106 protein-coding genes and 1 pseudogene (1 of these 107 only partly in view) are annotated in these 114,486 nt (G+C 70.3%); 61 read left to right on the top strand and 46 right to left on the bottom strand.

The genetic code is table 11. The features are described 5' to 3' along the window. The first annotated feature begins 56 nt into the window (after positions 1–56). Positions 57–1,040: an SRPBCC family protein gene (locus tag LMI96_RS09835; RefSeq protein WP_228361377.1), complete on the top strand. Its 984-nt coding sequence runs from the start codon at positions 57–59 to the stop codon at positions 1,038–1,040. A 396-nt stretch (positions 1,041–1,436) separates the two neighbouring features. After that, positions 1,437–2,984, top strand: a complete 1,548-nt coding sequence (locus tag LMI96_RS09830) for a DEAD/DEAH box helicase (protein WP_228361376.1) — start codon at positions 1,437–1,439, stop codon at positions 2,982–2,984. Positions 2,985–3,122: 138 nt separating this feature from the next. Here the strand turns inward: LMI96_RS09830 and LMI96_RS09825 are convergent, their stop codons facing one another. From LMI96_RS09825 to LMI96_RS09805, 5 genes are all read right to left on the bottom strand, one after another. Next, positions 3,123–3,524, bottom strand: coding sequence for a DUF4259 domain-containing protein (locus LMI96_RS09825; protein WP_228361375.1), 402 nt, complete (start codon positions 3,522–3,524; stop codon positions 3,123–3,125). Between the two features lie 10 nt (positions 3,525–3,534). Further along, positions 3,535–4,491: a hypothetical protein gene (locus LMI96_RS09820; RefSeq protein WP_228361374.1), complete on the bottom strand. Its 957-nt coding sequence runs from the start codon at positions 4,489–4,491 to the stop codon at positions 3,535–3,537. A 257-nt stretch (positions 4,492–4,748) separates the two neighbouring features. After that, positions 4,749–5,213, bottom strand: a complete 465-nt coding sequence (gene sufU, locus LMI96_RS09815) for a Fe-S cluster assembly sulfur transfer protein SufU (protein ID WP_223722104.1) — start codon at positions 5,211–5,213, stop codon at positions 4,749–4,751. Then, positions 5,210–6,496 (bottom strand): aminotransferase class V-fold PLP-dependent enzyme, encoded by a 1,287-nt coding sequence (locus LMI96_RS09810; protein ID WP_228361373.1) that lies wholly within the window; start codon positions 6,494–6,496, stop codon positions 5,210–5,212. Before LMI96_RS09810 ends, sufU begins: the two co-directional genes overlap by 4 nt. Positions 6,497–6,557: 61 nt before the next feature. Further along, positions 6,558–8,714 carry an APC family permease gene (locus LMI96_RS09805; protein ID WP_228361372.1) on the bottom strand — a complete coding sequence of 719 codons (2,157 nt, stop codon included), beginning with the start codon at positions 8,712–8,714 and terminating at the stop codon, positions 6,558–6,560. Positions 8,715–8,802: 88 nt separating this feature from the next. Between LMI96_RS09805 and LMI96_RS09800 the strand changes: the two genes are divergently transcribed. Then, complete coding sequence (locus LMI96_RS09800; protein WP_228361371.1) at positions 8,803–9,489, top strand: Pr6Pr family membrane protein; 687 nt, start codon at positions 8,803–8,805, stop codon at positions 9,487–9,489. On the opposite strand, the gene LMI96_RS09795 is transcribed toward LMI96_RS09800, so the two are convergent. The 3 genes from LMI96_RS09795 to LMI96_RS09785 all read right to left on the bottom strand — a co-directional run bounded on the left by LMI96_RS09795 (position 9,475) and on the right by LMI96_RS09785 (position 12,846). Further along, positions 9,475–11,175 carry an AarF/ABC1/UbiB kinase family protein gene (locus LMI96_RS09795; protein ID WP_228361370.1) on the bottom strand — a complete coding sequence of 567 codons (1,701 nt, stop codon included), beginning with the start codon at positions 11,173–11,175 and terminating at the stop codon, positions 9,475–9,477. The genes LMI96_RS09800 and LMI96_RS09795 overlap by 15 nt on opposite strands. A 41-nt stretch (positions 11,176–11,216) precedes the next feature. Then, positions 11,217–11,789: a PadR family transcriptional regulator gene (locus LMI96_RS09790; RefSeq protein ID WP_374197477.1), complete on the bottom strand. Its 573-nt coding sequence runs from the start codon at positions 11,787–11,789 to the stop codon at positions 11,217–11,219. A 124-nt stretch (positions 11,790–11,913) separates the two neighbouring features. Further along, entirely contained in the window at positions 11,914–12,846 is a 933-nt protein-coding gene (locus LMI96_RS09785; RefSeq protein WP_228361369.1) for a hypothetical protein, read from the bottom strand. Between the two features lie 247 nt (positions 12,847–13,093). On the opposite strand from LMI96_RS09785, the gene LMI96_RS09780 reads away from it, so the two are divergent. From LMI96_RS09780 to LMI96_RS09770, 3 genes are read left to right on the top strand one after another with little or no spacing between them, the layout of a single operon-like run. Then, a complete protein-coding gene (locus tag LMI96_RS09780; RefSeq protein ID WP_223722110.1) occupies positions 13,094–13,498 on the top strand; it encodes a YbaB/EbfC family nucleoid-associated protein in 405 nt (134 codons plus the stop codon). Further along, the gene (locus LMI96_RS09775) at positions 13,495–13,827 is read left to right on the top strand and encodes a hypothetical protein (protein ID WP_223722111.1); all 333 of its coding nucleotides are present in this window, start codon (positions 13,495–13,497) and stop codon (positions 13,825–13,827) included. The genes LMI96_RS09780 and LMI96_RS09775 overlap by 4 nt, the downstream gene beginning before the upstream one ends. After that, the gene (locus LMI96_RS09770) at positions 13,824–14,621 is read left to right on the top strand and encodes a hypothetical protein (RefSeq protein WP_223722112.1); all 798 of its coding nucleotides are present in this window, start codon (positions 13,824–13,826) and stop codon (positions 14,619–14,621) included. Before LMI96_RS09775 ends, LMI96_RS09770 begins: the two co-directional genes overlap by 4 nt. 3 nt (positions 14,622–14,624) lie before the next feature. On the opposite strand, the gene LMI96_RS09765 is transcribed toward LMI96_RS09770, so the two are convergent. Both LMI96_RS09765 and LMI96_RS09760 read right to left on the bottom strand, forming a co-directional pair. After that, positions 14,625–15,839: an amidohydrolase gene (locus LMI96_RS09765; protein ID WP_228361368.1), complete on the bottom strand. Its 1,215-nt coding sequence runs from the start codon at positions 15,837–15,839 to the stop codon at positions 14,625–14,627. A gap of 122 nt (positions 15,840–15,961) precedes the next feature. Continuing rightward, positions 15,962–17,656: a glycoside hydrolase family 13 protein gene (locus LMI96_RS09760; protein ID WP_228361367.1), complete on the bottom strand. Its 1,695-nt coding sequence runs from the start codon at positions 17,654–17,656 to the stop codon at positions 15,962–15,964. Between the two features lie 190 nt (positions 17,657–17,846). Here LMI96_RS09760 and LMI96_RS09755 point away from each other — a divergent pair, with 190 nt between their 5' ends. From LMI96_RS09755 to LMI96_RS09740, 4 genes are all read left to right on the top strand, one after another. Continuing rightward, positions 17,847–18,380: an adenine phosphoribosyltransferase gene (locus LMI96_RS09755; RefSeq protein WP_223722115.1), complete on the top strand. Its 534-nt coding sequence runs from the start codon at positions 17,847–17,849 to the stop codon at positions 18,378–18,380. A gap of 426 nt (positions 18,381–18,806) precedes the next feature. Next, entirely contained in the window at positions 18,807–19,913 is a 1,107-nt protein-coding gene (locus tag LMI96_RS09750; RefSeq protein WP_223722116.1) for an NAD(P)-dependent alcohol dehydrogenase, read from the top strand. A 91-nt stretch (positions 19,914–20,004) separates the two neighbouring features. After that, positions 20,005–20,802 (top strand): MerR family transcriptional regulator, encoded by a 798-nt coding sequence (locus tag LMI96_RS09745; RefSeq protein ID WP_228361366.1) that lies wholly within the window; start codon positions 20,005–20,007, stop codon positions 20,800–20,802. A gap of 365 nt (positions 20,803–21,167) precedes the next feature. Then, positions 21,168–22,532 (top strand): HNH endonuclease signature motif containing protein, encoded by a 1,365-nt coding sequence (locus tag LMI96_RS09740; RefSeq protein ID WP_228361365.1) that lies wholly within the window; start codon positions 21,168–21,170, stop codon positions 22,530–22,532. 112 nt (positions 22,533–22,644) lie between these two features. Here the strand turns inward: LMI96_RS09740 and uraH are convergent, their stop codons facing one another. The 5 genes from uraH to LMI96_RS09715 all read right to left on the bottom strand — a co-directional run bounded on the left by uraH (position 22,645) and on the right by LMI96_RS09715 (position 26,231). After that, positions 22,645–22,977, bottom strand: a complete 333-nt coding sequence (uraH, locus tag LMI96_RS09735) for a hydroxyisourate hydrolase (RefSeq protein WP_223722119.1) — start codon at positions 22,975–22,977, stop codon at positions 22,645–22,647. Then, on the bottom strand, positions 22,974–23,498 hold the full coding sequence (gene uraD / locus LMI96_RS09730; RefSeq protein ID WP_223722120.1) for a 2-oxo-4-hydroxy-4-carboxy-5-ureidoimidazoline decarboxylase: 525 nt from the start codon (positions 23,496–23,498) through the stop codon (positions 22,974–22,976). Before uraD ends, uraH begins: the two co-directional genes overlap by 4 nt. A gap of 28 nt (positions 23,499–23,526) precedes the next feature. Then, positions 23,527–24,318 (bottom strand): ABC transporter ATP-binding protein, encoded by a 792-nt coding sequence (locus LMI96_RS09725; protein WP_228361364.1) that lies wholly within the window; start codon positions 24,316–24,318, stop codon positions 23,527–23,529. Then, positions 24,315–25,196, bottom strand: coding sequence for an ABC transporter permease (locus LMI96_RS09720; RefSeq protein ID WP_228361363.1), 882 nt, complete (start codon positions 25,194–25,196; stop codon positions 24,315–24,317). Before LMI96_RS09720 ends, LMI96_RS09725 begins: the two co-directional genes overlap by 4 nt. A gap of 63 nt (positions 25,197–25,259) precedes the next feature. Next, positions 25,260–26,231 carry an ABC transporter substrate-binding protein gene (locus tag LMI96_RS09715; RefSeq protein ID WP_228361362.1) on the bottom strand — a complete coding sequence of 324 codons (972 nt, stop codon included), beginning with the start codon at positions 26,229–26,231 and terminating at the stop codon, positions 25,260–25,262. Between the two features lie 213 nt (positions 26,232–26,444). On the opposite strand from LMI96_RS09715, the gene LMI96_RS09710 reads away from it, so the two are divergent. From LMI96_RS09710 to LMI96_RS09670, 9 genes are all read left to right on the top strand, one after another. After that, positions 26,445–27,056 (top strand): helix-turn-helix domain-containing protein, encoded by a 612-nt coding sequence (locus LMI96_RS09710; RefSeq protein WP_228361361.1) that lies wholly within the window; start codon positions 26,445–26,447, stop codon positions 27,054–27,056. Between the two features lie 70 nt (positions 27,057–27,126). After that, on the top strand, positions 27,127–28,473 hold the full coding sequence (gene allB / locus LMI96_RS09705; RefSeq protein ID WP_228361360.1) for an allantoinase AllB: 1,347 nt from the start codon (positions 27,127–27,129) through the stop codon (positions 28,471–28,473). Further along, positions 28,470–29,573 carry an acetamidase/formamidase family protein gene (locus tag LMI96_RS09700; RefSeq protein ID WP_228361359.1) on the top strand — a complete coding sequence of 368 codons (1,104 nt, stop codon included), beginning with the start codon at positions 28,470–28,472 and terminating at the stop codon, positions 29,571–29,573. Before allB ends, LMI96_RS09700 begins: the two co-directional genes overlap by 4 nt. Beyond that, positions 29,570–31,189, top strand: a complete 1,620-nt coding sequence (locus LMI96_RS09695; protein WP_228361358.1) for an AtzH-like domain-containing protein — start codon at positions 29,570–29,572, stop codon at positions 31,187–31,189. Before LMI96_RS09700 ends, LMI96_RS09695 begins: the two co-directional genes overlap by 4 nt. Beyond that, complete coding sequence (locus tag LMI96_RS09690; RefSeq protein ID WP_228361357.1) at positions 31,186–32,418, top strand: alanine--glyoxylate aminotransferase family protein; 1,233 nt, start codon at positions 31,186–31,188, stop codon at positions 32,416–32,418. Before LMI96_RS09695 ends, LMI96_RS09690 begins: the two co-directional genes overlap by 4 nt. Then, on the top strand, positions 32,418–33,731 hold the full coding sequence (locus LMI96_RS09685; RefSeq protein WP_223722125.1) for an allantoate amidohydrolase: 1,314 nt from the start codon (positions 32,418–32,420) through the stop codon (positions 33,729–33,731). The genes LMI96_RS09690 and LMI96_RS09685 overlap by 1 nt, the downstream gene beginning before the upstream one ends. A gap of 178 nt (positions 33,732–33,909) precedes the next feature. Continuing rightward, positions 33,910–35,016 (top strand): adenosine deaminase, encoded by a 1,107-nt coding sequence (gene add, locus LMI96_RS09680; RefSeq protein ID WP_228361356.1) that lies wholly within the window; start codon positions 33,910–33,912, stop codon positions 35,014–35,016. 55 nt (positions 35,017–35,071) lie between these two features. Continuing rightward, positions 35,072–36,136, top strand: a complete 1,065-nt coding sequence (locus LMI96_RS09675; RefSeq protein WP_228361355.1) for an ABC transporter substrate-binding protein — start codon at positions 35,072–35,074, stop codon at positions 36,134–36,136. 68 nt (positions 36,137–36,204) lie between these two features. Then, positions 36,205–37,587: an amidohydrolase family protein gene (locus tag LMI96_RS09670; protein WP_223722128.1), complete on the top strand. Its 1,383-nt coding sequence runs from the start codon at positions 36,205–36,207 to the stop codon at positions 37,585–37,587. 166 nt (positions 37,588–37,753) lie between these two features. On the opposite strand, the gene LMI96_RS09665 is transcribed toward LMI96_RS09670, so the two are convergent. Beyond that, positions 37,754–38,251, bottom strand: coding sequence for a septum formation family protein (locus tag LMI96_RS09665; RefSeq protein WP_228361354.1), 498 nt, complete (start codon positions 38,249–38,251; stop codon positions 37,754–37,756). Between the two features lie 346 nt (positions 38,252–38,597). Here LMI96_RS09665 and LMI96_RS09660 point away from each other — a divergent pair, with 346 nt between their 5' ends. From LMI96_RS09660 to LMI96_RS16160, 9 genes are all read left to right on the top strand, one after another. Then, positions 38,598–39,674 carry an ABC transporter substrate-binding protein gene (locus LMI96_RS09660; protein ID WP_223722130.1) on the top strand — a complete coding sequence of 359 codons (1,077 nt, stop codon included), beginning with the start codon at positions 38,598–38,600 and terminating at the stop codon, positions 39,672–39,674. A gap of 29 nt (positions 39,675–39,703) precedes the next feature. Beyond that, on the top strand, positions 39,704–40,528 hold the full coding sequence (locus tag LMI96_RS09655; protein WP_223722131.1) for an ABC transporter ATP-binding protein: 825 nt from the start codon (positions 39,704–39,706) through the stop codon (positions 40,526–40,528). Further along, positions 40,518–41,354, top strand: coding sequence for an ABC transporter permease (locus tag LMI96_RS09650; RefSeq protein WP_223722132.1), 837 nt, complete (start codon positions 40,518–40,520; stop codon positions 41,352–41,354). The genes LMI96_RS09655 and LMI96_RS09650 overlap by 11 nt, the downstream gene beginning before the upstream one ends. Beyond that, complete coding sequence (locus LMI96_RS09645; RefSeq protein WP_228361353.1) at positions 41,351–42,223, top strand: ABC transporter permease; 873 nt, start codon at positions 41,351–41,353, stop codon at positions 42,221–42,223. Before LMI96_RS09650 ends, LMI96_RS09645 begins: the two co-directional genes overlap by 4 nt. A 197-nt stretch (positions 42,224–42,420) precedes the next feature. Then, entirely contained in the window at positions 42,421–43,452 is a 1,032-nt protein-coding gene (gene add / locus LMI96_RS09640; RefSeq protein WP_228361352.1) for an adenosine deaminase, read from the top strand. 14 nt (positions 43,453–43,466) lie between these two features. Continuing rightward, positions 43,467–44,096, top strand: a complete 630-nt coding sequence (locus LMI96_RS09635) for a helix-turn-helix domain-containing protein (RefSeq protein ID WP_228361351.1) — start codon at positions 43,467–43,469, stop codon at positions 44,094–44,096. After that, positions 44,093–45,133 (top strand): adenosine deaminase, encoded by a 1,041-nt coding sequence (add, locus tag LMI96_RS09630; protein WP_228361350.1) that lies wholly within the window; start codon positions 44,093–44,095, stop codon positions 45,131–45,133. Before LMI96_RS09635 ends, add (LMI96_RS09630) begins: the two co-directional genes overlap by 4 nt. Before the next feature lie 437 nt (positions 45,134–45,570). After that, positions 45,571–48,120: a phosphatase PAP2 family protein gene (locus LMI96_RS09625; protein ID WP_228361349.1), complete on the top strand. Its 2,550-nt coding sequence runs from the start codon at positions 45,571–45,573 to the stop codon at positions 48,118–48,120. A 163-nt stretch (positions 48,121–48,283) separates the two neighbouring features. After that, positions 48,284–48,409 carry a hypothetical protein gene (locus tag LMI96_RS16160; protein ID WP_263317538.1) on the top strand — a complete coding sequence of 42 codons (126 nt, stop codon included), beginning with the start codon at positions 48,284–48,286 and terminating at the stop codon, positions 48,407–48,409. Positions 48,410–48,865: 456 nt separating this feature from the next. On the opposite strand, the gene LMI96_RS09620 is transcribed toward LMI96_RS16160, so the two are convergent. From LMI96_RS09620 to LMI96_RS09575, 10 genes are all read right to left on the bottom strand, one after another. After that, a complete protein-coding gene (locus LMI96_RS09620; protein ID WP_228361348.1) occupies positions 48,866–50,428 on the bottom strand; it encodes a GMC family oxidoreductase in 1,563 nt (520 codons plus the stop codon). Further along, entirely contained in the window at positions 50,428–51,042 is a 615-nt protein-coding gene (locus LMI96_RS09615) for a thiamine pyrophosphate-dependent enzyme (protein ID WP_228361347.1), read from the bottom strand. The genes LMI96_RS09620 and LMI96_RS09615 overlap by 1 nt, the downstream gene beginning before the upstream one ends. A 43-nt stretch (positions 51,043–51,085) precedes the next feature. Next, a complete protein-coding gene (locus LMI96_RS09610) occupies positions 51,086–51,586 on the bottom strand; it encodes a thiamine pyrophosphate-binding protein (RefSeq protein ID WP_223722140.1) in 501 nt (166 codons plus the stop codon). After that, complete coding sequence (locus tag LMI96_RS09605) at positions 51,576–52,988, bottom strand: NtaA/DmoA family FMN-dependent monooxygenase (protein ID WP_223722141.1); 1,413 nt, start codon at positions 52,986–52,988, stop codon at positions 51,576–51,578. The genes LMI96_RS09610 and LMI96_RS09605 overlap by 11 nt, the downstream gene beginning before the upstream one ends. Beyond that, positions 52,985–54,490, bottom strand: coding sequence for an aldehyde dehydrogenase (locus tag LMI96_RS09600; protein ID WP_228361346.1), 1,506 nt, complete (start codon positions 54,488–54,490; stop codon positions 52,985–52,987). The genes LMI96_RS09605 and LMI96_RS09600 overlap by 4 nt, the downstream gene beginning before the upstream one ends. Positions 54,491–54,520: 30 nt before the next feature. Continuing rightward, positions 54,521–55,894: an amidohydrolase family protein gene (locus LMI96_RS09595; protein WP_228361345.1), complete on the bottom strand. Its 1,374-nt coding sequence runs from the start codon at positions 55,892–55,894 to the stop codon at positions 54,521–54,523. A gap of 76 nt (positions 55,895–55,970) precedes the next feature. Continuing rightward, positions 55,971–57,035, bottom strand: coding sequence for an ABC transporter substrate-binding protein (locus LMI96_RS09590; RefSeq protein WP_223722144.1), 1,065 nt, complete (start codon positions 57,033–57,035; stop codon positions 55,971–55,973). A gap of 150 nt (positions 57,036–57,185) precedes the next feature. After that, complete coding sequence (locus LMI96_RS09585) at positions 57,186–57,791, bottom strand: helix-turn-helix transcriptional regulator (protein ID WP_228361344.1); 606 nt, start codon at positions 57,789–57,791, stop codon at positions 57,186–57,188. A gap of 529 nt (positions 57,792–58,320) precedes the next feature. After that, positions 58,321–61,251, bottom strand: a complete 2,931-nt coding sequence (locus LMI96_RS09580; protein WP_228361343.1) for a molybdopterin cofactor-binding domain-containing protein — start codon at positions 61,249–61,251, stop codon at positions 58,321–58,323. Further along, a complete protein-coding gene (locus tag LMI96_RS09575) occupies positions 61,248–62,087 on the bottom strand; it encodes an FAD binding domain-containing protein (protein WP_228361342.1) in 840 nt (279 codons plus the stop codon). Before LMI96_RS09575 ends, LMI96_RS09580 begins: the two co-directional genes overlap by 4 nt. Positions 62,088–62,258: 171 nt before the next feature. Here LMI96_RS09575 and LMI96_RS09570 point away from each other — a divergent pair, with 171 nt between their 5' ends. Further along, positions 62,259–63,236, top strand: a complete 978-nt coding sequence (locus LMI96_RS09570; protein ID WP_228361469.1) for a zinc-binding dehydrogenase — start codon at positions 62,259–62,261, stop codon at positions 63,234–63,236. Positions 63,237–63,594: 358 nt separating this feature from the next. On the opposite strand, the gene LMI96_RS09565 is transcribed toward LMI96_RS09570, so the two are convergent. Both LMI96_RS09565 and LMI96_RS09560 read right to left on the bottom strand, forming a co-directional pair. Next, on the bottom strand, positions 63,595–64,362 hold the full coding sequence (locus LMI96_RS09565; protein ID WP_223722148.1) for a nucleoside phosphorylase: 768 nt from the start codon (positions 64,360–64,362) through the stop codon (positions 63,595–63,597). Between the two features lie 590 nt (positions 64,363–64,952). Continuing rightward, positions 64,953–66,263, bottom strand: a complete 1,311-nt coding sequence (locus LMI96_RS09560; protein ID WP_228361341.1) for an XdhC family protein — start codon at positions 66,261–66,263, stop codon at positions 64,953–64,955. Positions 66,264–66,313: 50 nt separating this feature from the next. Between LMI96_RS09560 and LMI96_RS09555 the strand changes: the two genes are divergently transcribed. From LMI96_RS09555 to LMI96_RS09540, 4 genes are all read left to right on the top strand, one after another. Further along, entirely contained in the window at positions 66,314–67,135 is an 822-nt protein-coding gene (locus tag LMI96_RS09555; RefSeq protein ID WP_228361340.1) for an NTP transferase domain-containing protein, read from the top strand. Positions 67,136–67,328: 193 nt separating this feature from the next. Further along, positions 67,329–68,867 carry an HNH endonuclease signature motif containing protein gene (locus tag LMI96_RS09550; RefSeq protein WP_228361339.1) on the top strand — a complete coding sequence of 513 codons (1,539 nt, stop codon included), beginning with the start codon at positions 67,329–67,331 and terminating at the stop codon, positions 68,865–68,867. A gap of 276 nt (positions 68,868–69,143) precedes the next feature. Further along, positions 69,144–69,512, top strand: coding sequence for an antibiotic biosynthesis monooxygenase (locus LMI96_RS09545; protein WP_228361337.1), 369 nt, complete (start codon positions 69,144–69,146; stop codon positions 69,510–69,512). Positions 69,513–69,514: 2 nt separating this feature from the next. Beyond that, the gene (locus LMI96_RS09540; RefSeq protein WP_228361336.1) at positions 69,515–70,579 is read left to right on the top strand and encodes a hypothetical protein; all 1,065 of its coding nucleotides are present in this window, start codon (positions 69,515–69,517) and stop codon (positions 70,577–70,579) included. Positions 70,580–70,595: 16 nt separating this feature from the next. Here LMI96_RS09540 and LMI96_RS09535 read toward each other — a convergent pair whose 3' ends face one another. From LMI96_RS09535 to aztB, 6 genes are all read right to left on the bottom strand, one after another. Beyond that, positions 70,596–71,507, bottom strand: a complete 912-nt coding sequence (locus tag LMI96_RS09535; RefSeq protein WP_228361335.1) for a 2-hydroxyacid dehydrogenase — start codon at positions 71,505–71,507, stop codon at positions 70,596–70,598. Positions 71,508–71,516: 9 nt separating this feature from the next. Further along, complete coding sequence (locus tag LMI96_RS09530; protein WP_228361333.1) at positions 71,517–72,068, bottom strand: hypothetical protein; 552 nt, start codon at positions 72,066–72,068, stop codon at positions 71,517–71,519. Positions 72,069–72,444: 376 nt separating this feature from the next. Then, positions 72,445–73,650, bottom strand: coding sequence for a zinc metallochaperone AztD (gene aztD, locus LMI96_RS09525; protein WP_228361332.1), 1,206 nt, complete (start codon positions 73,648–73,650; stop codon positions 72,445–72,447). 57 nt (positions 73,651–73,707) lie between these two features. Continuing rightward, positions 73,708–74,634: a zinc ABC transporter substrate-binding protein AztC gene (gene aztC, locus LMI96_RS09520; protein WP_228361331.1), complete on the bottom strand. Its 927-nt coding sequence runs from the start codon at positions 74,632–74,634 to the stop codon at positions 73,708–73,710. Then, positions 74,631–75,842 (bottom strand): ABC transporter, encoded by a 1,212-nt coding sequence (locus tag LMI96_RS09515; RefSeq protein WP_228361330.1) that lies wholly within the window; start codon positions 75,840–75,842, stop codon positions 74,631–74,633. Before LMI96_RS09515 ends, aztC begins: the two co-directional genes overlap by 4 nt. Beyond that, positions 75,821–76,687, bottom strand: coding sequence for a zinc ABC transporter permease AztB (aztB, locus tag LMI96_RS09510; protein WP_228361329.1), 867 nt, complete (start codon positions 76,685–76,687; stop codon positions 75,821–75,823). The genes LMI96_RS09515 and aztB overlap by 22 nt, the downstream gene beginning before the upstream one ends. A gap of 55 nt (positions 76,688–76,742) precedes the next feature. Here aztB and LMI96_RS09505 point away from each other — a divergent pair, with 55 nt between their 5' ends. Beyond that, entirely contained in the window at positions 76,743–77,405 is a 663-nt protein-coding gene (locus LMI96_RS09505; protein ID WP_228361328.1) for an ATP-binding cassette domain-containing protein, read from the top strand. A 74-nt stretch (positions 77,406–77,479) separates the two neighbouring features. On the opposite strand, the gene purQ is transcribed toward LMI96_RS09505, so the two are convergent. After that, a complete protein-coding gene (purQ, locus tag LMI96_RS09500) occupies positions 77,480–78,187 on the bottom strand; it encodes a phosphoribosylformylglycinamidine synthase subunit PurQ (protein ID WP_228361327.1) in 708 nt (235 codons plus the stop codon). Further along, positions 78,184–78,432 (bottom strand): phosphoribosylformylglycinamidine synthase subunit PurS, encoded by a 249-nt coding sequence (purS, locus tag LMI96_RS09495; RefSeq protein WP_223722162.1) that lies wholly within the window; start codon positions 78,430–78,432, stop codon positions 78,184–78,186. The genes purQ and purS overlap by 4 nt, the downstream gene beginning before the upstream one ends. Before the next feature lie 146 nt (positions 78,433–78,578). On the opposite strand from purS, the gene arr reads away from it, so the two are divergent. The 6 genes from arr to LMI96_RS09465 all read left to right on the top strand — a co-directional run bounded on the left by arr (position 78,579) and on the right by LMI96_RS09465 (position 85,159). After that, on the top strand, positions 78,579–79,001 hold the full coding sequence (arr, locus tag LMI96_RS09490; protein ID WP_228361326.1) for an NAD(+)--rifampin ADP-ribosyltransferase: 423 nt from the start codon (positions 78,579–78,581) through the stop codon (positions 78,999–79,001). A gap of 224 nt (positions 79,002–79,225) precedes the next feature. Beyond that, a complete protein-coding gene (locus tag LMI96_RS09485) occupies positions 79,226–80,533 on the top strand; it encodes an ABC transporter substrate-binding protein (protein WP_223722164.1) in 1,308 nt (435 codons plus the stop codon). A 67-nt stretch (positions 80,534–80,600) separates the two neighbouring features. After that, complete coding sequence (locus LMI96_RS09480) at positions 80,601–81,638, top strand: carbohydrate ABC transporter permease (protein ID WP_223722165.1); 1,038 nt, start codon at positions 80,601–80,603, stop codon at positions 81,636–81,638. Continuing rightward, positions 81,635–82,561 (top strand): carbohydrate ABC transporter permease, encoded by a 927-nt coding sequence (locus LMI96_RS09475; protein ID WP_228361325.1) that lies wholly within the window; start codon positions 81,635–81,637, stop codon positions 82,559–82,561. The genes LMI96_RS09480 and LMI96_RS09475 overlap by 4 nt, the downstream gene beginning before the upstream one ends. A 50-nt stretch (positions 82,562–82,611) precedes the next feature. Further along, complete coding sequence (locus LMI96_RS09470) at positions 82,612–84,057, top strand: GH1 family beta-glucosidase (RefSeq protein WP_228361324.1); 1,446 nt, start codon at positions 82,612–82,614, stop codon at positions 84,055–84,057. A 73-nt stretch (positions 84,058–84,130) separates the two neighbouring features. Continuing rightward, a complete protein-coding gene (locus LMI96_RS09465) occupies positions 84,131–85,159 on the top strand; it encodes a LacI family DNA-binding transcriptional regulator (protein WP_228361468.1) in 1,029 nt (342 codons plus the stop codon). A gap of 232 nt (positions 85,160–85,391) precedes the next feature. Here the strand turns inward: LMI96_RS09465 and LMI96_RS09460 are convergent, their stop codons facing one another. Continuing rightward, complete coding sequence (locus LMI96_RS09460) at positions 85,392–86,711, bottom strand: uracil-xanthine permease family protein (protein WP_228361323.1); 1,320 nt, start codon at positions 86,709–86,711, stop codon at positions 85,392–85,394. A gap of 216 nt (positions 86,712–86,927) precedes the next feature. Then, a complete protein-coding gene (locus tag LMI96_RS09455) occupies positions 86,928–87,974 on the bottom strand; it encodes a phosphoribosylaminoimidazolesuccinocarboxamide synthase (RefSeq protein ID WP_228361322.1) in 1,047 nt (348 codons plus the stop codon). A 72-nt stretch (positions 87,975–88,046) separates the two neighbouring features. Between LMI96_RS09455 and LMI96_RS09450 the strand changes: the two genes are divergently transcribed. From LMI96_RS09450 to LMI96_RS09440, 3 genes are all read left to right on the top strand, one after another. After that, a complete protein-coding gene (locus LMI96_RS09450; protein ID WP_308015758.1) occupies positions 88,047–88,673 on the top strand; it encodes a PadR family transcriptional regulator in 627 nt (208 codons plus the stop codon). Further along, on the top strand, positions 88,670–90,166 hold the full coding sequence (locus LMI96_RS09445) for a DHA2 family efflux MFS transporter permease subunit (protein WP_228361321.1): 1,497 nt from the start codon (positions 88,670–88,672) through the stop codon (positions 90,164–90,166). The genes LMI96_RS09450 and LMI96_RS09445 overlap by 4 nt, the downstream gene beginning before the upstream one ends. Before the next feature lie 204 nt (positions 90,167–90,370). Beyond that, positions 90,371–90,916, top strand: a complete 546-nt coding sequence (locus LMI96_RS09440) for a hypothetical protein (RefSeq protein WP_228361320.1) — start codon at positions 90,371–90,373, stop codon at positions 90,914–90,916. Positions 90,917–90,959: 43 nt separating this feature from the next. Here the strand turns inward: LMI96_RS09440 and purD are convergent, their stop codons facing one another. Then, entirely contained in the window at positions 90,960–92,231 is a 1,272-nt protein-coding gene (gene purD / locus LMI96_RS09435) for a phosphoribosylamine--glycine ligase (RefSeq protein WP_228361319.1), read from the bottom strand. 142 nt (positions 92,232–92,373) lie between these two features. Between purD and LMI96_RS09430 the strand changes: the two genes are divergently transcribed. From LMI96_RS09430 to LMI96_RS09400, 7 genes are all read left to right on the top strand, one after another. Further along, positions 92,374–92,730: a sterol carrier family protein gene (locus tag LMI96_RS09430; RefSeq protein ID WP_228361318.1), complete on the top strand. Its 357-nt coding sequence runs from the start codon at positions 92,374–92,376 to the stop codon at positions 92,728–92,730. Between the two features lie 185 nt (positions 92,731–92,915). Next, positions 92,916–94,013, top strand: a complete 1,098-nt coding sequence (locus LMI96_RS09425; RefSeq protein ID WP_228361317.1) for an HtaA domain-containing protein — start codon at positions 92,916–92,918, stop codon at positions 94,011–94,013. After that, positions 94,010–95,122: an ABC transporter substrate-binding protein gene (locus tag LMI96_RS09420; protein ID WP_228361316.1), complete on the top strand. Its 1,113-nt coding sequence runs from the start codon at positions 94,010–94,012 to the stop codon at positions 95,120–95,122. Before LMI96_RS09425 ends, LMI96_RS09420 begins: the two co-directional genes overlap by 4 nt. Next, positions 95,119–96,183 carry an iron ABC transporter permease gene (locus LMI96_RS09415; protein WP_228361315.1) on the top strand — a complete coding sequence of 355 codons (1,065 nt, stop codon included), beginning with the start codon at positions 95,119–95,121 and terminating at the stop codon, positions 96,181–96,183. The genes LMI96_RS09420 and LMI96_RS09415 overlap by 4 nt, the downstream gene beginning before the upstream one ends. Further along, positions 96,180–96,959 (top strand): heme ABC transporter ATP-binding protein, encoded by a 780-nt coding sequence (locus LMI96_RS09410; protein WP_228361314.1) that lies wholly within the window; start codon positions 96,180–96,182, stop codon positions 96,957–96,959. Before LMI96_RS09415 ends, LMI96_RS09410 begins: the two co-directional genes overlap by 4 nt. A gap of 117 nt (positions 96,960–97,076) precedes the next feature. Then, the gene (locus LMI96_RS16345) at positions 97,077–100,166 is read left to right on the top strand and encodes an HtaA domain-containing protein (RefSeq protein WP_228361313.1); all 3,090 of its coding nucleotides are present in this window, start codon (positions 97,077–97,079) and stop codon (positions 100,164–100,166) included. Between the two features lie 95 nt (positions 100,167–100,261). Next, positions 100,262–100,612, top strand: coding sequence for a potassium transporter Trk (locus tag LMI96_RS09400; protein ID WP_228361312.1), 351 nt, complete (start codon positions 100,262–100,264; stop codon positions 100,610–100,612). A gap of 47 nt (positions 100,613–100,659) precedes the next feature. On the opposite strand, the gene LMI96_RS09395 is transcribed toward LMI96_RS09400, so the two are convergent. Both LMI96_RS09395 and LMI96_RS09390 read right to left on the bottom strand, forming a co-directional pair. After that, a complete protein-coding gene (locus LMI96_RS09395; RefSeq protein WP_228361311.1) occupies positions 100,660–100,833 on the bottom strand; it encodes a hypothetical protein in 174 nt (57 codons plus the stop codon). 37 nt (positions 100,834–100,870) lie between these two features. After that, positions 100,871–102,076, bottom strand: a complete 1,206-nt coding sequence (locus LMI96_RS09390) for an acyl-CoA desaturase (RefSeq protein WP_228361310.1) — start codon at positions 102,074–102,076, stop codon at positions 100,871–100,873. A gap of 199 nt (positions 102,077–102,275) precedes the next feature. On the opposite strand from LMI96_RS09390, the gene LMI96_RS09385 reads away from it, so the two are divergent. Continuing rightward, complete coding sequence (locus tag LMI96_RS09385) at positions 102,276–103,013, top strand: GAF and ANTAR domain-containing protein (RefSeq protein ID WP_228361308.1); 738 nt, start codon at positions 102,276–102,278, stop codon at positions 103,011–103,013. Between the two features lie 278 nt (positions 103,014–103,291). On the opposite strand, the gene LMI96_RS09380 is transcribed toward LMI96_RS09385, so the two are convergent. Continuing rightward, positions 103,292–103,903, bottom strand: a complete 612-nt coding sequence (locus tag LMI96_RS09380; RefSeq protein ID WP_228361307.1) for a zinc-binding alcohol dehydrogenase — start codon at positions 103,901–103,903, stop codon at positions 103,292–103,294. Between the two features lie 437 nt (positions 103,904–104,340). Between LMI96_RS09380 and purM the strand changes: the two genes are divergently transcribed. The 3 genes from purM (at position 104,341) to LMI96_RS09365 (ending at position 108,215) form a co-directional block, all read left to right on the top strand. Beyond that, on the top strand, positions 104,341–105,468 hold the full coding sequence (purM, locus tag LMI96_RS09375) for a phosphoribosylformylglycinamidine cyclo-ligase (RefSeq protein WP_223722185.1): 1,128 nt from the start codon (positions 104,341–104,343) through the stop codon (positions 105,466–105,468). Between the two features lie 6 nt (positions 105,469–105,474). Further along, the gene (gene purF / locus LMI96_RS09370) at positions 105,475–106,935 is read left to right on the top strand and encodes an amidophosphoribosyltransferase (RefSeq protein ID WP_228361306.1); all 1,461 of its coding nucleotides are present in this window, start codon (positions 105,475–105,477) and stop codon (positions 106,933–106,935) included. A gap of 128 nt (positions 106,936–107,063) precedes the next feature. After that, positions 107,064–108,215, top strand: coding sequence for an MFS transporter (locus LMI96_RS09365; protein ID WP_308015757.1), 1,152 nt, complete (start codon positions 107,064–107,066; stop codon positions 108,213–108,215). A 78-nt stretch (positions 108,216–108,293) separates the two neighbouring features. Here the strand turns inward: LMI96_RS09365 and LMI96_RS09360 are convergent, their stop codons facing one another. Further along, complete coding sequence (locus LMI96_RS09360; protein ID WP_223722188.1) at positions 108,294–108,476, bottom strand: DUF3073 domain-containing protein; 183 nt, start codon at positions 108,474–108,476, stop codon at positions 108,294–108,296. A 142-nt stretch (positions 108,477–108,618) separates the two neighbouring features. Between LMI96_RS09360 and LMI96_RS09355 the strand changes: the two genes are divergently transcribed. Continuing rightward, complete coding sequence (locus tag LMI96_RS09355; protein WP_223722189.1) at positions 108,619–109,122, top strand: universal stress protein; 504 nt, start codon at positions 108,619–108,621, stop codon at positions 109,120–109,122. Positions 109,123–109,125: 3 nt separating this feature from the next. Here LMI96_RS09355 and LMI96_RS09350 read toward each other — a convergent pair whose 3' ends face one another. Both LMI96_RS09350 and LMI96_RS09345 read right to left on the bottom strand, forming a co-directional pair. After that, positions 109,126–109,743 carry a PadR family transcriptional regulator gene (locus LMI96_RS09350; protein ID WP_228361305.1) on the bottom strand — a complete coding sequence of 206 codons (618 nt, stop codon included), beginning with the start codon at positions 109,741–109,743 and terminating at the stop codon, positions 109,126–109,128. Next, positions 109,743–110,627, bottom strand: coding sequence for a DUF4097 family beta strand repeat-containing protein (locus tag LMI96_RS09345; protein WP_228361304.1), 885 nt, complete (start codon positions 110,625–110,627; stop codon positions 109,743–109,745). The genes LMI96_RS09350 and LMI96_RS09345 overlap by 1 nt, the downstream gene beginning before the upstream one ends. Positions 110,628–110,642: 15 nt before the next feature. Between LMI96_RS09345 and LMI96_RS16420 the strand changes: the two are divergent. Together LMI96_RS16420 and LMI96_RS16415 are read left to right on the top strand one after the other, a co-directional pair. Further along, positions 110,643–110,975, top strand: a pseudogene (locus tag LMI96_RS16420) (MerR family transcriptional regulator); the annotation flags it as partial. 141 nt (positions 110,976–111,116) lie between these two features. After that, a complete protein-coding gene (locus tag LMI96_RS16415; RefSeq protein ID WP_374197921.1) occupies positions 111,117–111,536 on the top strand; it encodes a TipAS antibiotic-recognition domain-containing protein in 420 nt (139 codons plus the stop codon). A 66-nt stretch (positions 111,537–111,602) separates the two neighbouring features. Here LMI96_RS16415 and LMI96_RS09335 read toward each other — a convergent pair whose 3' ends face one another. Next, positions 111,603–111,767, bottom strand: coding sequence for a hypothetical protein (locus LMI96_RS09335; protein ID WP_223722193.1), 165 nt, complete (start codon positions 111,765–111,767; stop codon positions 111,603–111,605). Between the two features lie 342 nt (positions 111,768–112,109). On the opposite strand from LMI96_RS09335, the gene LMI96_RS09330 reads away from it, so the two are divergent. The 4 genes from LMI96_RS09330 to LMI96_RS09315 form a co-directional block, all read left to right on the top strand. Next, positions 112,110–113,072 (top strand): DNA topoisomerase IB, encoded by a 963-nt coding sequence (locus tag LMI96_RS09330; RefSeq protein ID WP_228361302.1) that lies wholly within the window; start codon positions 112,110–112,112, stop codon positions 113,070–113,072. Positions 113,073–113,127: 55 nt separating this feature from the next. Next, positions 113,128–113,544 (top strand): CrcB family protein, encoded by a 417-nt coding sequence (locus LMI96_RS09325; RefSeq protein WP_228361300.1) that lies wholly within the window; start codon positions 113,128–113,130, stop codon positions 113,542–113,544. Continuing rightward, positions 113,541–113,909: a CrcB family protein gene (locus tag LMI96_RS09320; protein ID WP_228361299.1), complete on the top strand. Its 369-nt coding sequence runs from the start codon at positions 113,541–113,543 to the stop codon at positions 113,907–113,909. Before LMI96_RS09325 ends, LMI96_RS09320 begins: the two co-directional genes overlap by 4 nt. A 157-nt stretch (positions 113,910–114,066) precedes the next feature. After that, positions 114,067–114,486, top strand: partial view of an efflux RND transporter permease subunit gene (locus LMI96_RS09315; protein ID WP_228361297.1) — the start only. Its footprint extends 2,763 nt past the window's final position; the window shows 420 of its 3,183 coding nt (coding positions 1–420); it begins with the start codon at positions 114,067–114,069; the stop codon falls past the right edge of the window.

Raw genomic sequence — 114,486 nt, 5'->3', positions numbered from 1 at the left:
CGGATGCGGCAGCCGCCGCATCCGCCCCGCTTTCCCCATCCCGCAAGGAGCACGACATGCCCGTCACCGCCGTCACCACCGACGCCGACGCCCTGACCATGACGCTCGTGGGCGAGTTTCCATCGCCCGTGGAGCGACTGTGGCGTGCGTTCACCGACCCGCGCCAGCTCGAACGATTCTGGGGGCCTCCGGGCTACCCCTCCACGTTCGAGCGGTTCGATTTCGAGCCCGGCGGGTTCGCTCACTACACGATGACGAGTCCTCAGGGGGAGACGTTCCGCGGCCGATGGGAGTTCGTGGCGATCCACCCCGAGACCGGCTTCGAGGTGCTCGACGCCTTCGCTGACGAGTCCTGGCAGCCGGCCGAGGGCATGCCGGTGTCGCGGATGCGGTTCGAGTTCGAGGCGACCGCATCCGGATCCCGATTCACGAGCACCACGCAGTTCAGCTCGCTCGAGGGACTCGAGCAGACGCTCGCGATGGGCGCCGTCGAGGGCTCGACGCTCGCCCTCAACCAGCTCGACATCGTGCTGCAGGATCTGCGTGCGTACGCCGAGGGCAAGGGCACGCGCACCGAGATTCTCACCGATCAGCACGTGCGCATCACGCGGCTGATCAACGGCCCGCGGGAGCTCGTTTGGCGCGCCTATACCGAGCCAGAGCTCATGAAGCAGTGGCTGCTCGGCCCCGACGGCTGGCGGATGACCGTGTGCGAGATCGATCCGACGGTCGGCGGACGCTACCGCTACGCCTGGGCGCCCGAGGAGGGAACCGAGGGTGAGCCGTTCGGTTTCGACGGCGAGACGCTTCTCGTCGAGCCGGCGCGGCGCACGGTCACGACCGAGCGCATGACCGGCACCGACTTCGCCTCGACGACGAACGACCTGACGCTGTACGAAGAAGACGGCGCGACTCTCGTCACGACGCTCATCGAGTACCCCGACAAAGAGGTGCGCGACATGGTGCTGGCCACCGGCATGACCGACGGGATGGAGACGAGCTACGCCCGCCTCGAGCGGGTGCTCGCTCCGCTGGTCTGAGGCGCCCGCGCGGGCGTTGCGTGCTCGCCGGCGCTCTTCACCCGACCGCGAGACGGGATCTTCGCGCCGAGACGTAGGGGTAACCCCACGGTTTCGGCGCGAAGAACCCGTCTCGTCGCGTTGTGGCGCGCGGCAGCGGGCGGGGGCGGCGCGCGGCAGGGGGCGGCGCGCGGCCAGGCAGGGGCGCGCGCGCGGGATGCGGATGCGGCTGAGTGCCGGCAGAGAGCCGGGCGGCGTGTGGATGGTAGAGTTGGATCGCGCCTTTGTGCGCTGCGTCGTCGATACGCTTCCGGCTCTCCAGTAGCCGTGGAATTTCTCGAGCGGCGAACCGGCGCGGGACCCCCCGCCGTCGCCCCACCTCAGCGGTCATTCGACCGCGTCATATCGAAAGCACCTATGCCTTCCTTCCTTGAACTCGGCGTGCCCGCACGTCTGGCCCGCATCCTCGCCGACTCCGGCAAGACCGAGCCGTTCCCCATCCAAGAGGGGACCCTCCCCGACTCTCTCGCCGGCCGCGACGTCCTCGGCCGCGGCCGCACCGGCAGCGGCAAGACCCTCGCGTTCTCGCTGCCGCTGGTCACCCGCCTCGAAGGCGGACGCCGCACCCATGGGCACCCCCGTGGCCTCGTGCTCGCCCCGACCCGCGAGCTCGCGACGCAGATCGCGGCGACCCTCGCCCCGCTGGCCGAAGCCGCAGGGCTCACCGTCACGACCATCTTCGGCGGCGTGAGCCAGAAGCCGCAGGAGCAGGCGCTGCGCAACGGCGTCGACATCATCGTCGCGTGCCCCGGCCGGCTCGATGACCTCATGAAGCAGAAGATCGTGCACCTCGACCGCGTCGAGATCACCGTGCTCGACGAAGCCGACCACATGGCCGACCTCGGCTTCCTGCCGGTCGTCACCCGCATCCTCGGTGCGACCCCCCGCGGCGGACAGCGGATGCTGTTCAGCGCCACCCTCGACCGCGGTGTGGACGGTCTCGTCCGTAAGTTCCTGCAAGACGAGGTGCGCCACGAGGTCGACGAGTCGAGCGTTCCCGCCGCCGCGATGACCCACCGCGTGTTCCAGGTGTCCGATGACGGCAAGAACGACCTCGTGCAGGCGCTCGCGTCCGGCACCGGCCGCCGCATCATGTTCACCCGCACCAAGCACCAGGCGAAGAAGCTCGCCAAGAAGCTGATCGCCGACGGCATCCCCGCCGTCGACCTGCACGGCAACCTGTCGCAGAACGCCCGCGAGCGCAACCTCGCCGCGTTCGGTGCCCCGCTGTCGCAGGGCGGCGTGCGCGTGCTCGTCGCGACCGACGTCGCCGCGCGCGGTGTGCACGTGGATGATGTCGAGCTCGTCGTGCACGTCGACCCGCCGGCAGAGCACAAGGCGTACCTGCACCGCTCGGGCCGTACCGCCCGCGCCGGCGCTGAGGGCACCGTCGTGACCGTCGTGCTGCTCTCGCAGAAGCGCGACCTGGCCGACCTGCTCAAGAAGGCCGCGATCTCGGCTCCGTTCGAGCCCGTCACCGCGGGTCACCCCGCCGTGCAGGAACTCGTCGGCGAGGTTGCCCCGCACGTCAAGCCCTCGCCCGTCGCGGCACAGCAGAACACGGGTGGATCGGGTCGCTCCGGCGGCGCCGGCCGCTCGGGTGGCGCCGGTCGCCCCGCGGGCGGCGGTCGCTCCGGCGGCGCCGGTCGCTCGGGTGCGGGTGCCGGTGCGGGTCGCTCCGCTGCGGGCGCCGGTCGCTCCGGTGCCGGCGCAGGTGCCGGTCGCGTCACCGCCGGTGCGAGCGCAGGCCGCTCCAGCGGTGCGGGTCGCTCCGGCGCTCGCCCGGCTGCGACCGGCTCGGCCGTCCGCTACTCCTCGTCGACGGGTTCTCCCGCGTTCGAGGCGCCCCGCGAGGCTCCGCGCAACCGTCGCAGCAGCCGCGGCCGCGGTCCTGCCGCGCAGTAACGCTCTCGCAGTCGCACACTGCATCCGAATGCCCGTCGAGTCCTGAGCTCGGCGGGCATTCCGCGTTCACGGATGCGGATGCGGATGCGGAACGGCTGCGGAACGGCTGCGGATTGGGATGCGGGGCGGGCGGCTCGCTCAGGCGCGCTCGAGCGCGTCGCGGAGTGCCTCGTTCGCGATGCGCCACTCCTCGGGGTCGTCCTCTTCCCACAGTTCGGTGAGTTCGCTGCCCGCCGAGGTCGCCGCGGCGAGTCCGCTGATGGCCAACGCGACGAGCATGTCGTCGGGGCGACCGGCCCGCTCCACGAAACTGTGCACCGAATCGGTGTACGCGTCGTTCTGGGTCGGCTTCCCGATCCCGTGCGCGACGGTCTCGGCGGCGGCGATCGCGCAGCTCGCGGCATCCGCGTCCAGATCGGGCACGCCGGCCGCGGCCGTCAGCGCCGCGCGCACCGCGCCCCAGTCGGTCAGCGAATCGAGCTCACTCGCCCAATCGGCCGCCGCGTCGTTCCCGAACGGTTCCCCACTCCATGCGCCCACGTGCCCGATGCTACGCCGCGCGCGCCGCGCGCGCCGCGCGGAAGAGCTTCCGCATGAGGTCCGCGACGTAGGCGCGATTGTCATCGGTGATCGCCGGCAGCGTCGGTGCGAGATGCCCGTCCGCGATCCGGAACGTCTTCGTCTCGGCATCCCACGCGAACGAATCCGCCTCACCGAGCGGCGTCCGCTCCACCGGCTCCATGAGGTCGCGCGAGTAGACGGCGGCATCCGTGATCGCGATGCCGTACACGCCGGCGAAGGTTGCGCTCGAGAGCGACACCAGCAGGGTCTCGTCGGCGGGCACCTTCCATTTGGCGGTCAGCTTTGCGAGTCCCTTCGCATCCTTCGGTCGCGACGGGAGGAGGAAGTCGCCGCTCAACCGGCTCGCTCGCACGAGCTCGTCGACGGTGGGTTCTGATGCGGGGCTCGCGTCCGGCTGTTCGCTCGCACCCGCTCGCACCGCGGTGATCACGGCCGACAGGTAGCCGACGGCATCCGTCGCGCTCGTCGACTCGAGCAGCCGAGCGACCTGAGCGAGATCGATGCCGACACCCGCGATCTCGAGCCGTCCGTCGGCGACCCGGATCGTGGCGGGGTCGACCGTCGCCGTCGGGATCTGTGCCGATTCGCGCCCGACATCGTCGACGTAGACGGTGCGGTCGGTGATCAGGATGCCGTTCACCCGGCGACGCGCGAGCAGATCGATCGAGTGGAACCCCCAGTAGGTGAGCGGCAGCTCGCCGTCGCTCACCGCTTCGCGGAGCTGCAGCTGCTGCACGGCCCGCCAGAACACGAGCTCCGCGTCGTCGTACACCGGGTGGTCCTTCTGCCCGGCCCGGAACACGAAGCTTTTGGTGGATGCGGGCACCGGGATATCGGCGACGGCGGCGGCGAGGCGGCCGAACGTCGCTCTGCGCTCTTCGGGAAGGCCTCGGAGGTACTCGGACAGATCGCTCGCAGCGGCCACGGATGTTCCCCTCGTCAGACAGTGTCAGCGCTCATTCTGCCCGAGCGGTGTGCCGCATCCGCCGCTGTCCACAGCGCGCGGTGGTGCTTCTGTCCATGGCTCGCGGTGGCGCTGCTGTCCACAGCTCGCGGCGGCGCTTCTATCCATGTCCCACTTTTTGTCGCTATGAGGGGTCGATAGCGGCAAAAAGTGGGACATGCTCCGCGAAAAGTGGGACATGGGCGGCGCGGAACGCGCTCCGGCACCAGCCCCACGCTTCAGGCGCGGATGAGGCCGTCCTCGAGGGCGACCCAGGCGAGCATCGCGCACTTGACGCGCGCGGTGTACTTGCCCACTCCGGAGAGGGCCGCCGCATCCGCGTAGACCTCCTCGTCGAGCTCGATCGTGCCGCGCGAGCGCAGCGCGTCGCGGAAGCCGGCGATCAACTCGCGGGCTTCGGCGTGCGTCATTCCGCCGCGCTCTTCGGCCGCATCCGCGACGAGCACCGACAGCATGGATGCGGATGCCTGCGAGATCGAGCAGCCCGCACCCTCCCAGGTGACGTCGCGGATGGTGTCTCCGTCGTCCGAGAGACGCACCCGGAGGGTCACCTCGTCGCCGCAGATCGGGTTGCGCTGATGCGAGGTCGCGGTGCGGCCCTCTTCGGCGGCGAGGTCCTTGCCGTGCGGGTGCTTCGAGTGGTCGAGGATGAGCTCCTGGTACAGCCCGTCGAGCCCGCTCATGCGCCGACTCCGAAGTAGGCGCGCACTCCCGACACGCCCTCGAGCAGTGCGTCGACGTCGTCCTCGGTCGTGAAGACGGATGCGGAAGCCCGCACCGACGCCGTGATGCCGAACCGCGCGTGCAGCGGCTTCGCGCAGTGGTGGCCGACGCGGACGGCGATGCCGCGGGCGTCGAGGAACTGCCCGACGTCGTGCGCGTGCACTCCGTCGACGTCGAATGATGCGAGACCCACGCGGGATACGCCCTCGGCGTCGCCGAGCAGGCGCACGCCGGGGATGCCCCGCAGGCCCGCCATCATCCGGCGCTCGATGGTGTGCTCGTGCGACTGGACCGCATCCATCCCGAGGTTCTGCAGGTAGCGCACCGCTTCGGCGAGGGCGATCGTCTGCGACACGGGCTGCGTGCCGGCCTCGAACTTCTGCGGCGGCGGCAGGAACTCGGCGTCGTCGAGGGTCACGGTCGTGACCATCGATCCGCCCGTGAGGAACGTCGGGAGCGCCTCGAGTACCTCGGTGCGCCCGTAGAGGGCGCCCACGCCGTACGGCCCGAGCATCTTGTGGCCCGAGAACGCCGCGAGATCCACGCCGAGCGCGGGCAGGTCGAGCGCGAGATGCGGGGCGGACTGGCACGCGTCGAGGACCGTCAACGCACCGACCGCGCGGGCGAGCGCGACGAGTTCGACGACCGGGTTCACGATGCCGAGCACGTTCGACACGTGCGTGAACGCGACGACGCGGGTGCGCGCACCGATGACGGATGCGGCGGCGTCGAGGTCGAGCGTGCCGTCGTCGCGCACGGGGATGTGCCGCAGCACGGTGCCGGTGCGGGCGGCGAGCTCCTGCCAGGGGATCAGGTTCGCGTGATGTTCGCTCTCGGTGACGACGATCTCGTCACCCGGATGCAGCGCGAGCGGTGCGCTCGCCGGTGCTCCGCGACCCGCGGTCGCGTTGCCGATCGAGTACGCGACGAGGTTCAGGGCGGCCGTCGCCCCGGACGTCCAGACGAGGTTCTCCGGCGCGGCGCCGACGAAACCGGCGACGGTCGCGCGCGCGTCCTCGTACAGGTCGGTCGCCTCGGCCGCCAGGGTGTGGGCACCGCGGTGCACGGCCGAGTTGGCGCGGGTGAGGAAGGCGACCTCGGCGTCGATGACGGACCGGGGTTTCTGGCTGGTGGCTCCCGAGTCGAGGTACACGAGACGCTCGCCGCCGATCAGCTGGTCGAGGATCGGGAAGTCGGCGCGCAGGGACGCAGCATCCAGGCGCGGAATCTCGGTGGTACTCACCTCACCAGGCTAGTTCGGTGGGAGAGCGGTCGGGCCCGTTGGGCGAGCCCGACCGGCCGGATCACGCGGGCGTCGAGCCACCCGAGCCACCCGGCGCGGGCGCGACCGGACCGTCGGCCACCGCATCGACGGCGGCCGCGGGGGAACGGATGATCGTGAGCGTTCCGGTGGAGTCGGGGCGGAACTCGCCCGCGCGCTCCTGTCCGAGCAGCGGCCGGGAGCGGCGTCCGTAGACGACCTCCGACGAATCGAGCAGCCACGGGACGAGCGTGATCGTCACGCCGTGCACCAGCATCAGCTGGTTCGCGATGCGGCGGGCGCGGCGGTTGTGCAGGAACGACTCCCACCAGTGGCCGACGATGTACTGCGGCAGGTACACGGTCACGACCGTCGACCCGTGCTTGGCGCGGTACTCCTGGATGAACGCGGTGATCGGCGCCGCGTAGCTGCGGTACGGCGACTCCAGGATGATGAGCGGCACCGGCATCCGGTGCGTCTGCCAGTCCTTCTGCACCTCGGTCGCGGACTCCTTCGTGACCGCGACGTGCAGGCCGATGGTCTTCTCGTGGCGCGCGGCGACCGCGTAGTCCAGCGCTTTGGCGACCGGCTTCTGCAGGCGACCGACGAGAACGATCGCGAGGTCGCCACTGGCGCCGAAGTGCGTGTTCTCATCGAAGTGGATCTCGTGCTCGACGTCGCGGTAGTAGCGGCTCACGCCGATCATCAGCACCGACAGCACCGGGATCGCGAGGAACACGAGCCACGCGCCGTGCGTGAACTTGGTGATGGTCACGATGATCAGCACGGCCGCGGTCATGCCGGCGCCGATCGAGTTGATGATGAGGCCCGAAATGATCTCGCGCCGGTGGAAGTGGGCGGAGTCCTGCGCGAGGGCTTCCGGGGTCAGGGTCTTCAGGTTTCGAAGCGCTCGCCGCCAGTGCCGCACCATCCCGATCTGACCGAGCGAGAACGACACGAAGACGCCGATGATGTAGAGCTGGATCAGGGTCGTGAGGTTCGCCCCCGACGTGATCAGAACCAGGATCGCGCCGAGTCCCAGGATGATCATGCCGTTGGAGAACACCAGGCGGTCGCCGCGCGTGTTCAGCGACTTCGGCGCGTATCCGTCGCGGGCGAGGACCGCGCCGAGCAGCGGGAACCCGTTGAACGCGGTGTTCGCCGCGAGCAGGAGCACGCAGGCAGTGGCGGCCTGGATGATGAAGAACGGAATCGACCCGACCCCGAACGTCGCCCCCGCGACCTGGGCCATGAGGCTCGGTTGGGGCTGGTTCGCGCAGTCGAAGCCGATCAGATGGCAGGGGTTCTCGGCGTAGTGCACGCCCGAGACGAGCGCGAGCAGGGTCAGTCCGGAGAACAGCAGGATGGCGACGGCGCCCATCGCGACGAGGGTGTTCTGGGCGTTCTTCACCTTCGGGCGACGGAACGCGGGCACCCCGTTCGAGACCGCTTCGACGCCGGTGAGGGCGGAGCAGCCGCTGGAGAAGGCGCGGAGGATGAGCAGGATCACGGCGGCCTGGGTCAGGCTCTCGGCCTGTACGTCGTACTGCGCGCTCGAGGCGACCGGGGTGTCGCCGAGTATCCAGCGCACGATGCCGACCACGATCATGATCGCGACCGAGCCGATGAAGATGTACGTCGGGAGCGCGAAGGCGCGCGACGCCTCGCGGACGCCGCGGAGGTTCACCAGGATGATCAGGATGACGAAGCCGACGGCGAGCTCGACGCGCCACGGGTTCAGGCCGGGCACGGCCGAGATGATGTTGTCGACGCCGGACGAGACCGACACCGCGACCGTCAGGATGTAGTCGACCAGCAGCGCCGACGCGACGACGACACCGGGGATCTCGCCGAGGTTCGTGCGCGCGACCTCGTAGTCGCCACCGCCCGAAGGATACGCCTTGATGAGCTGCCGGTACGACAGCACGACCACGATCAGCAGCACCACGACCGCCACCGCGATCCACGGGCTGAACGCGAGGAACGACATCCCGCCGATCAGCAGGATCATGAGGAGCTCCTGCGGCGCGTACGCCACCGACGACAGCGCATCGGACGCGAAAATCGGCAACGCCATGCGCTTTTTCAGCAAATGGTCGTCCGCATCGCCCGATGCCAGAGGGTCCCCGATCAGCAGGCGTTTCGCTATCGGGGTTTCCGGCGCGGGCTCCGCGCTCTCGTTAGTCACGAGCGGGGACACTACGCCTGTGGGAGGGGGCACGCAACGTGACGGGCCGGGAGTTCGCCAGCCCGACACCGGATGTGCGCGCTGACCTACCATCGAGCGCATGCTCCTGCACGATCGCCGGCTCGCCCTCGTCTTCCGTCTCGCGGCCATTCTCGTGGTCTGCTGGGGCATCGGTTCGGTCAGCGGACTGTTCGCGGGACGCCCGAGCGGCGTGCAGTTCTTGTACTACACGGTGCTGAGCAACCTGCTGGTTCTGGTGTGGTTCGTGCTGCTGGTCGTTCGCACCATCCGGGACCTCCGCGCGAGCGGCGCATGCGGATGGTCGACGCCATCACCGCGGTTCGCGGCGGCCGTGATGTTCGCGATCACCGTCACGATGCTGGTCTACCTGATCGTGCTCGTGCCCGAGGCGTTCACCCAGAACACGGGGTACCAGCCGTTCACGCCGACCGACAATGTCGTGCACATCTTCACGCCCGCCTTCACAATCGTGGACTGGCTGCTGTTCACCCCGAAGGGCCGTGTCCGCCCCACTGACCCGCTGCGCTGGACGCTCCTTCCGCTCGGGTACGTGGCCCTCGCGTTCGGGTACGGCGCGCTGGGCGGAGTGTTCGGCGGCGGCACGCGTTACCCGTACCCGTTCATGGATCTCGATCGGAACGGGCCGGGCGGTGTCGCGCTGTGGCTCGTCGGGTTGTACGTCGCGCTGCAGCTCGTCGCGTACGTGTTCTTCGCGATCGACCGGATGCTGGGCGCCCTCGCGCAGCGCCGCTCAGCGACGCGGTGATCCGGGGCGGTCGAGGAGTCCGGAGAACAGGGCGTGCAGGAGCGGGAGGGCCGACACGCTCATCAGGACCGTGCCGAAGACGGCATCTTCGACGCGGAGCAGCGCTCCGGCGATGAGGAGCCCGGCGAACAGCACGGCGGAGAGGATGCGGCGGGCCAGGCGCTCGAGTGAGGCCACTCGCCGGTCGAGCCGCGGGGTGTCGATCTTCACGCCGCCCACCTCGGCGCGGGTGAGGAACCCGTCGATCCGTTGCGGCAGCCGCCATGCGGTGCCGACGACGGCGACGGCCTCCTGCGCGAAGCCGCGGACGAGGTGGCGGCCCTCGTCGCGGACCAGCTGGCCGGCATACGGCTCGACCGAGTCCCACAGGTTGAAGGAGGGCTCGAGCGAACTGCAGACGCCCGAGACGAGCGACATGGCCCGCACGATGAGGAGGAAGTTCTCCGGCAGCTGGAACGGCAGCGATCGCACGACGTCACCGAACTCGACGGCGAAGTCGCGGAACTCCCGCGGGTCGACGTCACGGAGCTCGGCGAACCCCATCCCGCCGAAGCGTGCGAACAGTTGCGTCATGGCCCGTTCGAGTTCGGCGGTGTCGGCCGAGGGGAGCAGCACGCCGACCTCTTGGATCGCCTCGACGAGCCGCTTGCCATCGCGGGCGGCGACGGCGATCAGTGCCTGACGGAGCCCGGTGCGGATGCTGCTCGAGACCTCGCCCATCATGCCGAAGTCGATGAAGGTGAGCCGCCAGTCCGTGGCGCCGTCCGCATCCGTGCCGACCGGGGTGACGAAGATGTTCCCCGGATGCGGGTCGGCGTGGAAGTAGCCGTGCGCGAACAACTGGTCGAACATGACCGCGGCGAACCGGGTGGCGACGTCATGCGGTTCGATGCCGGCGCCGCGGAGGGCGTCCACATCCGTGATCTTGATGGCGGTGACGTCGGCGAGGGTCAGCACGCGACGCGAGGTGCGTTCCCACACGATCTCGGGTGTCGAGACACGCGCGTCGCCGGCGAAGTTCGCGGCGAATCGCTCGGCGTTGGCGGCTTCGTGGAGGTAGTCGATCTCCTCGAGACTCGTGAGCGCGAACTCTTCGACGAGCTGCGGCATGTCAACGCGGTCGGAGATGAGGCGCACGCGGCTCAGCCACCCGCCGACCTTCCGGAGGGCGGCGAGGTCGACGTCGACGATCTCGTCGATGCCCGGGCGCTGCACCTTCATGACGACGGCGTCGAAGCCGATGTCGTCGGCCGCGGGAGGGGCCAGCCGCGCGCGGTGCGCCTGGCCGAGAGACGCGGCGGCGACGGGGACCGGGTCGATCTCGGCGAAGACGCGGTCGAGGGGGGCGCCGAGCTCGGCTTCCGCGAGCGCGCGGATCTCGGCGAACGGCACGGCCGGCACCTCGTCTTGCAGACCCTCGAGCTCGCGGGTGATCGCGGGCGGGAGCACGTCGAGGCGCGACGACATGAACTGTCCGACCTTGATCATCAAACCGCCGAGCTCGACGGCGAGCGCGTGGAACCTGCGCGCGGTGCGCTGCAGGCGCACTTCGCGGTTGCGCGCGCCGATCCTCCCCAGCCCGATGCGGGGGAGGAACAGCTCGAACCACCAGGTCTGCACGAGGTGGCGCGCGGCGAAGCGCAGGATGCGGCGATAGCGCGCGCGAGAGTCGCCGGCGTAGGGCATTGGATCTCCTCCACGCCGGCGACCGCCTGGCGTCACTCGGGTCAGTCCTGGGCGAGGATGGCGTACAGCTTGCGGCGCGCGTCATCCAGCACATCGACGGCCTGCTGCACCTGCTCGGCATTGCCCGAGCGGCCCACCTGCGCGGCGGCCTGGGCGAGCTCGACGCCCGCCTTCGGAAGCGCCGTCAGGCGACCGCTGCTGTCACGGCTGCTCGAGGTCTCCCACGGGGCGGGGCTCTCGGTCGCGGCTTCGGCTTCGAGGCGGCCCGCCTCGGTGAGCGAGTAGGTCTTGCGACCGTTCGACTCGTCGGCCGTGATCAGGGCCTCGTCGGCGAGGAGCTGCAGGGTCGGGTAGACGGAGCCGGCGCTGGGCTTCCAGGTGCCGCCGCTGCGCTCGCCGATCTCGCGGATGATCTGGTAGCCGTGCATCGGCTGCTCGGCGAGCAGCGAGAGGACGGCGGCGCGAACGTCACCGCGCTGCATACGCGGCGCGGCGGTGCGCTGCTCGAACGCGGAGCGCAACTGATCCATGGCCTGCATGATGCCCTCCACCGGTCGCCCCCCGCCGAAGGCGTGGGAACCGCTGCCGAACAGATTGTCGAAAGAACCGTTCATGATGACCTCCAGGGGAATGATTGGACGATACTTCACGATATATCGCTCAGTGTCGTTCCGGGCGGGATAGGCGGGATCTCACAGCCGGCTCACGGGAGGCGAACCCGCGGTCCTGGACGCTGGGTCAGCGCGGGACGAACAGAGCCACACCCGCCGCGAGAAGAGCAAGGACGCCGAGCGCTGCGCCGTAGTAGCCGAGCACCCGTCCGCGGTTGACCCGCCAGCTCTTCTCCTGCATGCGGGGTGCGACGGGGGGCGCCGCCGACCGTGACGGTGACGGCGACGGCGACGCCGAGGGTGCAGCGGACGCCGTTAACGGTGCTGCCGCTGCCGCTGCCGCTGCAGCGGCCGCTGCCGGTGCCGGTGCCGGTGCCGGTGTGGCAGCGGGTGCCGTGGGTGACGGTGCGAAATGGACTCCGAGTGCCGACACGACAGCCCCGAGAACCGCGAACGCGCGTTGCCAGACAGCGGGGTCTGGCGTCGACAGCTCGACGGGCGCGTAGAGGAAGAGCCAGTCCTCGGCGACTTCGACATCGATCGGCAGGTGCGGGTCGTCGAGGAGGGAGGCGAGCTCGGGCGCGACGACGGCGCGGAGCCAGTCGGCCGCGGCGGGTGCGACGTGGGCGGTTACGGCCGCATCCGCCCCCGTGAGGCGAAGCGTGGTGACGCCGTCCGGAAGGGCCGGGAGTGGAGACCGCGTCCGCGCGCGTTCGGACTCGAGAAGGAACGGTGGCAGCGGTGTGCGGAGGGGAACGGCCACGTAGCCCCAGGTGATGCTCATCAGGTTGAGGTTCACGGCCACCGAGTACGCGCTGTTGCCGATCTCGATGAGGGGAGATCCCGGAATGCGGACGATGTTCCCCGCGCGCTGGAGTTTGCGGGATCGACCTCGCGCGTCGCGGAAGACGATGCCGGGCAGTGATTGGGGCCCGGATCCGACGTAGTACTCCCACCCGTTCGTCACCGCGAAGGCCTGGATGGCCTGCGCGTCGGGCTTCAGATTCGGGTCACGAAAGGGCGGGTCGAGAAGGGGGCGATAATCCGCGGAGGGCAGCACACCGTCATTCTCTCGCGCTCGGCGTCGCTGTCCACTGGCGTCGCTGGCAATGTCGTCGCGGACGACGGTGGCGACCGCGGGCTCAGCGACGAGCCTCCGGATTCGTTCACGGTGATGTTCGCCGAAAAGATCACGGATCGCCGTGTCAATTGCAGTGTTCCGCTTCCCCCCGGTATGCGACCATATCCCGGGGCGTCCGCTGTGCACGATCGTGGCGGTTCCCACACCGATACGGGGGAGGAATCTCATGGCGGAGCAGTCCGAGGAAGTCCAGGAAGCGCTTCGGCGCATTCAAGGCCAGGTCGATCAATCGATCAGGCACGCCGAACGGATGCAGGAGCTGGCGGCCCAGATCCGGACGATCTCGACCGAGGTGACGTCACCGGGCGGTGAGCTCACGGTGCACGTGGACGTGAGCGGCCGGCTCACGAACGTGGTGTTCACGCAGGACGCGTTGGCGCTTCGTCCTGCCCAACTGACCGCCCTGCTGCTGGATGCGCTGGAAGAGGGCTACCGGCGCACGAGCGCGGAGAGTGTGGCGCTCGCCGCGGACACGCTGGGCGAACAGTCGCCGACCGTCACGAAGCTTCGTGACAACGTCGACGAGTACGCGCCGCAGATCGAGCGCCCCGAGGACGGACTGCTGCGATGAGCCACGAGATCGCGATCGACTGCGGGGGACTCCGCTCGCACGCGCAGCATGTCGAGGCGGCCGCGCGCGGTCTCGACGACCCGATCGGGGCGATCGGGTTCATGACGATCGGCAGCGACGCCTATGGCCTGATGTGCGGGTTCGCGGCCCTCCCGACGGTGGCGATGGGTGCTGGTGCGGGTGCGTCGCTCGTGGCCACGCGCGAGCTTCTCCTCCGGACAGCCGGGATCGTGCGAGCGATCGCCGAGGACTTCGAGCGTCGCGAGCAGGAGAACTGCGCGGAGATCCGCGAACTCGAGTCGCGTCTGGACGGGACGGTGTACGTATGACTCCGGTCGGATACGGCGGGGTGCTCAACTCGACGATCGCCTCGCAGTCCAATTCGCTCATCGTCGCGCCCGAGATGCCGGGCTGGATGGACGGCGTCGGGCCGTTCGAAGACGGGATGACCCTCGGCACATCGCTGCAGAGCGGTGACTGGGTCGCAGCATCCCTCGCCATGGGATCGATCGCGCTGAGCGTCGTCGATGCGGTCCTGAACCCGATCGCGACGTTGGTGTCACTCGGGGTCGGATGGATGCTGGAGCACATCTGGCCGCTCACCGACTGGCTCAACTCGCTGACCGGCGACCACCGCATGGTGAGCAGCTACGCAGCCACGTGGCAGAACGTGTCGACGAGCGTGTCCGCCTCCGCGGACGCTCTCAACGCCACGCTCGCCGACCTCGCCGACATGCGGGGCTTCGCCGTCGACGCCGAGCAGCGGATGCTGGAGACGATGGCCAACAGCCTGGGAATCGCTGCGCAACTCGCCTCCGGTGTCGGCGTCGCCGTCGAGCTGCTCTCGACGATCGTCAAGGCCGTGCACGATCTCGTACGCGATGCGATCAGCGATCTCGTCGGCTACGTCGTGGTGAGTCTCGCCGAGGTGGCGGCGACCCTCGGTGCGGCGACACCGTTCGTCGCCGCACAGCTGGCCGTCAAGGCGACCAAGTGGTCGACGCTGCTGATGGACTTCGTGATGGATCTCGTGAAGTCGGCGGGAACGTATGTGGACCTCGCGAAGTCCCTCAAAGAGGTGTACGACGGCGTGACCGGCACCCTGAACGAGAAGGTCGCGTAGCGGTCAGTCGAGCCACTCGCGGGCGGCGACGACGAGGGTCTCGACGCCGCGCTCGATCGTCGGATGCAGCACCGGCGCGAAGTACGGCGAGTGGTTCGTCGGTACGTCGCGGTCGATCGTTCCGTCTGCGGCGGCCCGGGCGTAGAGCTCGGGATCCACACCGCCCCAGAACCAGAAGACGAGCGGCGCCCCGGTGTCGCGCGCGAACCAGGAGACGTCCTCGCTGCCGGTGAACATGCCCGGGTCGATCACGGCGCTCTTGCCGAACGCGCGCCGGAACGCCGCCTCGAGCCGGGCCGTGGCCTCGGCGTCGTTGATGGTCGGCGGCAGGGTGTGGTCGGTGACGATCGTGGGTTCCTGCTCGGCACCGGATGCGGACGCCTCCGCCCGCACGACGCGCTCGACCTGCGCCAGCACCCGCAGGCGGGCGGCATCGTCGGGGTAACGCAGGCTGAGCTGCAGTGTCGCCTCGGCCGGGATGATGTTGTGCTTGAGTCCCGCGTGGATCGACCCGACGGTCACGACGGCCATGTTCCGCGGGTCGGTCTCGCGCGAGACCACCGTCTGCAGGCGCATCACAGTCGCCGCGGCCATCACGATCGGATCGATCGTCGAGTGCGGGCGCGACCCGTGACCGCCGCGACCGTGCAGGGTCACGGTGAGGCCGTCGGATGCCGACATCTGCGTGCCGGGCCGCACCCCGATCAGCCCCGCCGGGAGCGGAGTCAGGTGCTGGCCGAGCACGACGGTGGGGGCCGGGTAGCGGTCGAGAACGCCGTCGTCGATCATCGCGCGGGCTCCCGCGCCGAACTCCTCGGCGGGCTGGAAGAGCGCGATCACGGTGCCCGACCATTCGCCCGTCGTCGCGGCGAGTCGCTCGAGCGCGCCGAGGAGCGCCGTCACGTGCATGTCGTGCCCGCACGCGTGCATGACCGGTACGTCGAGTCCGGCCGGGTCGAGGCCGTGCGCCGTGCTCGCGTAGGCGAGCCCGGTGCGCTCCTCGACGGGGAGTCCGTCCATGTCGGCGCGCAGCCACACGACCGGGCCGTCGCCGTTGCGGAGGGTCGCGACGACACCGGTGCGCCCGATGCCCTCGTCGAACGGGATGCCGAGCTCGGTCAGCGTGCGCGTGATGACGCCGGCGGTGCGGGTCTCCTGGAACGAGAGCTCGGGGTGCCGGTGCAGGTCGATGTACAGCGCTTCGAGGTCGATTGCCATGCGCCCGAGCCTACGGGCGCGACCCGGGAGGCCGCATCCGTCGGCTCGGCCTGGAGGGCCGCCTCGGCCGGCTCGTGCTGGGTCGCCGCGTCGGCCGGCGCGGGCCGGGTCGAAACCGGAGCTCAGTCGGCGACGAGCCAGACGGCTGTGTCGGCCGGCAGTTCTCGCCCGGTGAACCCTTCGCTGGCGATCAGGATGCGGCCCTCCGGCAGCGCGACGACGGAATCGCCGAGGTTCGCGATCACCGTCACGTCGTCGACGCGGAACGCGAGGACCGTCGCGGGGAACCCGTCGAGCCACGTGAAGGTCGCCGAACCGAGCCCGTGCGCCCGACGCTCCGCGAGCAGCTGCCGGTAGAGCGACAGCGTCGACTCCGGATCGCGGCTCTCCACGTCGCGCGCGTGCTCCGCCCAGGAGGCGGGCTGGGGCAGCCACGAGGCGCCGGTCGCGTTGAACCCGAAGGCGGGGGCGGATGCCTCCCACGGGATCGGCACGCGGCATCCGTCACGCCCGTACTTCTCGTGCTTCGTGCGGAACCAGGTCGGGTCCTGGCGCGCGGAGTCGGGGATGTCGACGGCCTCCGGAAGACCCAGCTCCTCGCCCTGGTAGACGTACGCCGAGCCCGGCAGCGCCAGCATGACCGTCGAGGCGGCGCGCGCGCGGCGAAGTCCGAGCTCTGGAATCGGCTGCGCCGCCGACAGCGGCCCGATGCCCTCGCCCTGCGGGCTCTCCCCCGACAGCGCGAGACGCGACGCGTGCCGGATCACGTCGTGGTTCGACAGCACCCAGGTCGACGGCGCGCCGACCGCGGGGAACGCGCGGAGCGACTCCGTGATGATCGTGCGGAGGGGCGCCGCATCCCACTCGGTCGTGAGGTACGGGAAGTTGAACGCCTGGTGCAGCTCGTCGGGGCGCACCCACAGCGCCGTTTTGTCGGGCGTCGGCAGCCACGCCTCGGCGCACAGCGCACGGTCGCCGTCGTACTCGGCCGCGACCTCGTGCCAGTCGCGCCAGACATCGTGCACCCCGGGCTGGCCCCAGTACGGCACGTCGTCATCGTCGCCGCCCATCGAGTCGCCGTCGGCGGGAGGCGTGTAGTCGGGCAGGCCGTCCTTCTTGATCAGGCCGTGCGCGACGTCGATGCGGAAACCGTCGACTCCGCGGTCGAGCCAGAACCGCAGCACACCGCGGAACTGTTCGCGGACCTCGGGGTTCGTCCAGTCGAAGTCGGGCTGCGACGAGTCGAAGATGTGCAGGTACCACTGGCCCGGAGTGCCATCCGGTTCAGTCACGCGATCCCACATCGGTCCACCGAAGACCGACTCCCAGTTGTTGGGCGGCAGGTCGCCGTTCTCTCCGCGGCCGTCGCGGAAGATGTAGCGCGCGCGCTCGGGGCTGCCGGGAGGGGAGGCGAGGGCCTGCTGGAACCAGGTGTGCTGGTCGGAGGAGTGATTCGGAACGAGGTCGACGATGACCCGGATGCCGAGTCCGTGCGCGCGCGCCAGCATCGCGTCGAAGTCCGCGAGGGTGCCGAAGATCGGATCGACGTCGCAGTAGTCGGCGACGTCGTACCCGGCGTCCTTCTGCGGCGACACCATGAACGGGCTCAACCAGATGGCGTCGACCCCGAGGTCGGCGAGCGAGTCGAGGCGGGCCGTGATGCCCGGCAGGTCGCCGATGCCATCGCCGTCGGAGTCCGCGAACGACCGCGGGTAGATCTGATAGATCACCGCGGTGCGCCACCACTCGTCACCGGGGGCGGGGGCGAACGTTCCGGGCGCCGCCGCAGCGGTCGCGGCATCCTGCGTCGAAGTCATGGGGTCCAGGGTACCGGGTGAATCGTATCGATTCGATGCGAGTGCTTCCGGGGGCGTCGTGCGGCGGTACGGGCAGCACGTGCGCGAGCTCGAGAACGTGCGGTGCGGCAGCGGTCGCGGGCGGGTCCGGGTGTCTTCTCCCGGGCCGGAGGGCGGGGAGGCCGGCGGATGCGCCGACTAAGGTAGCGGGGTGCCGCATCCCGATCCCGCCGCTCTGACGCGCGCCGAAAGCCTCATCACGGTCATCCCCGACTACCCGAAGCCGGGCATCCTCTTCCGCGACATCGCTCCGCTCCTCGCGGACGGGCCGGCGTTGCGGGCCGTGACCGACGCCCTGATCGCCCCCTTCGAGGGCGAGTTCGACGTCGTCGCGGGAGTCGAGGCCCGCGGATTCCTGCTGGCCGGGGCCGTCGCGATCGCCGCCGGTGTGGGGCTCGTGCCGATCCGAAAGGCGGGCAAGCTGCCGCGGCCCGCCGCATCCGCCGACTACGCCCTCGAGTACGGCACCGCGACGATCGAGATGCACGACGACATCCCGCGGGGAACGCGCGTGCTGCTGCTCGACGACGTGCTCGCCACCGGCGGCACGCTGGTCGCCGCACGCGACCTCGTCGCCCGGGTCGGCGGCGTCGTCACCGGCACCGCCGTGCTCATGGAGCTCGAGGGTCTCGGCGGTCGCGAGCAGCTCGCCGATCTGCGGCTGCACACGATCTTCCGCGGCTGACCCGCGCGGGCGGGTGCCGGTTCGGGTCGGTGTTGGTGCGTGCCGGCTTTGGTGCGCGCGGGCGGGGGGTTCGTGCGCGCAGTGGCTCGCGCGCTACTTTCCTGCGTCCGCGCCACCGATCTGAGGCGCGCGGACAGGAAAGTGGCGCGCGATGATGACCGAGCAGGAGACTCGGGCCTGCGCGGATGCGCTGGGCGGTAGCTTTCGCGCGCGCCAGTTTCCTGCTGACGCGCCACCGATCTTAGGCGCGCGGGCAGGAAAGTGGCGCGCGGTGGGTTGCATGGACTGCACGAGGGGGCGGGGCTGCGGGGGGGGATCGGGGGCTGCGCAAGCGCTCGAGGTCAAGGCCGCGCCAGGGGGTCGGATGCGGGCGTAGCGTGGCGGATGCGCACGTTCGATGCGTGCGCATGAAATTTGGAGGTTGAAATGTCCACTCTCGCCCACGCCGCCGTCCTCGACGCCGTCGATGCGCCGTTCGTCTTCCAGGACATCGAGCTGCAGGACCCCAAGCCCGACGAGCTGCTCGTGCGCATCGTCGCCACGGGCCTCTGTCACACCGATCTCGCCGTGCAGCACGGCCACATCCCGAGCGCATTTCCGCGTGTGCTCGGTCACGAGGGCGCCGGCATCGTCGAGCGCGTGGGGGAGGCGACGACCGGCTTCGCCCCCGGCGACCACGTCGCGCTGTCGTTCGCATCCTGCGGGCACTGCGAGAACTGCGTCGCAGGACGGGTCGCCTACTGCCTGGACTTCATGACCCTCAACGTGGCGGGCGTCCGGGCCGACGGGTCCGGCACGATGGCGGCCCCGGATGGCGGCGACGTCACCGGGAGTTTCTTCGGCCAGTCCTCGTTCGCCAGCTACTCGCTCGTCGCCGCCCGGAACGCCGTCAAGATCGACGCCAGCATCCCGCTCGAACTCGTCGGTCCGCTCGGATGCGGCGTGCAGACCGGTGCCGGCACGGTGTTGAACTCGCTCGGAGTCGGCGCGGGCGATGCCCTCGTCGTCAGTGGCGCCGGCGCGGTCGGGCTCTCCGCGATCATGGCGGCGAAGGCGGCGGGTGCGACCACGATCGTCGCGGTAGACGTGCTGCCGGAGCGTCTCGAGGTCGCCCGCGAGCTCGGTGCGACCCACGTCGTCGACGGTCGCGCCGACGATGTCGTCGACCAGATCAAGGCCGCCACCGGCGGAGTCGGCGCCCCGTTCGCGATCGACACGACCGCCATCCCCGCCGTCATCGGCAACCTCGTCGCATCCTCCCGGTTCGGTGCGAAGGTCGCGACCGTCGGCGTTCCGAAGCCGGATGCTGTCGTGCCCGCGGGTCTCTTCTCGGGCTCGGGCGTCACTCTCATCGGGGCGATCGAGGGCGACTCCGTGCCGCAGACGTTCATCCCGAAGCTGCTCGCGATGTATCAGGCCGGGGACTTCCCGTTCGATCGGCTCGTCACCACCTACCCGTTCGCGGAGATCGAGAAGGCCATCGCCGACACCCAGTCCGGTGCGGCGGTCAAGGCGGTGCTCGTCCTGCCCTGAGCCGCGGATGGGCGGACGGGTCTCCGACGCGGCATGCTCGCTCCGGGATACTTGACCCTCACACGGTGTGAGGGCGTGGAGTGGGGTCACCATGTTGAGTATCGGAGAGTTCGCGCGATTGGTCGGCGTCTCGGTGCGGATGCTGCGTCACTACGACCAGCTCGGCCTGCTGCGCCCCGACCGCGTCGATCCGTTCACCGGGTACCGCTCGTATGCCGCGGTTCAGCTCGACGAGGCCAACCGCCTCGTTGCGCTCAAGGACCTCGGGTTCTCGCTCGATGAGGTGGGGCGGCTGCTCGCCGACGACGATTCGTCGCCGCGAGTGGCCGCCCTCCTTCGTGCGCGGCGGGACGAGCTGATGGTGAGCATCGAGGCGGACCGGCGGCGATTGCATCTCGTCGAAGCGAGGCTCCGATCGATCGAGAAGGAGCACACCGTGTACGTATTCATCGAGACCGACCTGCCCGCATTGCGGCTCGTACAACTGTCGGCGCGAGTGCGGGAGATGGCCGACATCGAGACGGAGATCGGACCCATGTTCGAACGGGTCGGGGCGGCGCTCGACGCCGCGGGAGTGGAGCGCCGCGGCCCCGGCGTTGCCGTGTACACCGCGGTGGACGACGAGGTGATCGCCGCCGCGGCCGAGCAGATCGGTGACCAGCCCGTGCCCGATGGGCTCGAGCGCGCCGAGGTAGCGGCCGCAGCCCGCGCGCTCACCGTGCGGTACGAGGCCGACGATCTCGGCGGGATTCAGCGCACCTGGCAAGCGCTCGTGACCGAGGTCGACGCGCGGGGACTCCGGATCGCGGGGCCGGCGCGGGAGGTCTACCTCGAAGCCCCGCCCGAGTCGCGCCGCTGGGTCGTCGACCTGCAGCAGCCCGTCGCCTGAGCGGGGCGGGCCGGGCCGGGCCGGGCCGGGCCGGGCCGGCAGGGCGGTCGGGAGCGCGGCCGGGGAGGGCGGGATGGGGAGGGCGGCCCGAGAGGGCGGCCGGGTCCGGCGATCGAGTGCCGCTGACCGAGGTCGCGTCGGTCGTGCGAGATACCGTTCGCGGCGGATCGCGCCGTCGCACAGTCGCGGTCGCGTGCGAGCGGGATGGTGGGCTCGCACGCGCACCGCAGCGCAAGGGACGTGCGATCCACGGGAGGAGACGAGCGCCGTGGGCCGAGCGGGAGGCAGGGTGCGGGTCAGGGACGTGATCGATTCATAGAACAAAGATACTAGACTCGAGAGAGTAAGCATGGTATCTTTGTTCTATGAACGACCCACTCGACACGGCAGCAGACGCGCTCGCTACAGTGCGCGCACTCTGTGGTGACGGCCGTGCCGGTGCGGTGGCGCCGGGTGATCTCGTGCGACTCAACGAAGCCTTCGGGATCCTGCGCCGCGCGGTGGATGCGGCGTACCTGCCGGTTGCTGCGGAGATCGCGCGGCAGTCGAGGGCAGAGCTCGGCAAGGACTCGCTGGCGCGGAAGAACGGGTTCCGTACCCCGGCAGCGATGATTTCGACTGTCACCGGAACCAGCACGGCCGAAGCACTGCGCGCCATCACGATCGGCGAATCGACAGCGCCGCGGGTCGCGCTCACGGGGGAGGAGCGCCCGGCGAAGCACCCGCACGTCGCCGAGGCGCTGCGGGCGTCACTGATCGGCACGCTTGCCGCCGGTGCCATCGTCGGGTTGCTCGATCGGGTAGGCGTGCGTGCAGATGCCGCCGACCTCGACGCCATGGAACAGCGTCTGGTTGAGGCCGCGCCGGGGCTCCCGCTCGATCAGCTGCAGAAGCTGCTGTTGCGCGCCGAGGCACACCTCGACCCCGACGGCGTGCAGCCGCGGGACGACGAACGGCGTAGCAAGCGGGCTCTATCGATCCACCAGGACCGTCACGGCATGTTCGTCTTCTCCGGGCGACTCGACCCCGAGACCGCCGCGCCGGTCACCTGCGCGATCGAGGGAATCGTGACCGGCATGATGCGACGCCGCGACGACGCCATCGTCGCAGGCAGGGCGGGTCAGGGCGAGCCGTCGATCGCGGATGACCGGCGGTCGGTCGCCCAGATGCGGGCGGATGCCCTCGCAGACATCTGCCGTCACGCGATCGGCTGCACCGACGTGCCGACGGCACCGACCACGACCGTGGTCGTGCGGATGACGCTGGACCAGCTCGAGTCCGGTGTCGGCGCCGTGACGATCGACGGATCCGCTGCACCCGTCAGCGCAGCGACCGCCCGGCGCATGGCCGCGGACGCGCAGATCATCCCATGCGTGCTCGGCGGGGACAGTGAGATTCTCGACTGGGGGCGCGCCAAGCGCCTGTTCACCCCGGCTCAGAAGCTCGCCGTCGGCGAACGCGACGGCGGATGCTCCTCCTGCGGGCTCCCGCCGCACCTGACCGTCGTCCATCACATCGCCTGGTGGAAACGCGATCACGGCACGACGGACCTCTCCAACGCGATCCTGCTGTGCGCGACCTGCCACCATCGCATCCACGACGACGGGTGGGAGATCCGAATAGACGGCACCGGCATCGCCGCGAAGGTCTGGTTCATTCCACCGCCCTGGCTCGACGCCGTCCAGTCCCCACGACTCGGCGGGCGTGCACGGTTCGACCTTGCGGCGTGAACGGCGAGTGTCCGACGACCCCGAGACGTGTGCTCGGGGGCAGCGGCGTGCCGTCGCGCGGCGGGTCAGCTGTCGCGGCGGGGCGGCGCTCCTGCGGCGGCGATCCCGCGGGTCAGCTGCCGCGGTAGGTGGAGTACGCGAACGGACTCAGCAGAAGGGGCACGTGGTAATGCCGCTCATCGCTCACCGTGAAGTTCACCGTCACGAGCGGGTAGAACGACTCGACCCCCTGATCGGCGAAGAAGGCGCCGGTCGCGAAGGAGATCGCGTACACGCCCGGCTCGAGCAAGTCGGGTCCGAGGGCGAGACGGCCGTCCGCATCCGTCACGCCATCGGCAACCGCCTCGGTGCCTCCGGCCGGCAGGTGCCGGGTGAGGGCCACCGCGACGCCCGTGCCGGGCACGCCGCGCACGGCGTCGAGGATGTGGGTCGTGAGATGGGTCATTCCGCGTCCTCCGGTTCGGCAGCATCCGACTCGATCGTCGTCTGCAGGCGGAGCAAGGCGATCTCGGCCAGCTGCACGGTCGCCTCGCGGGCCTCGGTCGAATCGTCGTTGCCGAGACGGCGACGGAGCTCCGCAAGCATCTCGACCGGGCTGCGACCGGCGGCACGGATGAGGAAGACCCGACCGAAGCGCTCTTCGTACGCGCGGTTTCCCGCGGCGATCGCGGCCGTCACCTCGTCGGCCGCGGCGGCCATCGATGCCTGCTCGGTGCGCGATGCGGCGGCTTCGGCGCCCGTGCCCTTCGGCTTCTCACCGATCCGCGGATGGTGGGCGAGCGCCGCATCGAGATCGGCCCGCGACCACACCTCAGCGAGCCCGCCGGCATACGCGATCAGTGCATCGCGCGACGGGTACGGGCGGGCGACGACGATCGCGTCCACCCACCCCGGAACGGCGGCCCACACGCCGACCGTCTGCGCCGCAGCGGCCGAATCGAGGGCGTTGAACTCGTCGAGGTTCACGGGGTGTCCTTTCTCGTCGCCGACCGCGTCAGACGTGATCGGTGATGCCGTGCACGAGGTCGGAGATCTCCCGCTTGTACTCGTTGAACGCAGGGCTCGTGATGTCACGCTGGTCGGGAAGGTTGATGTCCACGATACGGCTGATGTGGCCGGGCACACCGTGGGAGGCTCCGCCGGTCATCACCACTACCCGATCGGCCAGGAAGACGGCCTCCTCGATGGAGTGCGTCACGAACACGACAGTCGTACGCGTCTCGACATGGATACGTTTGAGCTCGGCCTGCAGGTCGGAGCGCGTGAGCGCATCGAGCGCACCGAAAGGCTCATCCATGAGCAGCACCTTCGGCTCGTTCGCGAGAACCCGTGCGATCGCCACGCGCTGCTGCATGCCGCCGGAAAGCTCCCCGGGGTAGCGGCTCGCGAAACGGTCGAGTCCGACCGTCGACGTGAAGGTGTCCGCGAGCTCGGCCACGCGGGATCGACTCAGCCGCCGCCGCCGCGGACCGTACGCGATGTTCTCCCGCACGGTCAGCCAGGGGAACAGACCATAGTCCTGGAATACGACCCCGCGATCGGGGCCCGGGCCGGTGATCGGCGTGCCGCCGACCGCGAGCGACCCCTCCGTCGCGCTCTCGAATCCCGCGAGGATCCGGAGCACGGTGCTTTTGCCACATCCAGAGGCGCCGACGATCGCGACGAACTCGCCCGACGAGATGTGAATGGATACGTCGCTGACGGCCTGCACGCCATCCGTCGCGGATCCGTAGCGCTTGCCGAGACCCCGAATGTCGACGTCGGCGTCGGTGTGCGCGGAAGTCATCGGCGCTCCTGTCCTTTGATGAGGGGGCGACCGCGAGTCACGAGGCGGAACGCCGTCATGAGGATGCGGTCCGAGAGGAAGCCAGCGAGACCGATCACGATCATGCCGACCACGATCATGTCGGTGCGGACGACATCGCGAGCGAGGATGATGTTGGCGCCGAGCCCGACACTTACCCCGACGCTCTCGCCGAGAACCAGCACGACCCACGAGATGCCGAGACCGACCCGCATCCCGTTGATCACGGCGGGGGCGGATGCGGGCACCACGACCTGCGCGAGCACCTCCCAGCGCCGGGCGCCCAGCATCTGGCCGGCTTCGATGAGTCGGGACGGCACTTCCTTCGAGCCGCTGATGGCGCCGAGCACGATCGGGAAGAACGCCGAGAGGGCGATGAGGAAAATGGTCGCCTGGTCGCCCCAGCCGATGAGGAGCCCGACGAGCGGCACCCACGCGGTCGCGGGGATCGGGCGGAAGAGATTGATGAACGGGTCGAAAAGCCCGTCCATCGTGTAATACCGACCCATGAGGATGCCGAGCGGTACAGCCAATGCCGCCGCGATCGCGAATCCGACGAGAACGCGCAGCGAAGACGAGGCGAGGTTGATCCAGAGGTCGCCCGAGAATGCGTCGTCATGGACACCACCGAATCCGTAATCCCACAGCGACGCGACGACGTCGCCGGGAGCGGGCAGGAACCCCATCCGGATGCCGATGACCGGAATCTCCCATTCCTGTTCGCGGCCGAGCTGCCACACCGCGAGGAACAGAATCGGAACGGGGAGGGCCAGCAGGGCGCGCGAGAGGAGGGCTCGCCGGTCTCGACCGCGGGCGCGCGGGCGTTCCCGCGGCGGGGCGGTGGGAAGAGTCTGAGTCACGTGGATTGTCCTCTCGGGGAGGTGCGGCCACCGGAACGTGTCGGCCGCCGCACCTCCGCGGGGTCAGGAGGTGAACGAGGTGTCGACGAGGTCGTCGGCGGTGGGCACCTCGGTGATGAGGCCGATGTCCGACATGGCGGTCGCCAGCGCTTCGAGCTGACCGATGTACTCCTCGGATAGGTCGGAGCGGAGCCAGAAGTTCTCGAGCGCCGACGCGAACACAGCCTCGTCGCCTCCGAACTCGCCGACCATCTCGGGTAGCCATTCGTCGATGTTGTCCGACATGTACTCGGTCGTCGCCGCGTGCGTGTCGACGACGGCCTGCACGAGATCGGGGTCGGACTCGATCAGGTCCGAGGTGGTGACGAGCCCGAGGTTCACGCGGCCGATGTCGGTCGAGTACGGGTCGAGCACCTCGGTGCCGCCGGCGTTCTTGGCGATCGAGACGCCGATCTCCACGCCCATGAACGCGTCGATGTCGCCGGCCTGGAAAGCGGAGGCCATCTCCGGCACGGGGATGACCGTGAGGTCGAAGTCCTCGGGGGTCAGGCCCGCGTCGTCGATCAGGAGGCGCAGGGCGACCTCCTGCGCGGAACCTTGCACGATACCGATGCGGTCGCCGACGAGTTCATCGAGGGAGGTCTCCCCATTCCCGATGAAACCGGAACCACCATCCGCGGCGCTCGCCACGATCCGCAGGTCCCGGCCCTGCGCGATCGAGGAGATCGTCGGGGTCACTCCGGAGATCGCGAAGTCGATCGAGCCCGACGCGAGGGCGTCGGAAAGGGCAGGTGTGGTGTCGAGCGTGACGACCTCGAACTCCACGCCATCGACGGCGTGCTCGTTGTACAGGAACGGCGCGTAGAAGTGCGGCTGGCCGCGGAGGGTGCCCACCTTGACGGTCACGGTCTCTTCGCCGTCGGACGAGCCGACGTCGGACGAGCCGACGTCAGCGGATCCGCTGCACCCGGCCAACGCGAGGGCGGCAACGGTTGCGAGGGTGGCGACGGTGGTGATTCTGATGCGTATCGACATGGGACTCCTGTGTAGGTACTCGGCGCGGGACGACTCAGTGATCGGGGTGCAGGGGAGATGCAGTGCAGACTCCTTCATTCAAACGACCACGACTTCGCGGCTCGTGAAGGTCGTGTAACGGACCTGTTAAGTCATCGCTTAACGGTCGCCGGCACGGGCGCTACGCTGTCCTCGTTCAGAAGACTGTCCTCGTTCCGAAGAGGAGAACCTGCCTTGCCCGATGCGCCTATGCCCGTGCAGATCGGAGAGCGCCTCCGGCGACTCCGGCAGGCGGGCGGGCGGTCGCTCGCATCCGTGGCCGGGGAACTCGGTATCTCCTCGAGCGCTCTGTCGCAGATCGAAACCGGTGCCATGCAGCCCTCGGTCAAGAGGCTCGTGGAACTCGTGGGGATTCTCGGGGCCCCGGTATCGGCGATATTCCAGGAGATCGCGATCTTTGCGCCGGACCTCGATCAGCGCCCGCCGGGCGTCACCGAGCCGTTGCCCGGAGTGCGGGTCGCGCAGCGCGCAGACGACGGTGCGGCGCGGCTGGCGGAAGGGGTCACGTACCGTCGGCTCTCGCCGATGCTGCTGCCGGGCGTCGACTGGTTCGAATCGACGTACCCGCCTCGCACATCCTCCAGCCCCGACGGGGCGATGCTGGTGCACAGCGGGCTGGAGAGCGGACGGGTCGAGCGGGGCGAACTCACATTTGAGTTCACGGACGGCGCGATCCGCCTGGGCGAGGGCGCCTCCATCTCCTTCACTGCCGCGCTCCCGCACCGGGTCGTCAACGAGACCGACGCCGTCGCTGTGGCGACCTGGATCACCGTTGCGGAGAGGTGAACTCGGGCGCCCCGCGCGGATGTTGGTGCTGGTTACATTCAGGAAACCTGCGCGGCCTAGCGTGGCGGCCATGACGACTTCCGGGCCGGCGGCCATCGCCGCGCGACGCGTGTTCCTCGGTACGACCTTCGTACCCGCCACCGTGCGGTTCGCAGACGGGATCATCACCGCGATCGACGCGTTCGACCCGGATGCCGACACCGTGCTGCCCGACGATGCCGTGCTGCTGCCGGGCCTCGTCGACACGCACGTGCACCTCGACGAGCCCGGCCGCACCGAGTGGGAAGGCTTCGCGACCGGCACCGCGGCCGCCGCCGCGGGCGGGGTGACCACGTTGCTCGACATGCCGTTGAACAGCTCGCCCGTCACGACCACTCCCGACGCGCTCGCCGCGAAGCGCGCCGCCGCGCAGGGAAAGCTCGCGGTCGACATCGGCTACTGGGGAGGCGCGGTGCCCGAGAACCTCGGAGCGCTCCGCGACCTCGCGGGCGCCGGCGTGGTCGGGTTCAAGTGCTTCCTCTCACCGTCGGGCATCGACGAGTTCGGGCACCTCGACGCCGACCAGCTCGACCGCGCCCTCGCCGAGCTCGCGACGTTCGACGGGCTGCTCATCGTGCACGCCGAGGATCCCGCGCACCTCCACGCCGACGGCCCGCTCGGGGTGCACTACCGGGACTTCCTCGCGTCGCGTCCGCCGGAGAGCGAGCGCGACGCCATCCGCCTCGTCATCGAGACCGCCCGGCGAACGGGCGCGCGCGTGCACATCGTGCACGTCTCCGACGGTTCGGCGCTCGACGACGTGCGTGCCGCGAAGGCCGACGGCGTGCGCATCACGATCGAGACGTGCCCGCACTACCTGACCCTGGATGCCGCGGACGTGCCCGACGGTGCGGCGGCTTTCAAGTGCTGCCCGCCCATCCGCGACCGGGCGAACCAGGACCTGCTCTGGACCGGAGTCGTCGACGGCACGATCGACGCCATCGTCAGCGACCACTCACCGTCGACCTCCGAGCTGAAGAGCGAGCCCGACTTCGGGTTGTCCTGGGGCGGGATCTCGGGAGTGCAGACGGGCCTCTCTGCGGTGCACACGGCGGCGCGGGCCCGCGGCATCCGGCTCGAACAGGTCCTTCCGCTGATGACCACCGGCCCCGCGCGCCTCGCGGGCCTCGGCGGCCGCGGCACGATCGCCCCCGGGCAGCCGGCGCATCTCGCGATCTTCCGCCCCGACGAGGAGACCGTCGTAGACGCGGCGACCCTCGAGTACCGCAACAAGATGTCGCCGTGGCACGGACAGACCCTGACCGGGATCGTGGAGTCCACCTACGTGCACGGGGTGCCCGTGTACCGTCGGGGCCAGCCCATCGCCGCGCGCGTCGGGCACGAGCTGATCGCCGGCGCCGAGGGGACCCACGCGTGACATTCCAGATTCTGCAGCCGGGCACCGGCGATCGCCCGGGCGATCATTACCTCGCCGCGACGACCGGGACCGTGATGTGGGGGCGCCTCCCGTGCGCGGCGGACGCCGCCGTGCTGCGGATCGCCCCCGGCGAGACCGTCACGATCGACACGGTCAGCCACGAGGGCGTCCTCGAGGACCAAGGCAAGGACCCGCTCGCGTACTTCACCGGCCACGGGGTGGATGCGGATGCGGTGCTCCGCGACGCGATCGACATCGCCGCCGGTCTCGCGCGCGACGTGAGCGCCGACGGTCCGCACGTCGTCACCGGGCCCGTCTACGTCGAGGGCGCCGAGGTCGGGGATCTGCTGAAGATCACGGTCGAACGGCTCGTGCCGCGCGTGCCCTACGGGGTCATCTCGAACCGGCACGGCAAGGGCGCGCTCGTCGGCGAACTGCCGCGCGGCGACCACAACGTGAGCGTCTTCACCCCCGTCGCGGAGCGCGCGAACGGGCTCGTCGGGGTGCTCCCGCTCGTCGAGGGTGGGCCCGGAGTCGTCGAATTCCCGCTCGCGCCGTTCCTCGGCACGATGGGCGTCGCGGTCGCCGGCGGCGATCGCCCGCACTCCGTGCCGCCGGGCGCGCACGGCGGCAACATCGACATCAACCTCCTCGTCGAGGGCACCGTGCTGTACCTGCCGGTGCAGGTCGCGGGTGCGCTGGCGTACGTCGGCGACCCGCACTTCGCGCAGGGCGACGGCGAGGTCGCGCTCACCGCGCTCGAGGCGTCGCTCCGGGCGACGCTGCGCTTCGAGGTCGTGCCGCGTGCGGAGGCGCTCGCCGCGTTCGGCGAGGTCGCCGGGCCCCTCGTGCGCACCGCGGAGTACCTCGTGCCGACGGGACTCGATCTCGATCTCGGCGAGGCCATGCGCCGCTGCGTGCGTGCCGCGTTGACCCTGCTGCAGGCGCGCTACGGCATGGACGAGCACCTCGCCTACGCCTACCTGTCGGCGGCCACCGACTTCGACATCTCGCAGGTCGTCGACATCGTCTGCGGTGTGCACGCCCGCATCCGATTGGCGGATTTCGCGGCGGTACCGGATGCGGAGGCCTCCGCATGAGCGCCGACGAGACCCGCACCCCGCTGGCCGACATCCCGACGGAGCTGCGCGACGCGTTCGACCGGTACGAGCGGGCCGTGCTCGCCAACGACCTCGAGGTGCTCGACGAGATGTTCGCGCCCGGAGCAGACACGCTCCGCGGCGACGGCGCCGGACTCCTGGTCGGCCACGACTCGATCAGCGCGTTCCGCGGAGTGCGCGGGGGAGTCCCGCCGCGCACGATCGAGCGCATCGAATACCGGCCGTTCGGCGACGACCTCGCGCTCCTCGTGTCGATCTCGCGCTACCGCGGCGGCGGAACCGGACTGCAGACGCAGCTCTGGCAGCGGCTCGATGCCGGGTGGCGCATCAGCGCGGCGCACGTGACGCCGCGCGCGCAGGCGCTCGACCGCTCGGTGTGGCGCACGGTCGGCGACCCGCTGTTCCAGGGCGCGTGGGAGGGGCCGCTCGAGGGCCTCACCGTCGCGGTGAAAGACCTGTTCGCGATCAAGGGCTACCGCATCGGCGCGGGCAACCCCACGTTCCTCGAATCCGCGCGCGCCGAGACGACGACGGCCCCGGCCGTGACCGACCTCCTCCGCGGGGGCGCGTCGCTTCGCGGCATCGCCCGCACCGACGAGTTCGCGTACTCGATCGCCGGCGACAACGCGCACTACGGCACCCCCCCGAACGGTGCGCTGCCGGGCGCACTCCCGGGAGGTTCGTCGAGCGGTCCGGCGACGGCGGTCGCCACCGGCCAGGCCGAGATCGGGCTCGCCACCGACACGGCCGGATCCGTGCGCGTTCCCGCGTCGTACCAGGGCCTGTGGGGGCTGCGGACGACCCACGACCTGGTGCCGCGACAGGGCCTGCTGCCCCTCGCGCAGTCGTTCGACACCGTCGGCTGGCTGACCCGCGACGGCGACACCATGCAGCGGGTCGTCGACTGGTGCCTCAGCTACGACGGGTCCGCGTCGACCGAGAGCGTCTTCGGCGAATCCGGCGAGGACCTGCCGTGGCGCTTCGTGGTGCCGGACGAGGTGTTGGACGCGGTCGAACCCGACACCCGCGCGGCGTTCGACGCGCTGCTCGCCCGGCTGGCCGCATCCGATGATCCGCCCGTGCTGCGCCGCATCGAGATCGGTGCGCTCGACGACTACTTCGAGCCGTTCCGCACCGCGCAGGCGGCCGAGGCGTGGCGCAACAACGCCGACTGGCTGCGCGCCCACCCGGGTGCCACCGGGGCCGCCGTCGCCGAACGCTTCCGGATCGCGAGCGAAGTGACCCCGGATGCGGAGGCCGCCGCCCGAGCCCGTCTCGAAGAGCTGAGCCAGCACGTGCAGGAGCTCGTCCGCGACGCGGTGCTGATCCTTCCGACCGTGCCCGGCCCGGCCCCCACCCGGACGGCCGACAGCGCGCGCATCGACGTCGTCCGTCAGGCGACGCTCCGCATGACGACGCCGGCCGCGATCGGCGGGCTCCCGGCCCTTTCCGCCCCCCTCCTGACCGTCCCGTCCCGTCAGGGTCCGGCGCCGGTCGGTGTCTGCGTGGTCTCCCGCAGCGGCACCGACATCGCGCTCGTGCGCCTGGCCCGCCGGATCGCCGCGACCCTTTCCCCCGAGAGAAGAACCTCATGACCTCCGCCTTTCCCGCCCCGATCGTCCCGCCCACCCGGCTGCTGATGGGCCCCGGCCCGATCTCCGCCTACCCGTCGGTGCTGGGGGCGATGTCAGCGCCGCTGGTCGGTCAGTACGACCCGTTCATGACGAACACGATGGTCGAGACGCAGGAGCTCTACCGTCAGGTGTGGGGAACGTCGAACGAGGCCACGATCCTCATCGACGGCACGTCCCGCGCCGGGATCGAGGCAGCGCTCATCTCGCTCATCCGTCCGGGCGATCGCGTGCTCGTGCCGGTGTTCGGCCGGTTCGGGCACCTGCTGGCCGAGATCGCCGAGCGGGCGATGGCCGAGGTGCACACGATCGAGACCGAGTGGGGTCAGGTCTTCCCGCCGTCGGTGGTGGAAGAGGCGATCGTGCGGGTGAAGCCCACGCTCCTGGCGGTCGTGCAAGGCGACACGTCGACGACCATGAACCAGCCGCTCGATGAGATCGGGGCGATCTGCCAGAAGCACGGGGTGCTGTTCTACACGGATGCGACCGCCTCGCTCGGCGGCAACGCGTTCGAGGCGGATGCCTGGGGCCTGGATGCGGCGACCGCGGGGCTGCAGAAATGCCTCGGCGGCCCCAGCGGCTCGGCGCCGCTGACGCTCAGCGAGCGTGCCGTCGAGGTCGTGCGGTCGCGTAAGCGCATCGAGGCCGGCATCCGCGAGGCGGGCGACGAGAACGCCGACGACTTCGTGCGCTCGAACTACTTCGATCTCGGCATGGTGCTCGACTATTGGGGTCCGCGCCGACTCAACCACCACACCGAGGCGACGTCGATGCTCTACGGCGCCCGCGAGTGCGCCCGCGTGCTGCTGCTCGAGGGGCGCGACGCCGTGCTCGAGCGCCACCGCGTGGCGGGTGCGGCGATGCTCGCCGGTGTCGAGGCGCTCGGGCTCGTGGTGTTCGGCGACGTCTCGCACAAGATGAACAACGTGGTCGCCGTCGAGATCCCGACGGGTGTGCCCGGCGACGCGGCGCGACAGGCCCTGCTCGAGGACTTCGGCATCGAGATCGGCACGTCGTTCGGGCCCCTGCACGGGCGGGTATGGCGGATCGGGACGATGGGCTACAACGCGCGGAAGGATGCGGTTCTCACCACGCTCGCGGCGCTCGAGGCGATCCTCCGCCGATTCGGCGCGCCCGTGCCCGCGGGCGCGGGCGTCGAGGCCGCCGCGGACGTGTTCGCGGGTCGAGGCTGATGACGGCGCTTCTGCAGGCCGGACCCGACCGGGTGGCGGCGGCCGCGCGGCGGGTGATGGCGCGGTGCGACGAGCTCGCGCGGGTCTCGGCCGCATCCGACGCCATCGAGCGCGTGTACCTCTCGCCCGAGCACGCCCGCGTGAACCGGCTCGCGGCGGAGTGGATGCGCGAGCTCGGCATGCGGACGCGCCAGGATGCGGCGGGCAACCAGATCGGGCGCCTCGAGCGCATCGCGGGCGACGGGTTCGACCCCGATGCCCCGGCGCTCGTCATCGGATCGCACCTCGACACGGTGCCCGACGCGGGACGCTTCGACGGCATCGCCGGAGTGCTGATGGGGCTCGAGATCGTGCGGCTGTTGCGCGCGCCGCTCGGCGACGGCCGCTTCGGCTCCCCGCTCCCGTTCGCGATCGAGGTCGTCGCCTTCTCCGACGAGGAGGGCACGCGCTTCGGCAAGGCCCTGCTCGGGTCGTCGGCCGTCGCGGGGCTGTGGGACCCGGACTGGTGGGAGTTGACGGATGCGGCGGGCGTGAGTCTGCGCCGTGCGTTCCTCGAGTTCGGCCTGGACCCCGGCCGGATCGGCGAAGCGGCGCGCCGACCGGAGGAACTGGTCGGCTACCTCGAGGCGCACATCGAGCAGGGTCCGGAACTGGACCGCCGCGGCGAGGCGCTCGCGGTCGTCTCGTCGATCGCGAGCGCGCGACGCTTCCAGCTGGTGGTCGAGGGCGAGGCCCGGCACGCGGGCGGCACCCCGTACGACCTGCGCCGCGACGCGCTGCTCGGCGCGAGCGAGGCGGCGCTCGCCGTCGAGCGGATCTGCCGCAGCGAGCATCACATCATCGGCACCGTCGGGCAGCTCGAGGCGTTCCCGGGAGCGGTCAACATCGTTCCCGGGGAGGCGCGGTTCTCGCTCGATCTCCGCGGCGAATTCGACGGTGAACGCGACCGGGTCTGGAACGCGCTCTCGCGGGACCTCGACGAGATCATGGGCCGGCGCGGGCTGCGCTGGCGCGCGCGAGAGGTGCACAACGCCCCCGCCGTGATGTGCGCGCCGCTCCTCCAGGACGTCGTCCGCGAGGGCATCGCCTCGACCGGCACGATCGGATCCGACGACCCGGCGGTCATCTTCAGCCGTGCGGGGCACGACGGCATGTCGATCGGGGCGATCACGGGCGTCGGGATGCTGTTCCTCCGCAACCCCGACGGCATCAGCCACCACCCCGATGAAGCGGTATCGGCATCCGACGTCGCGCTCGGCATCCGGGCGCTCGGAGAATCCGTGCTGCAGCTGGCCGCCGACCGGGGGGCCTGAGCGCCCGGAGCCGCCCGGCCGGACGGGCGCGATCGGACCGGTCGGAAACGCGGAAATTTACGCCCCGGAAACGCCGATCTGACGGTCCCGTCATGCGCACAGGGTTCGCTGGGGCGAGCGAGTCCGGATGCGTCAACGTGAGACGGCGACGGCCGCGTCAGCCGCAGCCGGAGGATCCATGACGACGACCGCCTCGGCAGGCGACGCCCTCGAGCGGATCGTCGCAGGACTGCCGAAGGTGAGTCTGCACTGCCACCTCATCGGATCGGTGCAGGCGACGACCCTCGTCGAGCTCGCCCGCAAGCACGGTGTTCCCCTCGACGGTGGGCGCACCGCCGAGAACCTGTTCGATCACGCGAGCTACGAGGATCTCGACGAGTTCCTGCGGGTGCTCGATGTCGCGGGATCCGTCATCCGCGATGCCGATGACTTCCACCGCGTCACGTACGAGTCGCTCACCGCGGGCGGCGCGGCCCACAACGTGCTCTACCGCGAGATCTTCCTGAGCCCGCCGGGCCACCCGGGCGTTCCCTACCGCACCATCATCGACGGGGTGCTCGCCGGAATGCGCGACGCGGAGACGGATGCGGGCATCCGCAGCAACATGATCGTCGGACTCAACCGCAACGACACCGCCGCATCCGCCTTCGAGCTCGTGGAAACGGTCATCGACCATCGCATCGACGAGGTGCTCGGCATCGGGCTCGACTACTCGGAGGCGATCGGCCCGCCGGAGAAGTTCTGGAAGGCCTTCCGCCGTGCCGGTGAGGCGGGGCTCGAACGCACCGCCCACTCCGAGTCCGGACCCCCGCACCACATCGAGACGATCCTCGACCTGCTCGGCTGCTCGCGCATCGATCACGGCTACCACGTGGTCGACGACCCCGCGATGACCCAGCGGTGCGTCGACGAACGCATCCCGTTCACCTGCACCCCGGTCAGCTCCGACATCGGCCGCTACTCGGGCAGCGGCGACGGCACGCACCTGCGGATCAAGCAGATGATCGACGCGGGTCTCGCGGTGACGATCGACTCCGACGATCCGCCGATGTTCGGCACCGATCCGACGAACGACTTCCGTGCGCTCGCGCTGGCCCTCGGCTACGGCCTCGACGAGCTCGCACCGCTGACGCGCAACGCCGTCGAGGCGACCTGGCTCGATGACACCGAGAAGACAGCGCTCGGTCGCCGCGTCGACGAGATGATCTCGGCGCTCGCCGCACCGGATGCGGCGGCCCCGGCCCGCACCGCCGCGCCGACAGCCCGCACCGCCGCGCCGCGCTGACGCCCCACGCTTCCCCCCGCACCCCTCCCATCGCACCGACTCGAACGGACTCCACATGGCCCCCGTGTCACCACGCCGCATCCGCCGTACCGCCCTCGCCCTCTCCGCTGTCGTCGTCTCCGCTCTCGCGCTGAGCGCGTGCGCGGGATCGTCCGCCGACACCCCGTCGACCGGATCATCGGATGCGGCGGCCGGCTTCGGCGACCTCACCGTCCAGCTCAGCTGGATCAAGAACGAGGAGTTCGCCGGCGAGTACTTCGCCGACCAGAACGGCTACTTCACCGACGGCGGATTCGACTCGGTGAACCTCGTCGCCGGGCCCTCCACCGGCATCCCCGAGCTGCTCAGCGGCACCGCCGACGTCTCGATCAGCAACGCGGTCGCCGTCGGCGCGGCCGTCGCGAACGAGGGTGCGCCGGTCAAGATCATCGGCACCACCCTGCAGAAGAACCCGTTCACGGTGCTCTCGCTCAAGGACGGCGGCGACATCGCGACGCCCGAAGACCTCGTGGGCAAGAAGATCGGCGTGCAGGACTCGAACCTGTCGCTGTTCAACGCGTTCCTCGCCGCGAACGACATCGACGCCTCCGCGCTCGAGATCGTTCCCGTGCAGTACGACCCCGCGCCGCTCGTGAACGGCGAGGTCGACGGATTCGTCGCCTACCTCACGAACGAGGCGATCACGGTCGAGCAGTCCGGCGTCGCGACGACGAACCTGCCCTTCGCCGACAACGGTCTGCCGTTCGTGGCCGAGACCTTCACCGTGACCGACGAGGTGCTGGAGAGCCGCCGCGACGAGCTGAAGGCCTTCCTGGTCGCCGAGATCAAGGGCTGGCAGGACGCGCTCGCCGACCCCGACGAGGGCGCGCGGCTCGCGATCGAAGAGTACGGCGCCGACCTCGACCTCGACCCCGAGAAGACGCTCGCCGGAATGCTGGCCACGAACGCGCTGATCGAGACGTCCGAGACCGACGCGAACGGCCTGTTCACCATCTCCGACGACCTGCAGACGCAGACCGTCGCGAGCCTCGCGGGCGCCGGCATCACCCTCGAGGCGAGCGACCTGTTCGACCTCAGCCTGCTGGCCGAGGTGTACGAAGAGAACCCCGACCTACGCTGAACCCACGGGGCCGCGACGTCGACCGGCGCGGCCCCGTACTCCGCTCCACCACCACCCCCGAGGACCCCATGAGCCTGCTCGTCATCAACGCCCGACTGATCACCGTGCCCGCCGGCACCGACGACCCCGGCTACATCGAACGTGGATGGATGCTCGTCGATGACGGACGCATCGCCGCGCTCGGCGACGGTGACGCACCGAGTGACTCCGCCTCATCCGCCGACGAGGTCCTCGACGTCGCCGGCGCCTTCGTCGCACCGGGCTTCGTGTCATCGCACTCGCACCTGTTCACGAGCGGCCTGCGCGGGCTCGGCGTCGGCGAGACGCTCTACGGATGGTGCGACTCGATGCTCGGCATGACCGCGCACGCGACGCCCGACGACATCTACTGGTCGACGCTGCACGGCGCGATCGACTTCCTCTCCAACGGCGTCACGAGCGCCTACAACTTCACCGATCCGCTGCAGGCGTGGGAATCGATGGTCGACGGCAAGCGCGTCGGCAACGCGCGGATGCGCGATCTGGAATACCACACGCGTCAGGCCGACGGATGCCTGGACGCCGGCATCCGCTTCGTCGACTCGATCGGCATGGACGCCACGGTCGGCACGGACGACGAGATCTTCGCGCGCTTCGGCGACTCGGTCGCGCACACCCGCACGATGGACCCGCGCTTCGCGCTCGGCGCATCGATCATGGGTCAGGTGCAGTGGTCGCCGCGCCCCGACGCCGCCGAGGTCGAGGTCGCCGCGATGCGCCGCTTCGGCGTCACGAACCAGGCGCACTTCCTCGAGTCGCCGGAGGCGGTTCCGCTGCAGCAGTCCAAGTTCGCGATGTACGCGGATGCGGGCGCCCTCGGCCCCGACATGATGTTCGGGCACTTCATCCAGACGACTCCGGAGATCATCGCGCAGGCCGCCGCCGGCGGCGCCTCGATGTCGTGGCAGCCGGCTTCCAACGGGCGCCTCGCCTCGGGGGTCGCGCTCGTTCCGGAAATGATCGCGGAGGGCATGAAGGTCGGCATGGGCCTGGACGACCAGGCGTGCACAGACGTGTCGGACCCCTGGCAGAACATGCGGATGGGCATCTCGATGCAGCGCGCCCGCACGAAGGACCCGCTGTCGATGATGCCCGAGCGCGTGCTGCGGCTGCACACGCTCGGCAGCGCCGAGATCATGGGCGTCGACGACCGCGTCGGCAGCCTCGAGGTCGGCAAGTTCGCGGACTTCGTCGTGGTCGATCCCCGGCAGCCCGACGTCGGCCCGCTCTGGCACCCGGTGCGCAGCTACGTGCTCGCGTGCGGTCTGCGAAACCTCGTCGGCGTGTACGTGGGGGGCGAACTCGTCAACGAACGCGGCGTCTCGACCAACCCGCTCGCCGCCGAGGCGACCGAGCGCATCCACGCCGACCTCCCGAAGGTCGCGGCCCGCCTGGGCCACCACCCGCACTGAGCGCGGCACGCCTCACTCACTCGAAAAGAGGCGGCCTCTCTCACGCGACGAGAGGATGCCTCTCTCACGCGAAAAGAGGATGATCGGCCGAGCCGAGGGCGATCCGTGCGGAAATGCCCTCGTCCCGGCCGATCATCCTCGTCTCAGCGACGGATGCGGCGGCTGCTCAGCGCGCGACGCCCGCGAGCGAGCCGGTGGTCTGGGTCGACGGGTCGCCGATGAAGCACGACACGATGCGGTCGTTGCCCTCGTCCCAGCTCTGCTGCGTGGGTGCGTAGTACGAGAAGTCGAGGAGGGATTCCTCGTAGGACAGGCCGACGAACGTGGGGAACTCGTTGTAGCAGCCCTCTTCGGCGGCCGCGTAGACGGCTTCCTGATCCCATTCCCCATCCGGAATGGAGAAGTCGTAGTAGACCTCGTAGTCGTGCGGCTGGTCGCACGGCACGACGTTCACGTCGGTGACCTCTTCGGCGTCGGTGGTGTCGGACATGCAGTCGCCGACCGAGAGGGTGAACACGTTGATCTCGCCGCTGCCGGTCACCTCGCCGCTCTCGGCGTCGCGCGTCGCCTGGGGCTTCGCCCCGACGAGGTCGGCGATCTGAGCGCATCCGCCCAGCAGGCCGATCGACGCAACCAGAAGGGTGACGGGGACAATACGGGGCACACGCATCAGAGACTCGCTTTCGTGGGCATCGGATGCGGAGGGATGGCATCCGAGGCATATGTCTGGGGAAGGCTGGAACGCGAACCAACCCTAGCGTTCTGATGAATCCGGTGCGAAAGCCATTGACAGCACCTGTGAACAACCGCGAGAACTCGTTCGCGTGTTAACTGCGCCGAAACACGAGCGCCAGTGTTCGTGAAATCTACATCGCCTAGCGTCAGACAGGTCGCGCCCCTCGAGCTCGCGACGCGGCAGAACACCCGGCACCCGGACACTCACCGCGACGACGCCCGAGACGCACACCACCCACCCGAATGCACCACCCGACAAACGGGAGACACAGCATATGTCCCGCTTTTCCACGCGCCGCGCCCGCGTCGCCGCATCCCTGGCAGCCATCGCCGTATCCGCTCTCGCCCTCTCCGCCTGCGCTGGCGGTGGCGGTTCGACCGAGTCCGCGTCATCCGGGAGCGGCGAGTCCGCCGGTTTCGGCGACATCACGCTCCAGCTCAGCTGGATCAAGAACGAAGAGTTCGCCGGCGAGTACTTCGCCGACAGCAAGGGCTACTACACCGAGGCCGGCTTCGACTCGGTGAACCTGGTGCCCGGCCCGTCCGGCGGCGTCGCCGAGCTTCTCAGCGGCAGCGCCGACATCGCGCTCAGCGACTCGGTCTCGATCGGCAGCGCCGTCGCGAACGAGGGCGCCCCGCTCAAGATCATCGGCGCGACGTTCCAGGCGAACCCGTTCACGGTGCTTTCGCTCGCCGACGGTGGCAACATCTCGAGCCCCCAGGACCTGATCGGCAAGAAGATCGGCGTGCAGGACTCGAACATGACGCTGTTCAACGCGCTGCTCGCGGCCAACGACATCGACCCCTCCGAGGTCACGATCGTTCCCGTGCAGTACGACCCGGCGCCGCTGGTCAACGGTGAGGTCGACGGCTTCATCGCCTACCTGACCAACGAGGCCATCTCGGTCGAGATGGAGGGCCTGTCGACCACGAACCTGCCCTTCGCCGACAACGGCCTGCCGTTCGTCGCCGAGACCTTTACCGCCACCGACGACACCATCGCGTCGAACCGCGAGATGCTGAAGGCTTTCCTGGTCGCCGAGATCAAGGGCTGGACCGACGCTCTGGCCGACCCCCAGGCCGGTGCCGACCTCGCCATCAACGAGTACGGTGCAGACCTCGACCTCGACCCCGCCAAGACGCTCGCCGGCGCCGAGGCGCAGAACAAGCTCATCGTCTCCGACGAGACCGAGGAGAACGGCCTGTTCACCATCTCCGACGCTCTGCAGAAGCTCACGATCGACAGCCTCGCCGGCGCCGGGATCACTCTCGACGCGAGCGACCTGTTCGACCTGTCGCTCCTCGCCGAGGTCTACGAGGAGAACCCCGACCTGATCGCCTACGCGGGCTGATCAGAACTGCACCAACCAGAAGGAACACTGTGACCGACGCGGCCACCCAGTCCGGTGCCCAGGGGACGACCCTGGGCACCGGCCTGCAGATCACCGGACTCAACAAGGTCTTCACCGTGGGACGCAAGAGCGTCGTCGCGTTGCAGGACGCCGACCTTCACACCGAGCAGGGCAGCTTCCTTGCCCTGCTCGGGCCCTCCGGATGCGGAAAGTCGACGATTCTCCGCATCCTCGCCGGGCTCGAGGATCCGACCAGCGGCACGACACGTGTCGATGGGAAGAGCCCCAAGCAGCTGCGTAAGGGCAACGAACTCGGCATCGCGTTCCAGGACTCCGCGCTGCTGCCCTGGCGCAGCGTGCAGTCCAACATCCAGCTTCCGTTCGAAGTCGCCGGCAAGCCGGTCGACAAGGCGTACGTGAAGGAGATGATCCAGCTCGTCGGGCTGAACGGCTTCGAGAAGGCCAAGCCGGCGCAGCTGTCGGGCGGGATGCGGCAGCGCGTCTCGATCGCCCGATCGCTGATCATGAAGCCGTCGGTGCTGCTGTTCGACGAGCCGTTCGGCGCCCTCGACGACATGACCCGGCAAAAGCTCAACCTCGAGCTGCTGCGGATCTGGACCGAGAAGCCCGCGACGACCCTGCTCGTCACGCACGGCATCTCGGAGGCGATTTTCCTCTCCGACCAGGTGGCGGTCATGAGCCCGCGCCCGGGACGCATCAAGGAGGTCATGAACATCGACCTGCCGCGTCCGCGCACGCCCGAGATGATGCGAACGCCCGAGTTCCACGCGTACGTCGACCACGCATCAGAGCTGCTGTTCGGTGTCGGAGGGGCCGCCGCGGATGACCACTGAGACTCCGGGTGGGCGCACCATCCGCTGGGAGGACGTTCGTCTTCCCGCGTGGGTGACCGGTGCCATCGGCGCGATCGGCGTGATCGCGCTCTGGTGGATCCTCGCCACGACGGTGTTCTCGAACGTCGGCCCGGGTGGCGTGCAGGCGATCCCGACCCCGCTGCAGGTCGTGCAGGGATTCTTCGACAGCGGGTGGGAGTTCTACGTCCGCAACTTCCAGGTGACGCTCGCCGAAGCCGGCATCGGGTACTTCTGGGGCAACATCGTGGCGCTCCTGCTGTCGGCGGTCGTGCTGATCGTGCCGCGGCTCGAGGGCGTCGTCATGCAGCTCGCGATCATCACGTACTGCATCCCGATCGTCGCGATCGGCCTGCTGCTGGTCGTCGTGATCCCCGTACCGAAGCCCGGCGAACCCTCCGGGACCGCGGTCGTGCTGGCCGCCCTCAGCGTGTTCTTCACGACGGTCGTCGGGGCGCTCCTCGGGCTCAAAGCCGCCGACAAGGCGAGCCTCGACCTGATCAGCGTCTACGGCGGGTCGCGGTTCACCCAGCTGCGCAAGGTGCGCCTGATCGCGGCACTGCCCGCCATCCTGAACGCCCTGCAGATCGCCGTTCCTGCCGCCTTCCTCGGCGCGGTGCTCGGTGAGTTCTTCGGCAAGGTCGAACTCGGTGTCGGTCCGTCGATGATCGCCGCGCAGCAGGCGCTGAACGCCCCGCTCGTGTGGGGCATCGCATTCGTCTCGGGGGCCGTCGCCCTCGCCGGGTACGCGCTGCTGGGACTGCTGTCTCGCGCCGTCGCCCCGTGGTCGAAGGGAACAGCCCGATGACTGAAGCAGCCGTTGCGGCGCTGAGCACACCTCGCTCCGCCGTTCAGCTCAACGCATCCGTCAAGCGCGAGACACGTCGTGCCACCCTCCGTGCGGTGAGCAACTCGCTGCTCACGTTCGTGCTGACGCTCGTCGCGGTCGGCGTGATCTGGGTCGGCGCGCTCTGGGCCTTCAACGTCACGCCGTACGTGGGCAAGGGCCCGGTCGACGTCTACAACTTCCTGTTCACGGTGCCGGCCGCCGAAGCGAACCGCACGCAGATGTTCTCGCAGCTGTGGGTCACGATCGGGCACTCGGCGGTCGGATTCTTCGCGGGCCTCGTCGTCGCGGTGATCGTCGCCGCGATCTTCCAGCTCAGCAAGGGCGCGGAGCACGCGCTCATGCCGCTCGCGATGCTGCTGCGCTCGGTGCCGCTCGTCGCGATGGCGCCCGTCATCATCCTCATCTTCGGACGCGACTTCTCGACCGTCGCGGTCATCGGTGGCATCGTCGTGCTCTTCCCGGCGCTCGTGAACATCGCGTTCGGTCTGAAGTCCGCCTCGCCGCAGATGAACGACCTGATCGCGGTGTACGGCGGTTCGTCGTGGACCGCGCTTCGCAAGGTCGCGCTGCCTTCGGCGCTGCCGTCGCTGCTCGCGGCCGTTCGCATCTCGGTTCCCGGAGCCATCACCGGTGCGCTCCTCGCCGAGTGGCTGGCGGTCGGTGGCGGGATCGGCGGAGCCGTGGGCGGCTACACCGCGGCCGCGCAGTTCTCCGCGTTGTGGACGGCGGTCGTGCTCGTCACGGTGACCGCCCTCGTGCTCTACAACGTCGTGCAGCTGCTCGAAGCGGTGGTCCTCACCCGCATGGGAATGTCTGACCGGGCGTAGCCCCCGCATCCGCCCGCGCCGCGCCCCCTGCACCACCCCGCATCCGCTGCACCACCCGCATCCGCTGCACCACCCCGCATCCGACCGCGAGACGGGATCTTCGCGCCGAGACAGAGGGGTAACCCCCCGGTCTCGGCGCCCCGATCCCGTCTCGCGGGAACGGATGCGGATGACCCACCCCGACCCGAAGGACCGCCATGACCGACCTGACCACCTTCGCTCACGGCCTGCCCAAAGCCGAGCTGCACCTGCACCTCGAGGGGACGCTCGAGCCCGAGCTGAAGTTCGCGCTCGCCGCCCGCAACGGCATCGAGCTCGCCGAGAAGACCGTCGACGAGGTGCGCGCGACGTACAACTTCACCGATCTCACGAGCTTCCTCGCGGTGTACTACCCCGCGATGCAGGTGCTGCAGACGGCCGCGGACTTCCACGACCTCGCCTGGGCCTACCTCGAGCGGGCGCACGCACAGGGCGTCGTGCACGTCGAGATGTTCTTCGACCCGCAGGCCCACACGAGCCGCGGTGTGCCGTTCGCCGACGTCATCACCGGCTACCGTCGGGCGGCCGTCCGGGCCCAGGACGAGCTCGGGGTGTCGGCCGAACTCATCCTCTGCTTCCTGCGCGACTTCTCCGCCGAGTACGCGATGGCGACCCTCATGGAAGCGCTGCCGTACAAGGCGTGGATCGTCGGCGTCGGACTCGATTCGGACGAACGCGACAACCCGCCCGCGAAGTTCGCCGCCGTGTTCGCGCGGGCGAAGGCCGAGGGCTTCTTCCTCACGATGCACTGCGACATCGACCAGATCGGTTCGGTGGAGAACATCCGCTCGGTGCTGACCGAGATCGGCGTCGACCGCATCGACCACGGCACCAACATCGTCGAGGACCCCGAGCTCGTCGCGCTGGCGATCGAGAAGGGCATTGGCTTCACGACCTGCCCGGTCTCGAACTCGTTCGTCACCGAGAAGATGAAGGCTGACGAGATCGTCGGGCTGCTGCGCCAGGGTGCGCGGGTCATGGTGAACTCCGACGACCCTGCGTACTTCGGGGCATACGTCGGCGACAACTACGTCGCGCTCGCCGAGCAGGCGGGGCTCAGCACCACCGACCTCGTGCAGCTCGCGATCAACTCGTTCGAGGCATCGTGGCTGACGCCGGCGCGGCGGGCCGCGTTCATCGCGCGCGTCGAGGACTACGCCGCCGCGAACGACGTCGCTCTGCCGGTCTGAGCGCCGTGGGTCCCGTGCGTGATGCCCCGGTCGCCGTCCCTGCTCCGGTCGCCGTCTCGGCGGCGGGCGAATCGGTCGACGAGGATGCCGCGGGCCGCCGCCTGGGTGCCCGCATCCGCGAGATCCGCACGGCACGGCGGCTCACCCTCGTGCAACTCGCCGCGGCGACCGAGCTGTCGCATCCGTTCCTGAGTCAGCTCGAACGCGGACTCGCCCAACCAAGCCTCGCGTCGCTGCGGCGCATCGCCGTCGCGCTGGAGACGAGTCCGATCGAGTTGATCGCCGCATCCGATCCCACCGCGGACGCCCCCGGCACGATCGAGGTGCAGCGCGCGGGCGACGGTGTGCTGCCCGAGGGGTTCGCCGCGGGAGCCGCACGGATGCTGGCGCACGGCGCCCGCGCGTTTCATCCCCTGGTCGTCGAGGCCGACGTCTGCGAACCCGGAGAGCGGTACACGCACAACGACGAGGAGTTCGTCTACGTGGTGTCGGGTGGCATCCGGATCGAACTCGACGACCAGAGCTTCGACCTCGCGGAGGGCGACTCGCTCTATTACCCGGGCGGCACGACGCACCGCTGGTGGTCGCCGGACGGCACGCGCTATCGGCTGCTCGTCGTGAAGAGCGCAGGACGCGCGCGATGATCTCGTTCGCCGACTACCTGCAACTGCTGCCCAAGACCGAGCTGCACTGCCACTTCGTCTCGACGATGGATGCGGCGCTGTTCCTCGAACTGGCCGACAAGCACCGCGTGACGCTCTGGCACGACGACCCGGAGCGGCTGTTCGACTTCGCGGATCTCGTCGACTTCCTGGTGGCGTTCCGGCTCGCGCACGATGTGCTCCGCGACCCCGCGGATTTCGAGCGCGTGGCCTATGAGGGCGTGCGGCGCGCGGTCGCCGACGGCAACCTGCGGTACCGGGAGTACGCCGTGAACCCGCAGTATTTCGCGGAGCGCGGCCTCGGATACCTCGACGTCGTCGACCCGATCATCGCCGGGCTCCGCGCGGCGGAGCGGGATTTCGGGGTGGGCTTTCGCATCGTGATCGCGGTCAACCGGCGTGCCTCCGCCGCATCCGCGGTCGCGCTCGTGCAGGAGATGATCGCGCACCCGCGCCCCGAGGTCGTGGCCCTCGGGCAGGACGACCTGACGCCGGAGAACACGGAGGACCCGACGCGGTTCGCGGAGGCCTTCGCGCTCGCGCGGGCGCACGGCTTCCGGCTCACCGCTCATGTCGGGGAGACGGATGCCGCCTCGGCCGCCGCGGTCCGGGACGCGATCGAGGTGCTCGGGGTCGACCGCATCGACCACGGGTACCTCATCACCGACGACCCGGAGCTCGTGCGGGTGGCGCGCGAGCGCGGCATCGGGTTCACCGTGACGCCGATCTCGACCACGATCTGCTCGGGGTGGACGCTGGATCCGGCGCACCGCATCCGGTCCATGATCGACGCGGGGCTGACGCTCGCGGTATCGACGGACGACGCGATGTTCTTCCGCACCGACCTGGGCCGGGAGTACCGCGAGGGACTGGCCGCGATGGGAGTGGATGCGGCGACCGCGCGGCGCGTGGCGATCGACGGCATCGACGCGGCGTTCTGCTCGGATGCGGAGAAGGCGGCGCTGCGGGCCGACTTCCGCGCGCAGATTCTCGCGCTGGACGCCCTGCTCGCGCGGTGAGCCGCGGGTGCGGGTGGCGGGTGCGGGGTGCGGGTGCGGGTTCGGTCTGCGGGTTCGGCCCGCTTGGCCGTTCACGTGTCGCAATCCGTCGCTCGCGCCGGCCGATTGCGACACCTGAGCACCTTCGCCGGGCGCGGGAGGCGTGGAGCGAGGCGGGCGTTCGCGCGGGATGATTCGGACCGCCGGGCATCGCCGCCCGCCGAGTGCGACACCTGAGCGGGCCCGTTGACCCGCCCGGGTAGCGGGCCCGGGCGGGCGGGCACGCTCACGTGTCGTAATCCGTCGCGCGCGCCGGCCGATTGCGACACGTGAGCATCGTCGCCCGGGCGCGGGACCGCATCCGTTCACCGGGAGGGCGCACGCCGGTCACCCGGGCGAGGTGAAATCGGTCGGGTGTGCGCTTTCGCGCGCGCGAACCCCCCGAGGAGACAAGCCACATGACCCGCATTTCTGCGCGCCGCCGCGCCGCCGCCGTGACGGCGACCGCGCTCGCCGGCGCTCTGGCCTTCGGCATCGCCGCGCCGGCGCACGCCGCCGGGACCGACCCGATCGCTCCGCATCCTGACGCGTGGGGACGGTACTACGTGGACGCGTGGGCCACGAACACCACCGCGAACACCTCGCCCGAGACGAACGCGGCGATCGGTCTGCTGACGCCCATGCTCGACTACTGGACGCCCGAGGTGCCGCCGACGGCCGCGTTCGACGCGAGCGGGCGGTTCATCCCCGACAGCGTCGGCACCGTGAAGAACGCCACCGTGCTGGATGCGAACATCGCCGATGCCGCGCGGATCACCGCGGCGCGCACTCCCGAGCAGGCCGCCGCCGCGTACCGCTACGACCGGCGCAACCAGAACTACTCCGCGGTGCAAGGCCTCGGACCCTGGGCGGATGCGTTCCGCACCGGCACGAACGCGGGCACGACCATCCCCGACGAGATCCCGGCCGACGCGACGACGGTCAAATACGACGACAAGGGCAACGCCAACGGAGCGTGGGCCGACGAGACCTCGACCTACGGGCCGATGGTCGCGCTCGTGAACCAGTTCCGCAACTCGTCCGCGTCGACCAACCCGTCCAAGGCGTACTACAACTACGCGCGCCCGTTCCGGTGGAGCACCGACGTGCAGGTGCTGCCGACGCTGATTCCGGCGAAGCAGCCCGACGCCAACGCGCTGAGCGACGGCGGCTACCCCAGCGGCCACACGAACGCGGCGTACCTCGCGACCCTGGCGCTGGCGTATGCGGCGCCCGAGCGGTTCCAGGAACTGCTCACCAGCGCGTCCGACATCGGCAACAGCCGCATCGTCGCCGGAATGCACTCGCCGGGGGACGTGATCGGCGGGCGCATCATGGCGACCGCCGTCGCTGCCGCCGCCCTCAACCAGCCCGCCAACGCCGACAAGATGGCGGCCGCGCGGACCGCCGCCGAGGCGCTGCTGGCGACCCCCGGTGTCGGGGCCGACGCCTACGCCGACCACGCCGGCAACGAGAAGCTCTACGCGGATCGGCTCACCTACGGCCTGCCGCGGGTGGGTGACACGACCCGCCCGGTCGTCGTGCCGAAGGGCGCCGAGGTGCTGCTCGCGTCGCGGCTGCCGTACCTCACGGCCGACCAGCGCCGGTGGGTGCTGCAGTCGACGGGGCTGGGCTCCGGCTACGCGCTGCTCGACGACGCCGAAGGATGGGGACGCCTGAACCTGTACGCGGCGGCCGATGGGTACAGCGCCTTCGACACCGACGTCTCGGTCGACATGGATGCGGCGCAGGGCGGTTTCAGCGCGGCCGACTCGTGGCGGAACGACATCGAGGGCGCGGGTTCGCTCACGAAGTCCGGCACCGGTGCGCTCACCCTGACCGGCGACAACACGTTCACCGGCGGCACGACGGTGAACGGCGGCACGCTGGCCGCCGCATCCGCCGACGCGCTCGGAACCGGCTCGGTCTCGGTCGCGGGCGGCACGCTCACGGAATCCGCGACGGCGCCCGTGCAGATCGGCGGCGACCTGACGCTCGCCCCGACCAGCACGCTCGAGCTGACGGTCGAGGGACCTGCGCCCGCGCTCGTCGTGGCGGGCACCGCATCCGTCGACGGAACGGCGAAGATCTCGTTCGCGAACGGCATGGTACCGAGCGACGACACCGTCATCGCGACCTTCGGGCGCGTGGGTGCGGGCACGAGCTTCGACGCGGTGCAGGTCGACGGCCTGCCGGCCGGGTACACCCCCGCGCTCCGGATCACGGATGGTGCGCTGCACCTCGTGAACACGACGCCCGCCGTCGGGTCGCTGACGGCCGGAACCCCCGCCATCGGCGGCACTCCGGTCGTGGGGCAGACCCTGACCGCGACGCCCGGCGCCTGGACGCCGACGCCCGTGACATTCGGGTACCAGTGGTTCCGCGGCGCCGTCGCGATCGCGGGCGCGACCTCGGCGGACTACACCGTCGGCTTCGCCGACGTGGGCCAGACGCTGAGCGTCGAAGTGACCGGGTCGAAGAGCGGATATGCGCCGCAGACCCGGACGGCGACCGCATCCGGAATCGCCACCGCCGTCGTCACGCTCGATGACGCGAGCGTCACCGCGGGCGACCGCGTGACGGTGTCGGGAGCGGGCTTCGCGCCCGGCGAGACCGTCGGTATCGAGCTGCGATCGACGCCCGTCCAGGTCGGAACGGCCGTCGTCGGACCGACCGGGGCGTTCATCGTGAGCATCACGATCCCGGTGAACATCCCGGCCGGGTCGCACACGATAGTGGTGACGGGTGCATCGAGTGCGGTCACCGCATCCGCTCCGCTCACCGTCGCCGCTGCACCGGGCATCGCCGCGCTCGCCGCTACGGGTGGCACCGCGCCGCTCCTGCTGGTGCCGTTCCTCGCGGCCGGGCTGCTGCTGACGGGCGCGGCCATGGTCATCGTGCGTCGCCGGATGCGGCGCGCCCCCGCCCGCGGTGTTGTGCGGTGGTGGACCTCGCGGGCGGGTCTGTAGATGGCGCGGATTTCCGCCCGAAGGCATGTCGGTCGGTGGCGCGTTAGTCGCCGAGTTTCGGTCCGATGCGGCGTAGCGAGGGCTGCCGTGCGGATCTTCGCCACGCGCGCCCGGCAAGTGTCAAGCCCTCGGTCGGTCGCGTGCGCGGGTGTGGAGTGTGGGCATGAGTACCGCAGATCCGCATCCCGCCCCGAACGACCCGACGCTTCCGCCGCTGAACGACCCGTTCGAGGAGGATGACGACGCCGACGCAACCGCGACCGGCTCGCACCCGGCCGCGCTCGCCTGACGCCTCGCGTCGCGCCCGGCGTCCCCGCCCGCCCCGCTCCGCCCGCCCCGCGCCCCGCTCCGGCACGCTCACGTGTCGCCCGCCCGCTCACGTGTCGCAATGCGTCGGCGGCGCCAGCCGATTGGGACACGTGAGCAGCATCTCCACGCACTCTGGTGACGCAATCGGTGTGGTGGGGCGGCGGATTGCGACACGTGAGCGTGGCAGCGCGGGGCGCGACCGCACGCGCGACAGCGAACCACGCGCGACAGCGAACCACGCGCGACAGCGAACCGCGCGAGCGACAGTGCACCGGGAGCGACAGCGCAGCGCACCGGGAGCGACAGCGCAGCGCACCGGGAGCGACAGCGCAGCGCACCGGGAGTGACAGCGCAGCGCGAGCGACAGTGCAGCGCACCGGGAGCGACAGCGCAGCCCGAGCGACAGCGCAGCCCGCGCGACACCGCGCGCGGCGGGTCAGGGCGCGGTGAGGAGCTCGGCGGCGCGCTCGGCGATCGCTACCGTCGGGGCCTGCGTGTTGCAGGTCGGGATCGACGGCATCACCGAGGCATCCGCGACCCAGAGGCCCGACAGTCCCCGCACCCGCAGGCCAGGATCCACGACCGCGAGGTCGTCGGTGCCGATGCGCGCCGTGCCCGAGCAGTGGAAGAACGTGCCGATGTTCTCGCGCACGAACCGCACCTTGTCTGCGTGCGCCAACCCGTGCGGCGGCGTGATCGGGCCCTCCGCGAGCTCGCTGTACGCCTGCGTCGCGACGAGGTCGTGCACGGCGTCGACCGCCTCGACCATCGCGGCGAGGTCGGTCGGGTCGGCGAGGTAGTTCGGATGCAGGTCAGCGGCCGCATCCGGATCCGCTGACCGCACCCGCACCCATCCGACGCTCCGCGAACGGTACAGCCCGGGCACGATCGCGAACACGCGGTCGCCCGTCAGGTCGTGCGCGGCGTGCAGCGTCTCATCGCCCCGCGACCCGTGAGCGATGACCGCGTGCAGGTCGGGTCCGGCGTCGGCGTGGGTGCTCCGCCAGTTGAGCATCGCGCCGCCGCCATTGCCGATCACGGGCCCGAGCGACGCCCGTGCACGGAAGTTCATGCCGAGGATCAGCGGGTGGTCCTGGAAGTTCTCGCCGACGCCCGGCAGGTGATGACGGGAACGGATGCCGGCCGCCGCGAGCCGCGTCGCGTCGCCGATGCCGGACAGCTGCAGCAGCCGCGGGGTGTCGAGCGCGCCCGCCGCCAGCACGACCTGCGCGGCGGAGGTCTCGCGGAGCGTGCCGTCGACGAGGTGCCGGATGCCGGTCACCCGGTCGCCGTCGAGCACGAGGGCGTGCACCGGGCTGCCCACGAGCACGTCGAGGTTCTCTCGGCCGAGGGCCGGTTCGAGGTATCCGCGGGCGGTGCTCCAGCGTTCGAATGCCCCGTCCTCCCCGACGATCGCGTTGTAATCCGCGTACACGGCGCCCTCGTTGTCGGCCGCATTGGCGTCGTCGAGCACCGGCAGGCCGCGTTCGGCCGTCGCGGCGATCATCGCGTCGGCGATCGGATGCACGTCCGCGAGCGGACCGACCCGCATCGGACCGTCGAGCCCCCGGTATGCGGGGTCGCCGCCCGGCCGCGCCTCGGAGCGGCGGAAGAAGGGCAGCAGGTCGTCGTAGCCCCAGCCGGTGGCACCCGCATCCGCCCACGCGTCGTAGTCGGCGCGGTTGCCGCGGTACCAGAGCATCGCGTTCGTGGAGGACGAGCCGCCGAGCACGCGGCCGCGGGGCATCGCGAGCGCCCGCCCGAGCACGTGCGGCGTGGGAGTGGAGCGGTACCCGTAGTCGTACGGGCCGCCGATCATCGCATCCCAGTGCGCCGCGTCGAGCACCTCGCGGATGCCGCGATGGTCGGGCCCCGCCTCGACGAGCAGCACGCGCCGCGCCGGATCCTCGGAGAGGCGGGCGGCGAGAACGCATCCCGCCGCGCCGCCGCCGACGACGAGCACGTCATAGCCGGCGGCGGGCGCGTGCACGATCGGCATCAGTTGTGCTCGCTCGGTCCCATGATGGTGATGCCCTCGGTCTTCTCGACGTGGCGCACGAAGATGTACTTGTCTTCGCGGCCGTCGGAGTGCTTGCGCCCGATGCCGGGCTCGAGGATGCCGTCGGTCTTCGCGACGACGATGTAGGGCTCGGATGCGGCGAGCCCGGCCGCGCAGTGCGCGTCGAACTCGTCCAGGGTCTCGGCGGTGAACGCCTTCTCGACTCCCGCGCCGCGAGCGATCGCGGCGAGGTCGACGCGCCCCTTCGCCGTGTGGGTCGCGGGCCCTCCGATCGACTGGTACTGCTCGTTGTCCCAGACCACCACGAACAGGTTCGCGGGCCGCTCGTTGCCGAGGGTCGCGAGGATGCCGAGGTTGAACAGGAGTCCGCCGTCGGTGTCGAGCGACACGATGCGCCGGTGCGGCAGACCGACCGCGAGCCCGAAGGCTTCGGGGGTCACGCAGCCGAGCTGCTGCTGGAAGAGGCTCGCGTCCCGCATGTGCGGTGCCGCGTTGTACCACTCGTCGACGGCGCCGCCGAGGGAGAGGATGACGAGCTCGTCGGAGAGCCGGGCGCCCAGCATCCGCATGGCCTCGAATCTGCTGTAACTCATCGGTTCGCCCCTTCCGGGCCGTGCGTGCGGGGTGCGTGGATGTTCATCGGACCAGACCTCCGCCGAGGACGATGGCCGCGTGGTGGTACGAGGCGTAGGCGGTCTCGTAGGCGTCGACCACGGCCTGCTCGATCTCGTCGACCTCGCGGACGATCCGGTACGGCGTGCGAAGCGTCTGCAGGAGCGGCTCCATCGTGATCCCGTGCGGGATCGCCCACCAGTTGTTCTCGCCGAGCTCGCCCCGGTAGCTCATGATCATGACGACCGGGATGCCGGCGCCGAACCCCATCCGGGCGAGGTGCTCGGTGGCGGCGCGGAGGCCGGAGTTCTCCATCACGAGCACGGCACGTTTGCCGGAGAGGAACACGCCGCCGGCGATCGCGGCACCTTCGCCCTCGTTCGTGACGGGGATGGTGCGGATGTCGGCGTCCGCATCCAGCGCCGGATAGAGCTCCTTAAGGAGCGAATCCGGCAGGTAGGTGGCGACGCTGACCCCGGCCCGTTTCAGGCCCCGGATCACCGCCTCGACGGCGTCAGCTCTCATCGGCATCTCTCTCTGTGTGCGTGGGGATGATCGGGTCGTCGGCCGCGCGGGCGGCGAGGCGGTGGGCGCGGTGCGTGGGGGCGAGCCGCGGGGAGCCCGAGAACCGCTCGCGGAGGGTCTGGCCCTCGGGGCGGCCCACCCGACCGCGCTCCGCGAGGATCGGCACGACCAGCTCGATGAACGCGCGATACGCCCCCGGCCCACCGAATGTCGGCTCCAGCATGATGCCGTCGATGCCCGAGCCGTCGACGATCGCTTCGATCTCATCGGCGACCTCCTCGGGGGAGCCGGTGATCTGGAACCCGCGGATCGCCTTCGTGCGGAACTGGTCGAGGATCTCGCCCACCCGCATGTCGGGGTTCTGCCGCGCGTACCGCTGCACGAGCGTCTGCCCGAGGTCGGTCTTCAGGTCGACGACCCGCGACTCGGGGTCGAGTCCGGTGAGGTCGAGCCCCGTGATGCCGGCGAACATGACGGCCGCGTCATCCAGGCCCAGCAGCGCCTCGTACTCCGCGCGCAGCGCCTCGGCCTCGGCGCGGGTCGGGGCGACCGTCACCGTCAGGCCGGTGACCACGGCGACGTCCTCCGGATGGCGTCCGCCCTGCACGGCCTGCTCCCGGATGTCGCGAACGTGCGCGGCCGCCGATGCGATGGTCTGGCCCTGGATGAAGACGGCCTCCGCGTTCCGCGCGGCGTAGGCCCGGCCGCGATCGGACGTGCCCGCCTGGAACAGCACGGGGGTGCGCTGCGGGGTGGGGGGCACCGCGAAGATCCCGCGCGAGCGCTGGTGCGCGTCGGCCACCTCGACCCGGTGCAGTTTCGCCGGGTCGGCGAACACGCCGCGGTCGCGGTCGCGCACCTCGGCGTCGTCGTCCCAGCTGTGCTCCCAGTAGCGCAGGCAGGTGTCGAGGAACGAGTCGGCGGCGTCGTACTTCGCGTCGTGCGACAGCTGCTCCGTCACACCGAACAGCTCGTCGGTGGTCGACTGCGAGCTGCCCGTGACGACGTTCCAGCCGATGCGTCCGCCGGTCAACCGGTCGAGCGTGGCGAACCGGCGGGCGGTGCCGTACGGGCGCTCCACCGTGGTCGGCGACGTCACGACGAACCCGAGGGTCTCGGTCTCGCGGGCGAGTGCGGCGATCGCGAGCATCGGGTCGAGCGCGGGGAACTGGATGCCGTGCGCCGCGACCTCGTCGGGCATCCGCCCGTCCAGCGTCGCGTACCCGTAGGTGTCGGCGAAGAACAGGAAGTCGAACCCCGCGGCGTCGAGCTCTTTCGCGAGGTCGACCCAGTAATCGAGTCGGTCCCAGTCGTCTCCTCGGCCATCCGGATGCGTCCACGTCGGCATCCCGTTGGAGGGGTTCATCATCTCGAACACCCCGAGGCGGATTCGTTTGCTCACAGGACCATCACCACCGATTTCGTCTCCAGATAGTTCTCCAGCCCCTGCGGGCCGTTCTCGTAGCCCCAGCCCGACTCCTTGTGGCCGCCCTTGGGCAGCTCGGGTCCGAGGAAGGAATGGCAGTTCACCCACACCGTGCCCGCCTGCAGTCGCGCGGCGATCCGGTGACCGTTGCTGAGACCCTCGGTCCAGACGCTGGCGGCGAGGCCGTAGTCGCTGTCGTTCGCCCAGCCGACGACCTCGTCGAGGTCATCGAAGGGTGTGACGACGGCGACCGGGCCGAAGATCTCTTCGCGCATGAGGCGCATGTCGGCGGTGACGTCGGTGAGGACGGTCGGGGTGAAGAACGTGCCGGCCGCGCCGTCGCGCTCGCCGCCGGTCACGACGGTCACCCCTTCTGCCACGCCCTCGTCGACGAACGCGGCGACGCGTTCGGCCTGCGCGGCACTGACCAGCGGGCCGAGATCGGTCGCGGCGCCCAGGCCGTGGCCGAGACGCAGTCCGCGCCCGGCGTCGGCCATGCCGCCGACGACCTCGTCGTACACGTCGCGGTGCGCGTAGATGCGGGCGCTCGCGACGCAGACCTGGCCGCCGTTGTCGAAGATGCCGCGGGAGACGCCCTCGATCGCTGCCGGCAGATCCGCATCCGGCATGATGATCGACGGCGACTTGCCGCCGAGCTCGAGGGTGAGCCGGGCGAGGCGGGAGGATGCGGACTGCACGAGCCGCTTTCCGACGGCCGTCGACCCCGTGAACGCGATCTTCGCGACGCCGCGGTGCTCGACGAGCGCCTGACCCGCCTCCGCGCCGAACCCGGTGAGGATGTTGACGACGCCGGCCGGAACACCCGCTTCCTGCAGCAGGCGCCCGAGGTAGAGGGCCGTGAGCGAGGTGTTCTCGGCCGGTTTCAGCACGATCGTGCACCCGGCGGCGAGGGCGGGTGCGAGCTTCATCGACGTCATGATCATGGGCGAGTTCCACGGCACGATCGCCGCGACCACACCGACCGGTTCGCGGCGCGTGTACGCGAACACCTCTTTGCCCTCGGGCGTGCGCGAGAGCGAGGTCGGGATCGTCTCGCCGAGGATCTTGGTCGGCCACCCGGCGTAGTACCGGAACTGGTTGATGGCGGCGGGGATCTCACCGAACCGCGAGGTGCGCAGGCTCTTGCCCTGGTCGAGCGTCTCGAGCTCGGCGAGGGCGTCGAGGTGCTCCTCCATGACGTCGGCGATCCGCCAGAGCAGACGCGAGCGGTCGGCGGGCCGCATCGCGGACCATGCCGGCAGAGCCTCCGATGCGGCGGCGACGGCGCGGTCGGCGTCGGTCGCGTCACCGCGGGCGATGCGCGCGAGCTCTTCGCCGGTCGCCGGGTCGAGCGTCGCGAAATCGGCCCCGCTCGCGGCGGCGATCCAGCGCCCGCCGATGAGCAGGCGCCCGGGATCGTCGTCGAGGAAGCGCTGGGCGCGTTCACCGAGCGGTGCGCGATCGAGGTCGATCGTCATGGTGTGGGCCTCTCGTGAGGGTGGGGATGATCAGTGGGGGAAGAGCCCGGTGAGCTCGTCCTGCGCGGCGATCCAGTCGGCGCGCCGGGCGAAGAGGCCGGGAACGAGGTGGCGGACGCGGGCGATCAGCTCCTGCAGATCGGCGCCCACGAGCTGCCCGTCCCGCACGACGATCGAACCCGCCACGACCGTCATGTCGACGTCGGAGCCGCGCACCGCGTGGACGAGGTTGTGGTGGATGTTGGCGTGGCCGCCCTCTGGCAGCAGCGGTGTCATCCGGGGGGTGTCGGTGCGGACGGCGACGAAGTCGGCCTTCCGCCCCACCGTGATCGCGCCGAGTTCATCGCCGCGACCGATCGCCGCCGCCCCGCCCCGGGTCGCCATGTGCAGAACCTGCCACGAATCCATCGCGGCCGCATCCATCGTCCGGAGTTTGCCGAGCAGCGACGCGACCTTCATCTCCTCGAACATGTCGAGGTTGTTGTTCTCCTTCTCGCCGTCGGTGCCGAGCCCCACGGCGACGCCCGCCGCGAGCATCTCGGCGATCGGGGCCATGCCGCTGGCGAGCTTCATGTTCGAGACCGGGTTGTGCGAGACGCCCACGCCGCGCGCGGCGATCAGGTCGATCTCGTCCTGGTCGAGCCACACCGCGTGCGCGATCATCGCGCGCGGAACGTCGAAGAAGCCGAGCCGCTCGAGCGCGACCATCGGCCGCGCGCCGTGCCGGTCGCGGAAGTCGGCGATCTCGATCTCGGACTCGCTGCAGTGCGTGTACAGGCCGGTGCCGTACTCACGCGCCATGCCGATCGCCCGCTGCTGGCCGGCCGCATCCGCGTAGAACGGATGCTCGAGCCCCACCCACGGCATGATGCGACCGCCGGCGGCGCCCGTCCACTCCCGCAGCATGCGCTCGTTGTCGTCGAGCGTGTCGAAGTAGTCGAACTCGGGGTGCTCGCCGACGTAGTTGACGCTGACGAGTCGGTTTCCGAGGGCGGATGCGGCGCGTGCCGCGCCATCCATGAACCGCCACATGTCGACCACCGTGGTCGTTCCCGACAGGAGTCCCTCCGCATAGCAGAGCCACGCGGCGGCCTCGGCCTCGTCGGGACGCAGCACCCGGTGCATCGGGTCGATGTGGATGCGGAGCCACTCCCAGACGGGCAGGTGCTCGGCCGTGCCGCGCAGCATCCCGGAATGGTGGTGGGCGTTGATCAGTCCCGGCATCAGGACCCGGTTCGGCAGGTCGACGTGCTCGGCCTCGGGATGGCGGGCGAGCAGGTCGGCGCGCGGGTCGATCTCGGTGATCGTGTCCCCGATGACGAGCACGGCGGTGTCGGTGAGCACCGTGCGGGCGTCATCCATCGTGACGAGGATGTCGGGGGTGAACAGCTGGGTGTGACTCATGGTGCCTCGGGGGAGTTGCGGTGGTGCGGGCGGATCCGTTGTGCGCGTCGGCCGAGCGGATCCGCCGTGCGGGGGATCAGCTCTGTGCGGTGAGGAGGTCGGGGTTCTCGTCGTAGAGCTCGGTCAGCAGGCTGAGGTCGAACAGGTCCGTGACGTCCAGGTCGTAGCCGGCGGCGGCGAGGCTCTGGATCGTCTGCTGCTGCAGGTCGTCCGAGATGGTGAAGAGGCCGTTCTCGGCGGTCTCGGCGGAGGTCACGAGCAGTTCGGCCTGCGCCGTCGCGCTCGCGAGAGACCCCTCGAGAGTGAGTCCGAGGTCGGCGCCGTACTGGTCGACCGCCAGGGTCGCGCCCTCGGACGGGTCGGCGACCGCATCCTGCCATCCGAGGATCTCCGCGTGCAGGAAGTCCTTCAGGGCGTCGCGGTGCGCGGCGATGGTCTCGTCGGTCGCCGTCACGACGTGCCCGACGAAGGGCAGGTTGTTGTCGGCGAAGAGCAGGTCGGTGACGGGCGTGCCCGAGAGCTCGATCGTGGTGGACTGGCTCGTCACGAACGCGATCATGCCGTCGACCTCGCCGGTCGTGAGCGGGGCCGGGTCGTACTGGATCGGCACGATGTCGACGTCGGCCTGGTCGATGTCGTTCGCCGCGAGGAACGCGTTGAAGACGGCTCGGTTGGAATCCTGCACGCCGATCTTCTTGCCGACCATCTGCTCGGGCGTGGTGATGTTCGCGCCCTCGGTCAGGGAGGCGATCGTGAAGGGATTCTTCTGGAACGTCGCACCGATGACCTTGAGGGGAGCCGACTCGTTCGCGACCGCAGCGCCCACCGACAGGGCGTCGGTCAGCGACACGTCGGCGGTGCCGCTGAGGAGCTCGGCGATTCCGCTGGAGGGACCGGGGATCAGGTTCACCGCGGAGAACCCGGCGTCTGCGAAGTAGCCCTCGTGCTCGGCGATGAACTCGCCCGACCACTCCTCGTTGAGGATCCAGGCGAGCTGCACGTTGAGTTCGCCGTTGCCGGCGTCGGTTGCCGCGTCGCTCGCGGGGGTCGCGGAGCTCGTGCCGGCGCAGGCGCTCAGGGCGAGGACTCCCGCGGCGAGGATGACGGCCGCGCGGATGCGGGTGAAGGATCGGGATGCCATGACGATTCTCTCTGGTGCGCCGGGTGCGGCCGGTGCCGGTCGCGCTCGGGGGGCGCGTCAGAGTGATCGTATGGAGTAATCATTGATTGCACATGGCAATCACGTTTCGGCGGTGTTACTCCTCGCTGAAGATGACCGGGTCTGGCGCGATCAGCCGCCGAACGCGTACGAGAGCAGCATCCGCGCGCGTCCTTCGCCGTGCACCGACCACCGGTTGCGGATGGCGCCGGGGTGCGCGATCGCGTCGCCGGCAGCGAGAGTCCACGTGCCGTGGCCCTCGATGTCGACGTTGATGGCCCCCTCGATCACGTAGACCGTGAGCTCGCCGTCGGACTGGAACCAGTCGCCCATGTACTGACCGGGCTCGACGATGTACTCCTGCACGGTCGCGTGGCGCGCGGTGCCCGAGGAGAGCACGCGGGTCGTGGCGGAATCCGGGTTGTCGGCGATCGGCACCCAGACGCCCTCATCGTGTCGCGAGACGTGCACGAGCTCGGGTTCTTCGAGCGTGGGCAAGAGCGCCGAAGGCGACAGCTCGAGGGCCTTCGCGAGTCGGTACAGCGTGACCAGCGAGGGCATGGTCTGCCCGCTCTCGATCTGGCTGAGGAACGGCTGGCTGATGTCGGATGCGGTCGCGAGCGCGCGCATCGACAGCTTCTTCGCGGCGCGTGCCTCGCGGATGGCCCGGCCGAGCGAGACGCCGATCTGGGCTTCGCCCGTCGCGGCGGATGCGGTCGCGGCGTCGGAGGGAGTCACGCGCCCACCCTAATCCTGGCCGGCGCAGCCCCCGCACTCACGTGTCGCAATCCGCCCGCCCCGGCGGCAGTTTGCGCCACGTGAGCGGGTGTCTTGTGGGCGGGCGTCGCACTCCGCCCACGTCGACGGTCGAGCGCGCCGCGTGCTTACGTGTCGCAATCGGCCCGCCCCGGCGGCAGTTTGCGCCACGTGAGCGTCGGACCGCTCGGCTTACGTGTCGCAATCGGTCGTGTCGCGCGGCAGTTTGCGCCACGTGAGCGGGGTGTCTCGCGGGCGGGCGTCGCACTCCGCCCACGTCGACGGCCGAGCGCGCCGCGTGCTTACGTGTCGCAATCGGCCCACCCCGGCGGCAGTTTGCGCCACGTGAGCGTCGGACCGCTCGGCTCACGTGTCGCGATCGGTCGTGTCGCGTGGCAGTTTGCGCCACGTGAGCGGGCGTCGGCGGAGCGGGCGTCGGCGGAGCGTCCTCAGCCCGGCGGGGCGCCCTCAGCCGGAGGGCGCGCTCAGCGGGCGCGCTCGGCGGGCGCGCTCAGCCCTGCGTGAGACGCCAGACGCGCTGCCGGGTGAACGGCTGCACGAAGGGCCGGGTGCCGAGCGCTCGCGCGATCGCGTTGCCGATCGCCGGGGCGACCGGGTTGTACGGCGACTCGCTCATCGACTTCGCGCCGAAGGGGCCGACGTCGTCGCTCGTCTCGGCGAAATAGACCTCGGTCTCGGGCACGTCGGCGAACTGCGGCACCCGGTACGTGCGGAAGACGGGGTTCACGACCCGGCCCTGCGGATCGATGAGCACCTCCTCGTACAGGGCGCTGCCGATGCCCTGCGCTGCCCCGCCCTCGACCTGTCCGCGACACTGCGCGGGGTTCATGACGAAACCCGCATCCGCCGACTGGATCGACTGCAGGATCCGCACGGTGCCCGTCGTCGGGTCGACCGCGACGCGGGCGGCGTGCACGTTGAAAGCGAGCGAACGGAGGTCGCCGAGTTCGCTGCCGTCCGCCACCAGTGCGTCACCCTCGCGCTCGTCCGCGGGGGCCGCCGCGACGATCTCCGCGAACGCGACCGTGCGGGCCGGGGTCTCGACGCCGTCGGGGCCGACGACGGCATCGGTCGCATCCGTCTCCGTGAGGGCGGCCGCGACGGTCCGCATCCGCCCCTCGAGGGCCAGGCATGCGGCGTGCAGCGCCTTGCCCGCGACCGTGATTCCGGCCGACGCGAAGGCGCCGGTGTCGTGCGCCACGGCGTCGGTGTCGGCGTTCCAGAGCTCGAGCCGCTCGTGTGGCACGCGGAACACGGATGCGGCGATCTGCCGGTGCACCGTCGTCGTGCCGTTGCCGAACTCGGCCGTGCCGACCCGCAACAGGTAGGTGCCGTCGGGGCGGAGCGCGGCCGAGGTCTGCGCGATGTGACCGCGGGGAGCCATCGTCGCGATCATCGAGGCCGCCATCCCCTCGCCCACGAGCCATCCGTCGGGCGCGTCCACACCGTTTCCGCGGCGGAGCGCGGCCTCGGTCAGGTCGAGGCACTGGTCGAGCCCGTAACTGCCCCAGACCAGGTCTTCTTCGTACTTGTCGGCGTCGGGATGCAGCGGGTCGCCCTCGCGCACCATGTTGATGCGGCGCAGCTCGAACGGGTCGATCCCGAGCTTCTCGGACAGCATGTCCATCGCGGACTCGACGCCGAGGATCACCTGCCCGAGGCCGTAGCCGCGGAACGCGCCCGAGGGCACGTTGTTCGTGTACACGGCCTCCGCGTCGAGTCGTCGGGTCGGGGCGCGGTAGATCGTCGTCGATTCGGCGAGCGAGTGGAACATCACGCCGATCGCGTGGTTGCCGTACGCGCCGGTGTCGCTGAGAAGATCGACGCTGAGCGCGGTGAGGTGCCCGTCGGCGGTCGCGCCGAGGTCGACGGCGACGCGCATCGGATGGCGCACCGACGCCCGATGGAACTGCTCGGTGCGCGAGAACTCGTACGCGACGGGGCGTCCGGTGCGCAGCACCGCGAGGGCGACCAGGTCTTCCGTGAAGATCTCCTGCTTGCCGCCGAACCCGCCGCCCACGCGCGCCGCGTGCACCCGGACCCGGTCGCGGTCGAGCTCGAGGACGCGACTCAGCTCGTCGCGGGTGAGGAACGGCACCTGGGTCGAGGAACGGATCACCAGGCGGCCGTCGTCGTCGAGCCAGCCCACGGCGCCGTGCGTCTCGAGCTGCGCGTGCGTGACGCGCGAGGTCTGCCACGTGCCCGAGACGGTGACCGCGCTCGCCGCGAGCGCCGCATCGACGTCGCCGTGCGTCTCGTGCATCGCCGCGACGACGTTGCGCGACGCGTCGGTGACGCGGTCTTCGGGCGTGCGGTCCGGATGCAGCAGCGGCGCGCCGGGGCGGCGGGACGCATCCGGATCGAACACCGCCGGAAGCACGTCGTAGGTCACCCGGATCGCCCGGCAGGCGGCATCGGCGGCTGCGGCGTTCTCGGCGATCACGGCGGCGACGCGCTGGCCGACGAAGCGGACGGTGTCGTCGAGGATGCGGGTGTCGTCGGGGTCGTCCTCGCGGTGCTCGTGGCGCCCGGTGGAGAACCGCGTGGCGGGAGCGTCATGGTGCGTGAGGATGACGACGACCCCGGGGATCGCGTCGGCCGCGGACGTATCGATCGCGGTGATGCGCGCGTGCGCGTGCGGTGAACCGAGCACCCGCAGCACGAGCGCGCCGGGCACGGGTTCGTCGAAGGTGAACGGCTCCGTGCCCTGCACGACCCGCCGGCCCGCCGCAGGGCGGGCTGAGGTACCCACGCCCTGCCCGCCGGGCGTGTGTGCGGGGGCGGGTGCGGGTGCGGATGCTGGCGCTGTGGCCGTGGCTGCTACCGAGACCGTGTCCCACTTTTCGCGGTGCGTGTCCCCATTTTTGCCGCTATCCGGGTCGGAAAGCGGCAAAAAGTGGGACATGTCGGGGTCCGACAGGCTGGGGTCCGACAGGCTGGGGTCCGACGCGCGGGGGCCCGACACGGCGCGGCCGGTCTCGCGCACCGGGCCGAGCACCGACTCGCGGATCGCGGCGCGGATGGGGCGGTACCCCGTGCAGCGGCACAGGTTTCCCTTCATCCGGCGGTCGAGGTCGTCGAGGTCGTCGGCGCAGAGGGTCGAGGCGGTGACGCTCATGCCCGGCGTGCAGAAGCCGCACTGGAACCCGAAGTTCTCCACGATCGCCTCTTGCACCGGATGCAGCTCGTCACCCGGAGCGAGCCCGGATGCGGTGACGATCGACGCGCCCTCCATGCGGACGGCGGGGATGATGCACGAGTGCACCGGTTCGCCGTCGAGGATCACCGAGCACGCGCCGCAGTCGCCGGCGTCGCAGCCCTTCTTCACCTCGGTGTGGCCGTGCTCGCGCAGCAGCGTGCGCAGGCACTGGCCGGGCGCCGGATCGGCCTCGACGGGCGTCCCGTTGACCTCGAACCTCATGCCGCGTCCTCCTCGAGACTGCGCCGGATGCGTTCCGCCAGCTCGGCGCTCACGGCGCGTCGCCAGTCGGCCTCGCCCAGCGGATCCGTGTAGTAGCCGTCGGCGGCGAGGACGGATGCGGTGAGCGTCGCCGCATCCGGAATCCCCTCGAACCGCAGCACGGTCGGGGTCAACGTCGCCGCCGTGACGACGAAAGTCGTGGTGTCATCCTCGTCGTGGCGGCCGGTCACGACCGCGCCGGACCGGCCGAGCTCGGCGAGGGCGATCTTCCGCAGCAGCGCGCGTGAGCGGAGAGCGGGGGCGGGGATCTCGATCGCGCGCAGTACCTCGCCGCGGGCGAGGACGTTCGTGCCGTTGCCCGAGGGGAGGCTCGCCACGGGCATGCGCCGTTCGCCGCCGTCGGGCGTCCAGATCACGGCCACGCCGTCGAGCGCCACGGTGAACGAGAGAAGCGACCCGGCCGAGAACGTCTGACACAGGTTGCCGCCGACGGTCGCGGTGTTCCAGATCTTGAACGAGGCCAGGAGGGCGTTCGCCGCATCCGGAATCATGCCGATGGCGTGCCAGTCGGGCGGCGGCGACGGCAGGTCGCTCGCGCGGCCTTCGACCCAGGCGAGCAGGCGTGCGATCGTGCAGGTCGCGCCGATGCGGAGGCCCTGCTCGTCGATCTCGAGGTCGGCCCAGCCCATGGTGGTGAGATCCACGAAACCCGTCGTATCGGGTTGCGGTTCACTCATCAGCCAGGTGCCGCCGGCGATGTAGCGCTCGCCCGGCGTCAACGCCAGATCGCCGCGCGTGCGTGCGGCGCGGAAGCTCGTGATGGTGGTGATGTCCACGGCTCTGCCTCGGGATGTTGGTCACATGAACAGGGTGCGTTCAGTGAACCAGGCACGGATTTCGCCTGTGTTTCCTCAGCGTATGCGCGCTGTCGGCGAACGGGCCGCGCCCGCGACAATCCGCGGGCGTAGGCTCGATCGGTGAGCAACAACTCGGAGAACTCGACCACCATGCGCGCCGTCATGCACGACGCTTTCGGCAAGCCCGCCGACGTCCTGCACGTCGCGGAGACTCCGCTGCCCGAGCCCGGCCCCGGCGCCGTGCGCGTGCGCACGCTCCTGTCTCCCATCCACAACCACGACCTCTGGACCGTGCGCGGAACCTACGGCTACAAGCCCGAGCTTCCCGCCCGCGCCGGTACCGAAGCGCTCGGTGTCGTGGATGCGGTCGGTGCGGGCGTCGACACCCTGCAGCCCGGCCAGCGCGTCGTCACCGGCGGCACGTTCGGCGTGTGGGCCGAGTACTTCGTCGCGCCCGCGGCGGGCCTCATCCCGGTGCCCGACGGCATCGACGACGCCGCCGCGTCGCAACTCGTCTCGATGCCGTTCAGTGCGCTCAGCCTGATCGAGTTCCTCGATCTCGAGCCCGGCGACTGGATCGCGCAGAACACCGCGAACGGTGCCGTCGGTCGGCTGGTCGCGCAGCTCGCGGTCGCGCGCGGCCTCAACGTGCTGGGGCTCGTCCGTCGTGACGCGGGTGTGGCAGAGCTCGCAGGTCTCGGCATCGGCAACGTCGTCTCGACCGAGTCCGACGACTGGCGCGAGCGGGCGGCGGCGATCACCCAGGGCGCGCCCATTCGCGCGGGTGTCGACTCCGTCGGCGGGTCCGCCAGCGGCGAAGTGCTGTCGCTTCTCGCCGAGAACGGCACGCTCGTCGCGTTCGGTGCGATGTCGTCTCCGATCATGGAGATCGCCTCGGGAGACGTCATCTTCAAGCAGGCGACCGTCAAGGGATTCTGGGGCAGCAAGGTGAGCTCGTCGATGGAGCCGGCTCGCCGCGCCGCGCTCCTCGGTGAACTCGTCACCCGGGTCGCCGACGGCACGATCACCCTGCCGGTCGCCGCCACGTACTCGTTCGATCAGATCGCGGATGCCGCGAACGCCAACGGCGAAGCCGGTCGCGTGGGCAAGGTGCTGCTGCGCCCCTGACGCGCACCGGTGTTCGGTCGGATGCGGAGCTTCGGCGCCGCATCCGACCGTCATTCTTGGCCGCAGTCCATGAACGCATCGTGAGAGTGTTCTCACGATTGCCCTGTCCGCCATTTGGTGGACAGGAGTGGTGTTACGTTAGCTTCCGTTCCGAACGAGTACTGGGGGTACTGGAACGGGACAACTGGGGGGTTGACCGGGGGAAATGGTCGCGCATGGGGACGCAGACCAACTTTTTTCTGGGGGTTCCCTCGCGATGCGGGGACTCGAGCCCGCACCGCGAGGGAACCAAGAACCCCGCCATCCGGGATCGCCGACAGAGCCGTCCGGTTTCTGCGCAGACGACCCGCGTGAGCGTCTACAGCTCCAGGTCGACAGCCGTCTCGAGCGCCGCCTCGATCGACCGCATCCACCCGTCCTTCAGGGCCGTGTTCTTCTCGTCGTAGAGCGACGATCCGTCGACGAGGTTGCTGGAGCACGCGCACACCATGCCGGCGCGCAGGCCGCGCATCCGGGCGACGATGTAGAGGGCGGATGCCTCCATCTCGACGTTGAGGATCCCCATACGCTGCAGCTGGTCGATCCACTCGGGGGTTTCGGCGTAGAAGGCGTCGTCGCTCACGCTGATGCCGGTGTGCGACCGCGTGCCGGCCGCATCCGCCAGCCGCGCGGAGTGTCCCGCGAGCGCGAGCGTGAGGCCCAGGTCGGGCACGGCCGGGAACCCCTTCGGCAGGTACGCGTCGGTCGTGCCGTCGTTGCGGAAGCTGCCCTCGCTCACGAGCAAGTCGCCCGGCTCGATTCCGGGCTGCACGGCGGCCGAACTGCCGACGCGGATGAAGCTCGTGACTCCGACGCGGGCCAGCTCCTCCACCGCGATCGCGGTCGACGGGCACCCCATGCCGGTGGACGTCGCGGTGATGTGGCGGCCCTTGTAGTAGCCCGTCATCGTGCGGTGCTCGCGGTTGTGCGCGACCTCGCGGACGTCGGTCAGGAACTCGGCGACGAGCGGAACGCGGAACGGATCGCCGGGCAGCAGGGCGACGGATGAGACCTCGCCCGGCGCGATGCCGATGTGGTACTGACGGGCCGTGAGGCCGGCCTGGGATTTGTCGACGGGTGCGGACATAGTCGCTCTCCTTGCGGGTCTGGACGATTCAGATTCGTCGCAGTCCCCGCCCTGACCCGTCGAGGTCATGGTGATAGGACACGCTTCGCCGGCGAGATTAGCACCGCCTGTGTCCTGGGCGGGCGTGGGGCGGGGTGGGGCGCGGTGTGGACGCGGGCGCGGTCGGGCGCGGTCGTGTGGCGCGGGGTCGTCTGGCGCGGTGTGGCGGGGTCGTCTGGTGCGGTCGGTGCAAGCTAACTCCTCCACATCGCGTCGGTTGCTGCGTGTGGGTGCGTCCGGGGTGACTTTTGGAGGAGTTGTCCCGTCGGCTGCGGGGTGGTCTGGTGCGGTGGGTCGCGGTCGCGGTCGCGGGTCGTCTGGTGCGGTCGGCGGAGACTAACTCCTCCACATCGCGTCGGTCGCGGCGTGCGGGCGGGCCCCGGGTGACTTTTGGAGGAGTTATCGCATCGGTTGCGGGGGTGCCGTGCTGAGAGCATCGGCGGGGGTGTGGCGCCGCGAGCGCTGGCGCGGATGCTGCGGGCGCGGACGCCGACGCGGATGCCGCGAACCGCCGCGGCTCGACGCGCGCTGGCCCGGTGCGAGCCGCGCCGCTAGGCGGGTACGACTGAGCAGGACGCGGAGCCGACGGCAGTGGTCGGGGCGCCGAATGCAGCGGCGGAGCCGACGGTGGTGCTCGGCGCGTCCTGGGCGGTGGTCGATGACGCCGCGTCCAGCACCACGCCCGCGGGCGCCGCGGGGCGCCGGTGCAGCGGTCCGCGGAGTTCGCCGAGCGGACGACCCGAGCCGCCGTGCCGCGCGGCCACGATCTCGGCGATGGCGGCGACAGCGGTCTCATCCGGGGTGGCGCCGCCAAGGTCGAGGCCGAGCGGGGAATGGAGGCGGGCGATGTCCGCATCCGGAACTCCGGCGTCTCGCAGCAGGTCCGCGCGACGCGCGACCGTAGACCGGGCACCGAGCGCGCCGACGAAGCCGATCGGCAGTGCCAGCGCGGCCTGAAGCGCAGGGATGTCGAGGCGCACATCGTGGGTGAGGACGACGACCGCGGTGCGCTCATCGATGTCGTCAGGCCCGAGCGCGGCGAGGTACTCGTGCGGCATCCCGGTGTGCAGTTCGTGGGCGTCGGGGAAGCGCTCGGGGGTGACGAGCAGCTCCCACACGTCGCACACGGTGACGGCGAACCCGGCGGACGTCGCGATCCGGCTGAGGGCGGCGGCGTGCTCGCCCGCTCCCATCAGCAGCAGGCGCGGACGCGGCGCCGAGACGACGACCAGGATCGGGGTGCCCGACGCGTCCACGGTGAGTGCGCTCTGGCCGCGGGTGCTCTGCACCGAGGTGTGCGGGGCGGCAGTGTGCTGGCCGGAGGTGAGCTGCACGGTGGGGTTCTGTGCGGGCGTGTTCTGCGGAGCAGCGTCCGGAACGGCGGGGTTCTGGAGGGCGACGATCTCGCCGGCCCGGGGGCCCGCGGCGACGATCCCGACGCTGCTGCGACGGTCGGCGGCGGCGCGCTCGAGCGCGTCGATTGCGACGTGGTCGTCGGGGCGGAGCACGCTGATCACGGCGTCGATCGATCCGCCGCAGGCAAGTCCCGCCGCGAAGGCTTGATCGTCGCTGAAGCCGAAGCTGGCGGCAGTGCCGCTGCGAGTGTCGCCGCTGCGGGCGATGCCGCGGCGACCGCCCCGAGCGATGTCGTCGGACCCGGCGAGCGTGGCGAGCGAGAGCGCGACGGCGTCGGCTTCGACGCATCCGCCCGAGATCGAACCGATCACGCGGGCGTCCCGTGTGACGGCCATCGCCGAGCCGACGCCGCGGGGCGCGCTTCGGGCCACTCCGGTGACGGTGACGGTGGCGACGGTCTCTCCGGCACGCAGCAGCGGCAGCAGGTCGCGGGCGAGTTCGAGCATGCTCACACGCTAATCGCCCTGTGTTTCCTGCGCGCTACGCTGTGCGAACCATGCATCCGGCGCCCTCCGACACCCGTGTCGTCGGGTTGGTGCTGGCGGCCGGGGCGGGCTCGCGATTCGGCGGACCCAAAGGCCTCGCGCGCACCACCGAAGGCGAAGCGTGGGTGGCCCGCGCGGTGCGGACCCTGCGGGACGGCGGATGCGGAACGGTGCTCGTGGCGGTCGGCGCCGCCGCCGACGAGGTCGCGGCGCTCGTGCCGCCGGACGCGACCGTCGTGCGGGCCGAGGATTGGGCGGTGGGGCTTTCCGCGTCGCTTCGCGCGGGCCTGCGGGCGGCGATTCCCGAGCCGGAGGGGGCGGCCGAGCGAGAGCAGGCGGCCGAGCCGGAGCCGGCGGCCGAGCCGGAGGGGGCGGCGGAGCGAGAGCAGGCGACCGGGCCGGAGCGGGATGCGGAGCCGACGCCGAATGCGGCGCCGGAGCAGGCGGCGGAGCCGACGCCGGATGCGGAGCGAGAGCAGGCGGTGGACCGTCGCCGCGAGGCGGTGCCCGCCGAGCGGCGGGTGTCGTACCGCGGCCCGGACGCGGTGCTCGTCGTGACGGTGGATACCCCTGAGCTGCCCGCGTCGGCGGTCGCGCGGGTGATCCGAGCCGGCGGGCGGGGTGACGCTGGTCTGGGCCTCGAATCCGCGCTCGTGCAGGCGGCGTACGCCGGCCGTCCCGGTCACCCCGTGTTGATCGGTCGCGCGCACGTGCCCGCGGTCGTTGCCGCGCTCCGTGGCGATCGCGGCGCAGGCCCGTTCCTCGCTGCGCACGGAGCCGTTGCCGTCGAATGCAGTGACCTCTGGTCGGGCGCGGACGTCGATCGCCGCTGAGCGGGATGGTGCCGACGAGCGGTCGGTGTGCGCGGTCGGCGGCTGCGATGCCGGACGTCCGGTCGTCGTTGCCGGCCTCTCGAGTGCGGTCTCCCACTTGTCCTCCACAGGCCCGATATGTGGGGACTTATACACAGCTGACCGGGAATTTCTCCTGCAACCCGATGTCGGAGGCTCTCTGCAGAATGGAGTCATGGCCCTCACCGCTCTCGACCCGACCGACACGCACCTGGCTGCGCTCGTCCGACTGTCGAGCCATGCCGACGACGTCGCCGGCGCGCTGCTGGCGGACAACGGACCATCGGCGCTCGCCGATCCGGACCTCGTGCAGGCGCTCACGGTTGCCGGCGGCATCCTCCGGCGCGTCGAGTCGATGCTCGTCGAAGTGACGGGCGAGGCGTCGCGGCGCTCCGCCACCGCGGTGAGAGAGGCGCGGCTGACGACGCGGTGGGGGTGCCACGATGTCAGCGAGCTGGTTCAGCGCGCGACGCTCGTCGCCCCTGCGACGGCCGGTCGGTGGCAGCGTGCCGCACGATCCGTTGTTCGCGATGTTTCGCCGTCGACGGGCGAGTGGCTTCCCGCGTCGCTCCCGGCCACGCGAGAGGCGCTCCTCGAGGGGGTGATCGGTGTCGACGGCATCCTGGCGATCGCCGCGCCGCTCGCCGATCTCGACCGCCGGGTGTCCCGCGACGCGGTACTCGACGCGGATGCGGCGCTCGCCGCATCCGCCCGCGGGTGCGGTTCTGATTCGGCGCCGCCCGCCTCTGCCGATCTCCTGCGCTTGCAGGCGGCCGCATGGTCGATGATGCTCGACCAAGACGGTGCGGAGCCGCGCGAGAGTCGGGCGCTTCGCCGCCGGGGCGTGAGCCTGGGTTCCCCGCGGGAGGGGCTCGTGCCCATCCGCGGGGAGCTACTGCCCGAGGTTGCCGCGCAGCTCCAGCGCATCTTCGACGCCCTGTGCTCGCCGCGCGCCGACGACTCTGCGGGTGGCGTGAGGTTTCGACCCGAGGGAGTGGATGCCGGCGATCCCGCCGGCGATCCGCTGGGCGAGCAGTCTGCCGGCGAGACGCGGGCCGACCAGTCCGCCGCCGAGATGCCGGGCGATGAGGTGTGGACGTCCGGCGTGCCGATCGATGACCGCCGGGCGCCGCAGAAGCGTCACGACGCGCTCGCCACCGCGCTGTTCGCGGCAGCGGCCAGCGGAGAACTGCCCACGGTCGGAGGAGCCGCGCCGACCCTGGTCGTCTCGGTGCGAGAAGACGACCTCGTGAGCGGCCGCGGGTGGGCGCACGCTGCCGGCACCGATGAGCCGCTGTCGGTGGCGGCGGCTCGATGGGTGGCGTGCGCGGGTGTCCTGCAGCGTGTGGCGATGAACGGCGAAGGGCGCATTCTCCGACTCGGCACGGAGGAGCGGGTGTTCAACCGCCACCAGCGTCGGGCGATCGCGCTTCGCGACGGCGGATGCCTCACACCCGGATGCGGAGTACCCGCGGCCTGGTGCGAAGTCCATCACGTGACCGAGCACGCACGGGGAGGGTCCACGCACACCGACAACGGGGTGTTGTTGTGCTGGTTTCATCATCGATTCCTCGATGCGAGCGGATGGGAGATCCGTATGAACCGCGGTGTTCCCGAGCTGCGGGCGCCCGGATGGATCGATGCGCAGCGCCGCTGGCGGCGCGTGACGTCTTCGAAGACCAGGCTGGCGGATCGGATCGTCCGGCGGACGTGAGAGGAGGGAGCGGATGTGAGCCGCCGGAGCGGGCGGAGCGAAGGTGCACGGGCGGAGCGAAGGTGCGCGGGCGGAGCGGACGTGCGCGGGTGGAGTGGGCGGAGCGGACCTGCGCCCGCGGAGCGGGCGGAGCGAACGGGGCCGGGCGGAGCATGCGTGCGCGGGGCGAGGAGTGGGGTCCGCCACGTCGCAGTGAGCGGCATGCCGGAACGATGGCTGCCGGCGACGCGCTCATCCACCCTGCCCGGAAAGCTCGTGGGATGGCACGCTGGGTTCATGATCCTCGAGCACGCGATCCTGCCGGTGCGCGCCGGTGCCGCATCCGACTTCGAGGCGGCGTTCGCGGCGGCGCGCCCGCTCATCGCCGCGCAGCCCGGATTCCGGTCGCTGCGACTCTCGCGATCCGTCGAGACGCCGCAGCACTATCTGCTGCTCGTGGAGTGGGATTCCGTGGCGGCGCACACCGAGGGGTTCCGGGAGTCGGCGGCGTACGAGGAATGGAAAGCGCTCCTGCACCACTTCTACGAGCCGTTCCCGGTCGTCGAGCACTTCGTTCCGGTCGACGTCGATGGCGCGCGGGCAGAGTCGTCGTCCGGCGACACTGCCACCCCCGCGCACGCGGCGATCGCGCCCGAAGGAGTGTGACGATGAGCACGATCGACGACGAGCTCGCGGCGCTCCGGAGTCGCGCGTACGGGCCGGCAGCCGACATCTGGTCAGACCCGGCCGCGGTAGCGCGCTTGAAGGAACTGGAGGACGCCGCCCGCCAGGATGCGCTCCCCGGCACCCTGGAGATGCAGGAGCCGGCAGATGACCTCGAGGCGCTCTTCGGTGCGCCCGGATCGGCAACCGTTCCCTCCGGTACGCGCGAACCCGTGGTGCCGCCGCGCCCGCCCCTCCGCGCACCCGTGTCCGTGCCGGTGCAGGCGTCCGCATCCGGGTCCGCGGCCGTGGAGTCTCCCTTCTCCGCCGCGATCGGGCATGCGGCTCTCGCCGAGCCGAGCTCCGCCGGTCCGAACTCCACCGATCCCGTCTCCAGCGATCCGACCGCGAGCAGCCGCCGTGCGGCCCGCGCTGCGATCCGCACGACCGACCGCGCGGACCCTGCAGCCGAGCTCGCCGAGCCGGCAGATTCCGCCGAGCCCGCCGAGCCCGCCGAGCCGGCCGAGCCGCCGCCCGCCCCCGCGCTGAGTCCTCGCATCCGACGCGCGTGGGTCGCCAGCCTCGTCGCGGCGGTCGTGATCACGGCGGGTCTGACGGCGTGGCTGTTCCCCTTCGGTGTTCGGGACAGCGCGCACGTAGACGCGCGGCTGTCGGCGCAGCCCGGAGGCGGTGACTCCGCGGTCACCCGACAGCTCGAGCAGTTCGGGACGCAACGCGACATGACCGCGGCCAACGCGATCTACTTCGGCGAGTACAAGGGGCTCGGGGTCTACGCCGTCGGGGACTGCCTCTATACGGCGATCACCTCCGACAACGACGGAGAGGGGCCGGGGCTGTTTTCCTCCGGATGCGGCGTCGGCCCGTTGCCGGCCACGATGGATGTGTTCCTTCCGGATGAGTCCTCGAACACCCAGTACTACGGGGGCACCTACCCCGCGCAGTTGGCGGAGGAATTTCCGGATGGCGGCATCATCCGCTTCACGCGCAACGGCGACAACGTCCTGGTGACGGAGGCGAAGAACCCGGCGCCGACCGGAGAGCCGAGCTGAACCCGAACGGTACCGTTCAGCTGCGGAGGACGATGTTCTCGGGCTCTTCCCCGCGGAGCAGGTGATCGATCTGGCGGCGAACGAGTCGTGCGATGCGCGGCTGCATGGCCGTCGTCGCCCCACCCACGTGCGGGGCGATGAGAACCCCCGGAAGCGTCCACAGCGGGTGGCCTTCGGGCAGCGGTTCGGGGTCGGTCACGTCGAGTGCCGCACGGATGCGGCCGCGTCGCACGTGGTGCACGAGGGCGTCGGTGTCGATGAGCGGTCCGCGTCCGACGTTCACGATGAGCGCGCCGTCGGGGAGCGCGGCGAGTTCCGCATCCGAGATCACATGCCGGGTGCTGTCGGATCCGGGGAGCGCGATGAAAAGGATCTCGGTGTCGGCGAGCACCGTATGCAGATCGGTGAGGGCGGATACGGCGATGCCGTCCTCGACTCGCTCTCGGGATGCGACCGCCCGAAGCTCCACCTCGAAGGGGGCGAGTCGCGCGGCGATCGCCTTACCGACGCCGCCGTAGCCGAGCACGGTCACGCGGCGATCGGTGAGGCTCTCGGCGAAGACGGGCGTCCACGTGCGGTCGCGCGCGAAGTCATCGAGGTGGCGCTGCACCGCGAGCGCGAGCCCGACGGCGAGTTCGGCGGTCGACGTCTCGTGCACGGTCGCGGCGTTCGCGAAGACGACACCGGCGGGCAGGTGCTCGGCGGCATCCTCGTACCCGATCGACTGACTCTGCACGAGCCGGGTGCGAACGCCCGAGAGGTGCGTCATCACGCTCCGCGCGCTCATATACGGCGGCACCACCAGGTCGATGTTGTCGCGCGGCGCGCTCTGCTGCATATCCCAGACGATCACCTCGACCCCGTTCGGCAGAGGTTCGAGATCGGCGGCGAGTTCGGGCGAGGGGACGGTCACGACGAGGGTGCTCACCCCTCGACGCTAACCCCGCGGGGCGAATCGCGGTGCCGATTGCGGTTCGGTAATCGTCTCACCGGGATCGCTGGCGCGAACGACGACCTGACCCCCGGTGTGGGTAAAACGGAGGACCGCGTTGTCGCCGTGACGTTCGCGCAGCCGCGCCCACCTCACCCCGCTCCCTTCGCCGATCGTGATCTCCGCGAACGCCTCGAAGTCGTCGGCCGTGCATCCGCCCTGAAAGAAGTTGTCGATCTTGACCATGACGCAGTTGCCCGTAGGCGTGTCGCCGGTGCCAGGTGCATGACTGGTGACCACCGTGACGCCGAGGTAGTCCTCGAATCGCGTCACTTCGCCGTCGAAATCGTCGAGGTCCGGCGGAACTCCCAGTTCGCTCGCTTCAGACAGGGTCGCCACCACGGTGGGGTCGTACTGGAGGGCGGCAACGCTGATCGCCGCCCCAGCGACGCCCGCGATCAGCAGCGAGACGATCCAGGTCGCGATCGCACGGGGGCGTCGACGAGAAGCGGGTAAGACCGCGACGGATGCGGCGCTGCCGGCGGTCGCGCGCGTCAACGCATCCGCGCTCGCGTCCTCATCGGGGCGTCCCGAGTAAACTGGATGTGGTTCCGCTGTCGCACCCGGCGCGTGACCCTGACTCGTCGTCGGCTCGCCCGCGTCCGGGGCGACCACTGCCGAGTCACCTGCTGCCGACCTCCGGCGCGCGCGCCGTGTGGCCTCCAATTCTTGCAGGCGCGTCCGCGCGGCCGGGTCGTCGGCGATGTCCGGGTGGGGTCCATACGCGCGCTCGCGCAGCATCGCCAACTCATCATCCGGGGCGATGTTCACCCGCCCAGGATGTTCCACGATTATCGCCGCCCGCAACCCATCCCCGCCGCCCGCGCCTCGCCCCGCCGAGGCGGAGACGAGACGCGGGCGGCGGAACGCGGGCTCAGCCGGCGGCGACGGCGACCTCGTTCGGCTGCACGTCGAGCGTGGTCGTCGCGACGATCTCGCCGGTCGTGAGGTTCACGGCGTGCACCGCGTTCGCGGCGGGCTCGGTGACGTAGGCGATGTCGCCCGACACGACGATGGCCGGATGCGGATCCTGCCATTCGACCGGACCCTCCCAGGCGCCGATCACCGGGTACTCTGCGGTCAGGTCGCCGGTGGCCGGGTCGAGCACGTGGATCGCCCCGTCGGTGCCGAGGACGTACGCGAGGTCGCCCGGGCCGCGTGCGATATCGCGGAAGGTGTATTCGACGCCCTCCGGCAGCGACACGACGTCGAGGGTCTTCGCTTCCGTGTCGATCAGCGTGACGCGGGAGAGCAGGTAGCCCTCCGCATCCGGGTCGTCCTTGTAGTCGCCGACGACGAGCGGGCTCGTCTCGCTGACGTACGCGTTGCCCATGCGTCCGTAGGGCTGATCGGGTGACGCGAGCTTCGTGATCTCGCCGTCCCGGTAGATCAGTGCGCCGTTCTCGCAGCCGAACACGACGGCTTCGTTGGCGGCCGTGCCCTCGCCGTGCACGCCGGGGCAGTCGGCGCTGGTCGCGAGGACCGTGCCGTCCGCGCCCGTGACGGAGATCCCGGTGCGACCGTCGGCGTTTCCGACGGTCGTCAGAAAGGTGCCGTCCTCGAGCATGACCGAGACGCCGTGGTGCGCCTCGACGCCCGGCACCGTGGTGCTCGGCGGCAGCACGTCGTCGGCGTTCGCGAAATCGGACGTGTCGACGATCGTCGTGTCGCTCGTGCCGTCGGCGTACATGAGCGTCTTGCCGCCGTGACGCACGACGTGTCCGGGCGCCTCGGCGGCGAAGATCTGATCGGTGAGCGACGGGGCGGATGCGGCCGCCGCGCCCGTGTCGAGCACCTGGAACCCCTCGCTCATCATCACGAGAACGTGACTGCCGTCGCCGGCGGCGCTCAGCCGGGTGAACTCCTCGGACGGCAGATCGGCGACGGTGTCGAGGCTCGCACCGTCGAGCACGAGGATGCCGCCGGCGTAGCTGATCGCGAGACGTTCGACGCCGGCCGACGCATCCGCCGATGCGCTGTCGGTGGGGGTGCCGGATGCGGGGGAGCACGCGGCGAGTGCCGCGACGGCCGTGAGGCTCAGCGCGATCAGGCCCGCGCGGGCCAGGGGGGTGCGATGCATGGAGGGGGTGCTTCTTTCTCTCGGGGTGGCACCGACCCGGTGGGCCGGTGGCCGGGCTCAGGGGGAGAGCCCGGTGGCGATGCGCTCGGTGTTGACGCGCATCATGGTCAGGTAGTCGGGCGCACCGCCGTCGGCGTCGGTCAGCGACTCTGTGAAGAGCTCGACGACGGAGATGTCCACATCGGCCTCCTCTGCGAGAGCGCGGACGAGGCGGTCCGGCGATGAGGATTCGGCGAACACGGTCGTGACGCCCGCCTCCTCCACGGCCGACACGAGATCCGCGAGGTCCGACGCGCTCGGGGCCGCGAGCGTCGTGCCGCCGGGGATCACCGTGCCGACGATCCGGAACCCGAACCGGTCGGCGAGGTAGCCGAACACGTGATGGTTCGTCACGAGCGCCCGCCGTTCCGGGGGGATCCCGGCGAACGCCGTCGTCATCTCCGCGTCCAGGGCGGTGAGCTCGGCGCGGTAGGTCGCGACGGCTGCGGCGACCGCATCCGCATCCATCCCGTCGATCGCGATGAGGCGCGGTTCGAGCGCGTCGACGACGGCGATCATGCGTGCCGGGTCGGTCCAGAAGTGCGGGTCGGGGGTGCCCGCCGCATCTCCCGACGCGTACGGAAGCACCTCGATCGCGTCGCCGGCGACGAAGGACTCGACACCGGATGCGGCCGCGCCATCGAGGTGCTGCTGCAACCCCTCCTCGAGCCCGAGGCCGTTCGACACGACCAGATCCGCGCTCTGCAGCCGCGCCGCCTCCTGTGCGGAGATCTCGAACGAGTGCGGATCGGCGTTCGGCTTCATGAGCGTGACGACCTGCGCGTCATCGCCGACGAGCTCCGCCACGACGTCGCCCAGGATGTTGGTCGAGACGACGATGAGGGGGCGATCGTCGGATGCGGACCCGGCCGCGCATCCGGTGAGAGCGATCACGGTGAGGGCCGCCAGGGCGCCCACACTCCGCAGCATTCGGGTCGTGCTCATCGTCCGGTCTCCACGAGGTGGACGGGGGCGGTCGGGGTCACGAACGTGCGCGCGATTCGCGCGGCGTCGGCGTAGTCGATCTCGTACAGCAGCCGTTCGACGGGGGCGTTCAGGTAGGCGCGATGGTCGTCGGCGAGGAGGCGCACACCGGATGCCGAACCCGCGGCGATCGTGTCGGCGACGAGCGGTTCGGTGGCGGCGAGGAGAGCGCCGGACGCCCCATCGATGACGAGCACGCGTCCGTCGGCGCCCAGCCCGAGAACGTGCTCGGCTGCGTCATCCACCGCGGTGACGGTCAGGAGCGGAGCCGGTGCCGGCAGCACTCGCCACGAGCGTTCCCGGGTGTCGAGCAGCAGAATGCGTCCGGCGGCGTCGAGTCCCGCGACGGTCGGGCGACCCTCCCGGTTCGCGAAGCTCGTGACGGGACCCACTCCCTCGGGGTACGGGATGCGCTCGATGTGAACGGTGTCGGCCGTGACCGTCGCGAGCAGCGCGCCGTCTCGGCATCCGAGAACGGCGCCGACCCGCGTCGTGATCGTGCCGCGCGGGTCGACGCACGGCACGGTCGAATCGGCAACCGTGTCGCCGGTCGACTCATGCACGGTCACCGCACCGGCACCGTCGGTCACGAGCGCGAACGATCCGACGGGCACGACGTAGCCCGCGTGCGGAGTCGTGTTCAGCCGGAACGACTCGACGATCTCGCCCTTCGACAGCGCGGCCGTGTCGAGGAGCACGGCGGCGCCGGTCTCGGCGAAGAACAGCCCGATGCCCCCGGTCGTCGACGAGTTCGTGGTCGCCACCGCGACGGCGCCCGCATCCGGGACGGTGCCGAGAATCCGCGGTTCTGCGCGGTAGTAGTGGAAGTGGTCGACGTGATCCCAGGTCCACACGCCGCTGTCGACGATGCGCACACCGTCGCCCGCGGCGAAGAGGTAGCGACCGTCGCTGGCCGTGGTCGTGACCGAACCGATCCCGCCGATGTCGGTGGATTCTTCCGTCAGCAGATCGAGGTGGGCGACCGTGCCGGTCGGGTCGACGGTCATCAGGTGCAGCTGCGGTTCGCTCATCTCGGCCGCCCCGCTGACAGCGCCGTGGGTGTCGGTGCCGTCGGTGGGCGCGTCGGGGGCGCTCGCCGGTCCGGCGCAGGCCGTGAGAGTGAGGAGCGCGGCGGCGATCGTCGGGATCAGGATCGGATGCGGACGCACGGGGTCCTTTCGAGAGCGGGGCGGGAGTGCAGGCGCCGCGCTGCGCCGCGGACCGTCCACGACAGGGCGGCGATGGCGATGGCGACGGCGGCGACCCCGGCGCCCGCGGCGGTGCCGGCGTGCCACGACAGTGCGAGTCCGGTCGCGACGGCGGCGATGCCGAGAACGGCGGCGAGCAGCATCGTGGGCAGGATGCGGTGGGTCCACTGCCGAGCCGCGACGGCCGGGGCCAGCAGCAGACCCACGACGAGAAGTGATCCGACCGCCTGGTAGGACGCGACGACGGCGAGGGTGACGAGGCCGACCAGCGCACCGTTGGCGACCGCGGGTCGGAGCCCGAGCACGTGGGCGACCCGCACATCGAACGCCGCGGCGACGAGCGCCCGGTGCGCGAGCGCGGCGGCCCCGGTGCCGACGGCCGCCGCGGCGGCGAGGAGGGCGACGTCCGCCCAGGTGATGGCGAGGATGTCGCCGAACAGGATGGCGGTCGCGTCGGTGGCGAAACTGCCCGAATGCGAGATCACGATGACCCCGAGCGCCAGCATCGCCACGAAGAGCAGTCCGATGCTGGTGTCGTACGAGAGACGCCCACGGCGCTGCAGTGCGCCGATCCCCGCGCTCATGGCGACCGCGCTGAGCGCCGCGCCGACGAGTACCGGGAGCCCCCAGACCGTCGCGAGGGCGACGCCGGGCAGCATGCCGTGAGCGAGGGCCTCGCCGAGGAACGCCATGCCCCGGATGACGACCCAGGTGCCGACGACGCCGCACAGCACCGCGACGAGCGAGCCGCCGACAAGGGCGCGCTGCATGAAATCGACCTCGAGCGGGGCGAGCAAGGGGGGCATGGGAGTCGACCGTAACGTTAATGAGAATGGTTCTCAAATCGGTTAGGCTCGGATCATGCTGCTCGTCGACGACCTCTTGTGCGCCGCCCGATTGGACGGCGTCACCGTGACGATCGGGGACGCCAGGGTGCTGCATCCGCTCGATCTTCGCGTGCGTCGCGGGGTGCTCACCGTGATCTCCGGACCGAACGGGGCCGGCAAGACAACGCTGCTCGAGACCCTCGCGGGCGTTCGAAGGCCGACGGCGGGCACGGTCGATCGCGCGGGTGTCGCCGCGTTCGTGCCGCAGCGCACGGCGATTCCCGACACGCTGCCGCTCACGGTCGGCGAGGTCGCCGCGATGGGGACGTGGGGGCGACGAGGCCGCGCCGCGCCCCGCGCCCTATCCCGGTCCGCTCGTCGGACGGCGATCGAGCGGGCGCTCGATGCGCTCGATCTCGCCGCGCTGCGGAGGACTCCGTTCGCCGCGCTCTCGGGCGGGCAACGCCAGCGTGCGCTTATCGCGCAGGCCCTCGCCCGCCGCGCCGACCTCCTTCTGCTCGACGAGCCGACCACGGGCCTCGACGACGAGAGCGCCATCCGCATCGAACGGGCGATGGATGCGGAGCTCGCCCGCGGCGCGACGGTCGTCTGCGTCAGCCACGACGCGGCGCTCCGTGCACGCGCGCACGACACCGTCCGGATCGAGGACGGCCGCATCGTGCGCGCGGCGTCCTAGAACCGCGGGGTTCTAAAAACGCTGGGTTCTAGAACCGCCTCGGAGAAGCGAACCGACCGACGCGCGGACCCGGCTCAGACCGCGGCGTGCACCACGGCGGCGATCGCCGAGCGGAAGAACCCGAGACCGTCGATGCCCGAGCGCATGGCCAGGCTCGTGTCGGGACCGAAGCCCTCCTCGACCGCGTGCTCCGGATGCGGCATCAGCCCGAGCACGTTTCCGCTGGCATTCGTGACCCCCGCGATGTCATCGAGCGAGCCGTTCGGGTTCACACCGAGGTAGCGGAGCGCGACGAGGCCCTCTCCCTCGACGCGGGCGAGCGTCTCGGCATCCGCGATGTACCCGCCATCCGCGTTCTTCAGCGGGATGACGATCTCCTGGCCGGTGGCGAAGTCGCTCGTCCAGGCCGTGTCGGCGTTCTCGACGCGCAGGCGCTGGTCACGCCGGATGAACTGCTGGTGCGCGTTGCGGATGAGGCCCCCGGGGAGCAGGTGCGCTTCGACGAGCATCTGGAACCCGTTGCAGATGCCGAGAACCGGCATCCCCTTCGCGGCGGCGTCCTTGACCTCCGCCATGATCGGCGCGAGTGCCGCGATCGCGCCGGCACGCAGGTAGTCGCCGTAGCTGAAGCCGCCGGGGAGCACGAGGGCGTCGACGCCCTCGAGGTCGTGCGAACCGTGCCAGAGCGCGACCGGCTCGGCACCGGCGATGCGGATGGCGCGCTGCGCGTCGCGGTCGTCGAGGGAACCGGGGAAGGTGATGACGCCGATGCGGGCGGTCACTCGACCACCTCGATACCCACGACGTCTTCGATCACCGAGTTCGAGAGCACTTCGTCGGCGATCCGGCGGGCCTCGGCGAGCACGCTCTCATCGACCTCTCCGTCGACGGTCAGTTCGAAGCGCTTGCCGATCCGCACCTGCGAGAAGGCGTCGGTTCCCATGCGCGCGAGTGCGCCCGAGACGGCCTTCCCCTGCGGGTCCAGAAGTTCGGCCTTGGGCATGACGTCGACGACGATCGTGGGCATGAAACGCTCCGTGGGTGCGCGGTCGGGCGGGCGTTCCCATGCTACCGGCCGCGCCCGCCGTCGCCGCGTCGTGGCGCTTCGAGCCCGAATCCGGCGCATCCTCGATCACCCGCCCCGCGGGATGCTCCGTCTTCTAGGCTGTGGGCGTGAGCGCAGCGCAGGAAACCGGGCCGTTCTTCCATGGCACGACGGCAGATCTCCGGGTCGGCGACCTTCTGACGCCGGGGTTTCGATCCAACTACCGACCTGACGTCGTGATGAACCACATCTACTTCACCGCGCTTCGGGATGGAGCCGGGCTTTCGGCCGAGCTCGCCTCCGATCTTGCCCGCGACGCCCGTGCCCCGCGCGTCTATCTCGTGGAGCCCACCGGCGCCTTCGAAGACGACCCCAACGTCACCGACAAGAAGTTCCCGGGCAACCCCTCCCGTTCCTACCGCAGCGCCGCGCCGCTCCGTGTCGTCGGGGAGGTCACCGACTGGACGCCGCTGACTCCCGAGGCGCGGCAACAGTGGCGCAGTCGGATCGGGGAGCGTCCGCCGCACGAGCGCGGCGAGATCATCAACTGACCGGGACCGACTCGGCGAACGTCTCAGGCGGCGAGCAACGGTACGTGAGCTGAGGCTCGGCCGCGGAGCGTGACCGAACTGTGACGTCGCGCATTCATAGGAAATCCTTGACCTCGTGAGAGCGGTCCCATAGGTTGGCGTGAACCCGGGTTGGGAGCGCTCTCACGAGTCGTGAGGCGACACCGCATCCGGGTCACGAATCCCACACCACAAAGGAGTGACCTGTGCTTTCACGCGCCCTGCGACGCGTTGCCATCGTGGCAACCGCCGCTTCCACCACCGCTCTCGTCCTCGCCGGATGCTCCGGCGGAGGCGGCGACACCGCTGACGGATCGGATGGCGACGTCACGTTGACCGTGACGACCTTCGGCACCTTCGGATACGAAGACCTCTACACCGAGTACGAAGAGGCGAACCCCGGCGTCACGATCGAGGCGACCAACATCGACACCGGCGGCAACGCCCGCACCGACGCCTTCACGAAGATCGCCGCGGGGTCCGGCCTCTCCGATGTGGTCGCCCTCGAAGAGGGATGGCTCGGCGCCATCATGGAGGTCTCCGACCAGTTCGTCGACCTGAAGGACTACGGGATCGAAGACCGCAAGGACGACTGGGTCCCGTGGAAGTACGACCAGGGCACCGACGCACAGGGCCGGGTCATCGGCTACGGCACCGACATCGGCCCGGAGGGGCTCTGCTACAACAAGCCCGCGTTCGAGGCGGCCGGACTCCCGACCGACCGCGCAGAGGTCGCGGCGCTGTTCGACGGCGACTGGGAGAACTACTTCGACATCGGCCGCGAGTACCACGAGGCCACCGGTAAGGCCTTCTACGACCACTCCGGGTTCGTGTGGAACGCGATGGTGAACCAGCTCGAGGAGGGCTACTACACCAAGGACGGCGAGCTGAACGTCGCCGACAACCCCGAGCTCAAGGAGCGCTTCGAGCTTCTCGGAGCGGCCACCGAAGACGGACTGTCTGCGGCGCAGGCCGCATGGGACTGGAACAAGGGCGAGTCGTTCCTCGACGGCACCTTCGCCACGTTCGTCTGCCCCGGATGGATGCTCGGCACCATGCAGGGCGCGATCGAAGGCGCGGGCGGCACCGCCGACAACGGCTGGGACTTCGCCGACGTCTTCCCCGGTGGCCCGGCGAACTGGGGCGGCGCATTCCTCGCCGTGTCGGAGAGCTCGGAGCACAAGGAAGCCGCAGCGAAGCTCGCCGACTGGCTGACGCAGCCGGAGCAGCAGGTCAAGCAGTCCGCCGCGGCGAACAACTTCCCCAGCACCGTCGAAGCGCAGGAGACCCTGGCCGCGGAGGCAACGCCGAACGAGTTCTTCAGCGGAGCCCCGACCGGCGCGATCCTGGCCGAGCGCGCCAAGGGCGTCGTCGCCCAGTTCAAGGGCCCGGATGACTCGGTCATCCAGGAGAACGTCTTCGGTCCCGCGCTGAAGTCCCTCGACCTCGGCGAGGCCGACACGCAGGCCGCGTGGCAGAAGGCCCAGGACCTCCTCGGAGAACTGGTCGGCTGATCCGTTGCGACGGTCGGGGTCTGCGCGAAAAGGCAGGCCCCGACCGCCGCTCAGTGAGAGGACTCACATGACCGCGACATTGCCGTCGGTGGATGCGTCATCCGCCGCTCCGTCCGCACGCCGACCTGCAACCCCCGAACGCCCCGCCTGGCGCACGCGCCTGTCGCGCGCCGACTACCGAGGCGCCCCGTATCTCTACGTCGCGCCGTTCTTCCTGCTCTTCGGACTCGTGGGGCTGTTCCCCCTCGTCTACACGCTCGTCGTCTCGCTCTACGAGTGGGATCTCTTGAAGGGCCAGGGCGAGTTCGTCGGCTTCGGCAACTTCGTCGAGATCCTCGGCGACGGGATGTTCTGGAACTCGGTGTCGAACACGATCAGCATCTTCCTGCTGTCCTCGGTGCCGCAGCTGGCGGTCGCCCTCGTCGTGGCGTACCTCCTCGACCGCGGACTGCGCGCCCCCACCTTCTGGCGGATGAGCGTGCTGGTGCCGTTCGTCGTCACCCCCGTGGCGACCGCCCTGATCTTCTCCAGCATCTTCAGCGACGCCGACGGGCTGGTCAACAACATCCTGAACGTCTTTGGCATCGCCGATCAGGCCTGGAAACAGGACCGCTTCCTCAGCCACCTGGCGATCGCCACGATGGTGAACTTCCGCTGGACGGGCTACAACGCGCTGATCCTGCTCGCCGCGATGCAGGCGGTACCGCGCGACCTGTACGAATCCGCCGCCATCGACGGCGCCGGCCCGGTCCGCCGTTTCTTCAGCATCACGATCCCCACCATCCGGCCCACGCTGATCTTCGTGATCATCACGGCCACGATCGGTGGACTGCAGATCTTCGCCGAACCACGGTTGTTCGACGTCTCGACCGCCGGCGGCATCGGCGGCAGCGATCGGCAGTTCCAAACGACCGTGCTGTTCATGTGGGAGCTCGCGTTCTTCCGTCGGAACTTCGGTGAAGCATCCGCCGTGGCCTGGCTCCTGTTCCTCCTCATCGTCGGGTTCGGTCTCGTGAACTTCCTGATCGCGCGCCGCATCTCGACAACCGACTCCCGGCGCGCCGCGAAAGCGCGCCGCGCCCGAACCCGCGGAGGCGACGCATGAGCATCAGCATCCCCGAACCCCTTCCCGCCCAGCAGGTCGACACCGTCGAACCCGATCCGCCGCGGTCGCCGCGACGGCGTCGGCCCCGAGAGACCGGCAGCGCCGGCATCGGCAGCCGTCCGGGATTTCTCACCTACGGGCTGCTCGCCGCGTTCATCATCGGCAGTGTCTACCCGCTCTGGTGGTCGTTCGTCATCGGCAGCGGCACCAACGCGACCCGCAGCGAGACCGTTCCGCTCATCCCCGGCGGCAACTTCCTCTCGAACGCCGCGAAGGTGCTCGACGCCATCCCGTTCTGGCTGGCGCTCGGCAACTCCGTCGTGATCTCGGCCATCATCACGGTGTCGGTCGTCTCGTTCGCCACGATCGCGGGCTACGCGTTCGCGAAGCTCCGGTTCCGCGGACGCGACGGCCTGATGCTGTTCGTCATCGCGACGATGGCCATCCCGACCCAGCTCGGCATCATCCCGCTCTTCATGGTGATGCGCCAGCTCGGCTGGACCGGCACCATCGGGGCGGTTATCGTCCCGACGCTCGTGACGGCGTTCGGTGTCTTCTTCATGCGGCAGTACCTGGTGGATGTGATCCCCGACGAACTGATCGAAGCCGCACGCGTGGACGGCGCCAGCCAGTTCCGCACCTTCCTCACTGTCGGCGTGCCCGCGGCCCGGCCCGCCATGGCGATCCTCGGCCTCTTCACCTTCATGACGGCGTGGACCGACTACCTGTGGCCGCTCATCGTGCTGAGCCCCTCGAACCCCACCCTGCAGACGGCGCTCAGCCAATTGCAGTCGGGCTACTACATTGATTACTCGATCGTGCTCACCGGTGCCGTCATGGCCACCATCCCGCTCCTGGTGCTGTTCATCGTCGCGGGGAAGCAGCTCATCTCCGGGATCATGGCCGGCGCTGTGAAGGGGTGACGGGCGGTATCGACACCATGATCTCCGCACTTCGAGAGGACCTCCGTTCCATGCCGCACACCAGTTCCCCCCGGTCATTCCCCCAGGACTTCCTCTTCGGAGCCGCGACCGCCGCGTACCAGATCGAGGGTGCCGCCCACGAAGACGGACGCACCGACTCGATCTGGGACGCGTTCGCCCGCGTCCCCGGCGCCGTCATCAACGGCGACAACGGCGACGTCGCCTGCGACCACTACCACCGCTACGGCGACGACGTGGCCCTGATGAAGTCCCTCGGGCTGCAGACCTACCGGTTCTCGACCTCGTGGGCGCGCGTGCGCCCGGACGGCGGGGCGCTGAACCCGAAGGGTGTGGACTTCTACAAGCGCCTGGTCGACGAGCTGCTGGATGCGGACATCCTGCCGTGGCTGACGCTGTACCACTGGGACCTGCCGCAGGCGCTGGAGGAGCGCGGCGGATGGACGAACCGCGACACCGCCGACCGGTTCACGGAGTACGCGCTCGACATGCACGACGCGCTCGGCGACCGGGTGGGCGTGTGGACGACCCTCAACGAGCCGTGGTGCTCGTCGTTCCTGAGCTACACCGCGGGCGTGCACGCGCCGGGGCACTACTCGCCGACGGAGGGCGTGCTCGCGGCGCACCACCTGCTCCTCGGTCACGGTCAGACGATCCGGGCGCTGCGGGCGCGCGACGAGAACCTCAACCTCGGTCTGACGCTGAACCTGACCGTCGCCGACCCGGTCGACCCGGAGAACGCCGCCGACGTCGACGCCGCGCGCCGCATCGACGGTCAGTTCAACCGGTGGTTCCTCGACCCGGTGTTCCGGGGGGAGTACCCGGCCGACATCCTCTCGGACTTCGCGACCCACATTCCGGATGCGGCCGCCGCCCTCGAGCAGGCGATCCGCCCCGGTGATCTCGACATCATCTCCACGCCGATCGACACGCTGGGCGTCAACTACTACCACGGCGAGTACGTCGGCGGTGCGCCGCCCGCGCACCCGCCCATGGGCGGCGACGCCCCGACCGACCGCCGGGGCGAGTCGGCGTTCCCCGTGTGGCACGACCTCTATTGGCACGATCGTGGCCTGCCGCGCACCTCGATGCACTGGGAGGTCGACGCGCCCACCCTCACCCGCCTGCTGTCGCGGGTGTCGAGCGAATACTCGGACGCCGCCGGCACGCGCTTGTTCGTGACCGAGAACGGCGCCGCGTTCGACGACGAGGCCGTGGTCGAGGACGGCGAGACGCACGTGCACGACAGTCACCGCGCGCACTTCCTCAGCGCGCACCTGACGGCGATCCTCGACGCGATCGACGCCGGGGTCGACGTCGGGGGCTACTTCTACTGGTCGTTCCTCGACAACTACGAGTGGGCGTGGGGGTACGAGAAGCGCTTCGGGATCGTGCGCGTCGACTACGAGACGCAGGAGCGCATTCTCAAAGACAGTGCACACGGATACCGCCGCATCATCGACGCTCGCGCGTTGTAGTCTCGGCTGACGCTCCCCCGTACCGCGGGGGAGCGTGGTGCGCACCCCCGCCATCCGCCCCTCCGGGCTCCGGATGCTGCGGCGGCGCGGGGGAGAAGGAGTCATCATGGCCGGATCGGTGACGATCGAGGAAGTCGCTCGGGTCGCGGGCGTCTCACGATCGACCGTGTCGCGGGTGGTCAACGGGTCGACCGCGGTCAGTCCGGAGGCACTCGACGCCGTCCGGCAGGCGATCGATTCGCTGAACTACGTGCCCAACCGCGCGGCACGATCGCTGGCGAGCAGCCGCACCCTCGCGGTCGCCGTGATCGTGCCCGAAGACGTGCACCGCTTCTTCGGTGACCCGTTCTTCGCCTCGATCATCGCGGGCATCAACGCGACGATCTCCGCATCCGACTACGTGCTGACCCTCGCCATCGCGAGCAACGATCCCGACGACAAGATGATCGGCTACGTGCGCAGCGGCGCCGTCGACGGGGCGATCATCGTGTCGCACCACGAGGGCGACACGTTCGTCGACCGCATCGCCGCGTCGGTGCCCGTCGTGTTCGGCGGCCGCCCGACCTCGCTGACGACCGAGACCTACTTCGTCGACGTCGACAACGTGCGCGGTGCGCGCGACGCCGTCGAGTACCTGCTCGGCCAGGGCCATCGGTCGATCGCGACGATCACCGGACCCCACACGATGGTCGCGAGCAACGACCGCCTCGACGGCTATCGGCAGGCGCTCGCCGCCGCGGGCGTGACGCCGGGCATGATCGCCGACGGCGACTTCACTATCCAGGGCGGAGCGGCCGCGATGCGCAGCATCCTGGCCCAGAGCACTCCGGATGCGGTGTTCGTCGCGAGCGACCTGATGGCCCGCGGCGCGCTGGGCGTGCTCGAGTCGGCGGGGCTCCGCGTGCCCGATGACGTCGCGGTCGTCGGATACGACGACTCGCTGCTCGCGACCAGCGCCGCGCCGATGCTCACCACGATGCGCCAGCCGTCGTTCGATCAGGGCAAGCGGATGGCGCAGGTGCTGCTCGAGCGCCTCGAGGGCCACGAGCCTCCCCACGCCACGGTCATGCCGACCGAGCTGATCGTCCGCGACTCCGCTTGAGCCCGGGTGGCGGCTGCGTGCCGCCCGCCCGGCTGCGTGTCGCCTGCCCGGCTGTGTGCCGCCCGCCCGGTTGCGTGCCGCCCGCCCAACCGGCCCGTGCGCCCGCCCGGCTGTGTGCCGCCCTTCCCTCTGGGTTTGGGGCACATTCCTGCGTTTGGGGCGCGAATATTGCGCCCCAAACGAAGAATCGTGCCCCAAACCCGCGCCTCGGTGGGTGCGGTGCCGCCAGGGGTCAGGTCGGGTCGCCGCCGAGCGGACCGACGGCGGGGATGGGGCCGCCATCGTCCGCGCCGGTCTTCCGCCATCGGGCGATCGCGTTGCCGAGGTGGTAGATCACGAGCGCGGCAGCGGAGGCGAGCACGATCGCGCCGAGTTCGAACGCGCCCCAGCTCATCGTGAATCCGGCGACTGCCATGACGAGCGCGACGGCGGCGGTGTACTGGTTCACCGGGCGCGAGAAGTCGACGCGGTTGTCGACCCAGATCTTGATGCCGATGATGCCGATCAGGCCGTAGAGCGCGGTGGTCGCCCCACCCAGCACGCCGGCGGGGATCGAGTTGAAGACCGCCCCGACCTTGGGCGAGAGGCTGAGCAGCACCGCCACGACGCCCGCGACCCAGTACGCGGCCGTCGAGTACACGCGGGTCGCGGCCATGACGCCGATGTTCTCGCCGTACGTCGTGGTGCCCGATCCGCCGAACATGCCCGCGACCGTCGTCGAGACGCCGTCGGCGATCAGCGCCCGGCCGGTCGACCGGTTGGCGGAGGCATCCGTCATCGTGGCGACTCCGCGCACGTGCCCGACGTTCTCGGCGATCAGCACCAGCACGACGGGCAGGAACATCGCGATGGCCGACCACGTACCCGGCTCGGTGAAGTTCGCGAGCTCGAACGTCGGGAGGCCGACCCACGCCGCATCCGCGACCGAACTGAAGTCGAGCTGGCCGAGGACGGCGGCGGTGACGTAGCCGACCACGACGCCGAGGAAGATCGAGATGCGGCCGAGGAACCCGCGGAACAGCACGCTGAACAGGATGATCGACTCGAGCGTGATGCCGGCCACGACCGGACCCTGCTGGAAATTGCCCCACGCGGCGGGCGCGAGGTTGAAGCCGATCAGCGCGACGATCGCGCCGGCGACCACCGGGGGCATCAGACGGTCGATCCAGCCGAGACCGGCGACCTGCACGACGACACCGACGAGTGCCAGCAGGATGCCGACGGCCACGATGCCGGCGAGCGCCGAACCCATGCCGGCGCTCGCTGTGGCCGCCGTCACGGGCGCGATGAAGGCGAACGACGATCCGAGGTAGCTCGGCAGCTTGTTCTTCGTGATGACCAGGAAGAGCAGCGTGCCGATGCCCGAGAACAGCAGGGTGGTCGAGACAGGGAACCCCGTGATCGTCGGCACCAGGAAGGTCGCGCCGAACATCGCGACGACGTGCTGCGCGCCGATCGCGATGGTCGCCGGCCAGTTCAGGCGTTCGTCGGGTCTGACGACCGCGCCCGGTGCGACGGTCCGGCCGTTGCCGTGCAGTTTCCAGATGGGCATGGTGCTCCTTTGTCGTCGCGGGCGAGGCATCCGCACTCACCGCGGGCCTCGCCTATTCTCCGCGGGCCCCGCCTATTCTCCGCGAGACGGGATCTGTGCGCCGAGACTGCGGGTTTACCCCACTGTCTCGGCGCGAAGATCCCGTCTCGCGGACGTGGGGCGGATGCGGGTTACGGGCCCGGATGCGGCGCGCGAGCGGATGCGGCGGGCGTCGGGTCAGGCGGTGAGGCGCTGCAGCAGCTCGGCGTAGCGGGCGGCCGTGCGAGCGACGACATCGTCGGGCAGCGCGGGCGGGGTGCCTTCTTTCTCCGGCCAGGCTGCAGCGAGCCAGTCGCGCACGATCTGCTTGTCGAAGCTCGCCATCCGCGACTCGGGCGTCGTTCCCTCGGCCCACGCGGCGGCGTCCCAGTACCGCGACGAATCCGGCGTGAGCACCTCGTCGGCGAGCGTCAGGACGCCATCCGCGTCGATGCCGAACTCGAACTTCGTGTCGGCGAGGATCAGACCCCGCTTCTCCGCGGTCGCCGCGGCGCGCGCGTAGATCTCCAGCGACAGGTCGCGCAGCTCCGCCGCGCGTTCGGCGCCGACCAGCTCGACGGTCTGCGCGAACGAGATGTTCTCGTCGTGCTCGCCCATCGGAGCCTTGTACGCGGGCGTGAAGATCGGCTCCGGAAGACGGTCGCCGTTACCGAGACCCTCGACGAGCCGGATGCCGCACACCGTCCCGCTCTCCTGGTACTCGGCCCAGCCCGAACCTGTCAGGTATCCGCGTACGACGCATTCCACCGGCAGCATATTCAGATTGCGCACCACCATCGCGCGCCCCGAGACCGCATCCGGGATCAGCGAGTACGCCTCGGCGGCGTCGTCGGCGGACGCGCTGAGCCGGTGGTCGGCAGCCAAGTGATTCGGGATGCGGCGGCCACCGTCGGCGCCGGCGAGCCGGTCGAACCACCAGAGGCTCAGCGTGGTCAGCAGCTCGCCCTTGCCGGGAACCCCCGGCTCGAGCACGTGGTCGAACGCGCTCACCCGGTCACTCGCGACGACCAGCATCCGGCCGGGGGTGGCGCGGGGATCATCCGACGCACCGGCATCCGACGCCCGCGCATTCGACGCCCCCGGATCCGACGCCCCCGCATCAGACGCACCGGCACTCGACGCACCGGCACCGCCCGCGTCCGCGTCGTCGCCGGATACGTACAGGTCGCGCACCTTGCCGGAATAGACGTGGTGCCAGCCGGGAAGAGAGAGAGCGTCGGTCACCCGCCCATTATCGCGAGAATGCGCAGCGAAGAAGCGCTATAGTCCATCTGGACTAGTTCATGAGGAGTACCTGTGCCCACCCCGACCCCGCATCTCACGCCGCTCAGCGTCATGCTGCTCGCGTTGCTGCGCGAAGACGACATGCATCCGTACGAGATGATCCGGCTGATGCGCATCCGACGCGATGACCGCATCATCCCCCTCACGAACGGCACGATCTACCACACGGTCGAGCGCCTCGAGCGGGCGGGGCTCGTCACCGAGGTCGGCGTGGATCGTGACGGCAATCGCCCCGAACGAACGACGTACGCATTGACGGACGCGGGTTCTGCCGCGGTCGAAGCGTGGGTGCGACACGAACTGCCGCGCATCGATCGCCCCCTGGAGTTCCGGGTCGCGCTGTCGGAGGCCCACGAGCTCGACCGCGCGACGGTCGCACAGCTGCTCACCGAACGCCGCGACGGGCTCGAGGCCGACGCGGCGCGGTTGCAGAACGAGGTCGACACCTCGCGCCGCGGCGGAACCCCCGAGCAATACCTCATCGAGGTGGATCGTCATCTGGCGCTCGCCGCCGCCGATATTTCCTGGCTCGACGCCTTCCTGGTGCGCCTGCAGAACCCCGATCTCGCGTGGGGCGCCGACCCGTCGGCATCCCGCAGCGACCGTTATCTCTCGCAACGAAAGGCCGCACGGCTATGACATCCCCCACCGCCCCCGGCACCAGCTCGGCTCCCACCGGCAGCCGGCCGGAACGCAGTCCGTGGCCCGCTCTGTGGGCCCTCGTGATCGGGTTCTTCATGATCCTGGTCGACACCACGATCGTCTCGGTCGCCAATCCCGCGATCAAGGCGGCGCTCGACCCGGCCACGGCCAACCTCGACAATGTGGTGTGGGTCACGAGCGCGTACCTGCTCGCCTACGCGGTTCCGCTGCTGATCACGGGTCGGCTCGGTGACCGCTTCGGTCCCAAGAACATCTACCTGATCGGCCTCGCGATCTTCACGATCGCGTCGATCGGATGCGGACTGTCGGGCTCGCTCGGCATGCTGATCGCGATGCGGGCCGTGCAGGGTCTCGGCGCCGCGCTGATGACGCCGCAGACCATGGCGGTCATCACGCGGACGTTCCCGCCCCAGCATCGCGGCGCCGCCATGGGCTTGTGGGGGGCGACGTCGGGCGTCGCGATGCTCGTCGGTCCCTTGGCCGGCGGACTCCTCGTCGACGGACTCGGCTGGCAGTGGATCTTCTTCGTCAACGTGCCCGTGGGTGTTATCGGGTTCGTGCTGGCGTGGATTCTCGTGCCGAAGCTCGCGACGCATCCGCATCGCTTCGACTTGGTCGGCGTCGTCCTGAGCGCCACAGCGATGTTCCTCATCGTGTTCGGCCTGCAGGAGGGCGAACACTACGACTGGGGCCAGATCTGGGGACCGATCACGATCTGGATGCTGATCGGTGCGGGCGTCGTCGTGCTGGCGATCTTCATCTGGCAGCAGTTCCACACGCGCAGCGAGCCGCTCGTGCCGATGTCGCTCTTCCGCGACCGCAACTTCTCGGTGTCGAGTCTCGCGATCTCCACGGTGGGCTTCACGGTCACGTCGATGACGCTGCCGTTGATGTTCTTCCTGCAGCTCGCGCGCGGCCTGTCGCCGACCGAGTCGGCGCTGCTGCTGGTGCCGATGGCGATCGCGGCGGGCATCCTCTCGCCGATCGCGGGCCGCATCCTGGACCGCACCGACCCGCGATACCTGCTCGTTCCCGGCATGCTGGCGGTCGCCGGAGCGCTCGTCTGGTACTCGGCGCTGCTGCGCGTCGATACTCCGGTCTGGATGTTCCTGCTGCCCTCGGCGCTGCTCGGCATCGGGCAGGCGGGAATGTGGGGGCCGCTGGCCACGACCGCCACCCGCAACCTCGCGCCGCAGCAGGCCGGCGCGGGCGCGGGCATCTACAACACGACCCGCACGATCGGCTCGGTGCTCGGGTCGGCGGCGATCGCGGTGCTCATGCAGAGCCGCCTCGAGGCCAACCTGCCCGGAGCGTCCGGAGGCGCGTCGGAGTTCGCGGGCGGAACGCTCCCGGATGCGGTCGCCGGCTCCTTCTCGTCGGCGATGGCGCAGTCGATCCTGCTGCCCGCGGCGGTGATGCTCGTCGGCGTCGTGTCGGTGCTGTTCCTCCGCCGCACCCCCACCCGCTGATCCCGCCCCGCTGATCCCGCCCCCGCTGTTCCCGCCCTGCGATGACCGCGAGACTGCATTCGGGCAACGAGACGTTGGTCGGGAGCCGACGTCTCGCCGCGACACTGCTGTCTCGCGGCCGATCGCAGGCGGGACGGTAGGCGAGGGGTGGCGATCCCGCAAGCCGGGGGACGAGCGGATACGGCGCTGCGTACCGTGGCCCGCATGGCTCACGCACACTCGATCCCCCGCACCTTCGTGCTGCTCGGTGCCGTAGCCCTCGCGGGCCTCGGCCTCACGGCGTGCGCGCCGGAGGCCGCGCCGACCGCGACCGCGACCGCATCCGCATCCGCATCCGCATCCGCATCCCCGACCGGGTCGTCGGAAGCCTCGCCTGCGCCGACCGATGCGGCCGCGAGCCTCGACTGGCCCGACACTGCGCTCGCGCCACAGATCGGCGTCGCGCTGTTCAACCCGCCGGGTTCCGACCCCGCGATCTCCACCGGCCAGTCCATCGCCGGCCCGGCATTGGCGGAGGCGGGGCGCACCATCCGCATCACGGCGGAGTGCGCCGGGTCCCGGATGCAGTACGAACTCCGCTCGGCGCAGGCCGGCGAGGAGCAGCGCGTCCTCTTTACAGACACCGTCGCCTGCGGCACGCCGTCGACCGCGACCTTTACGGGCCTCAGTTACTCCGGACCGGTGCAGCTCGCCATCACCGACGCGAACTTCGCGGATGCCGGATGGGTGCAGGCCGTCCTCGTCCCGTAGCGCGCACGGTGCACCCCAGGCCCGCCCCACGCCGCCCCGCGCGTCAGCCGGTGACGGCCCGGGCGGCGATGTCGGTGCGGAACTGCCCGCCGTCGAGGCCGATCTCCGCCAGCGCGCGGTAGGCGCGGTCGCGGGCGTCGGCGGCGTCCGCGCCGATGCCGACGACGCTCAGCACGCGGCCACCCGTGGCGATCAGGGCGTCGCCGTCGGTGGTGGTCGCGGCGTGCGCGACGTGCGTGCCGGGCACGGCGGATGCCGCATCCACCCCGGTGAGCACGCGGCCCGTCAGGGGCGCCGCGGGGTATCCCTCGCTCGCGAGCACCACGGTCACGGCCGTCTCCGCGGTGAATCGGGGGCGGGGTTCGTCTTCGAGGGTGCCGGATGCGGCGGCCAGCAGCAGCTGCGACAGCGGATCGATGAGCCGCGGCAGCACGACCTGCGTCTCGGGGTCGCCGAAGCGCGCGTTGAACTCGATCACCTTCACGCCGCGGTCGGTCAGGATCAGGCCCGCGTACAGCAGGCCGATGAACGGGGTGCCCTCCGCATCCAGGTGCCGGATGACGGGCTCCGCGACCTCGCGGGTGACCTGGTCGACGAATGCCTCTTCGCTGCCGAATCGATCGGCGAGCCAGGGGAGAGGCGAGTACGCGCCCATGCCGCCGGTGTTGGGGCCGGCGTCGCCGTCGGCGAGGCGCTTGAAGTCCTGTGCGGGGCTGAGCGGGCGCACCGTGTCGCCGTCGCTGACGAAGAAGAGCGACACCTCGGGGCCGGCGAGGAACTCCTCCACGAGCACCGGGCCCGTCGTCAGGTACGTGGCGGCGTGGGCGAGCGCAGCGTCGCGGTCATCGGTCACGATGACGCCCTTGCCGGCGGCGAGACCGTCGGCCTTGACGACGTGCGGTGCGCCCAGATCGTCGAGGGCAGCCGCCACCTCGTCGAGCGTGAGCGCCCGGCGTGCGCGGCCCGTCGGCACGCCGGCCGCTTCCATGACGCGCTTCGCGAAGGCCTTCGAGCCCTCCAGCTGGGCGGCGGCGCGACCGGGGCCGAACACCGGGATGCCTTGCGCCCGGAGTCGATCCGCGACGCCCGCGACGAGGGGGGCTTCGGGGCCGATGACGACCAGGTCGACCGCGTTCGCGTGGGCGAAGCCCGTGACCGCACCGGGATCGTTCTGATCGAGGTCGACGAGTGTCGCGTCGCGACCGATGCCCGCGTTTCCCGGCGCGGCGAACAGCTCGTGAGGCGCCGCCTCCGCACGGAGCGCGAGGATGATGGCGTGCTCGCGCGCGCCCGAACCGAGGACCAGGATTCTCACCCGCACAGCCTACCGACGGGCCATCGTTCGCGCCGGTGGCCGGCGCGTGCGCGGCACAACTCCTCCACCTTCGGCCCTCCGGCGCGTATGGGGCGGGTTCGGGCCAGGATTGGAGGAGTTGTGCGACGAGTACCGTGGTGACATGGCCCGCCGCATCTCCACCGAAGAGGGACGAGCGGCGCTCGCCGGCGTCTCCGCGGCCGAGAACCCGAGTCGCACCGATCTCGCCACCGCCGTGCGTTACCTGCTGCAGCTGCTGGTCGAGAAGGCGCCCGGCCATACGGTCGAGGTGCGGGTTCCTCCTTTCGGCGCGGTGCAGGTCATCGAAGGCCCGCGGCACACCCGCGGCACGCCCCCGAACGTCGTCGAGACGGATGAGCGCACGTGGATCGCGGTCGCGACGGGTGCCGAGCAGTGGGCGGATGCGGCGTCGGCCGGTCGCATCGTGGCCTCGGGCACGCGCGCCGACATCTCCGATCTGCTGCCGCTGCGCCCGTGACGCGTCGAGCCCGTCGCGGGTAACACGTTCGACGTTCGGGTTTGGCGGGCGAACTCGCGTGGCCTAACGTAGAAAAGGTTAGGCTTTCCTAACCAACCCGCGCCGGAGTCATCTTGACGTCTCCGCGACCGCCCCGACGGTCAGCGCCGGGTGCCACGCCACTGCTCGCCGAGAGGTGCCCGCCCGTGTCACAGCGCTCTGTCCGCCCCCGTTCGTCCGCCCGCGCGGGATGGACGGCCGCACTCGCGCTGGCACTCGCGCCGATGGCACTGACCGGGGCTGCCGCCCCGGCGATCGCGGCCGTCCCGACTGTCGCTGACGCCAATGCCGCCGCCTCGAGCGCCGCTGTCTCGAGCGCCGCAGCGACCCCCGCCGCGTCATGCACGATCACCGCGGGCACCCTGACGTGGGGTTTCAAGGAGTCGTTCCGCTCCTATATCTCCGGCACGATCGCGAAGGGCGCCTGGGAACCGACCGGCGGCGCCACCTACGAGACCCCGAACTTCGGATGGTCGGCGGCCACGGGGGAGTTCGATCCCGCGACCCTCGTCGGTGACGTCCACTACGCGGGCGGGGTGCACTTCACGGGGCACAACGGACTCCTCGACACCACCATCGCGAACCCGACTCTGCGCTTCGCCGCCGACGGCTCGGGTGCCCTCCTTCTCGACATCACGTCGCTCAGCATGGACGATGCGATGGCCGGCAACACCGAGAACGTGGCCTCTCTCGCGCAGGTGCCGATCGTGTCGCTCGACCTGGCCGCCGCGCCGCTCCAGTCGTCGGGCGACTCGCTCACCGTGACCGGCACGGCGGTGCCGACGACGATGACGGCCGAGGGCTTCGCTGCGTTCGGAAGCTACGACGCCGGCACCCCGTTCGACCCGGTGACCTTCTCGTTCACGGTCGAGTGCCCCGAACCCGAGCCGACGTCGGAACCGACCGCGGAGGCATCCGCCGCGACCACGCCGACCCCGGTCGCGGCCTCCGCAGACGGCCCCGCCGACCTCTCGTGGATCCCCTGGCTCGGTGGCGGTATCCTCGCGGCGGCCGTCATCGTCTGGGTCGTGCTGCGGCGCCGCACCTCCGGCGCGACCGGTGCTGAGACGGGCCCCGCCAGCGCGGGCGACCCCGCGGGCCCCGCCAGCGCGGGCGACAACGCCGCCCCCGCCAGCGCGGGCGACAACGCCGCCCCCTCCAACGCGGGCGACAACGCCGCCCCCTCCGGCGCAGACGCCCCCGCGACCCCGGACGACCCGCGCACTCCGGACGGTTCCGCGTGAGACGCCGCATCCGCCTCGCGGCCGCTCTGGCGCTGGCAGCCCTCGCGCTGTCGGGGTGCGCCGGGGTGACGCCGGCTCCGACGGCGAGCTCGGTCGTCGCCGATGCGAGCACGCCGCTGTCTGCGCTCGATCTCGTCGACGACCCGCGTGGGTACGTCGGCGAGTCGACGGCCGTGATGGCGGATGCGGGCATCGATCCGGTCGCGGATGACCCCGCGCAGGCGCTGCCCGCGACGGTCGTCTCACACGATTCCGCGGGTGACTCCTCGGTCACGGTCGACGACACGTCTCGCGTCGTGGCGATGGACCTGTCGGGCTCGATCGCGGCGACGGTCTGGGGGCTCGGGTTCGGCGACACCCTCGTCGGCGTCGATCAGGCCGTCACCTTCCCGGGCACAGAAGACATCCCGGTCGTGACGTCGGGCGGGCACACGGTGAACGCCGAATCGGTCATCGCCCTGCGGCCGACGCTCGTGCTCACGGACGGCAGCATCGGCCCCCGCGACGTCGTCGAGCAGTTGCGCGACGTGGGCATCACGGTCGTCTTCGTCGCGAACGAGCCGTCGTTCGCCGGCGCCGCGCAGCTGGCGCACGACGTGGCGGCGGTCTACGGCGCTCCGGATGCGGGCACCCTGCTGGCCGATCGCGTTGAGGCGGACGTCGACGCGAAGATCGCCGAGATCGCGGCCATCGCACCGCGCGAGGACGGCGAGAAGCTGCGGATGCTGTTCCTCTACCTCCGCGGCAGCGCGGGGGTCTACTACCTCTTCGGCGAGGAATCGGGCGCCGACCAGCTCATCGAGGGCCTCGGCGGGATCGACGTCGCCGGCGAGCTCGGCTGGGACGGCATGAAACCGATGACGGATGAGGCGATGGTCGCCGCCGATCCCGATCTGGTGCTCGTGATGACGCACGGCATCGAGTCCGTCGGCGGAGTCGACGGACTGCTCGCTGACAAGCCCGCGATCGCCCTCACCGCCGCGGGCGAGCACCGCCGCTTCGTCGACATGGACGACGGCCAGATCCTGTCGTTCGGTCCGCGCTCCGCGCTCGTGCTCGACGCGCTGGCCCGGGCGATCTACGCGCCCGCAGCCGGATCCGGCTCGTGAGCGCAGAGGTCGCGCCCGCCCGCGGACTCCGGGGGCGCCGGGTCGCGGTGTACGCGACCGGAGCGGTGCTGCTCGTCGTCGGCGTCATCGTGTCGGCCGGTCTCGGGCAGCTCGCGATCGCACCGCAGGAGGTCGTCGGCTCGGTGCTGCGGGCGATCGGCATCGACAACGGCTGGGCGCCGACCGATCCGCTCATCGAGCAGACCCTGTGGCAGATCCGCTTCCCGCGGATCGCCATGTCGCTGCTCGTCGGCGCGCTGCTGGCCGTCGCCGGCGCGGTGATGCAGGCCATCTTCGGCAACCCGCTCGCGGAGCCCGGCGTGGTCGGGGTCTCCTCGGGTGCCGCGTTGGGCGCGGCGGCCGCGATCGCCCTGGGCCTGTCGTTCTTCGGTTCGTGGACGACGGCGCTTCTCGCGTTCGCCGGCGGGCTCGGGGCGACGATGCTCGTCTACGGCGCCGCGCGGGCCCAGGGACGCACCGAGTCGGTCACGCTGATCCTGACCGGAATCGCGGTGAACGCCTTCGCGGGCGCGGGCCTGGCGATCCTCATGTTCCTCGGCGACACCTCGTCGCGCGAGCAGATCGTGTTCTGGCAGCTCGGGTCCATGAACGGATCGCGCTGGCCCGAGGTCGGGATCGTCGCCGTCGTCGGCGCGGTGGGGGTCGCGGTCGCGATCGGCCTGGCGCGTCGCTACGACCTGCTGGCGCTCGGCGATCGCACCGCCGCGCACCTCGGTGTGCACGTGGAGCGGCTCCGGATCGTCTCCATTGTGCTCGTCGCGCTCCTCACCGGAGTCGCGGTCGCGTTCGTGGGCATCATCGCGTTCGTCGGGCTCGTCATCCCGCACCTGGTCCGGATGCTGATCGGCCCCGCGAACCGTCCGCTGCTCATCGCGTCGGCTCTCGGCGGCGGAGCGCTTCTCGTGTACGCCGACGTGCTCGCCCGCACCCTGATGCCGTCGGCGGACCTGCCGATCGGCATCCTCACCTCGCTGATCGGCGGACCGTTCTTCTACTGGCTGATCCGGCGCAGCCGCCGGCAGGGCGGGGGGTGGGCGTGAGCCGCATCGCATATTCCCTCTCCGGCGTCGGGTATCGCGTCGGCGGTGCCACGATCCTCGAAGACGTGACGCTCGAGGTCGCCTACGGGCGCGTCCTCGCGCTCGTCGGGCCGAACGGTGCCGGCAAGTCCAGCCTGCTCGGCATCCTGACCGGTGACGCGTCCCGCTCGTCGGGAACCGTGACCCTCGACGGCCGCCCGATCGAGGGGTTCCGGGCGCGCGAGTTGTCCCGCATCCGTTCCGTGCTGCTGCAGACGAATCAGGTGTCGTTCGGGTACACCGCCGCCGAGGTCGTCGAGATGGGACGCACGCCCTGGGTGGGGTCGGAAACGGCCGAACCCGACGACGTGGCGATCCCGCGTGCCCTGGAGCGAGCGGATGTGGCGCACCTCGCGTCGCGCGTCTTCTCGTCGCTCTCGGGTGGTGAGCGCGCCCGCGTATCGCTCGCGCGGGTGCTGGCGCAGGACACCCCGATCGTGCTCCTCGACGAACCCACGGCGGCGCTCGATCTGCGCCACCAGGAGGATGTGCTGCGTATCGCGCGCGATCTTGCCGCGCAGGGGAGGGCCATCGTCGTCGTGCTGCACGATCTGTCGCTCGCGGCCGCGTACGCCGATGACATCGCGATCCTGCACGAGGGGCGGATGCAGGCGATGGGCGCCCCGTCGGACGTTCTGACCGCGGAGCGCATCGAGCGCGTGTACGGCACGCCGGTGCGGGTTCTCGACGATCCCGACACGGGCCGCCCGGTCATTCTGCCGCGCCGCTCTCGATAACGAATTGCGAACAACACTCACAGTTCGCGATCAGGTAAGGATAGGCTTTCCTAAGTTTGGCGATGTTCCGCCTCGCGTCTTCCCTGGCGCATCCGCCCCTTTCGAGGAGTCCTACCCGTGCAGAAATTACGAAGAGCACCGCTGTGGCGAGTGCTGGCGAGCGTGCTGACCGGCGCGCTGATCGCATCCGGAGCAGCCCTCGGGGTTGCCATCCCCGCCCAGGCCGCTGACGGTTACACCGTCGCCGGTGCGGCGACCAGCACCCCGAACGACAAGATCACCGTCGCCGTGAGCGGTGCGGGTTACGCCGAGATTCCGCTGCTGCCGGGGCAGCAGGAGCGATCTCTCTACGTTGCGCTGATCCCGAAGGGCACGGCCCTGTCGGAGATCGGTCAGGGCGGCGCCGTTCCGAACATCGCCGTCTCCCCCGACGCGCAGGGCAACATCGTCGGCTCGCTCGAGCAGTCGGCGGCGACGCTGGATCGCGCGAAGACCTACGAACTCGTGGCGTGGCCGTCGCGCTCGAACCCGTCGGATGCGAACCTCTACGCCCGTGCCGACGTGGCGATCGACTGGAACGCGTTGTTCCCTGCCCCGGTCGAGCCTGAGCCTGAGCCGACTCCGGTCTACACGGTTTCCGGGTCGTCAACGGTCGTTCCGAACGAGAAGGTCACCGTAGCCATCACCGGCGGTGGCTACGCCGACATCCCACTCCTTCCCGGTCAGCAGGCGCGTTCGCTGTACGTCGCGTTGATCCCGGCCGGCACCGATCTGGCCGGCGTCGGCCAGGGCACCGCGTTCCCGAACGCCGCCGTGTCGCCGAACGCGCAGGGGCAGATCTCCGGCTCGCTCGAGCAGAGCGCATCCACGCTGGACCGCACCAAGAGCTACGAGGTCATCGCGTGGCCGTCGCGGTCGGTCCCGACCAACGAGAACGTCTACAGTCGCTCCGCCGTGACGATCGACTGGAACGCACTGTTCCCGGCTCCGGTGCCTACCGTCACCGTCTCGAAGACGTCCGGTCTGGACTCCGAGGGCGAGACGGTCACCGTCTCGGGTACCGGATTCATCGCGAACGCTCCGGCGACGTCGGGCACCCGCCCGCCGCTCGCGGGCAAGTTCGCTGGCGCGTACGTCGCCTTCGGTTCATTCGCCGATGTGTGGCAGCCGTCGGCCGGTGCCGCGAGCACCGCGCGGAAGACGTTCGATACCAAATGGGGCCTCCTCGCCGGGGATATGGCCACGGTGGGCGGACCGGCTGCGGGCGCGATCGAGATCACTCCCGAGGGGACGTTCACGACCACGTTGACGGTGTCTGAAGCCGAGGGCGCTCTGGTCGACGGCAACTGGGGTGTGTACACCTACCCGGGCGGCGGCGCGAAGTACGCGCCGTTCGAGACCTACACCCCGATCACCTTCGCTGCGGCCCCGGTGGAGCCGGTGGTCCCGTCGATCACCGTGTCGAAGACCGCGGGCCTCGATCCCGAGGGTGAGACCGTCACCGTGACGGGCACGAACTTCGACACCTCGGCCCTGGGGCTGTACGGCCCGACGGCCGGCAAGCCGGCTGGCTTCTACGCCCAGATCGGCTGGATCAACGAGTCGTGGCGTCCGTCGGAGGGCGCGGCATCCGGAGCGCGCTCGAACGCCTACTCCGCGTGGGTGCAGTCGACCGAGACCGCATCGCCGTACCTGAAGTGGACGACGAACGCCGATGGCACCGCGAACTTCTCGTGGACCGTCACGATCGACAAGGCCACCCTCGATGCGAAGTCCCGCCAGGGCGCGACGCTCGCGGTCTTCACCATCGGCGCGGGCGGAGTGGTCCAGGCGGCCAACGAACTCGCGGTCCCGATCGCTTTCGCCTCCGCCCCGGTGGAGCCGGAGGTTCCGGTCGAGCCCGAGGTTCCGGTCGGCGAACCGACCATCACGGTCACCCCGAACACCGCGCTCGACGCCGGAAAGACGAACGTCCTCACGATCACGGGCAAGAACTTCGTCGGCCCGGGTGCCGCCAACGGTGCGTACGTGCTGTTCGGTGAGACGTCCCTCTGGAGCGGCCAAAGAGCGCTTCCCGCGTCCGGCTGGATTGCCCAGGCGCACGTTCAGACAGGTCAGATCACGAACGGTGAGTTCACCACGACGCTGACGGTGCCCGCGGGCACGCTGGACGCGACGAAGAGCTACCAGGTCGCGACCTCGGCCGCCCACGGTCTGTCGATCACCGACCGTTCGATGGATGCGTTCGCACCGGTCACGGTCGCCGCTCCCGCGGCGCCCTTCGTGGGCTTCCCGCTGGGCGCTTCTGTGCAGCCCGGGCAGACGCTGAGCATCGTCGGTGGCGGCTTCGCTCCGGGTGACGTCGTCACCGCGGTCGCGAACTCGACTCCGGTGACGATCGGAACGGCGACCGCATCCGCATCCGGGATCGTGTCGTTCAGCTGGGCGGTGCCGGCCGGGTTCGAGACGGGCGCGCACACCCTGACGCTGAGCGTCGCCGGCGCGGTCGTCGCGTCTGCGACGTTCACGGTCACGGCCGCCGCCGTACTGCCCGCCGTCGAGGCCCCCGCGGCCGAGTCGTGCGTCGCGCAGTCGGTGTCGGGTGCCAGCATCCAGTGGGGAGTGAAGGAATCCTTCCGCTCCTACATCACCGGAAGCATCGCGAACGGCAGCATCTCCGGCGGCTGGGGTGCGGGCGCCGGTGCGTACAGCACCGACTCCGACCGGGGCCGGGTCAGCTACACCGGAGCCGTGCACTACACGGGTCACAACGGTCTGCTCGACATGACCCTGTCGAACCCGCGCATCCAGGTGAACAGCGCCACTTCGGCATCGCTCATCCTGAACGTGCAGTCGACGGATGCGTCCGGCAACGCCGCGGTCAACGCATCCGGGATCGTCTTCGCGACGCTCTCGCTGCCCGCCGCGTCCGAGTCGTCCGCCCGCATCAGCTGGTCGAACGCGTCGGCGACGCTGACGTCCGCGGGAGCCGAGGCCTTCGCCGGCTTCTACTCGGCCGGCACGGCACTCGACCCGGTGTCGTTCAGTTTCCCGCTGGGCGCTGAGGTTCCGTGCGACAGCACCACGACGGGTGACCTCGCCGCCACCGGTGGCGAGTCGTCCTTCGACGTGATGTGGCTGGGTGCGGGCCTGCTCGCCCTGGGTGCGCTGCTCGTCGTCGCACGCCGCCGTCGCCTGACGGTCTGAGCGAACGGATGCGGCGCGCTCCGGCCGCCGCATCCGACCGAAGCGCCGGTCCCTTCGGGGGCCGGCGCTTCGTCGCAGGTGAGAGAATGGGGGTTATGGCCGAAGAGCCGCAGGACCTCCCCCTTCCCCGCACCGTCATCGACGACCGGATCGAGACCGTGCGCGTGCGCCGCGCCCCCAAGTACGGGGTGTTCCTCGTGCTCGGTGCCGCGCTCGGCGTCCTCGCGGCCATGATCCTGACCTTCGCGTTCGACGGCACGGAGCGAGCCAGTGCATCCGGCGTCGAGTACGGCCAGATGCAGGTCTTCGGCTTCCTCGCCCTCATCGGCATCGCCGTCGGCGGCACCCTCGGCGGCGTCGTCGCGCTGCTGTTCGACCGGATTCTCAGCCCGCGCGCGCGCCAGGTATCGGTCGATCACGAGCGCACCCGCGTCGACGAGGTCTGACGTCCCACGCCACCGACGGCCGCGATGATGCGGCGGGGAGAGGCGCGTCAGCTGCGGGGCTTGGCCTTCGCGTTGTTCCGGTTGTGGTGGACGATGCCGAAGATCAGAGTGCCGAGAAACAGCACGACCCCGATGATCCCGAGCCAGAGCAGGCCCTCGAGCGCGAAGCCGACGACGGCGAGGATCGCCCAGATGACGAGCAGAACGATGATGGTCTTCATGAGTGGGGGTGTCCTGGGTCTGTGAGGGTGGAGCGGATCAGTGGATGCGGAGCTCGGCGACGAGAGGGCACGCGAACGGGTCTCGCGCAGACAGTCCGACCCGGTTGAGGTACCGGATGACGATCCCGTACGAGCGCAACAGGGTGGTCTCGGTGTAGGGCACGTCGAGGCGATCGCAGTGCTCGCGGACGAGGAGCCGGGCGTGCTTCAGCGCCGGACGCGGCATCGACGGGAACAGGTGGTGCTCGACCTGGTAGTTCAGGCCTCCCATCAGGAGCGAGACCCACCATCCGCCCCGAATGTTGCGGGACGTCCGCACCTGGCGGGAGAAGAAATCGATCTTCGCGTCGTGGGCGATCGTGGGCATGCCCTTGTGGTTCGGCGCGAATGACGCCCCCATCATCACGCCGAAGACGGCCAGCTGCACCCCGAGGAACGCGCACGCCATGCCGAGGGGCAGAAACCAGAACACGGCCGTCAGGTAGATGCCGAAGCGGGCAACGAGCAGAAGGCCCTCGAGCCATCGGTGCGCCACATCGGCCTTGATCCCGTTGCCGCTGATCACCGAGCGGGCGGCGATCCAGTGCAGATTGAGCCCCTCGAGGGTGAGAAGGGGGAAGAACAGCCAGCCCTGGAAGCGGAGGAAGAACCGCACCGGCGCGCTCTTCACGGCCGCGACATCCTCGGGCAGGAAGTGGATCGTGTCGGGCATGATGTCGGGGTCCTTCCCGACGGTGTTCGGGTTGCCGTGGTGCCGGGTGTGCTTGTTCATCCACCACGCGTAGCTGAGGCCGACGACGAAGGTGGCGACGAACCGTCCCGCACGGTCGTTCCACTTCCGCGACTCGAACACCTGCCGGTGGGCCGCTTCGTGGGCGAGGAACGCGAACTGGGTGAACAGCACGCCCAGCGCTGCCGCGACGAGGAGCTGCCACCAGGACTCGCCGATCATCACGAATGCGACTCCGCATCCGATCGTCGCGACGACGAGCACGGCGAACAGCGACCAGTAGAAGGCGTATCGTCGCCGCAGGAGCCCCGCGTCCTTCACCTGGGCGAGCAGCGCGGAGTAGCTGGAGGTGCCCCCGGAGCGCGCCCCGTTGCCCGGCCCCGTCGTGCGGAACGGGCTCGTGCTCGGGCCTCCCGACGGCACCGGGCGTTCGTCGAGATCCGTGCGCGGGCCGTCAGCAGAACGCGACTCTCGAACCGTTGCGCGGTCAGACGATGCGCGGTGCGTACTCATGCTGCTCCCTGGGCGTCATCAGAATGAAGAACGTTCCGGCGGCCAGGGTCTGGGGCAGCGCTCGATCAGGGTAAAACGGTCGCGCTCGCCGATGCAAGTCGACCCGGATGCGGCGCCGATGTGCATGTCCGCCGTGGTCAACGGGGTGTGCCGCGCGCGGTTACGGTGAATCGGTCACCCAACCGAAGGGACGTCGCCTGTGCCTCATTCGCGAGAATCACGTCTGGTCGAGACGTTCGTCACACTCACCGACAGCCTGGTGGCCGATTACGACGTCGTCGACGTGCTGCAGACGTTGGTCGATCGGGCCGTGGAGCTATTCGACGCCGCGGCGGGGGCCATCCATCTCGCCGACAAGAACAACGTGCTGCAGGTGGTCGCCTCCACGAGCGAACGCAGCAGCTTCATCGGTCTCCTTCAGCTCAATGCGGGGGAGGGGCCGTGCATCGCGGCCGTCACGACGGGACGGCTCGTGACGGCCGAGAGTGCCGACGAGCTGCGCCGGCACTGGCCGCGGTTCGCGGAGGCGTCGAAAGAACGCGGGTACGCGGGCGTCCACGCCATCCCCCTCCGCTTGCGAGACACGACGGTCGGGTCGCTGAACCTGTTCCGCGAGACGGAGGGCGCACTCAACGGCGCAGATGCCCGCGCCGCGCAGGCCCTCGCCGACGTCGCCACGATCAGCCTGCTGCAGCAGCGCACCATCCGGAACGCCACCCTCGCGGCCGAGCAGCTGCAACACGCGCTCGACAGCCGGGTCGCGATCGAACAGGCCAAGGGATACCTGGCACGCGCAGCCGGTGTCGACATGGACACCGCGTTCCGCATGATCCGCAAGTACGCCCGCTCCCGCCAGGAGCGCCTGAGCGACGTCGCCGCGGCGGTCGCGCGGGACGAGATGCCCCTCAGCGAGCTCGTCGCCGACGGCGCGTTCTAGCCTGGCCGCGCGGGCGGGCGCCGCGGGGCGGGTGCGGGCGCCGCGGGCGGGTGCGGGCGCGGCGGGCGGTGCCGCGAACGGGTGCGGGCGCGGCCAGGGTGCGGGCGCCGTAGGTGACCCGTGACGTCACCGGATTCGGAGATGTCACGGGATTCGGAGGGTTCGGGCGCGTGTGATCCGAATCTCGTCGCATCTCCGAATCTGGCGACAGACGGGGCGGATGCTGGGCGCGGGCGGATGCGGCCGCCGCGGCGCGTGGTGCGCGACCGACGTCCGCGTCAGGCGAGTTCGGCGATGATCGGGTGGATCGCGGCGTCGAACGCGACGACGTCGCCGCGGAGTCCGTCGGTCACGGCGACCGTCAGGGATCCGATCCACCACAGGCCGCGCTGCGTCAGGGGCAGCACCTGCACGTTCAGCTCGAACGAGTGCGCCCGGCGCCCGACTTGGCGCTCGTGGACGGCGATCGCGCTCGCATACGCGCGGTAGGAGGCGCCAGTTCCCGCGGCTTCCCGTTTCGCGTACGTCTCGCTCGCCGCCCGGGCGAAGGCGAGCGCGCCGCCGGCGTGAGGTTCGATCGCGCGCCGCAACTCGTCGGCCCCGTCGACGGGGAGGGCCGCGTAGGTGTCGAAGCCTTCCACGAGCGAGAGCGGAACGGGCGACAGGTGCGCCTGCGGCTCGACCGTCATCGCCCAGTACGCGCGCCATTGCCGCTCGAGCATCGCGTGTTCGTCCGTTGCGGACACCTCGACGGTGTCGAGGCCGCGAAGCGGCGGAAGCTCCTCCGGCGCACGGATCCCAAGCACCTGGCGCAGATACAGCGCCGTCAGGACGGCCGGACTCGCGTCCTCGCGGACGATCCACTGCGGCCCTGCGGTGCTGCCCGGCATGGCGCCATTGTAGGGGCGCAGCATCCGCCGAGAACCGGTTCCGCCGCACCATCCGCCGCGCGAGATGAGGGCAATCCGCCCGGATGAGGAAATCCGCGCCCGATTCCCCCTCCGCTCGGCCATATCCCCTCATCTCGGCCGCGCTCCTCTGCGCGGTCGCGTCCGCGTCTGTCCCGTCTCAACCTCCGCGAGATGAGGGCAATCCGCCCGGATGAGGGGATTCGCGCCTGATTTCCCCTCCGCTCGGCCATATCCCCTCTCCTGGGCGGTCGCCCACCCGCCCCTCGCCCCCACCCCCGCACCTGCCCCCGCACGCCCCTCGCCCCGCGCACCTCACCCCCCCACCCCCGCACCGCACCCCGCCCCCACCCCCGAACCCGCCCCCACCCCCCCGCACCACCCCACCGGGTACCCGAAGCCCGGCGCGCGGGTAGGCTGTGCAGGTGGCCGCTCCCTCCCACGACCCCTATGCCGCCGCTGGCGTTGACACCGCCGCAGGCGACTTGGCCGTCGAGCTGATGAAGACCGCTGTCCGGCGTACGCACGGACCCGAGGTACAGGGCGGAGTGGGCGGATTCGCCGGGCTGTTCGACGCATCCGCGTTGCTCGGTTTCACGCGTCCGCTCCTGGCGAGCAGCACCGACGGTGTCGGCACGAAGGTCGCGATCGCGCAGGCCATCGACAAGCACGACACCATCGGTCAGGACCTCGTCGGCATGGTGGTCGATGACATCGTGGTCGTCGGCGCGAAGCCGCTGTTCATGACGGACTACATCGCCTGCGGCAAGGTCTTCCCCGACCGCATCGCCGCGATCGTCACCGGCATCGCCGCCGGATGCGAGGCCACCGGCACGGCTCTCGTCGGCGGAGAGACGGCCGAGCACCCCGGACTCCTGGGCGTGAACGACTACGACGTGGCCGGCGCGGCGACGGGTGTCGTCGAAGCCGACCGCGTGCTGGGCGCCGATCGCGTGCGCCCCGGGGATGCGGTCATCGCCCTCGCCTCGAGCGGTCTGCACTCCAATGGGTACTCGCTCGTTCGCCACATCGTCGCGGGCGCGGGCATCCAGTACGGCGACAACGCGGCGGACTTCGGTGCCACCTGGGGCGAGGCACTCCTGGAGCCGACGCGCCTCTACACGACGCCCGTCCTCGCCCTCATCGACGCTCTCGGCGGCGGCGTGCACTCGCTCAGCCACGTGACCGGCGGCGGCATCGCGGCGAACCTGGCCCGCGTCCTTCCGCCCGACAGCTGGGTCGACGTCGACCGGGCGACGTGGTCGCCCGCGCCGGTGTTCCGCGTTCTGGCCGACATCGGCGGGCTCGAGCTCACCGCGACGGAGGGCACCTGGAACCTCGGCATCGGCTTCCTCGCCGTCGTTTCTGCGGAGAAGGCGGATGCGGCCGCATCCGTTCTGCGCGAGTACGGCATCGACGCCTGGCAGGTCGGTGTCGTGGGTGACGGGCCGCGGCCTGTCGGTGAGTTCGTCCAGGGGGCGAAGGGTGTCGACGGCGGCGCCGTGCGCCTGGTCGGCGCGTACGCCACACGAGACGGAGCGAAGTAACACCACATGTGCGGCATCGTCGGAATGGTCGGGCAGGGCCTGGTCAACCAGGACATCTACGATTCGCTTCTCCTTCTGCAGCACCGGGGGCAGGACTCCACCGGTATCGCGACAGCGGAGCGGAGCGGTGTCTTCCACGCCGCGAAGGCGAAGGGTCAGGTTCGCGAGGCGTTCCGCACGCGTGACATGCGGGCGCTCCTCGGCAACATCGGCCTTGGTCACGTGCGCTACGCGACCAAGGGGACCGCGTCGAACGAGGAGGAAGCGCAGCCGTTCTACGTGAACGCGCCGTACGGCATCGTCCTCGTCCACAACGGCAACCTCACGAACACGCGCGAGCTGACCGGCGAGCTGTTCCACACCGATCGCCGTCACCTGAACACCACCTCCGACACCGAGCTGCTCGTGAACGTGCTCGCGAACGAGCTGCAGTCCGTGATCTCCGGGCCCGAGCTGGATGCGGCGCAGGTCTTCCAGGCGGTGACCCGCGTGCACGAGCGCGTCGAGGGGTCGTACGCCGCGATCGCGCTCATCGCGGGGTACGGGCTGCTCGCGTTCCGTGACCCGTTCGGCATTCGTCCACTCATTCTCGGCATCCGCCGCGACGGCGCCGGCGCCGAGGAGTGGGTCGTCGCGTCCGAGTCGCTCGTGCTGGAGAACGGCGGGTTCGAGGTCGTCCGCGACGTGCTGCCCGGCGAGGCCGTGTTCATCGACCTCGACGGCACGCTGCACTCGCAGATGTGCGCCACCGAGACCCAGCTCGCGCCGTGCTCGTTCGAGTACGTGTATCTCGCCCGCCCCGACTCGGTGATGAACGGCATCTCCGTCTACGAGGCGCGGCTGCGGATGGGTGACCGCCTCGCCGACACGATCGCGAAGCACACCCCGCGCGAGGCCATCGACGTCGTCATGCCCATTCCGGACTCCGCGCGTCCGGCCGCGATGCAGGTCGCGCGAAAGCTCGGCATCGAGTACCGCGAGGGCTTCTACAAGAACCGGTACGTCGGTCGCACCTTCATCATGCCGGGGCAGGCCGTGCGCAAGAAGAGCGTCCGGCAGAAGCTGAACGCGATGTCGAGCGAGTTCAAGGGCAAGAACGTCCTCCTGATCGACGACTCGGTCGTGCGCGGCACCACGAGCAAAGAGATCATCCAGATGGCGCGGGATGCGGGCGCCAAGACGGTGACGTTCGCTTCCGCGGCCCCGCCGGTGCGCTACCCGCACGTCTACGGCATCAACATGCCGTCCCGACATGAGCTGGTCGCGCACGGGCGCACGATCCCCGAGATCGCCCAGGAGCTCGGCGCCGACTACATGGTCTACCAGGAGGTCGAAGACCTGAAGGCCGCGATTCTCGAGGGCTCCGACATCACCGATCTCGACATGAGCTGCTTCGACGGCCGGTACATCACCGGCACCGTGACGGACGAGTACCTGGCCTGGGTCGAGGGCACCCAGACGTCGTGAGCGTGTCGCCGCGCCGCGGATCCGGGGCGACCCGACCCTTCGGACGATGACGCGCGTGGCGGCGGAGAGCCGCGGGCGCGTCCTGGCGGTGCTCGGCATCGTGCTCTTCGCGTTCTCGCTGCGGACGGGTGTCGCGTCGCTGTCGCCGATCGTCGACCACATCGCGCGACATCCCGCTCTCGCCGTGGTTGATCGGACTCATCGGCACGGCGCCCCCGGTCTGCTACGCCGTGTTCGGGATCGTCACGCCCGGCTTGGAACGTCGCTTCGGGTTGCAGCGCCTGGCCGTGATCGCCCTCGCCGTGGCGACGGTCGGTCTGCTCGGGCGGGCCGCCGCATCCGATGCGACGCTCCTGCTGGCGGCGACCGCGCTCGTGTTCGCGGCTGTCGGGGTCGGCAACGTGCTGCTGCCGCCGCTCGTGAAGCGGTACTTCCCCGGGCGGATCGGCGCCATGACGACGGTGTTCACGACCGCGATGGCGATCGCGACGTTCCTGCCGCCGCTCGTCGCGGTGCCGGTGGCGGATGCGGCCGGCTGGCGCTCGTCGCTCGGGCTCTGGGCGGTCTTCGCGGTCGCGGCGCTCGCGCCCTGGTTCGTGCTGTTGTGGCGCGAACGGACCCCCGTCGACGAGGCCGCCGACCGCCCCGACGAGTCCGTGCCGCCGCGCGTGCTGCGCCGGCTGTGGGCGCTGCCGACGACCTGGGCGCTCGTCGTCGGTTTCGCGGTGACGTCGGGAACGGCCTACACGGCCTTCGCGTGGCTGCCGCAGATCCTGATCGATCTCGCCGGCGTGACGCCCGCGCAGGCCGGCACCCTGCTGTCTCTCTTCGCGGTGATGGGCTTGCCCAGTTCGCTGCTCGTCCCGGTCGTGGTGGCCCGGTTCCGCGGGGCGGTGGGGATCTTGTTCGGCGCCGCCGTCGCGTCGGGTCTCGGCGGTCTCGGCGGCCTCGCGTTCGCGCCCGCTGCGGCGCCCTGGCTCTGGGCGGCGCTGCTCGGCATGTGTCCGCTGCTGTTCCCGCTGGTGCTGGTGCTGTTGAACCTCCGCACCCGCACGCACGAGGGTGCGGTCGCGCTCAGTGGCATCGTGCAGAGCGTCGGCTACGCGATCGCCGCGCTCTTCCCGTTCGGCGTCGGCATCGCCCACACCCTGACCGGCGGATGGGGCGTGCCGCTCGGGATGCTTGCTGTCCTGCTGCTCGCCGGAATCCCGGCGGCGATTATCGCGTCGAGGCCGCGGACCGTGGAAGAGGACTGGTCACGTCGTCACGGGGCGTGGTGACGGCGCGCCGGAACGAACGCGGCGACGATCAGCGGATGCGGACCGAACGCCTCGAGAGAGTCAGTGGGCGAGACGGCGCTACGCCTTCTCTTCCTCGTACTCGTCTTCGTAGTCGTCGGCCCACTTATCGACGTACTGGTTCTCGTCGGTCTCCGGCGGAGCGAGTTCACGCTCCAACGCCGAATAGTTCACTGCGGGGCTGTATGACTTCAGCTCCCGGGCGATCTTGGTGTGCTTCGCCTTTTGACGGCCACGCCCCATGCGAGACCCCCTCTGTTCTGACGTCGATTTCGTTACGTGCTCGACGCGTTCACGTGTTCCGGCTCAAGCCGGTAAGAGTAGCATTCAGAATAACACGGTGGCTTCCTGCGATCGCCGCGGGGGGCACGCTGCAGGAGGAACCATGAGCACGTATGCCGACGGCGGTACCGTCATCCTCGGGGCCACGCCCAATCTGCCGGCCCGTGTCTGGGCCGAGGCGGCGCGATACGCGGCCCTGTTCGGCACGCAACTCGTCGTGGCGCACGTGGATGTCACCCGGTTTGTGACCTACGAAGACCCCGATGGGGTTCCGCATTCCGCTCCGGTCGACCTCACCCGTATCGCCGCGACGCACGAGTTCGAACGGGTTCAGGAGGCGGCGGAGAAGTTCCTCGCCCCGAGCGGAGTCGCCTGGACCATCCGCACGCTGGTGGGTGACCCCGCGATGGCGCTCAAGGGTCTCGCCGACGAACTCGACGCGGCGGTCATCGTCGTCGGCACGCGGCGCCGCGGGTTCGGTGAGACGATGCGCGAGTTCTTCACCGGATCGGTGGCGGCGCGCCTCGCCCATCGCCAGCATCGCCCGGTGCTCGTCGTTCCCCTCCAGGAGTCGGTCGTCGGCGACGACGACCCCTGGAGGGACTGACGCTCAGCGCAGGTCCGCGCTGAGCGCGCGGGCCGCCGCATCCAGCGATTCGCCGAGCGCGTCGACGGCGGATGCGGGAATCTCGCCGCCCCGCGCAACGTGCGTGCGAAGTTCCGCGCGCACCTGACTGCGGAACTCGCCCAGGAGCAGGTCGGCGCGGCGCAGTTGTTCGCGAGCGCGCGTGCGGGGGTCGTCGCCCTCGGTGCCACCCGTCTCATCGGCGGGCGGATTCTCCCGCTCGGAGCGGGCCGCGGCGGCGAGGTCTGCCCGGAGGCTCTTCATCGCCTCGCGGACGTTGCCTCGAACGGTGTCGGCGATCAGGCGCACCGAGTCGGCGAGTTCGGACTCGATGCCCTCGAGGTCACCGGCCCGAGCCGTGACCTCCGCGCGACCCGCGTCGGTGATCTCGTAGACCGTCTTTCGCCCATCGACCCGCTTGCTGACGAGTCCTTCTTCTTCGAGTTTCGACAGTCGCGGATAGATCGTGCCGGCGCTCGGTGTGTACGTGCCGCCCGTGCGATCGGCGAGTGCCTGCATGATGTCGTACCCGTGCCGCGGGCCCTCATCGAGAAGGTTCAGCAGGTAGAGCCGCAGGTCGCCGTGGGAGAAGACCGGGGTCATCAGAGCGCCTCCGCTCCGCCATCGGTCGTCTCGGATTCGGGGGCCGACACCGGCTCGGGTGCCGGCTCCGACGCGCGGCGGAGCACCGTGATGTCGCCGGAGACCGAGTTGGCGCGGATGTCGGCGAAGGTGCCGCTCAACTCGCCGATCGACCCGGTGAAGTTCGTGGTCGGGCCGGTTCCGCGCCCCGACTGCACGACGCCGTCGATGAGTACGGTGCCGGAGATGCTGCGGACGGCGTAGTTCGAGGGAAGGCCGCGGTCGAGGCGGACCGTGGTCTCGCCGCTCACGGTGTTGAGCGACGCCTTCTGCAGTGATCCGCTGGCGTCGACGAGCATGGCGCCGCCGACCGTGTCGATCGCGGCGCGGGTGATCGCACCGGTCGCCGCCACATCGCCCGAGACGCTGTTCGCGGTGACCGCGCCTTCGATGTTCCGCGCCTGCACGTCGCCGGAGACGGCGTTGACCACGAGGTCGCCGCGGAGTCCGTCGACGAGGACGTCACCGGAGACGGTGTTGACGCGCGCCTCGGCGTGCAGTTCCGACACGAGCGCGCTCGCGCTCACGACGCCGAGGGTCAGCGCGACGTCGCGGGGAACGGCGACGCTGATCTCCGCCTTGGGCCCGCCGGAGCCGAAGTTGCGGAACACCTCGAGGAAGTTGTCCCACCGCAGCTGCGGGTGGTCGATCTCGACCTTGCCGTCTTCTGCGGAGATGCGCAGATCTTTGATCGTCACGGAGTGCACTTCGATGCGCGCGCCCGGTTCGTCGTGCGCGACGATGTCGATCTGGCCGCCGACGAGTCCGACCTTGAGGGCGTGGACGTCCTCCAGGTCGATCACGCGCGTCTCGCCGGGGTGGATGAGCCACTTCTCGGGGTTCATGTCGTCCTCCTCAGGATGAATGTCGCGATATATCGCGTTCTGAAGATAACACGATATATCGCGTCTTGGAAGGGCGTGATTGACATTGAACCCGGGATCTTGACATTGACGTTGCGTCAACGCCTACCGTCGGAGAAGAGAGGAGACGACATGGAGTGGTCGATTCACGAAGTCGCCCGGATGTCGGGAACGACGAGCCGCACGCTGCGCCACTACGACGCGGTCGGGCTGTTGCGCCCGAGTCGCGTCGCGGACAACGGGTACCGGCAGTACGACGAGCGCGCGGTGCTGCGGTTGCAGCGCATCCTGCTGTTGCGGGAACTCGGCCTCGGGCTGGCCCGCATCCGCGCGGTACTCGATCTCGACGAATCGGAGACGACGGCGCTACGTCATCACCTGGATGCGCTGCGTCACGAGCAAGACCGAATCGGCCGGCAGATCGCCGCCGTGGAGAACACGATCGACGTGTGGGAGAAGAGGGGAGAAGTGATGGTGGAGAAGATGTTCGACGGGTTCGATCACACCCGTCACCAGCAGGAGGTCGAGGAGCGCTGGGGGACGGAAGCGGCCGTCCGCTCCGACGAGTGGTGGACCGGTCTCGACGCCACGGCGCGCACCACCTGGCAGCAGGATGCGGCCGACCTCAACGCGCAGTGGCGCGCCGCGGCGGAACGGCGCGCGGACCCGGCCGGCGACGAGGCGCGGGACCTGGCCCGGCGTCACATCGCGTGGCTGGAAGCAATCCCGGGGAAGCCCGCATCCGCATCCGACGGCGACACTGCCGCCTACGTGCGCGGTCTTGGCGAGCTGTACGTCGCAGACGCGCGGTTCGGGGCGAACTACGGCGGCGACGCGGGAGCGGCGTTCGTGAGAGACGCACTGAACGCGTATCTGGATGACCCGCGTTGAGCCAGAAAACGAAAGACGGATGCCGCGACCCCGAAGGGCCGCGGCATCCGTCTTCGTGACGAGGCGTCAGACGCGCTTGTTGCCGCTGATGACTCGGAAGAGGAAGGCGATCAGGGCGATCACGCCGACGATCAGCGCGACCCAGAGCAGCCAGTTGAGCGCAGAGCTCAGGCCGCCGACGATGGCCAGCACGATGGCGACGACGATGATGATGATGAGTGCAATGTTCATGGGTGACTCTCCTCGATGTTGTCGGACGCCCTCTCGGGGGGAGATCGCGTAGACGCCCGGATGCCGTTTTAGGCACGCTCCACGGTGTCATGGGGTCATCTCTCAGGTTGGGGGCTTGACGGATTTTGCGAACGGGTGATAGCGCGTAGTGCGCGGGAGAACCCTCTGTCAAGCCGCGGTCACGGGTCCGGAAGCGGGCCTATCGTCGGGCCCAGGCGGACGACGACCCGTCGCGGAAGGACCAGCCATGTCAGCATCCGGCCTCACCCGGCACTGCCTCACCCGGCACTGCCTCGAGCGGAAGGGCGAGCTCATCACCGCCCTTCGCGCGCGCTGATCGCGGTGGTTCGTCTCGTTCGCGTCGATCCGCGCGCAGATCCCGGCATTTCCCGCACCCGTGCGGGCAGCGGCTTCCGGTACACGGGCCCGGATGGCGACTCCGCATCCGCCGCCGACAAGGAGCGCATCACGGCGCTCGTGATCCCGCCGGCGTGGACCGACGTGTGGATCACGACCGAGGCGCACGGTCACATCCAGGCGGTGGGAACGGATGACGCCGGCCGCCGCCAGTACCTCTACCACCCGGATTGGTCGCAGCGCCGAGACAGGGGCAAATACGCCCGTGCGTTGGCGCTCGCCGAGTCGCTGCCCCGCGCGCGCGGACGCGTGACGGCCGCGCTGCGACGCGGAGACGAGTCCCGCGAGGCGGTGCTCGCGATCGCGTTCCGGATGCTGGATTCCGGCGCCATCCGCATCGGTTCACGGCAGTATCTCGCCCGGGGAGGCGGCCGCGGGCTCACGACGCTGCAGCGGCGGGACATCAGCATCGAAGCGGGCGTGGTGACGCTCGACTTTCCGGCGAAGAGCGGTGTGCGCGCGCACATCGAGCTCACCGATGAAGACCTCGCGGTCGCGCTCGAACCGCTCACCGGGGCGCGCTCGCGCTCGACCGTGCTCGCGTATCGCCGCGGACGCCGCCGCGTGCCACTCACCCCGGCCGATGTGAACGCCTACATCCGGGGTCTCACCGGCGGCGACTTCACCGCGAAGGACTTCCGGACCCTTCGCGGCACGATCGCGGCGGCCGACGCGCTCGCGCGCATCGGGCCCGTGGAGACGAAGCGGGCGCGGAAGATCAGCGAGCGCGAGGCCGTGAAAGCGACCGCGGCGACCCTCGGCAACACCCCGTCGGTGGCGCGCAGCAGCTACATCGACCCGCGGGTGTGGAAGGCGTACGGGAAGGGGCACCTGCTCGATCTCACGATCTCGCCCGAGACAGCCCTCCGCAACCTCGTCGAGGGCTGACGCCCGCGCGAGGTTTTCGTGCGGGGGGCCGCACCGGCCGAACTACTCTGGGCGCGTGGCATCTCGCAGCGGGTTCTCGTGGGCGCATCTGGGGCTCGTCGTGCTCGGCGGTGCGCTCGGCACGGCTGCACGCGCCGGGCTGCTCCTCATCGCGGTGCCGGAGTGGCAGACCCTTGTCGTGCCGGTGATCAACCTGCTCGGCGGGCTGCTGCTCGGTGTCCTCACCGGGTTGCTCGTGCGACACGGCGACACGTCGCGCGCGCGGGCGGCGCGGCAGTTCTTCGGCACCGGAGTGCTCGGCGGGTTCACGACCTACAGCACGTTCGCGCTGCAGGCGGCCGAGGGTGCCTCGCTCTGGCTGACCCTCGGCACCGCGGTTCTCGGGGTGGTCGCCGCGCTCGTCGGGCTGCGGCTCGCGCGCGGGCCGCATGGCGAGCCCCGCGGCAGCGCACGTGCGGCGGCGACCCCGTGAGCCCCGCCGTCTTCGTGCTCGTCGCGGTCGCCGGTGGCGTCGGGGCCGGGCTCCGGTACGTGCTCGACCTGTGGGTGACGTCGATCGCGGGCACGCGTTTCCCGTGGGGAACGCTCGTCATCAACGTCGTGGGCTCGTTCGCGCTCGGGCTGCTCGTGGGAACGGTGACGGATGCCGACATCCTCGCCGTCGTCGGCATCGGAATCCTCGGCGGGTTCACGACCTTCAGCTCCGTGGCCACCGCGAGCGCCGTGCTCTGGGACGAGCGGCGGAACACCGCATCCGTCGTCAACGCCCTGGGGACCCTGGTGCTCACGGTCGCTGCGGCCTCCGGCGGCCTCGCGCTCGCCGCGCTGCTCGTCTGACGTTCCGATGCCCTGACGCTCCGCCGTTCTTCCGCTCGGAACCGGAGATCGCGGCACCCCCGCGTGCGATACTTGGCTCGATACAGCCATGTATCGTGCCGCATCGCGGCGACGCCTCCTTCCCCCGGTTCGCGCCGGCCGTCACGAAAGCGCGCCCGTGTCTTCACTCGCCGTCCTGAGTCTCAAGAACCGCGCGCTGATCGCGCTCATCACGATCGTGGCGGCCATCTTCGGCTCGCTTGCTCTCGTGAACGCCAAGCAGGAACTCATCCCGTCGATCGAGCTTCCGGTGCTGTCGATCGTGACGACCTACCCGGGAGCCTCTCCCGACGTCGTGAACAACGACGTCTCGACGCCGATCGAAACCGCGATCCAGGGCGTTCCGGGGCTCGAGTCGACGACCGCCACGAGCACGACCAACGCGTCCATCATCCAGGCGTCGTTCACCTACGGCACTGATCTCGCGACCTCCGAGCAGAAGATCCTGCAGGCCATCAACCGCATCGAGTCGCAGCTGCCGGCCGATGTCGAGCCGAACGTGATCTCGGCGAGCATCGACGACTTCCCTGTAGTGCAG

Origin of the sequence: Microbacterium sp. cx-59 (assembly GCF_020805625.1) — a bacterium.
Taxonomy (GTDB): Bacteria; Actinomycetota; Actinomycetes; order Actinomycetales; family Microbacteriaceae; genus Microbacterium.
Note: the sequence above shows the minus strand (reverse complement) of the source record. Positions and strands in the feature narration are given on the sequence as shown.

Bases quoted from the DNA above. Each gene is read 5' to 3' on its own strand.
- LMI96_RS09835 (WP_228361377.1), top strand. From the start codon at position 57: ATGCCCGTCACCGCCGTCACCACCGACGCCGACGCCCTGACCATGACG.
- LMI96_RS09830 (WP_228361376.1), top strand. From the start codon at position 1,437: ATGCCTTCCTTCCTTGAACTCGGCGTGCCCGCACGTCTGGCCCGCATC.
- sufU (WP_223722104.1), bottom strand. From the start codon at position 5,213: ATGAGCGGGCTCGACGGGCTGTACCAGGAGCTCATCCTCGACCACTCG.
- LMI96_RS09800 (WP_228361371.1), top strand. From the start codon at position 8,803: ATGCTCCTGCACGATCGCCGGCTCGCCCTCGTCTTCCGTCTCGCGGCC.
- LMI96_RS09795 (WP_228361370.1), bottom strand. From the start codon at position 11,175: ATGCCCTACGCCGGCGACTCTCGCGCGCGCTATCGCCGCATCCTGCGC.
- LMI96_RS09790 (WP_374197477.1), bottom strand. From the start codon at position 11,789: ATGAACGGTTCTTTCGACAATCTGTTCGGCAGCGGTTCCCACGCCTTC.
- LMI96_RS09780 (WP_223722110.1), top strand. From the start codon at position 13,094: ATGGCGGAGCAGTCCGAGGAAGTCCAGGAAGCGCTTCGGCGCATTCAA.
- LMI96_RS09775 (WP_223722111.1), top strand. From the start codon at position 13,495: ATGAGCCACGAGATCGCGATCGACTGCGGGGGACTCCGCTCGCACGCG.
- LMI96_RS09770 (WP_223722112.1), top strand. From the start codon at position 13,824: ATGACTCCGGTCGGATACGGCGGGGTGCTCAACTCGACGATCGCCTCG.
- LMI96_RS09765 (WP_228361368.1), bottom strand. From the start codon at position 15,839: ATGGCAATCGACCTCGAAGCGCTGTACATCGACCTGCACCGGCACCCC.
- LMI96_RS09760 (WP_228361367.1), bottom strand. From the start codon at position 17,656: ATGACTTCGACGCAGGATGCCGCGACCGCTGCGGCGGCGCCCGGAACG.
- LMI96_RS09750 (WP_223722116.1), top strand. From the start codon at position 18,807: ATGTCCACTCTCGCCCACGCCGCCGTCCTCGACGCCGTCGATGCGCCG.
- LMI96_RS09745 (WP_228361366.1), top strand. From the start codon at position 20,005: ATGTTGAGTATCGGAGAGTTCGCGCGATTGGTCGGCGTCTCGGTGCGG.
- LMI96_RS09740 (WP_228361365.1), top strand. From the start codon at position 21,168: ATGAACGACCCACTCGACACGGCAGCAGACGCGCTCGCTACAGTGCGC.
- uraH (WP_223722119.1), bottom strand. From the start codon at position 22,977: ATGACCCATCTCACGACCCACATCCTCGACGCCGTGCGCGGCGTGCCC.
- LMI96_RS09725 (WP_228361364.1), bottom strand. From the start codon at position 24,318: ATGACTTCCGCGCACACCGACGCCGACGTCGACATTCGGGGTCTCGGC.
- LMI96_RS09715 (WP_228361362.1), bottom strand. From the start codon at position 26,231: ATGTCGATACGCATCAGAATCACCACCGTCGCCACCCTCGCAACCGTT.
- allB (WP_228361360.1), top strand. From the start codon at position 27,127: ATGACGACTTCCGGGCCGGCGGCCATCGCCGCGCGACGCGTGTTCCTC.
- LMI96_RS09695 (WP_228361358.1), top strand. From the start codon at position 29,570: ATGAGCGCCGACGAGACCCGCACCCCGCTGGCCGACATCCCGACGGAG.
- LMI96_RS09690 (WP_228361357.1), top strand. From the start codon at position 31,186: ATGACCTCCGCCTTTCCCGCCCCGATCGTCCCGCCCACCCGGCTGCTG.
- LMI96_RS09685 (WP_223722125.1), top strand. From the start codon at position 32,418: ATGACGGCGCTTCTGCAGGCCGGACCCGACCGGGTGGCGGCGGCCGCG.
- add (WP_228361356.1), top strand. From the start codon at position 33,910: ATGACGACGACCGCCTCGGCAGGCGACGCCCTCGAGCGGATCGTCGCA.
- LMI96_RS09675 (WP_228361355.1), top strand. From the start codon at position 35,072: ATGGCCCCCGTGTCACCACGCCGCATCCGCCGTACCGCCCTCGCCCTC.
- LMI96_RS09670 (WP_223722128.1), top strand. From the start codon at position 36,205: ATGAGCCTGCTCGTCATCAACGCCCGACTGATCACCGTGCCCGCCGGC.
- LMI96_RS09660 (WP_223722130.1), top strand. From the start codon at position 38,598: ATGTCCCGCTTTTCCACGCGCCGCGCCCGCGTCGCCGCATCCCTGGCA.
- LMI96_RS09650 (WP_223722132.1), top strand. From the start codon at position 40,518: ATGACCACTGAGACTCCGGGTGGGCGCACCATCCGCTGGGAGGACGTT.
- LMI96_RS09645 (WP_228361353.1), top strand. From the start codon at position 41,351: ATGACTGAAGCAGCCGTTGCGGCGCTGAGCACACCTCGCTCCGCCGTT.
- add (WP_228361352.1), top strand. From the start codon at position 42,421: ATGACCGACCTGACCACCTTCGCTCACGGCCTGCCCAAAGCCGAGCTG.
- add (WP_228361350.1), top strand. From the start codon at position 44,093: ATGATCTCGTTCGCCGACTACCTGCAACTGCTGCCCAAGACCGAGCTG.
- LMI96_RS09625 (WP_228361349.1), top strand. From the start codon at position 45,571: ATGACCCGCATTTCTGCGCGCCGCCGCGCCGCCGCCGTGACGGCGACC.
- LMI96_RS16160 (WP_263317538.1), top strand. From the start codon at position 48,284: ATGAGTACCGCAGATCCGCATCCCGCCCCGAACGACCCGACGCTTCCG.
- LMI96_RS09620 (WP_228361348.1), bottom strand. From the start codon at position 50,428: ATGCCGATCGTGCACGCGCCCGCCGCCGGCTATGACGTGCTCGTCGTC.
- LMI96_RS09615 (WP_228361347.1), bottom strand. From the start codon at position 51,042: ATGAGTTACAGCAGATTCGAGGCCATGCGGATGCTGGGCGCCCGGCTC.
- LMI96_RS09610 (WP_223722140.1), bottom strand. From the start codon at position 51,586: ATGAGAGCTGACGCCGTCGAGGCGGTGATCCGGGGCCTGAAACGGGCC.
- LMI96_RS09600 (WP_228361346.1), bottom strand. From the start codon at position 54,490: ATGACGATCGACCTCGATCGCGCACCGCTCGGTGAACGCGCCCAGCGC.
- LMI96_RS09595 (WP_228361345.1), bottom strand. From the start codon at position 55,894: ATGAGTCACACCCAGCTGTTCACCCCCGACATCCTCGTCACGATGGAT.
- LMI96_RS09590 (WP_223722144.1), bottom strand. From the start codon at position 57,035: ATGGCATCCCGATCCTTCACCCGCATCCGCGCGGCCGTCATCCTCGCC.
- LMI96_RS09580 (WP_228361343.1), bottom strand. From the start codon at position 61,251: ATGAGGTTCGAGGTCAACGGGACGCCCGTCGAGGCCGATCCGGCGCCC.
- LMI96_RS09570 (WP_228361469.1), top strand. From the start codon at position 62,259: ATGCGCGCCGTCATGCACGACGCTTTCGGCAAGCCCGCCGACGTCCTG.
- LMI96_RS09565 (WP_223722148.1), bottom strand. From the start codon at position 64,362: ATGTCCGCACCCGTCGACAAATCCCAGGCCGGCCTCACGGCCCGTCAG.
- LMI96_RS09560 (WP_228361341.1), bottom strand. From the start codon at position 66,263: ATGCTCGAACTCGCCCGCGACCTGCTGCCGCTGCTGCGTGCCGGAGAG.
- LMI96_RS09555 (WP_228361340.1), top strand. From the start codon at position 66,314: ATGCATCCGGCGCCCTCCGACACCCGTGTCGTCGGGTTGGTGCTGGCG.
- LMI96_RS09550 (WP_228361339.1), top strand. From the start codon at position 67,329: ATGGCCCTCACCGCTCTCGACCCGACCGACACGCACCTGGCTGCGCTC.
- LMI96_RS09545 (WP_228361337.1), top strand. From the start codon at position 69,144: ATGATCCTCGAGCACGCGATCCTGCCGGTGCGCGCCGGTGCCGCATCC.
- LMI96_RS09540 (WP_228361336.1), top strand. From the start codon at position 69,515: ATGAGCACGATCGACGACGAGCTCGCGGCGCTCCGGAGTCGCGCGTAC.
- aztD (WP_228361332.1), bottom strand. From the start codon at position 73,650: ATGCATCGCACCCCCCTGGCCCGCGCGGGCCTGATCGCGCTGAGCCTC.
- aztC (WP_228361331.1), bottom strand. From the start codon at position 74,634: ATGAGCACGACCCGAATGCTGCGGAGTGTGGGCGCCCTGGCGGCCCTC.
- aztB (WP_228361329.1), bottom strand. From the start codon at position 76,687: ATGCCCCCCTTGCTCGCCCCGCTCGAGGTCGATTTCATGCAGCGCGCC.
- LMI96_RS09505 (WP_228361328.1), top strand. From the start codon at position 76,743: ATGCTGCTCGTCGACGACCTCTTGTGCGCCGCCCGATTGGACGGCGTC.
- purS (WP_223722162.1), bottom strand. From the start codon at position 78,432: ATGCCCACGATCGTCGTCGACGTCATGCCCAAGGCCGAACTTCTGGAC.
- LMI96_RS09480 (WP_223722165.1), top strand. From the start codon at position 80,601: ATGACCGCGACATTGCCGTCGGTGGATGCGTCATCCGCCGCTCCGTCC.
- LMI96_RS09475 (WP_228361325.1), top strand. From the start codon at position 81,635: ATGAGCATCAGCATCCCCGAACCCCTTCCCGCCCAGCAGGTCGACACC.
- LMI96_RS09470 (WP_228361324.1), top strand. From the start codon at position 82,612: ATGCCGCACACCAGTTCCCCCCGGTCATTCCCCCAGGACTTCCTCTTC.
- LMI96_RS09465 (WP_228361468.1), top strand. From the start codon at position 84,131: ATGCTGCGGCGGCGCGGGGGAGAAGGAGTCATCATGGCCGGATCGGTG.
- LMI96_RS09460 (WP_228361323.1), bottom strand. From the start codon at position 86,711: ATGCCCATCTGGAAACTGCACGGCAACGGCCGGACCGTCGCACCGGGC.
- LMI96_RS09445 (WP_228361321.1), top strand. From the start codon at position 88,670: ATGACATCCCCCACCGCCCCCGGCACCAGCTCGGCTCCCACCGGCAGC.
- LMI96_RS09440 (WP_228361320.1), top strand. From the start codon at position 90,371: ATGGCTCACGCACACTCGATCCCCCGCACCTTCGTGCTGCTCGGTGCC.
- LMI96_RS09430 (WP_228361318.1), top strand. From the start codon at position 92,374: ATGGCCCGCCGCATCTCCACCGAAGAGGGACGAGCGGCGCTCGCCGGC.
- LMI96_RS09400 (WP_228361312.1), top strand. From the start codon at position 100,262: ATGGCCGAAGAGCCGCAGGACCTCCCCCTTCCCCGCACCGTCATCGAC.
- LMI96_RS09395 (WP_228361311.1), bottom strand. From the start codon at position 100,833: ATGAAGACCATCATCGTTCTGCTCGTCATCTGGGCGATCCTCGCCGTC.
- LMI96_RS09390 (WP_228361310.1), bottom strand. From the start codon at position 102,076: ATGAGTACGCACCGCGCATCGTCTGACCGCGCAACGGTTCGAGAGTCG.
- LMI96_RS09380 (WP_228361307.1), bottom strand. From the start codon at position 103,903: ATGCCGGGCAGCACCGCAGGGCCGCAGTGGATCGTCCGCGAGGACGCG.
- purF (WP_228361306.1), top strand. From the start codon at position 105,475: ATGTGCGGCATCGTCGGAATGGTCGGGCAGGGCCTGGTCAACCAGGAC.
- LMI96_RS09360 (WP_223722188.1), bottom strand. From the start codon at position 108,476: ATGGGGCGTGGCCGTCAAAAGGCGAAGCACACCAAGATCGCCCGGGAG.
- LMI96_RS09355 (WP_223722189.1), top strand. From the start codon at position 108,619: ATGAGCACGTATGCCGACGGCGGTACCGTCATCCTCGGGGCCACGCCC.
- LMI96_RS09350 (WP_228361305.1), bottom strand. From the start codon at position 109,743: ATGACCCCGGTCTTCTCCCACGGCGACCTGCGGCTCTACCTGCTGAAC.
- LMI96_RS09345 (WP_228361304.1), bottom strand. From the start codon at position 110,627: ATGAACCCCGAGAAGTGGCTCATCCACCCCGGCGAGACGCGCGTGATC.
- LMI96_RS16415 (WP_374197921.1), top strand. From the start codon at position 111,117: ATGGTGGAGAAGATGTTCGACGGGTTCGATCACACCCGTCACCAGCAG.
- LMI96_RS09335 (WP_223722193.1), bottom strand. From the start codon at position 111,767: ATGAACATTGCACTCATCATCATCATCGTCGTCGCCATCGTGCTGGCC.